The organism is Enterococcus sp. S53, assembly GCF_016516865.1.
Taxonomy (GTDB): Bacteria; Bacillota; Bacilli; order Lactobacillales; family Enterococcaceae; genus Enterococcus_D; species Enterococcus_D innesii.
The window spans coordinates 115,343-230,685 of record NZ_JACVUH010000002.1; the positions used below are offsets into that span (position 1 = coordinate 115,343).

At 42.8% G+C, this 115,343-nt stretch carries 106 protein-coding genes, 1 tRNA gene, 2 riboswitches and 1 other annotated feature (1 of these 110 cut by a window edge); of the genes, 32 read left to right on the top strand and 75 right to left on the bottom strand.

Translation table 11 applies throughout. The annotated features are described in order from the left end of the window. Nucleotides 1-1,408, top strand: partial view of a penicillin-binding protein PBP4(5) gene (gene pbp4, locus IAE45_RS03500; protein WP_200125003.1) — the 3' portion only. The gene continues 641 nt to the left of window position 1, outside the view; only the last 1,408 of its 2,049 coding nucleotides appear in the window; its start codon lies beyond the left edge, outside the window; it ends in the stop codon at nucleotides 1,406-1,408. A gap of 45 nt (nucleotides 1,409-1,453) precedes the next feature. Here pbp4 and purB read toward each other — a convergent pair whose 3' ends face one another. The 9 genes from purB to IAE45_RS03545 form a co-directional block, all read right to left on the bottom strand. Further along, complete coding sequence (gene purB, locus IAE45_RS03505) at nucleotides 1,454-2,752, bottom strand: adenylosuccinate lyase (protein ID WP_200125005.1); 1,299 nt, start codon at nucleotides 2,750-2,752, stop codon at nucleotides 1,454-1,456. Between the two features lie 13 nt (nucleotides 2,753-2,765). Further along, nucleotides 2,766-3,884, bottom strand: a complete 1,119-nt coding sequence (purK, locus tag IAE45_RS03510; RefSeq protein ID WP_170920134.1) for a 5-(carboxyamino)imidazole ribonucleotide synthase — start codon at nucleotides 3,882-3,884, stop codon at nucleotides 2,766-2,768. Next, nucleotides 3,877-4,365: a 5-(carboxyamino)imidazole ribonucleotide mutase gene (gene purE, locus IAE45_RS03515; protein ID WP_081118533.1), complete on the bottom strand. Its 489-nt coding sequence runs from the start codon at nucleotides 4,363-4,365 to the stop codon at nucleotides 3,877-3,879. Before purE ends, purK begins: the two co-directional genes overlap by 8 nt. 328 nt (nucleotides 4,366-4,693) lie before the next feature. Next, entirely contained in the window at nucleotides 4,694-5,998 is a 1,305-nt protein-coding gene (locus IAE45_RS03520) for a nucleobase:cation symporter-2 family protein (protein ID WP_081118532.1), read from the bottom strand. Beyond that, a complete protein-coding gene (locus tag IAE45_RS03525; protein ID WP_081118531.1) occupies nucleotides 5,998-6,579 on the bottom strand; it encodes a xanthine phosphoribosyltransferase in 582 nt (193 codons plus the stop codon). Before IAE45_RS03525 ends, IAE45_RS03520 begins: the two co-directional genes overlap by 1 nt. Nucleotides 6,580-6,655: 76 nt before the next feature. Beyond that, a riboswitch (purine riboswitch) is annotated at nucleotides 6,656-6,753 on the bottom strand. A gap of 82 nt (nucleotides 6,754-6,835) precedes the next feature. Continuing rightward, entirely contained in the window at nucleotides 6,836-7,513 is a 678-nt protein-coding gene (locus IAE45_RS03530) for a hypothetical protein (RefSeq protein WP_010749577.1), read from the bottom strand. A gap of 20 nt (nucleotides 7,514-7,533) precedes the next feature. Beyond that, nucleotides 7,534-8,139: a glycoside hydrolase family 73 protein gene (locus tag IAE45_RS03535; RefSeq protein ID WP_005229997.1), complete on the bottom strand. Its 606-nt coding sequence runs from the start codon at nucleotides 8,137-8,139 to the stop codon at nucleotides 7,534-7,536. Beyond that, nucleotides 8,136-9,146 carry a M15 family metallopeptidase gene (locus tag IAE45_RS03540; protein WP_081118552.1) on the bottom strand — a complete coding sequence of 337 codons (1,011 nt, stop codon included), beginning with the start codon at nucleotides 9,144-9,146 and terminating at the stop codon, nucleotides 8,136-8,138. The genes IAE45_RS03535 and IAE45_RS03540 overlap by 4 nt, the downstream gene beginning before the upstream one ends. A gap of 31 nt (nucleotides 9,147-9,177) precedes the next feature. Further along, nucleotides 9,178-9,681, bottom strand: a complete 504-nt coding sequence (locus IAE45_RS03545; protein WP_081118530.1) for a hypothetical protein — start codon at nucleotides 9,679-9,681, stop codon at nucleotides 9,178-9,180. 123 nt (nucleotides 9,682-9,804) lie between these two features. Between IAE45_RS03545 and IAE45_RS03550 the strand changes: the two genes are divergently transcribed. After that, nucleotides 9,805-10,761, top strand: a complete 957-nt coding sequence (locus IAE45_RS03550; protein WP_200125007.1) for a Gfo/Idh/MocA family protein — start codon at nucleotides 9,805-9,807, stop codon at nucleotides 10,759-10,761. Between the two features lie 31 nt (nucleotides 10,762-10,792). On the opposite strand, the gene IAE45_RS03555 is transcribed toward IAE45_RS03550, so the two are convergent. After that, nucleotides 10,793-11,755 carry an aromatic acid exporter family protein gene (locus IAE45_RS03555; RefSeq protein WP_077453806.1) on the bottom strand — a complete coding sequence of 321 codons (963 nt, stop codon included), beginning with the start codon at nucleotides 11,753-11,755 and terminating at the stop codon, nucleotides 10,793-10,795. 98 nt (nucleotides 11,756-11,853) lie between these two features. On the opposite strand from IAE45_RS03555, the gene IAE45_RS03560 reads away from it, so the two are divergent. Continuing rightward, nucleotides 11,854-12,453 (top strand): FUSC family protein, encoded by a 600-nt coding sequence (locus IAE45_RS03560; protein WP_077453807.1) that lies wholly within the window; start codon nucleotides 11,854-11,856, stop codon nucleotides 12,451-12,453. A 44-nt stretch (nucleotides 12,454-12,497) separates the two neighbouring features. On the opposite strand, the gene IAE45_RS18830 is transcribed toward IAE45_RS03560, so the two are convergent. From IAE45_RS18830 to IAE45_RS03585, 6 genes are all read right to left on the bottom strand, one after another. Then, entirely contained in the window at nucleotides 12,498-13,436 is a 939-nt protein-coding gene (locus IAE45_RS18830) for an ABC transporter permease (RefSeq protein WP_233618932.1), read from the bottom strand. Between the two features lie 42 nt (nucleotides 13,437-13,478). Further along, nucleotides 13,479-15,914: an FtsX-like permease family protein gene (locus IAE45_RS03565; protein ID WP_233618933.1), complete on the bottom strand. Its 2,436-nt coding sequence runs from the start codon at nucleotides 15,912-15,914 to the stop codon at nucleotides 13,479-13,481. Nucleotides 15,915-15,920: 6 nt separating this feature from the next. Continuing rightward, nucleotides 15,921-16,622: an ABC transporter ATP-binding protein gene (locus IAE45_RS03570; RefSeq protein WP_081118527.1), complete on the bottom strand. Its 702-nt coding sequence runs from the start codon at nucleotides 16,620-16,622 to the stop codon at nucleotides 15,921-15,923. A gap of 159 nt (nucleotides 16,623-16,781) precedes the next feature. Next, nucleotides 16,782-17,621 carry an SDR family oxidoreductase gene (locus tag IAE45_RS03575; RefSeq protein ID WP_200125009.1) on the bottom strand — a complete coding sequence of 280 codons (840 nt, stop codon included), beginning with the start codon at nucleotides 17,619-17,621 and terminating at the stop codon, nucleotides 16,782-16,784. A gap of 122 nt (nucleotides 17,622-17,743) precedes the next feature. Beyond that, nucleotides 17,744-18,889, bottom strand: a complete 1,146-nt coding sequence (gene nagA, locus IAE45_RS03580) for an N-acetylglucosamine-6-phosphate deacetylase (protein ID WP_200125010.1) — start codon at nucleotides 18,887-18,889, stop codon at nucleotides 17,744-17,746. Between the two features lie 68 nt (nucleotides 18,890-18,957). Beyond that, a complete protein-coding gene (locus IAE45_RS03585; RefSeq protein ID WP_086292566.1) occupies nucleotides 18,958-19,803 on the bottom strand; it encodes a helix-turn-helix domain-containing protein in 846 nt (281 codons plus the stop codon). A 160-nt stretch (nucleotides 19,804-19,963) separates the two neighbouring features. Here IAE45_RS03585 and IAE45_RS03590 point away from each other — a divergent pair, with 160 nt between their 5' ends. Then, a complete protein-coding gene (locus tag IAE45_RS03590) occupies nucleotides 19,964-20,143 on the top strand; it encodes a DUF2187 domain-containing protein (RefSeq protein WP_077453812.1) in 180 nt (59 codons plus the stop codon). 54 nt (nucleotides 20,144-20,197) lie between these two features. Here IAE45_RS03590 and IAE45_RS03595 read toward each other — a convergent pair whose 3' ends face one another. The 4 genes from IAE45_RS03595 to IAE45_RS03610 form a co-directional block, all read right to left on the bottom strand. After that, nucleotides 20,198-21,415, bottom strand: a complete 1,218-nt coding sequence (locus IAE45_RS03595) for a pyridoxal phosphate-dependent aminotransferase (RefSeq protein ID WP_081118523.1) — start codon at nucleotides 21,413-21,415, stop codon at nucleotides 20,198-20,200. 168 nt (nucleotides 21,416-21,583) lie between these two features. Then, on the bottom strand, nucleotides 21,584-22,459 hold the full coding sequence (locus IAE45_RS03600; protein ID WP_081118522.1) for an ABC transporter ATP-binding protein: 876 nt from the start codon (nucleotides 22,457-22,459) through the stop codon (nucleotides 21,584-21,586). Nucleotides 22,460-22,469: 10 nt separating this feature from the next. Then, a complete protein-coding gene (locus tag IAE45_RS03605) occupies nucleotides 22,470-23,684 on the bottom strand; it encodes an ABC transporter permease subunit (RefSeq protein WP_200125013.1) in 1,215 nt (404 codons plus the stop codon). Continuing rightward, entirely contained in the window at nucleotides 23,681-24,793 is a 1,113-nt protein-coding gene (locus IAE45_RS03610; protein ID WP_200125015.1) for a hypothetical protein, read from the bottom strand. Before IAE45_RS03610 ends, IAE45_RS03605 begins: the two co-directional genes overlap by 4 nt. A gap of 192 nt (nucleotides 24,794-24,985) precedes the next feature. On the opposite strand from IAE45_RS03610, the gene IAE45_RS03615 reads away from it, so the two are divergent. The 4 genes from IAE45_RS03615 (at nucleotide 24,986) to IAE45_RS03625 (ending at nucleotide 28,105) form a co-directional block, all read left to right on the top strand. Further along, a tRNA-Leu gene (locus IAE45_RS03615) sits at nucleotides 24,986-25,068 on the top strand. A 413-nt stretch (nucleotides 25,069-25,481) separates the two neighbouring features. Further along, the gene (locus tag IAE45_RS18835) at nucleotides 25,482-26,339 is read left to right on the top strand and encodes a hypothetical protein (protein ID WP_233618934.1); all 858 of its coding nucleotides are present in this window, start codon (nucleotides 25,482-25,484) and stop codon (nucleotides 26,337-26,339) included. Between the two features lie 133 nt (nucleotides 26,340-26,472). After that, nucleotides 26,473-26,802 (top strand): Ltp family lipoprotein, encoded by a 330-nt coding sequence (locus IAE45_RS18840; protein WP_233618935.1) that lies wholly within the window; start codon nucleotides 26,473-26,475, stop codon nucleotides 26,800-26,802. Nucleotides 26,803-26,833: 31 nt separating this feature from the next. Continuing rightward, on the top strand, nucleotides 26,834-28,105 hold the full coding sequence (locus IAE45_RS03625) for a hypothetical protein (protein ID WP_200125017.1): 1,272 nt from the start codon (nucleotides 26,834-26,836) through the stop codon (nucleotides 28,103-28,105). Between the two features lie 88 nt (nucleotides 28,106-28,193). On the opposite strand, the gene IAE45_RS03630 is transcribed toward IAE45_RS03625, so the two are convergent. From IAE45_RS03630 to IAE45_RS03685, 12 genes are all read right to left on the bottom strand, one after another. Next, on the bottom strand, nucleotides 28,194-28,421 hold the full coding sequence (locus IAE45_RS03630; RefSeq protein ID WP_086292574.1) for a hypothetical protein: 228 nt from the start codon (nucleotides 28,419-28,421) through the stop codon (nucleotides 28,194-28,196). A 64-nt stretch (nucleotides 28,422-28,485) separates the two neighbouring features. Then, a complete protein-coding gene (locus IAE45_RS03635; protein WP_200125019.1) occupies nucleotides 28,486-29,358 on the bottom strand; it encodes a VOC family protein in 873 nt (290 codons plus the stop codon). Nucleotides 29,359-29,518: 160 nt separating this feature from the next. Next, complete coding sequence (locus tag IAE45_RS03640) at nucleotides 29,519-30,352, bottom strand: sugar phosphate isomerase/epimerase family protein (protein ID WP_200125301.1); 834 nt, start codon at nucleotides 30,350-30,352, stop codon at nucleotides 29,519-29,521. Between the two features lie 149 nt (nucleotides 30,353-30,501). Beyond that, on the bottom strand, nucleotides 30,502-31,995 hold the full coding sequence (locus IAE45_RS03645; protein ID WP_086292580.1) for an extracellular solute-binding protein: 1,494 nt from the start codon (nucleotides 31,993-31,995) through the stop codon (nucleotides 30,502-30,504). Nucleotides 31,996-31,998: 3 nt separating this feature from the next. After that, a complete protein-coding gene (locus IAE45_RS03650) occupies nucleotides 31,999-33,591 on the bottom strand; it encodes a glycoside hydrolase family 43 protein (protein WP_200125021.1) in 1,593 nt (530 codons plus the stop codon). Beyond that, nucleotides 33,588-34,034, bottom strand: coding sequence for a DUF4064 domain-containing protein (locus IAE45_RS03655; protein ID WP_200125022.1), 447 nt, complete (start codon nucleotides 34,032-34,034; stop codon nucleotides 33,588-33,590). Before IAE45_RS03655 ends, IAE45_RS03650 begins: the two co-directional genes overlap by 4 nt. Continuing rightward, nucleotides 34,031-34,948, bottom strand: coding sequence for a pectinesterase family protein (locus IAE45_RS03660; protein WP_200125024.1), 918 nt, complete (start codon nucleotides 34,946-34,948; stop codon nucleotides 34,031-34,033). Before IAE45_RS03660 ends, IAE45_RS03655 begins: the two co-directional genes overlap by 4 nt. Next, nucleotides 34,909-35,799: a dienelactone hydrolase family protein gene (locus IAE45_RS03665; RefSeq protein WP_077453824.1), complete on the bottom strand. Its 891-nt coding sequence runs from the start codon at nucleotides 35,797-35,799 to the stop codon at nucleotides 34,909-34,911. The genes IAE45_RS03660 and IAE45_RS03665 overlap by 40 nt, the downstream gene beginning before the upstream one ends. Further along, a complete protein-coding gene (locus IAE45_RS03670) occupies nucleotides 35,796-37,112 on the bottom strand; it encodes a glycoside hydrolase family 28 protein (RefSeq protein ID WP_200125026.1) in 1,317 nt (438 codons plus the stop codon). Before IAE45_RS03670 ends, IAE45_RS03665 begins: the two co-directional genes overlap by 4 nt. After that, nucleotides 37,109-38,230, bottom strand: coding sequence for a glycoside hydrolase family 88/105 protein (locus IAE45_RS03675; RefSeq protein ID WP_200125028.1), 1,122 nt, complete (start codon nucleotides 38,228-38,230; stop codon nucleotides 37,109-37,111). The genes IAE45_RS03670 and IAE45_RS03675 overlap by 4 nt, the downstream gene beginning before the upstream one ends. A gap of 166 nt (nucleotides 38,231-38,396) precedes the next feature. Then, nucleotides 38,397-39,074, bottom strand: coding sequence for a YesL family protein (locus IAE45_RS03680; protein WP_077453827.1), 678 nt, complete (start codon nucleotides 39,072-39,074; stop codon nucleotides 38,397-38,399). A 15-nt stretch (nucleotides 39,075-39,089) separates the two neighbouring features. Then, nucleotides 39,090-40,058 (bottom strand): ABC transporter permease, encoded by a 969-nt coding sequence (locus IAE45_RS03685; protein WP_077453828.1) that lies wholly within the window; start codon nucleotides 40,056-40,058, stop codon nucleotides 39,090-39,092. A 258-nt stretch (nucleotides 40,059-40,316) separates the two neighbouring features. Between IAE45_RS03685 and IAE45_RS03690 the strand changes: the two genes are divergently transcribed. Then, nucleotides 40,317-41,204 (top strand): carbohydrate ABC transporter permease, encoded by an 888-nt coding sequence (locus IAE45_RS03690; protein WP_233618936.1) that lies wholly within the window; start codon nucleotides 40,317-40,319, stop codon nucleotides 41,202-41,204. Between the two features lie 60 nt (nucleotides 41,205-41,264). On the opposite strand, the gene IAE45_RS03695 is transcribed toward IAE45_RS03690, so the two are convergent. Further along, complete coding sequence (locus tag IAE45_RS03695) at nucleotides 41,265-43,478, bottom strand: AraC family transcriptional regulator (protein WP_200125030.1); 2,214 nt, start codon at nucleotides 43,476-43,478, stop codon at nucleotides 41,265-41,267. 162 nt (nucleotides 43,479-43,640) lie between these two features. Between IAE45_RS03695 and IAE45_RS03700 the strand changes: the two genes are divergently transcribed. The 5 genes from IAE45_RS03700 to IAE45_RS03720 all read left to right on the top strand — a co-directional run bounded on the left by IAE45_RS03700 (nucleotide 43,641) and on the right by IAE45_RS03720 (nucleotide 49,710). Beyond that, complete coding sequence (locus IAE45_RS03700) at nucleotides 43,641-44,621, top strand: LacI family DNA-binding transcriptional regulator (RefSeq protein WP_005229927.1); 981 nt, start codon at nucleotides 43,641-43,643, stop codon at nucleotides 44,619-44,621. Between the two features lie 70 nt (nucleotides 44,622-44,691). Further along, entirely contained in the window at nucleotides 44,692-46,095 is a 1,404-nt protein-coding gene (locus IAE45_RS03705) for a tagaturonate reductase (RefSeq protein WP_081118509.1), read from the top strand. A 12-nt stretch (nucleotides 46,096-46,107) separates the two neighbouring features. Beyond that, the gene (locus IAE45_RS03710; protein ID WP_200125032.1) at nucleotides 46,108-47,619 is read left to right on the top strand and encodes a UxaA family hydrolase; all 1,512 of its coding nucleotides are present in this window, start codon (nucleotides 46,108-46,110) and stop codon (nucleotides 47,617-47,619) included. A 20-nt stretch (nucleotides 47,620-47,639) separates the two neighbouring features. Next, nucleotides 47,640-49,028, top strand: a complete 1,389-nt coding sequence (uxaC, locus tag IAE45_RS03715) for a glucuronate isomerase (protein ID WP_200125034.1) — start codon at nucleotides 47,640-47,642, stop codon at nucleotides 49,026-49,028. Nucleotides 49,029-49,038: 10 nt separating this feature from the next. Then, on the top strand, nucleotides 49,039-49,710 hold the full coding sequence (locus tag IAE45_RS03720; protein ID WP_081118506.1) for a rhamnogalacturonan acetylesterase: 672 nt from the start codon (nucleotides 49,039-49,041) through the stop codon (nucleotides 49,708-49,710). Between the two features lie 258 nt (nucleotides 49,711-49,968). Here IAE45_RS03720 and IAE45_RS03725 read toward each other — a convergent pair whose 3' ends face one another. From IAE45_RS03725 to IAE45_RS03745, 5 genes are all read right to left on the bottom strand, one after another. Next, complete coding sequence (locus tag IAE45_RS03725) at nucleotides 49,969-50,775, bottom strand: gluconate 5-dehydrogenase (RefSeq protein WP_005229917.1); 807 nt, start codon at nucleotides 50,773-50,775, stop codon at nucleotides 49,969-49,971. 22 nt (nucleotides 50,776-50,797) lie between these two features. Then, nucleotides 50,798-51,640: a 5-dehydro-4-deoxy-D-glucuronate isomerase gene (kduI, locus tag IAE45_RS03730; protein WP_081118504.1), complete on the bottom strand. Its 843-nt coding sequence runs from the start codon at nucleotides 51,638-51,640 to the stop codon at nucleotides 50,798-50,800. A gap of 13 nt (nucleotides 51,641-51,653) precedes the next feature. Continuing rightward, a complete protein-coding gene (locus IAE45_RS03735) occupies nucleotides 51,654-52,652 on the bottom strand; it encodes a sugar kinase (protein ID WP_081118503.1) in 999 nt (332 codons plus the stop codon). 1 nt (nucleotide 52,653) lies between these two features. Next, nucleotides 52,654-53,301: a bifunctional 4-hydroxy-2-oxoglutarate aldolase/2-dehydro-3-deoxy-phosphogluconate aldolase gene (locus IAE45_RS03740; RefSeq protein ID WP_081118502.1), complete on the bottom strand. Its 648-nt coding sequence runs from the start codon at nucleotides 53,299-53,301 to the stop codon at nucleotides 52,654-52,656. A 110-nt stretch (nucleotides 53,302-53,411) separates the two neighbouring features. Then, on the bottom strand, nucleotides 53,412-54,164 hold the full coding sequence (locus IAE45_RS03745) for an IclR family transcriptional regulator (RefSeq protein WP_081118501.1): 753 nt from the start codon (nucleotides 54,162-54,164) through the stop codon (nucleotides 53,412-53,414). A gap of 151 nt (nucleotides 54,165-54,315) precedes the next feature. Here IAE45_RS03745 and IAE45_RS03750 point away from each other — a divergent pair, with 151 nt between their 5' ends. After that, nucleotides 54,316-55,056, top strand: a complete 741-nt coding sequence (locus tag IAE45_RS03750; RefSeq protein WP_060792114.1) for a MurR/RpiR family transcriptional regulator — start codon at nucleotides 54,316-54,318, stop codon at nucleotides 55,054-55,056. Nucleotides 55,057-55,074: 18 nt separating this feature from the next. On the opposite strand, the gene IAE45_RS03755 is transcribed toward IAE45_RS03750, so the two are convergent. The 13 genes from IAE45_RS03755 to recQ form a co-directional block, all read right to left on the bottom strand. Beyond that, complete coding sequence (locus tag IAE45_RS03755) at nucleotides 55,075-56,448, bottom strand: gluconokinase (protein WP_233618937.1); 1,374 nt, start codon at nucleotides 56,446-56,448, stop codon at nucleotides 55,075-55,077. A gap of 219 nt (nucleotides 56,449-56,667) precedes the next feature. Continuing rightward, nucleotides 56,668-57,999, bottom strand: a complete 1,332-nt coding sequence (locus tag IAE45_RS03760; protein WP_077453863.1) for a 6-phospho-alpha-glucosidase — start codon at nucleotides 57,997-57,999, stop codon at nucleotides 56,668-56,670. Beyond that, nucleotides 57,999-59,627, bottom strand: a complete 1,629-nt coding sequence (locus IAE45_RS03765) for a PTS transporter subunit EIIC (RefSeq protein WP_081118500.1) — start codon at nucleotides 59,625-59,627, stop codon at nucleotides 57,999-58,001. The genes IAE45_RS03760 and IAE45_RS03765 overlap by 1 nt, the downstream gene beginning before the upstream one ends. 164 nt (nucleotides 59,628-59,791) lie before the next feature. Then, the gene (locus IAE45_RS03770; RefSeq protein ID WP_081118499.1) at nucleotides 59,792-60,370 is read right to left on the bottom strand and encodes a hypothetical protein; all 579 of its coding nucleotides are present in this window, start codon (nucleotides 60,368-60,370) and stop codon (nucleotides 59,792-59,794) included. 13 nt (nucleotides 60,371-60,383) lie between these two features. Further along, nucleotides 60,384-62,027, bottom strand: coding sequence for an ABC transporter (locus tag IAE45_RS03775; protein WP_200125036.1), 1,644 nt, complete (start codon nucleotides 62,025-62,027; stop codon nucleotides 60,384-60,386). A gap of 18 nt (nucleotides 62,028-62,045) precedes the next feature. After that, nucleotides 62,046-62,921 carry a carbohydrate ABC transporter permease gene (locus IAE45_RS03780; RefSeq protein WP_077453844.1) on the bottom strand — a complete coding sequence of 292 codons (876 nt, stop codon included), beginning with the start codon at nucleotides 62,919-62,921 and terminating at the stop codon, nucleotides 62,046-62,048. 12 nt (nucleotides 62,922-62,933) lie between these two features. Then, nucleotides 62,934-63,881 (bottom strand): ABC transporter permease, encoded by a 948-nt coding sequence (locus IAE45_RS03785; RefSeq protein ID WP_081118497.1) that lies wholly within the window; start codon nucleotides 63,879-63,881, stop codon nucleotides 62,934-62,936. Between the two features lie 57 nt (nucleotides 63,882-63,938). Beyond that, the gene (locus tag IAE45_RS03790; protein ID WP_232845359.1) at nucleotides 63,939-64,856 is read right to left on the bottom strand and encodes an ROK family protein; all 918 of its coding nucleotides are present in this window, start codon (nucleotides 64,854-64,856) and stop codon (nucleotides 63,939-63,941) included. Between the two features lie 13 nt (nucleotides 64,857-64,869). Then, on the bottom strand, nucleotides 64,870-65,871 hold the full coding sequence (locus IAE45_RS03795; RefSeq protein WP_200125038.1) for a LacI family DNA-binding transcriptional regulator: 1,002 nt from the start codon (nucleotides 65,869-65,871) through the stop codon (nucleotides 64,870-64,872). 223 nt (nucleotides 65,872-66,094) lie between these two features. Then, complete coding sequence (locus IAE45_RS03800) at nucleotides 66,095-68,239, bottom strand: glycoside hydrolase family 3 N-terminal domain-containing protein (RefSeq protein ID WP_200125039.1); 2,145 nt, start codon at nucleotides 68,237-68,239, stop codon at nucleotides 66,095-66,097. A gap of 359 nt (nucleotides 68,240-68,598) precedes the next feature. Then, on the bottom strand, nucleotides 68,599-69,339 hold the full coding sequence (locus IAE45_RS03805) for a MurR/RpiR family transcriptional regulator (RefSeq protein ID WP_200125041.1): 741 nt from the start codon (nucleotides 69,337-69,339) through the stop codon (nucleotides 68,599-68,601). Nucleotides 69,340-69,396: 57 nt separating this feature from the next. Then, the gene (locus IAE45_RS03810) at nucleotides 69,397-69,816 is read right to left on the bottom strand and encodes a GNAT family N-acetyltransferase (protein WP_081118492.1); all 420 of its coding nucleotides are present in this window, start codon (nucleotides 69,814-69,816) and stop codon (nucleotides 69,397-69,399) included. Nucleotides 69,817-69,873: 57 nt separating this feature from the next. Then, nucleotides 69,874-71,640: a DNA helicase RecQ gene (gene recQ, locus IAE45_RS03815; protein ID WP_081118491.1), complete on the bottom strand. Its 1,767-nt coding sequence runs from the start codon at nucleotides 71,638-71,640 to the stop codon at nucleotides 69,874-69,876. A gap of 118 nt (nucleotides 71,641-71,758) precedes the next feature. Between recQ and IAE45_RS03820 the strand changes: the two genes are divergently transcribed. Next, a complete protein-coding gene (locus tag IAE45_RS03820) occupies nucleotides 71,759-72,874 on the top strand; it encodes an NAD(P)/FAD-dependent oxidoreductase (RefSeq protein WP_081118490.1) in 1,116 nt (371 codons plus the stop codon). A gap of 92 nt (nucleotides 72,875-72,966) precedes the next feature. Here the strand turns inward: IAE45_RS03820 and IAE45_RS03825 are convergent, their stop codons facing one another. Beyond that, on the bottom strand, nucleotides 72,967-73,977 hold the full coding sequence (locus tag IAE45_RS03825; RefSeq protein WP_081118489.1) for a plasmid pRiA4b ORF-3 family protein: 1,011 nt from the start codon (nucleotides 73,975-73,977) through the stop codon (nucleotides 72,967-72,969). 66 nt (nucleotides 73,978-74,043) lie between these two features. Beyond that, nucleotides 74,044-75,588, bottom strand: coding sequence for a metal ABC transporter solute-binding protein, Zn/Mn family (locus IAE45_RS03830; protein ID WP_081118488.1), 1,545 nt, complete (start codon nucleotides 75,586-75,588; stop codon nucleotides 74,044-74,046). 323 nt (nucleotides 75,589-75,911) lie between these two features. Then, nucleotides 75,912-76,011: riboswitch (TPP riboswitch) on the top strand. A 94-nt stretch (nucleotides 76,012-76,105) separates the two neighbouring features. On the opposite strand from IAE45_RS03830, the gene IAE45_RS03835 reads away from it, so the two are divergent. The 4 genes from IAE45_RS03835 to IAE45_RS03850 are packed head-to-tail and all read left to right on the top strand — an operon-like array spanning nucleotide 76,106 to nucleotide 79,340. After that, a complete protein-coding gene (locus IAE45_RS03835) occupies nucleotides 76,106-76,729 on the top strand; it encodes a YkoF family thiamine/hydroxymethylpyrimidine-binding protein (RefSeq protein ID WP_081118487.1) in 624 nt (207 codons plus the stop codon). Next, nucleotides 76,722-77,324, top strand: a complete 603-nt coding sequence (locus tag IAE45_RS03840; protein ID WP_077453856.1) for an ECF transporter S component — start codon at nucleotides 76,722-76,724, stop codon at nucleotides 77,322-77,324. Before IAE45_RS03835 ends, IAE45_RS03840 begins: the two co-directional genes overlap by 8 nt. Further along, nucleotides 77,321-78,733, top strand: coding sequence for an ABC transporter ATP-binding protein (locus IAE45_RS03845; RefSeq protein ID WP_200125043.1), 1,413 nt, complete (start codon nucleotides 77,321-77,323; stop codon nucleotides 78,731-78,733). Before IAE45_RS03840 ends, IAE45_RS03845 begins: the two co-directional genes overlap by 4 nt. Next, nucleotides 78,660-79,340 (top strand): energy-coupling factor transporter transmembrane component T, encoded by a 681-nt coding sequence (locus tag IAE45_RS03850; protein ID WP_200125045.1) that lies wholly within the window; start codon nucleotides 78,660-78,662, stop codon nucleotides 79,338-79,340. Before IAE45_RS03845 ends, IAE45_RS03850 begins: the two co-directional genes overlap by 74 nt. A 58-nt stretch (nucleotides 79,341-79,398) precedes the next feature. On the opposite strand, the gene IAE45_RS03855 is transcribed toward IAE45_RS03850, so the two are convergent. Next, the gene (locus IAE45_RS03855; RefSeq protein WP_077453859.1) at nucleotides 79,399-79,917 is read right to left on the bottom strand and encodes a signal peptidase I; all 519 of its coding nucleotides are present in this window, start codon (nucleotides 79,915-79,917) and stop codon (nucleotides 79,399-79,401) included. 178 nt (nucleotides 79,918-80,095) lie between these two features. Between IAE45_RS03855 and IAE45_RS03860 the strand changes: the two genes are divergently transcribed. Then, nucleotides 80,096-81,937: a hypothetical protein gene (locus IAE45_RS03860; RefSeq protein WP_233618938.1), complete on the top strand. Its 1,842-nt coding sequence runs from the start codon at nucleotides 80,096-80,098 to the stop codon at nucleotides 81,935-81,937. A gap of 96 nt (nucleotides 81,938-82,033) precedes the next feature. After that, nucleotides 82,034-82,238 (top strand) — a binding site (T-box leader). A gap of 41 nt (nucleotides 82,239-82,279) precedes the next feature. Next, nucleotides 82,280-83,713, top strand: a complete 1,434-nt coding sequence (proS, locus tag IAE45_RS03865; RefSeq protein WP_081118482.1) for a proline--tRNA ligase — start codon at nucleotides 82,280-82,282, stop codon at nucleotides 83,711-83,713. A 47-nt stretch (nucleotides 83,714-83,760) separates the two neighbouring features. On the opposite strand, the gene IAE45_RS03870 is transcribed toward proS, so the two are convergent. The 6 genes from IAE45_RS03870 to IAE45_RS03895 form a co-directional block, all read right to left on the bottom strand. Continuing rightward, entirely contained in the window at nucleotides 83,761-84,765 is a 1,005-nt protein-coding gene (locus tag IAE45_RS03870; protein ID WP_077452469.1) for a lipoate--protein ligase, read from the bottom strand. A gap of 18 nt (nucleotides 84,766-84,783) precedes the next feature. Continuing rightward, nucleotides 84,784-85,524, bottom strand: a complete 741-nt coding sequence (locus IAE45_RS03875; protein WP_200125049.1) for an MBL fold metallo-hydrolase — start codon at nucleotides 85,522-85,524, stop codon at nucleotides 84,784-84,786. 206 nt (nucleotides 85,525-85,730) lie between these two features. Next, nucleotides 85,731-86,516 (bottom strand): DUF975 family protein, encoded by a 786-nt coding sequence (locus IAE45_RS03880; RefSeq protein WP_233618939.1) that lies wholly within the window; start codon nucleotides 86,514-86,516, stop codon nucleotides 85,731-85,733. A 9-nt stretch (nucleotides 86,517-86,525) separates the two neighbouring features. Next, complete coding sequence (locus IAE45_RS03885; protein ID WP_077452472.1) at nucleotides 86,526-87,608, bottom strand: M42 family metallopeptidase; 1,083 nt, start codon at nucleotides 87,606-87,608, stop codon at nucleotides 86,526-86,528. Nucleotides 87,609-87,742: 134 nt separating this feature from the next. Next, a complete protein-coding gene (locus tag IAE45_RS03890) occupies nucleotides 87,743-89,797 on the bottom strand; it encodes an FtsX-like permease family protein (RefSeq protein WP_081118479.1) in 2,055 nt (684 codons plus the stop codon). Next, nucleotides 89,787-90,551: an ABC transporter ATP-binding protein gene (locus IAE45_RS03895; RefSeq protein WP_005236606.1), complete on the bottom strand. Its 765-nt coding sequence runs from the start codon at nucleotides 90,549-90,551 to the stop codon at nucleotides 89,787-89,789. The genes IAE45_RS03890 and IAE45_RS03895 overlap by 11 nt, the downstream gene beginning before the upstream one ends. 286 nt (nucleotides 90,552-90,837) lie before the next feature. On the opposite strand from IAE45_RS03895, the gene nrdD reads away from it, so the two are divergent. After that, nucleotides 90,838-93,033, top strand: coding sequence for an anaerobic ribonucleoside-triphosphate reductase (gene nrdD / locus IAE45_RS03900; protein WP_077452475.1), 2,196 nt, complete (start codon nucleotides 90,838-90,840; stop codon nucleotides 93,031-93,033). Between the two features lie 83 nt (nucleotides 93,034-93,116). Next, the gene (nrdG, locus tag IAE45_RS03905) at nucleotides 93,117-93,713 is read left to right on the top strand and encodes an anaerobic ribonucleoside-triphosphate reductase activating protein (RefSeq protein ID WP_140965525.1); all 597 of its coding nucleotides are present in this window, start codon (nucleotides 93,117-93,119) and stop codon (nucleotides 93,711-93,713) included. 80 nt (nucleotides 93,714-93,793) lie between these two features. Here nrdG and IAE45_RS03910 read toward each other — a convergent pair whose 3' ends face one another. From IAE45_RS03910 to dnaX, 13 genes are all read right to left on the bottom strand, one after another. After that, nucleotides 93,794-94,450: a DNA alkylation repair protein gene (locus tag IAE45_RS03910; RefSeq protein WP_200125051.1), complete on the bottom strand. Its 657-nt coding sequence runs from the start codon at nucleotides 94,448-94,450 to the stop codon at nucleotides 93,794-93,796. Between the two features lie 19 nt (nucleotides 94,451-94,469). After that, entirely contained in the window at nucleotides 94,470-95,594 is a 1,125-nt protein-coding gene (dinB, locus tag IAE45_RS03915) for a DNA polymerase IV (protein WP_086292651.1), read from the bottom strand. Between the two features lie 150 nt (nucleotides 95,595-95,744). Continuing rightward, complete coding sequence (locus tag IAE45_RS03920) at nucleotides 95,745-96,086, bottom strand: P-II family nitrogen regulator (RefSeq protein ID WP_086292653.1); 342 nt, start codon at nucleotides 96,084-96,086, stop codon at nucleotides 95,745-95,747. Between the two features lie 16 nt (nucleotides 96,087-96,102). Continuing rightward, entirely contained in the window at nucleotides 96,103-97,320 is a 1,218-nt protein-coding gene (locus IAE45_RS03925) for an ammonium transporter (RefSeq protein WP_081118474.1), read from the bottom strand. Nucleotides 97,321-97,492: 172 nt separating this feature from the next. Continuing rightward, nucleotides 97,493-98,353 carry a 16S rRNA (cytidine(1402)-2'-O)-methyltransferase gene (gene rsmI, locus IAE45_RS03930; RefSeq protein ID WP_200125053.1) on the bottom strand — a complete coding sequence of 287 codons (861 nt, stop codon included), beginning with the start codon at nucleotides 98,351-98,353 and terminating at the stop codon, nucleotides 97,493-97,495. Nucleotides 98,354-98,427: 74 nt separating this feature from the next. Beyond that, nucleotides 98,428-98,775: a DNA replication initiation control protein YabA gene (locus IAE45_RS03935; RefSeq protein ID WP_077452675.1), complete on the bottom strand. Its 348-nt coding sequence runs from the start codon at nucleotides 98,773-98,775 to the stop codon at nucleotides 98,428-98,430. A gap of 19 nt (nucleotides 98,776-98,794) precedes the next feature. Continuing rightward, on the bottom strand, nucleotides 98,795-99,595 hold the full coding sequence (locus IAE45_RS03940; RefSeq protein WP_200125055.1) for a PSP1 domain-containing protein: 801 nt from the start codon (nucleotides 99,593-99,595) through the stop codon (nucleotides 98,795-98,797). 29 nt (nucleotides 99,596-99,624) lie between these two features. After that, nucleotides 99,625-100,557: a DNA polymerase III subunit delta' gene (gene holB / locus IAE45_RS03945; RefSeq protein WP_081118471.1), complete on the bottom strand. Its 933-nt coding sequence runs from the start codon at nucleotides 100,555-100,557 to the stop codon at nucleotides 99,625-99,627. A gap of 14 nt (nucleotides 100,558-100,571) precedes the next feature. Next, complete coding sequence (locus tag IAE45_RS03950; RefSeq protein WP_005229817.1) at nucleotides 100,572-100,901, bottom strand: cyclic-di-AMP receptor; 330 nt, start codon at nucleotides 100,899-100,901, stop codon at nucleotides 100,572-100,574. A 32-nt stretch (nucleotides 100,902-100,933) separates the two neighbouring features. After that, a complete protein-coding gene (tmk, locus tag IAE45_RS03955) occupies nucleotides 100,934-101,581 on the bottom strand; it encodes a dTMP kinase (protein ID WP_005229815.1) in 648 nt (215 codons plus the stop codon). A gap of 21 nt (nucleotides 101,582-101,602) precedes the next feature. Continuing rightward, nucleotides 101,603-102,199 (bottom strand): recombination mediator RecR, encoded by a 597-nt coding sequence (gene recR / locus IAE45_RS03960; RefSeq protein ID WP_005229813.1) that lies wholly within the window; start codon nucleotides 102,197-102,199, stop codon nucleotides 101,603-101,605. 14 nt (nucleotides 102,200-102,213) lie between these two features. Beyond that, entirely contained in the window at nucleotides 102,214-102,528 is a 315-nt protein-coding gene (locus IAE45_RS03965) for a YbaB/EbfC family nucleoid-associated protein (protein ID WP_081118470.1), read from the bottom strand. Between the two features lie 20 nt (nucleotides 102,529-102,548). Further along, on the bottom strand, nucleotides 102,549-104,270 hold the full coding sequence (dnaX, locus tag IAE45_RS03970; protein WP_200125057.1) for a DNA polymerase III subunit gamma/tau: 1,722 nt from the start codon (nucleotides 104,268-104,270) through the stop codon (nucleotides 102,549-102,551). Nucleotides 104,271-104,553: 283 nt separating this feature from the next. Between dnaX and IAE45_RS03975 the strand changes: the two genes are divergently transcribed. The 5 genes from IAE45_RS03975 (at nucleotide 104,554) to IAE45_RS03995 (ending at nucleotide 109,828) form a co-directional block, all read left to right on the top strand. Continuing rightward, nucleotides 104,554-105,780, top strand: coding sequence for an SPFH domain-containing protein (locus tag IAE45_RS03975; RefSeq protein ID WP_077452484.1), 1,227 nt, complete (start codon nucleotides 104,554-104,556; stop codon nucleotides 105,778-105,780). Between the two features lie 16 nt (nucleotides 105,781-105,796). Beyond that, nucleotides 105,797-106,918, top strand: coding sequence for an ATP-binding protein (locus tag IAE45_RS03980; protein ID WP_077452485.1), 1,122 nt, complete (start codon nucleotides 105,797-105,799; stop codon nucleotides 106,916-106,918). Beyond that, nucleotides 106,915-107,733: a TPM domain-containing protein gene (locus IAE45_RS03985; protein ID WP_077452486.1), complete on the top strand. Its 819-nt coding sequence runs from the start codon at nucleotides 106,915-106,917 to the stop codon at nucleotides 107,731-107,733. The genes IAE45_RS03980 and IAE45_RS03985 overlap by 4 nt, the downstream gene beginning before the upstream one ends. 97 nt (nucleotides 107,734-107,830) lie before the next feature. After that, entirely contained in the window at nucleotides 107,831-109,381 is a 1,551-nt protein-coding gene (locus tag IAE45_RS03990) for an ATP-binding cassette domain-containing protein (protein WP_200125059.1), read from the top strand. A 9-nt stretch (nucleotides 109,382-109,390) separates the two neighbouring features. Further along, nucleotides 109,391-109,828, top strand: coding sequence for a helix-turn-helix domain-containing protein (locus IAE45_RS03995; RefSeq protein WP_144771550.1), 438 nt, complete (start codon nucleotides 109,391-109,393; stop codon nucleotides 109,826-109,828). A 95-nt stretch (nucleotides 109,829-109,923) separates the two neighbouring features. On the opposite strand, the gene IAE45_RS04000 is transcribed toward IAE45_RS03995, so the two are convergent. Then, nucleotides 109,924-110,892, bottom strand: coding sequence for a pyridoxal-phosphate dependent enzyme (locus tag IAE45_RS04000; RefSeq protein WP_096742531.1), 969 nt, complete (start codon nucleotides 110,890-110,892; stop codon nucleotides 109,924-109,926). 210 nt (nucleotides 110,893-111,102) lie between these two features. On the opposite strand from IAE45_RS04000, the gene IAE45_RS04005 reads away from it, so the two are divergent. The 3 genes from IAE45_RS04005 (at nucleotide 111,103) to IAE45_RS04015 (ending at nucleotide 113,334) form a co-directional block, all read left to right on the top strand. Then, complete coding sequence (locus IAE45_RS04005) at nucleotides 111,103-112,122, top strand: branched-chain amino acid aminotransferase (RefSeq protein ID WP_140965515.1); 1,020 nt, start codon at nucleotides 111,103-111,105, stop codon at nucleotides 112,120-112,122. A gap of 148 nt (nucleotides 112,123-112,270) precedes the next feature. Continuing rightward, nucleotides 112,271-112,444 carry a hypothetical protein gene (locus tag IAE45_RS04010; protein WP_005231922.1) on the top strand — a complete coding sequence of 58 codons (174 nt, stop codon included), beginning with the start codon at nucleotides 112,271-112,273 and terminating at the stop codon, nucleotides 112,442-112,444. Between the two features lie 326 nt (nucleotides 112,445-112,770). Next, nucleotides 112,771-113,334: a DUF5067 domain-containing protein gene (locus IAE45_RS04015; protein ID WP_200125061.1), complete on the top strand. Its 564-nt coding sequence runs from the start codon at nucleotides 112,771-112,773 to the stop codon at nucleotides 113,332-113,334. Between the two features lie 616 nt (nucleotides 113,335-113,950). On the opposite strand, the gene IAE45_RS04020 is transcribed toward IAE45_RS04015, so the two are convergent. After that, a complete protein-coding gene (locus tag IAE45_RS04020) occupies nucleotides 113,951-114,340 on the bottom strand; it encodes a Spx/MgsR family RNA polymerase-binding regulatory protein (protein WP_200125063.1) in 390 nt (129 codons plus the stop codon). Nucleotides 114,341-115,343 lie beyond the last annotated feature (1,003 nt).

Genomic DNA, 115,343 nt, shown 5'->3' on the forward strand with positions numbered 1-115,343 from the left:
CGCCAATATCAAAGCAATCGCGGAGCGTTTTGACCTAACAGAAGATGCGATCGATCAAGCATTGGCGCAATCGTGGGTCCAAGATGAGTTGTTCGTTCCCTTAAAGATTATCGAACCAACCGATGAAATGCCAACTGGAACAAGTTTAAAAGAAACGACGGGACGGACTTATCCTCTTGGAGAAGCCGCTGACCAGTTGATTGGTTATCTAGGGAACGTGACTGCAGAAGATATCGAAAAGGATGAAACGCTAGCAAGCAACGGACAAATTGGTCGTAGTGGTCTGGAAGCTGCCTTTGACAAAGAGTTGCGGGGCGAAAATGGCGGAAAAATCGCCATCACAGATGAAGACGGTGCTGAAAAATCGGTTCTTTTAGAAAAAGAACGCGCAGATGGTAAAGATATCCAACTGACCATTGACGCACAAGCCCAAAAGACAGCTTTTGATGCCTTACAAAATCAGGCGGGGTCCACGGTCGTCACAGAACCAAAAACCGGTGATCTGCTGGTGTTAGCCAGCTCACCGAGTTATGATCCCAATAAAATGACCCAAGGGATCTCCCAAGAAGACTACGATGCGTATGAACAAAACGAAGACTTGCCTTTCATCAGCCGCTTTGCTACTGCCTATGCACCAGGTTCGACCTTTAAGACCATCACGGCAGCGATTGGCTTAGAAAATGGTACGATCGACCCTACCCAAAGTATTGCGATCGATGGATTGAAGTGGCAAAAAGACAGCTCGTGGGGGGACTACTTTGTCACCAGAGTCAGCGACGTAGCTTCTGTCAATCTAAAAGATGCACTGGTTTACTCTGATAACATCTATATGGCACAACAAACCTTAGCTATGGGTGAAGATGCTTTTCGTAACGGTTTGTCGAAATTGATTTTTGGTGAAACGTTGGATTTACCGATTGCGATGAATCCTGCTCAAATTTCCAATGAAGACTCCTTCAACTCAGAGATTTTACTGGCAGATACCGGCTATGGACAAGGAGAACTGTTACTGAATCCCATTCAGCAAGCTGCTGCTTATTCGGTCTTTGCCAATCAAGGAAAACTGGTTTATCCTCGTTTATTGAAAGAGACAGAACAAAAGGACAAAGAAGTCTTTAAAGCAGAGACGATTGAGCAAATCAATCAAGATTTGACGGCGGTTGTCTCAGATGTCAACGGAACGGCACACTCTTTGGCAGCGCTGAACATTCCACTAGCTGCCAAAACAGGAACTGCTGAAATCAAAGAAAAGCAAGATGAAAAAGGCCAAGAAAACAGCTTCTTATTCGCCTTCGATTCGCAAGATCAAGGATTTCTAATGGTTTCCATGTTAGAAGATCGCCAGGATAACCAATCAGCAACTGGTTTAGCCCCTGATCTATTGACCTACTTAGCTGAACATTATTAAAAAAGCCGCAACCTTAAGACGGATGTCTCAAGGTTGCAGCTTTTTTTATTCGGCTAAACCGACACGTTCAAAAATCGTGTCAACTTGTTTTAAATGATGGTTGTAATCAAAGGCATCGTCCAAATCGGCTTTGGTCAAAATATCCGTGATCGCTGGATCAGCTTCTAACAATGGACGGAAATCCGTTTGCTCATCCCAAGCTTGCGCTGTTTTTGGCTGAACCAAGTCATAGGCTTGCTCTCTTGTCATTCCGTGATCGATCAATTTCAACATCACTCGTTGGCTGTAGATCAATCCAAAGGTCGCATTCATATTGCGCTTCATATTCTCTGGGAAAACGGTCAGATTTTTGACGATATTACCAAAGCGATTCAGCATGTAATCGATCAAAATCGTCGTATCCGGAATAATGATCCGTTCTGCCGATGAATGTGAGATATCCCGTTCATGCCAAAGGGAGACATTTTCATAAGCCGTCACCATATGACCGCGAACGACTCTTGCAAGTCCTGCCATATTTTCAGAACCGATTGGATTACGCTTATGGGGCATAGCAGAAGAACCTTTTTGTCCTTTGGCGAAGAATTCTTCGACTTCCCGCGTTTCTGATTTTTGTAGTCCACGGATCTCGGTGGCAAATTTCTCAATGCTGGTTGCGATCAATGCCATTGCTGAGAAATATTCTGCATGTAGGTCACGAGGCAATACTTGCGTGGAAATATCTTGCGCACGAATCCCTAGTTTTTCACAGACATACTCTTCGACAAACGGAGGGATATTTGCAAAGGTTCCAACGGCACCACTGATCTTGCCCGCTTCGACCCCTTTTGCAGCCCGCTCAAAACGTTCGACATTGCGTTTCATTTCTGAATACCACAAGGCTAATTTCAAGCCGAAGGTCGTTGGTTCCGCATGAACGCCATGGGTACGTCCCATCATCACGGTATGCTTGTATTCTTTGGCTTTCTCACCAATGATCGTCACGAAACGGTTCAAATCTTCCCGAATCAAATCGTTGGCTTGTTTCATCAAGTAGCCATACGCCGTATCAACAACATCCGTCGACGTCAAGCCGTAGTGGACCCATTTACTTTCATCACCCAAAGATTCAGAGACTGCTCGGGTAAAAGCAACCACATCATGTCGCGTTTGCGCTTCGATCTCTAAGATACGGTCGATATCAAAGGATGCTTTTTCACGAATCAATGCAACATCCTCTTTCGGTATCTCTCCTAATTCCGCCCAAGCTTCGTCAGCTAAAATCTCGACTTCTAGCCACGCTTGGTAGCGATTTTGATCGGTCCAAATAGCACCCATTTCTGGTCTTGTATAACGCTCTAACATGTTTTTATCTCCTTTAATCCCAAATATTGGTTTGATAGATTTCTTCAGTGGTTTCTGCAATGTCTTCCGTCAAAATAGTGATATGTCCCATTTTGCGACCGGTTTTTGCTTCTTCTTTGCCATAGTAATGAAATTGCCAAGAAGGTTTTGTGGCAATCAACTCATAGGTTTCTGTCAATTCATCGCCTAAGACATTGACCATGACTGCAGGTGAAAGCAAAGAAACTTCCGGCAACGGCCAGCCACAGATGCCGCGGATATGAGCGTCAAACTGACTCATGGAGCAAGCTTCGATCGAATAGTGACCCGAATTATGCGGACGTGGCGCCAATTCATTGACATACAAGCCGCCGCTTTTGGTCAGGAACATCTCGATGGCTAAAACGCCTTGCAGATCCAATGCCTTCGCAATAATATGAGCGATCCGTTTGGCTTCTTCCGCGACTTCTGGATCAATGTGCGCAGGAGCGATCGTTTGATGCAAAATATTGTTGCGATGGATGTTTTCTACCACTGGGAAAGTGGTAAAAGTTTCTCCATTACCAGCAACTAAAATCGACAATTCTTTTTCAAAAGGAATCCATGCTTCTAATTCGCAAGTTCCTTCGCGAAGCAAATTCATGGAAGGCGCCAAATCAGCCGTACTGTAAAGCACGTGCTGTCCTTTTCCGTCATAGCCGCCTCTGGTGGTTTTTAATACACAAGGGTAACCAATGCTGTCGATGGCATCTTGGATGTCTGTCGGGCTGATGATGGTGGCATAAGGTGCAATCACGATATTGTTTGCCTCTAAAAAGGACTTCTCTAATAAACGATCTTGGGTGATTGCTAACAGATCGGTGCCTTGAGGGATATGGGAATAAGGCAAAATAGAGTTCAATGCTTCAACGCTGACATTTTCGAATTCATAGGTGATTACATCGGCACGTCGAGCCATTTCTTCTAAAGCAAACACATCATCATAAGCAGCAACAATATGCCAATCAGCGACTTGGGCTGTTGGACAATTGGCAGTAGGGTCTAAAACGCCAACCCGAAAGCCCATTTCTTTGGCACTCATTGCCATCATACGACCTAGCTGTCCTCCGCCAACGATTCCAATCGTTGCGTTGGGCATTAAAGGTTTAATCAAGTTGATCACTACTTTCCAATACGATTTCTTTTAATGTATTTCTTCGTGCGTCTAATTTCTCCGCTATCTCTAAATCATACATGGAAAGCATCTGGGCTGCAAGTAGTCCTGCGTTAGTTGCGCCAGCTTTTCCGATCGCCGTTGTTGCTACTGGTACACCACCTGGCATTTGCACGATCGATAAAAGGGAATCCAAACCGTTTAATGCGCGGGATTGCACGGGAACACCAATGACCGGCAATGTTGTTTTAGCTGCCACCATTCCCGGCAAATGGGCTGCTCCCCCTGCTCCTGCAACAATGACTTTGATTCCTTCTGCACGGGCTGTTTCTGCAAATTCGAACATCAAATCTGGTGTACGATGTGCCGAAACGACTTTTTTCTGATAAGGTATCGCTAACTCATCTAAAATCAAGCAGCACTCCTTCATTGTTTCCCAATCTGATTGGCTCCCCATAATCACTGCAACTGCTGGTTTCATTCGATTTTCCCTCCAACGATTTTTTACTAGTTTCTTCTGAATAAACCTCAGAAGTATTTTTACGAAAATCCTTTTGTTAGCAACCTTTTGTCGCTGCGTCTGAGATATCCCGAAGCCACACGGCTCTGCTAACAATCACTTTCACCTCTAAATAGTAACGAGTAGCCCGTGCATTGTCAAAATATTTTCGAACTATCAACGAAATTTACTTCCCATTGTTCGTTTTTTTCTCAATGATCCGTATTCATCAAGTCAGATAACCGATAATAAGAAAAATAAAGGAACAATGCAAAAAATCCAGACGAATCCTCGTCTGGATCAAATCAACTTACTGTTGCAAGCTCAATTCCGTCACTTCGTCTGTTTCTTTCGGCAATCCATTGAAGAACAGATTCAAAACAATGGCAGTCAAACTACTCATGACGATCCCATTGCCTGTAAACATTTGAACAGTTTCAGGCATTTGACTGAATAAGGTGGGCATCATATTGAACCCTAAACCAAAACCGATCGATACTGCAATCACTAACAAGTTCTTGTCATTCATAAAATCAACTTTGCTCAGCATTCGCATCCCTTGGACAGCGACCATGCCAAACATCACTAACATACCGCCCCCCAGTACTGCTTCTGGAATAATTTGCGCAATGGCACCGACTTTTGGAAATAACCCTAATACGATCAAAAAGATAGCTGAAAAGAAAATCGGGCGTCGCGTCTTAATACCTGAAAGTTGAACCAACCCTACGTTTTGTGAAAACCCAGTATAAGGAAACGTATTGAAAATCCCACCAAGAATCACTGCCAAGCCTTCCGCACGATAGCCGCGCTTTAAGTCATTGCCTGTGATCGGTCTCTCAGTGATGTCTCCCAATGCAAAATAAACGCCGGTTGATTCTACCAAGCTAACGATAGAAATAATGATCATCAAGACGATCGACCACAGATCAAAGGTTGGTAAACCGAAATAAAAAGGCTGAGGCAAATGAAAGACAGGCGCATGGGCAATGGCAGAAAGATCCACCAATCCTAAGAGCGCTGCTAGAATAGTCCCACCGATCAAACCGATCAAAACGGCAATCGAGCGAATAAAGCCTTTGCCAAACACCTGCACGCCAATGATCAAGGCAATCGTCACAAAACCTAACAATAAATTCGTGGGATCACCAAAGTTAGCAGCTGCGGCATCCCCTCCACCGATTTTAGTGATGGCAACTGGAATCAAGGTCAAGCCAATGACAGTAATCACCGTTCCCGTCACCAATGGGGGAAACAAGACTTTGATTTTCGAAAAAATGCCAGCGATCAGAACAATGAAAATCCCAGCGGCAATGATCGCTCCGTAAATCGCACTGATCCCCGATTTAGTACCGATCAAAATCAATGGGGAGACAGCTTGGATGGCACAGCCTAAAACGACTGGTAGGCCGATCCCGAAAAAGCGGGTAACGACTAGTTGCAAAAGCGTAGCGATTCCGCACATGAAAATATCGATCGAGATCAAATACGTCATTTGTGCTTCATTGAAGCCCAGACCTGTTCCAATCAACAAAGGAACGGCAACAGCTCCTGCATACATCGCTAGCAAATGCTGCAAGCCTAAAACTGCTGAACGGCTATTCGTTTCTTTCATTAGGCATCTCCTTCTAAAAAGCTGACTTGTCCCTCAGACAATGAGGCGATCCGTGCTAGTGAAACAACAGGAATCCCCATTTCTTCAAGTAATTGTCGACCACTTTGGAATGATTTTTCAATCACGATACCGATACCGACGACGTTGGCTCCTGCTTGTTGACACAGTTCGATCAACCCTTTTGCTGCTTGTCCGTTTGCTAAAAAATCATCAATAATCAAGACCGTATCATCTGAAGATAAGAATTTCTTTGAAATCGACACTTGGCTGGTCACTTGCTTGGTAAAGGAATAGACAGATGCAGTCAGTAGCTCTTCATCCATCGTCAGACTCTTTGCTTTACGGGCAAAGATCATTGGTACTTGTAACTGTTCTGCAGTATAGAGTGCTGGTGCGATCCCTGAAGCTTCGATGGTCACTACTTTTGTGATGCCACTTCCTTGAAACCGTTGCGCAAAGACTGTACCGATTTCTTTCATCAACTCATAATCCACTTGGTGGGTCAAAAATTGGTCCACTTTAAGAACCCCTTCGCCCAGCACATTTCCGTGTGTTTTGATACGCTCAACTAATTTTTCCATCCTAGCTCTCCTCGTTCCTTTCTATTCCATCCTGAAAAAAAAGACACTCTTTTTGCCAAAGCAAAAAAAGTGTCTAACAGGCACAATTTTTACTTATAGTCCGATATTTACGGTATCGGGTAGAGACTGTCGACCATATTTCGACGATATACAAGTAATTTTTAAATGATAGATTCGATTATGCCTGTCTTTGATTAAAAACACAAGCATGGAATGCCCTTTATAAATAAAAATATTCTCATTTGTGGATCATTTCCTACTCTGGCTTCTCCATATCGCGATAGTGCTCCATCTTTTTACTGAAAAGCTCCCCATTGGACGGCGGCGTGTAGGTGATGGCATTAGCGCCTGCTTCAATCGTTTCTAAGATGCTTTCATCGGTTGGTCCACCGGTTGCGATGATCGGCAGCTTCGGATATTTTTTACGGAAAAAAGCCACGGTATCTGCTGTGTCCTTGCCAGCACTGATATTGATGACTTTCACACCAGCTTCAAGCTTGGCATCAATTTCGGTATACTTACTCGTTACGGTACTGATAACGGGAATATCTACAACTTTACAGACTTGCTCCACAGTTTTCAGTGGCGTCGGTCCGTTTAAAACGACCCCGATCGATCCTTGGGCTTCAGCAAACATGCTCATATAAGACGAGCGAAATCCTTGGGTCAAGCCGCCACCGACACCAGAAAACACTGGAATATCTGCTGCTTCGATGATTGCTTTCGTAATTGCTGGGTGTGGTGTAAAGGGATAGACCGCAATCACAGCATCCGCATTTGTATTACGGATGATCGCAATATCCGTAGTGAAAATAATGGAGCGGATTTGTTTGCCAAATATTTGAATACCGCTAGCCTCTCGAATAACTTTAGGCACTTTCACGATATCTTTGCGTAAATCAGTGGTGATTTTTGGCATATATTTTTCTTCCATAAGCAGCCAACTCTCTTTTCTTATTGATCAAATCGATTCAATTGGTAGGTTTCAATGACTTGAATGATTTTGCTGGCATAATCTGGATCCGTTGCATACCCTGCATCTTGTAATGCTTGTGCGGCACTGCGGTAGTCGTTTGCTGTCAAGACATTTACATAAAGTGCAGGATTCCAATCCACACCATTTACAAACAACATCGTATGATCATCCATTGATTCTTCCCAAGTATCATAGACACGAAAATCTCCTTGAATCGTGACCCATTCTCCATTATAAAACTCTTGGGTATCTAATGTCACCTTTTTTGAATGGCCAAACGACTTGATGCCAAATAAATTATTGTATTCACTGGCTAGAGAACTTTGACCCCAATCTGATTCAAGGATTGCCTGTCCAATAATGATACTTGGTAAAATCCCGTAGCCCTTTTGCAGTTCTTGTGCGTAAGGAGCGATGCGATCAATAAATTCTTCATGGGAGATGGCTTCCGTGTTTGTTTCTTCCTCTTTTGGAAGGGGGTCTGCCAAACTATTCAAGGAAAAAATAAAGGCAATCCCAATTAAGAATAGCCCTAGAAAAACTAGCGGGAAGCGGGTCTTCTGTTTTTTTCGTCTTGCACTCATTTTTTCACTTCCTTTGTCTGACTAAACGCATTCTTGGCGAATAAATTGCCTCCATTCATCAACAACTCATCTTGTGGACGATCACTACTTTTCTGGCTTTTAGCAAGAGAATCCTCATAGATCCAGTTTTCTTCCAAAGGATTTTCCAATTCATAGTATGACAGTTCTGCTTCTTTTTTAGCGATGTGTTCTTTTGCTTCTTCGAGAAACTCTTCAAAGGTCAACGCATGTTCCTCAATGTATGTCGCCACTTCGACTCCTACATATCTTAGATGCCATGGCTCATAATCGATTTGGGTTATATCATGTTTTCCTTTCGGATAACGGATGATAAACCCATACTCCCTTGCATGAGCTTGTAACCATTTTCCCCCATCAGTATCACCGAACCCCTCATTGAGCAGTTCGCCTGTATGATTTTGATACCAGTCCTGATCGACAACATCAACAGCAAGCCCAGTATGGTGTTCGCTATACCCCGGTTCAGTAAAGGTCAGTTTCGTGATACGAATTGCTTCTTCTTTTGTATGACCTTGACTCATTAGGGTGTTGACATTGGCATTGAATATCTCCTCTTGATACGCTACTGAACGGTAGGCAGAGACCATCGCCAAAGGATGTCCTGCAGATTTTGCAGCGTCTGCCAGCTTTTCATATGCTGATACGATGCGTTGATCGACGAGATAGCCATTCGACAACTTCCCCAAATCTTTTTGGGCAATTTCCTTTTCGATTTTATTGCTTGGTCCTACCAAAACCAATGACCAATCATCCAATGAAACGGTTGGGAAATTCTCTTCGTTCACTTCATCACTAACAGCTGCCTGCTCTTGGGCATCTTCTGCGCTTCCCATAGAAGCTTGACTGCTGGATTCTGTTGTTGCGCTCGTCACCGTTTGATCGATAGAACGAGCGATGTTTCCATTCTTAGTTGGGGTGACTGCGGTCACCCGGTTCACTTGAATGGTTAAAAGAACCAAGAACAAGAAGCCCGCCGCCGCAGCCATTCCATAATACTTTTTCAAAAAACCCCTACCTTTAATTATAAGTTTCTTCCAAATTCTCTTTGACCCACTCTAACAGTTCGATTTTTTCATTGCGAATTTGCTGTTGAACAATAGCCGGCAAACGGAAGTTTAATATATCATCATAACCCCATTCATCATACGTAATACTGACTCTCAAATCAAGGTATTGGGCTGTTTCTTCAGATTCTGTTAACAATTCGACTTTCGCTAAATCACTAGCTAACCACGTTCTGGCGATTTGCGTCTTCATTTTTTTGAACTCGACGACCGCTTGATTGCGTTTTTCTGGATAAATCACAGTCTGTCGAATGATTTTTTGGATCAGCATCCATTCATAATCCGAAAACAAGAGCTTCACTTTCTGATTTTCAGCAGGTGACAGACTCATTGCGCCGTTTTTCCATGCTTCCCACTGTTCCTCAGTAATACCTAAATGCGTTTCATAAAACTGTTTTTCTGATGTGTATTGCTCAATGATCGTATTTAAAATAATGGCAATTGATACATTATGCATATGTTATCCCTCCTCTTCTATATTTTACTGAAAGTCTGTCATAATGGAAACTTTTTGCGATTGTTTTTGATTATTTTAAAGAATTGATTTCTTTTGTTATACTAAATACGAAGGAGATGATCAATGATGAAAAAATACCGTTGGGGAATGATTGGCCTTGGAGATATCGCAACGCAATTTGCTGCTGGCTTTTCTAATGAAGCAAGTGAACTGTATGGGGTCAGTGCCCGCAGTCTCGCTAAAGTCCAAGCCTTTGCCGAAAAATATGCTATTCCCCATGCTTATGAAAGCACAGATGCTATGTTGGAAGATCCACAGATCGACATTGTTTATATTGCTGTACCTAATGATCTTCATCATGAATTTATTATGAAAGCTCTAATGGCAGGAAAACATGTCCTCTGCGAAAAAGCCATCACCACCAGTGCCGATGAGCTGGCGGAAGAACTAGCCTTAGCCAAAGAAAAAAATCTAATCTTAGAAGAAGCAATGACGATTTTCAATATGCCGGTTTACGCCCGGTTGAAAGAAGAGATCGATGCCGGACGCTTAGGAAAATTAAAAATGATCCAAGCGCCATTTGGCAGCTACAAAGATCCAGACCCAAGCAATCGTTTCTTTAATCCAGATTTAGGCGGCGGTGCTTTGTTGGATATTGGTACGTATGCTGTTTCATTTGCCCGCTTTTTCATGACGGATACACCAGAAGTGACGTTTAGCAGCATGAAACCCTTCTCTACAGGGGTGGATGAACAATCAGTCACGATCCTACAAAATCCAGCCGATGAAATGGCTAGTGTCACGCTGACTTTCCAAGCGAAAATGCCTAAAACCGGTATCGTCGCTTTCGAAGAAGGATACATTACCGTAGATGAATACCCTCGTGCGGACAAAGCCGTGATTCATTTCCGCGATGGAACAAATGAAGTGATTGAAGCGGGCGACAGCAGTCAAGCCCTTAATTATGAAATTGCGAATATGATCAAAGCCATCGACGGCGAAATCAAAGGATCGATCCACTTGACCACCGATGTCATTGATGTTTTGGATCAAATGCAAGCTTTTTGGGAACAGCAGTAAAAATGAAAAGACTCCTTTGCGGGAGTCTTTTTTAACGTTCCATAGTTTCAATCTGTTCAGAAAAGTCGGCTTTGATTTCAATAAAACTTTTAAAAGTTTGCAGAAACTGAAACAACTGAGCGCGATTTTCAAATTCTGCTCTTGTTTGGGGCAATGGCTTTTGTCGATAATCTTCATAAAGCGCAGCGATTTTTGCCAAGATTTCTTTGCCATTGTTGTTTTCATGAAAGGACTCAGCGGTAAAGGATAGTAGCTCTTGAAACGCATTTGTATAGGCTTCTTCTACCCAAAATAATTGTAAAAGATCAACCATTTCCAAGAGTAAGCGGGCTTGGCTTTGCCGCATAGTAAAGTACTCTTCATAATAGGAGCCTTCTCCTCGCCATTGATTTTCGCTATGAACCATCGCTTGCTGCTTGCCCTGTTTGATCTCTCCTAACAGTGCTTGACAGACATGGGGAAGCGTCGCTTTTTCTTTTTCTGTTAACGCGATCGACATATCTTTTAAAAGACTTTTAAACGTTTCTTCCACCAACTGCTGTTTTTCTTTCAATGCCCGTTCGCCGTCTGGCATATACAAGTTAAATAAAAGTGCAAAGCCGATGCCAATACTCATCAACAAAAAAGCATTTCCAATCAGTGGCCAAGCAAACGAACGTTCCATCATATAATGGGTCACCAAGACCGAATTGACCACGATCCCATCGGTTAATTTGAAAGAGACTGCCGTCGGAATAAATAGGAAGAGAAAAAGAACAAAGCCCAGCGGACCAAAGCCTAAAAGATGGAAGCTGACAAAAGCTAAGAGCGTCGCGATCGCCAAGGAGACCAAACGACCGATCCCTGTAAAGAGCGAGGTTTTCTTTGTATTCCCTACACTCAAAATTGCGATGATCCCTGCTGCTGGTGCATACAATAGACCGATCTGCTGTGCCAGAAACATGGACAAGCCCGCAGCAATTGCCGTCTTGACTGTTCTCAATCCGATTTTCATTTTTGTCACCTCCTTTGAAGAGTATACTAAATTGTGAGGAATAAGACTAGAATTTCTCAACCGCTTTGGGTATGATTAAGTAAAGGGGGCATTCTACCATGAAACTGGGGCGTTTTCGCTTAGGTATGCGAACGATAAAAACAGCCATCGCTGTCATGCTTTGTATCCTGCTCTTTCATTTCCTTGATCGCGGCCAGCCTTTGATTGCTGCCTTATCTGCTGTCTTTTCATTGCGGCAAGACCTGACCACAACGATCTCTTTTGGGAAATCACGGGTGTTAGGAAATACGATCGGTGGCGGTACAGCTATTTTTTATTTTTTAACCAAGCAATATTTTCAAAATGACTTTCTGATTGAATTGTTTGTCCTGCCCGCACTGGTCATCTTTGTTATCGTTTTTTCAGATGGCATCAATAACAATTCTGGCATTATCTCTGCCATTGCAACGATGCTTTTGATCACTTCCAGTGTCCCTCAAGGGGAATCGATCATCTTTGCATTGGACCGTGTACTTGATACTTTTATTGGCACCTTAGTAGCCTTGTCGATCAATTTCGTTATTCGACCGCCTGAGGAAGAGAAAAAAGATGAGATCCAAGAAGATCTGGTCGTTCTAAGGCAAAAAGAACTTGAACTAAAAGCCATGCTAGAAGAAGTCCAAGGGGAAATCTCTGAACAAGAAAAACAAGACAAATAAAAACAGCCTTTTTCCAGAATGCTTCTGAAAAAAGGCTGTTTTTGTTACTCATTGGCTTTCAAGGCATCAATCATATTGACCTGTTTCAACTTGAAATACATCGCGATCCCTACCACGCCTGAAAACAAGCAGGTCAATCCAGCGGCATACACATAGCTCATTGGTTCGACTGTCGGTGAAAACATAGCGATATCGACTTCAATGGTCTGTAGGACAAATTGATGCTGAAGCACCCCTAATAATAAACCAAATGCAATGCCGAAGATCGTCAGAAAGATATTTTCTCGAAAGACGTACATCGTCACTTCTCGATCATAAAAGCCTAACACTTTGATGGTCGACAACTCTCGAATGCGTTCCGCTATATTGATGTTGTTCAAGTTATACAACACGATAAAGGCTAATGCTCCTGCTGACGAGATCAAGATCCAAATAACGATGTTCAAGGTTGCTGTCGTGTCATCCAAGGCATCTGCTGAAGCTGAAAGGAAGGAAACATTGATGATATTGTCTTGTGCCATCAGGTCAGCTGCGATCGCTTCTTCTTCCGTTTTACTTAAGTGCTGATTGAATTTCAATAATTCACTGTTGTAAGAAGGCGTTTCCTGAAAAACTTTTTCGTACATTTCAGGTGTCAAATAAGCAAAATGCCCCGTGTAGTTTTCTGCAATGGCAGCTACCTCTAGTTGAAATTCTTCGCCGCTTTCATTCGTTAACGTCAGGGTGTCCCCCACTGATAAACCAAACAACTTAGCAAGTTTTTCATTGATGATCGCACCATCTTTTCCTAGTTCGTAAGCTTCTCCTGAAACCCGATCATTCAAGTGGACAAATCTCGATAGAGCCGCAGGATCTTCTGGCACGGTTACGGTCACTTCTTGCTGCGTCACCCCCGGTTGAGCCAACGTCAGGCTTTCGGTATGCAAGAACAATCCTTCGTCAAAACCGTCGATTTCTTCTGCAGCAGCTTTTGTTTCATTCATTGCCTGGGAGTCCTCGTCATCAAAGGTGATCACTGCCTGATATTACCAGATCTTCTCAAACTGTAAAGGAATGATATTGCTGATGGAATCTCTTAAGCCAAATCCAGTCAAGATCATGGACGTACATCCGGCGATCCCTAAGATGGTCATGAGCATTCTTGACTTGTAGCGAAACAAGTTTCGCATTGTAACTTTTTGAATAAAACTTAAGTGCCGCCATAAAAAAGTGATTCTTTCTAAGAGAATTCGTTTTCCTGTTTTTGGCGCCTTTGGTCTTAGCAAGGATGCCGATGACTGTCTTAAATCAAAACGTAAAACCAGTAGCGCGATACCGATGGTACAAAGCAAGCTGACTCCCACAGCAATCAATGAAAGCCGCAAATACCATGGGGTGTCATACTCCGTGAGATTGTATAGCGGTCCATAAGCTTGAATGATGATTGCTGGAAAAAAGGAAAAGCCTACTGCTAGACCCAATACAGCACCTGTGATGCCTGCTGCAGAGGAATATAGTAAGAACTTCTGGCCAATTTCCCAGTTACGATAGCCTAGTGCTTTCAACGTTCCGATCTCACTGCGTTTTTCATCGATCATCCGCGTCATAGTGGTTAGACTCACTAAGGCTGCGATCAAAAAGAAAATGACAGGAAAAATCGTGGCTAAAGACGAAACGCGTTCCGCATTGTCTTGATACTCTGAATAACCAGGATTGGCATCCCGATTTGCTACACGATAAACTGCCGGTTTTAGCTCCAACAATTCTTGCTCTTTTTCCGCAACTTCTTTTTTGGCAACTTCAAGTTTTTCGCGTTCTTTGGGCGCTCTTTCTTTAAATTCAGCAAGCTTTTCTTGAAGGGTTGCTTCGTTTTCTTGGTATTCCAGCCAGCCCTTGTCTAGCAAAGACCGACCATTGGCTTGCTCAGAAGCTAAAGTCTCCCGAGCAACACTCAGCTGCGATTCTCCTTGTGTGATCTGGGTCTGTGCCTGTGCCAATTCTTGGCGTCCGGCACTGATTTGGCCCCAGCCAGCGTTGACTTGCTGCTGTGCCTGCTGAAGATGCGCTTCTTGGTCATTGATCGTAGCCAATTGCCCGAGTAATTGGGCACGTTGTTGCTCACCTTCGGTAATGAGTGGATTTAATACATCTTCAGCTGCCGTCAGCATAGTAGCAATCATCGTTTCATCGATTTCCTCCAGATCAGGAATCGGACCAATGACATCTGTCGGCAGGTTCAACTGTGCCAGAGCGGCCGTTACTTGTGCATAGACGGTAGGCAGCTGGGCCATTTGCTCCTCTGCAGAAAGTTGACCCACACTTTTGATTTGATCCATACCTTGGTATGCCAGAGCAAGTTGCTCCTCCACTTGTTGGACGCCATTTTGTAGTTCGGTTTTTTGTGCCGAAATAGGCGCTAATTGGGCTTGGGCCGATTTTATTTGGGCTTCTTGCTGAAGCAACGCTTGTTCGCTTTGATCCAGCAGTCGCTGGTTTTCCGCCAATGCTTGCTTGCCCTCAGCTATTTTTTGTGCTTCACTAGTCAACTGCTCTTGGGCAGCTTGAATTTTTTCCTGGAAGGCTGCTTCTTGTTCCGTCAGTTCCCGGTGCGCCTGCGCTAATTTTTCTTGTGCGTCGTCGAGTTCCCTTTGCGCTTCTTGCAGAGCCTTTTCTCCGTCGCGGATCTGTTCTTTGGCTTCGTCAATGGCTGGTTGTGCTTCATCGATCAGCTCTTGTCTGCGTCCTTGCGCCCGAGGAGCCAACTTTTTCTCAACTTCATCACTTATTTGATCTCTTTTCGTCTGATACGCTTCTGAATAGCTTTCCATTTGAGATAAGTCATCAAAGCGAACTAAAATTCGAGCGTACGCACTTTCTTTAAGATCCTCCTCAGGAATCACCGCAAAGTAATCCACGGTCCCATTACCAACGGTACTGTTCCCCCGATGAAAGTTCTCAATATATTCGGGACTATTGACAAAGCCCACAATCGTGAAGGTATGGGTTTTTAATTGATTTTCGCCACTTTCTGGTAACTCAAAGGATTCATCTAATTCGAAACTACCACTATTTTGCGCCGCTTGATCTAAGGCGATTTCCCCTGATTTTTGTGGCAATCGACCAGAAGTCACCTCATATTGATTGACAGGTCGTTCAGTTGAAAGAGAGAAGACACGAATCACAGCACGATGATTTTCGGCATTGATATCGGCGATCTGCTCCGCCTCAACCGCCTTAACACCAGGCATTTCCTCAATGATTTGGCGATCCGTATCCGACAACCCCAAAGTTGAAGCAATCGTGAGGTCGGCTAATTGTTGGCGAGAAAAGTAATCTTCAGCAGCTTGTTTCATATTAGGGCCGGTGGCGCTGATCCCGACAAAAAAAGCGACTCCTAAAAAGATAATGCCTAAAATGGACAGAAACCGCCCGGGTGCTTGTCTAATTTCACGTAAACTGGAACGTAATAATGTTTTTTTCATAGGCATTTACCAAGAAATAGAGGCAATTGGAATCGGATGAGTATTTTTTTCCATCTTGCGAACCTTTGCGTCATTGATATGGATCACGCGATCCGCCATGGGAGCCAATGCACTGTTATGTGTAATGATCAAAACGGTCGTCCCGGTCTCGCGAGCTGTTTTTTCTAAAATAGCCAAAATCTGTTTTCCTGTTTCATAGTCAAGTGCCCCAGTTGGTTCATCACAAAGCAGCAGTTTGGGCTTCTTGGCTATGGCACGAGCGATCGTGACCCTTTGCTGTTCACCGCCAGACAATTGTGCAGGAAAGTGATCCAAGCGATCACCTAATCCAACTTGGGTCAAAATCTCAGCTGCATCAAGTGCTTCGGGTACGATTTGTGCCGATAGTTCCACATTTTCTCTAGCCGTCAAATTCGGCACCAAATTATAAAATTGAAAGACAAATCCGACGTCTTTGCGACGATAGGTCGTTAGTTGTTTAGCATCAAAGCTAGCAATATCCGTTCCATCGACAATCACTTGGCCGCTGTCGCATTGATCCATCCCGCCTAGTATGTTCAATACGGTGGATTTACCGGCACCACTAGGTCCAAGGATCAGCGCGATCTCACCTTTCTCTACGGAAAAAGAAACGCCATCATTGGCAGCAATCACCGTATCGCCCATTGTGTATTTCTTCACTTCTTTCACTACATCAATATAACTCATTTTATTCCTCCAAGAATTCCAGCGCCGCATGCGCTTTCTCGCTTATCAGTGTATCACATTTTTTCCCTTGAAAGAAACCGCAAAAAAGCAGCACAAGGTCGTGCTGCTAAAAACAAGACATTTATTCAAAGTGATCCAGATTGGCAAAGGCAAAACAAATCATTTTGTGTGGTCCGCAATTCTTTGTTGCGTTTCTTGCCAAAGTTTCTGTGCTTGTTGCTGCTCCTTCGGGATCTCGGTTGGGACTGCTTGACGATCAACAAAGTAGTGGCCACTGATCCCCGCAACGTCTGGACTTAGCGCTAAGTAAATCGCTGTATCTGCCCCTTCTTCGGCTGTTTTAAAAAAAGGCGTCAACATTTTATAAATAGATTGACCAAATCCTGTTTGTCGGCTGACCCCTAAGCTCGTCGCCACAGCTCCCGGATGCAAGGCATTGGCAGTAACGGTCGTATTGCGTAGCTGAAACGCAAGCGCATCTGTAAATAAAATCAGGGCTTTTTTTGAGCGGCCATATTCCCGCCAAGGGAAAAAATCCGGTACATCGAAAAAGCGCTGATCCTTTTTCTTTACAAATTTGTAGGCACCGGATGCCACATTGACGATCCTGCCGGCATCGGCACGCTTCAATAGAGGTAGTAACTGGCGGGTCAGTTCAAAGTGACCCACGTAATTCACTCCCAGCATTTGCTCGAATCCATCGGTCGTTTGTTCTTTTTTTAGGTTCACGATGCCTGCATTATTGATCAGTACATCCAATTTCTTAAAGCGGGCGTTGATTTCGGCGGCTGACTTGCGCACACTAGCCAGTGACCCCAGATCACCAATCACTAGATCGATCGCTGAATTTCCTGTCTCTTCCTTCAAACGTTGCTGTGCTGCCTGTCCTCGTTCGGCAGAACGGCAATACAAAATCACATGCATCCCTGCTTTTGCTAACTCTTTGGCTGTTGCAAAGCCCATGCCGGCATTGGCGCCGGTTACTAAAATCGTCTTCAAATCCCAATCATCTCCTTCATAGGATGTCGTTTTCTTTCATCATAACTGAAAACAAAAAAATCTGCTTAAAAAACAGATCAAGAGAAGCTCTCTTCTTGTTTCTTGAAGCAGATTGTTTCATTTTACGCTTGGTAGCGGCAGACACCATCTAAATAGGTGGCTGTTACATTCATTTCTTGATCCAAAACGATAAAGTCAGCTGGGCGACCTTCTTTGATCATGCCGCAAGCATGGTCTATTTTGCAACTAATTGCTGGAATCAAGCTGGCCATCATAACCGCTTCTTGAGGGGTAGCGATTCCCCAGTCTACTACATTTTTCACAGCTTCTTTTAGTTTCAAAATGCTGCCGGCAAGATTGCCAGTTTCCATGCGAGCCGTTCCATCTTTCACCACTACTGGAAATTCACCTAAAATGTAATCACCGTCTGGCATGCCGCCAGCCATCATACAGTCAGTGATCAAGGCAACATGGTCGTGACCAGCTTTTTCCATCAAAATCTCAGCTGCTTGAGGATGCACATGGTGGCCATCACAAATCAACTCTGAAAAAACTTCTTTTAATGAAAGTAGGGCACCAACCATTCCAGGCTCGCGATGGTTTAATCCGCGCATTCCGTTGAAGGCATGAACAAAAACGCTAGCCCCCGCTTCAACTGCTGTTTGCGCTTCTTGTAATGTACCGTTACTATGGCCTAGAGCAACCACTACGCCTTCTTCCGTCACTTGCGAAACAAATTCATTCACACCTTCGCGCTCAGGAGCCAAGGCGATTTTCTTGATAATTCCACCAGAAGCTTCTTGCCATTCATGGAAGGTATCGATATCAGGATCACCAAAATAAATCGGATTTTGTGCACCTTTGTGTTCCTCAGTAAAGAATGGGCCTTCAAAATAGATTCCTTGGATTTTTGCTCCTGTAACTTCGTCTTTGACTTTCCCAACGGTTTCTGCTACATCACGCAACCGTTCTTTGCTTGATGTTAAGGTTGTTGGTAAGAAAGATGTCACACCGCAAGACAAAAGACCTTCTGACATGGCTTTGATGCCCTCTGCATCGTTGTCCATCACATCATGGTTCATAAACCCGTGGATATGAGTATCCACAAGACCCGGTGCTACCCATTTGCCTGAATAATCTTCTACGTCTGCATCAGCAGGGACTTCATCGACGATCGCGCCGAATTTTCCCTCCTTGACCTCCAAGTAACCAGGGCCATGAACCGCTGATTTCAGAAAGAATTTGTCTGCGTAAATATATTTATTCATCTTGATCGCTCCTCTATTTCATTTCTTCCTTAAAAGTACTCTTATTTGCAGCAGAAGTCAAGAAAGGTCTACACCACTTTATCAGATTGGCGAATATCCATGACGGCACGATACAGTTGAAAACTTTTTTCAGCCGCTTTTTCTTCTTTTAGTCTTTGAAGCAATTGTCCTTTTAGTTCAAACAATTCTTCTAGAAAATACAAGCTATTTTTCTCTCTCGCTAGGGCAATGCCTTCGTTCGTCACTTTTAGTGCGAGACAGTCTTCCTGTTGTTCCTTCAGAAAGACCGCATAATTGTAATAAATTTTGGTCAACGCCGTAGATAGACGTTCCGGTGGCAAAGCATGCATGGCATCATAAGCTTTTTCTAGATAGAAGCGTGCTTCACCCAATTGCAGCAAGTCACTGTAGACGCGCCCCATGCAGCTAAGAATGCGAATTTCCATCACGGAAACATTGGTTTTATCCTGTTGATAGGAATAGGCCAATCCTTTTTTTAATGCCTCGAGGGCGGTATCATAGTTTTGATCGAGAAAATAATCGCAACTTCCTAAGTAGTAGTAATACATTTGCATATCCGAATCTAAATACAGATACTCTTTGATTGCCTTGTCTTCCATTTTTTCCCGCATTTCTCGAAACTGTTTATGGACAAAATGCGATTCGATTTCCGCAAAAATTTGATTGGTTTTGTTGATCTCTTCCGAATGAAGCATCATCACTTGATCCAAGGTGACACCTAAACGTTGACAGATTTGATACATCACCCAGACATTGGGCAGCTCTTCATTGTTTTCAATACGACTTAAAACACTTTGCGAACAAATATCTTCCGCTAACATCTTCTGTGTCATCTTTCGTTTTAGACGAATAGTACGGATGATTTGACCAAAAGATTCTTCTTTTTTCTTCATGATCGTCCTCCATGGGAAATTCTTATAAGAACCGAACGTTTCTTGTCAAAAATGCGAATTCGCATTTTTAATTTTCTTTATTTTAGCACATAATGACAAAAAGGAAAGCAATTTCAAGAATGTCTTGTTATTTTTCCACAATTTCAAATGAGGTGTTAAGATGACGATCGACAGTACGATCTTTTTTACATGGGAAGGCAAAAAATACCAAGGGATCATCGAACGGGAATATGAAAATTCGGTCCTCGTTCAAGTGACCGATCCTAGTGCTGAAATGCTGGATAAGTTTACCAATCGAATGATTGTCAGCAAAAAAATTTGTCAACCAGTTGCCGAATAAAAACATAAGCACCGCTCCTCACAATTATTGAAGGAGCGGTGCTTTTTTATGTTCTTATTTCTGACGATAGGACGCCAAAAATTCTGTCATTTTTTCAGCAGTCGTTTTTAAGTCTTCCATATTAGGAAGATAAACGATTCGGAAATGATCTGGCTGTTGCCAGTTGAACCCACCGCCGTGAACCAGCAAGATGTGGTGCTCGTGTAAAAAGTCTAAAACAAATTGTTCATCATTGGTGATATTAAAGCGTTGAATATCAATTTTAGGGAAAATATAAAAGGCGGCTTTCGGTTTCACCGCTGACAATCCCGGAATGTCATTGATTGCCTTGTAGATAAACTCTCTTTGTTCGTAGATACGACCACCTGGTAGTAGCAACTCATCGGAACTTTGATAGCCGCCAAGTGCGGTCTGGACGATTTGTTGCGATAAAACATTGGAACACAGCCGCATTGAAGACAACATATTCAAGCCTTCGATATAGTCTTTCACATTGGACTTGTCGCCACTGAGGACCATCCAGCCCACCCGGAAACCTGCCACTCGATGAGACTTAGACAAGCCACCTAACGTCACAACGAATCGATCTGGCGCTAATGTAGCAATCGGCACATGGACATAATCATCCATGACTAAACGGTCGTAGATCTCATCAGAAAAAATGATCAAGTCATGCTCACGGGCAACCTCGACGATTTGTTGCAAAACTTCTTTTGGATAAACGGCGCCGGTGGGATTATTTGGATTAATAATAACGATCGCCTTGGTTTTGCTGGTGACCTTAGCTTTGATGTCCTCGATATCAGGATTCCAATCTGCTTGCTCATCACAAATATAATGGACGGGCTTTCCGCCAGCTAACGAGATCGACGCTGTCCATAAGGGATAGTCAGGCATCGGCACTAACACTTCATCCCCATTGTTGCAAAGACCTTGCATGCACATCGTGATCAGCTCAGAAACGCCGTTACCGGTATAAATATCATTGATGGTCACATCAGGAAATTTCTGTAATTGATAATATTGTTCGATCGCTTTACGGGCAGAAAATATCCCTTTCGAATCAGAATAGCCTTCCGATTCTCGCACGTTCATAATCAGGTCTCTAACGATCTCATTTGGGGCTTCGAACCCAAAAGGCGCTGGATTCCCCGTATTTAATTTCAAGATACTGATGCCTTCTTCTTGCATCCGATCGGCTTCTTCTAAAACTGGGCCGCGTACATCATAACTGACCCCTTCAAGTTTTGACGACTTCGAAAATTTCTTCATATTCCATTTCTCCTTTAACCATAGGTCAACGTCAGGTTATTGGTTCTCGTCGTTGATCTCTTTTCAGATTGAACCTATTATAGCAAAAAACTTTTACCTATGGCGAAATTTTTTTGCTTCTCCTTCATCTGTGCTTGTCCCGCTCTCATCTCGTAAATAGTGCGACAGTCAGTGATTTTCAGGAAAATACGTCAAATACAATTCATTTAGTGCCAAGTGCCCCACAGAAAAATCAGTGATCCCTGCAGCAATAAACCGTTGCGGTAGCTGAGGATCGCTGATTTCTACCAGATAGATCCGTCCTTGCAGATCGATGGTCACCGTCGTTAATTCTGGAAAAGCCACCAAAAAATCTGCCGAGTCCGTTTTTAAGTACAACGGTTCATTGACTAACGACTTGCGACCAAAGTATTCGTGAATGATCTTGCCGTCTTTTAAAAACAAGACCCGATCCGCGTAGGAATCCAAATTCGTCAAAATATGCGAAGCAATCACGATCGCTTTCTTTTGCGCTCGCAAGGCTTTCAACACGTTGGAGATCAATTCGACATTGGTTGGATCCAAGCCATTCATGACTTCATCCATCAGCATATATGGCGTATCCGTCACGATCTGCATCGCAAAACAAAGACGTTGCCGCATCCCAAGTGAATAGGTGCCCACGGGGCGTTTGATATAGTCACTCATCCGCAAGCGCTCAATCGTTTCGTCCACTAAGTGTTCCTCTGAACGCCACATTCGCTGATACAGCTTGAGATGCTCGAAACCACTCAAATCATTGTACAAATCATTTTGGTCAGGAAAAAATGAAATTTGTTGATGCGCTGCCACTTCTGATTTTTTGGTCACATATACTTGACTGCCATTCAAAAATACTGCGCCTTCATTCGGCTGGATGAAATTCATCGCCACATTTAATAGCGTGGATTTCCCAGTACCGTTTGGGGCGACTAATCCGACGATCTCACCGGGAGAAAAGGCGATGGAAAGTTGATCCAATACATTTCTCGTATACGTGACCGTCACATTTTTCAGTTCTAACATATCGTTCCTCCTATGCCAAATGAAATTTTTTGCGTTGGATCATCACGAAGAAACATATTTCGATCAGAAGCCATACGCCTCCTAATAAAAGCAACCCTTTTTCCATCGTAAACCCTGCAGAACCAAAATAAAAACGTGTCCAGCCTGAAAGGACTTGTCCCACATTTTGATACAGATAGACATACAGCGTTTTATCAAGGTAAGCACTGAACCAACGTCTTTGGAAAATATAGGGTGAAAGCAAGCAAAAACCAGCCACAAGCAAATTAACCAGTTCTGAGCGAAACAGGGCACTGAACAACAAGATGCCGCGACAATAAATAAACTGCAAGAAAAGCGTCGCAAGAAAACATTGGCCTATAAAAAGACCGATGGCTTGTGTTTCAAAAGCGTTGAAATCGGTGATTGGGTAGCGGGCATCAAAGGTCGATGATAAAATCGTGACCGGCAGTTCCAGGGAACCAAAGCCGAATTGAATACCAGAACCCAACCAGAGAAAGAACATAGTCCCGAGCGTTGCAATTGCAGAAGCGACCATCAATACTGCCGTTTTGCTCCAAAGAATCTCTTCTGCCGATAATGGCAGTGAAAGAAACAGGGATTTATGTCTTCGTTCTTTTGGTAAACAATCAATCGCCAAAAATAAAGAAACAGCAAGCAATAGAATCGGTAAATATCCAGTAAAACTTCGCTGCAATGCCTGTATCCCCGTTTTTTGCTCCATGACTGCTTGAGAGAGTTTCTTATTCGGCAACTGGCTGAAGGCTTCCATAAGCTTAGCGGTTGAAGCATAACCAAAGCGACCGTCATAGGCAGCGTAGTAATTTTGAAACGTATAATAATCCGGTGTATAAAAAACATTTCGTTCATCGGTAAACTGCAACGCCAATTGGTACCACGTACTTGTTCCTTGTGCATAAGCTTGCCAGTCTTCACCAGCTAGTGCATCTAAACGTTGTTTTTCCGCTTCGTTCCATGGGGTAAACATTTCAACTGCTAAGCTTGCCGACCAATGGTCAGAAGGATTGGCTGCTTGTTGATCAAGAAAATCTTGTCGCACAGTATAGCGTTGTTGCATTTCCGTTTCATCTACTCGTTCAATCGGGCGAAAGTCTCTTTGCCAAAAACTGTAAACGCCGCTGTAGATAAGAAGCAAGCAAAAAAGACCAATGGATTTCTTGCTCTTTAAGAGTTGACGTAATTCAAAGAAAAAATAGTCTTTCATCCTTTGCCTCCTTTCAACAAGCGATTCTGTTTATCCGCAACGAGCATGATGCTTAAACAAAGGAAGATCCACACCACCGTGAGCAGCCAACTAGCATAGACTCCCCAAGAAGTACCAGAACCCAAAGCAAAGGCGCCCGAATAAAATTTATCCATAGCAGCTAGATGAACTGGTAACAGTGGGATCTTTTGCAGCATCGGAATCAAGCCTAACCCATAAAAAAGCACTAGCAAAAAGAAAGAGACATATCGATTGGCTGCGATCATATTCATAACAAAACCTAAGCATTCGATCAAACCAATCAGCAAGGCAAAAGAAACCATACTATATAAAACGCTTTGCCAAAAAGGTACGGCGACCCAATCCCCACTGAGATAGACGGCTACTGGATACTGCCAATCCCCGAACTCCCCCAAAAGGCTCATTGAAAGAAAGACACCTAAGAAGAACACAACCAAAACGCCTAAATTTGTAATCCCTTTGACCACAATTTTACTTAACATCCGAATCGGAAAAATCTGCGGGTACGAGCGAATCAAAGAGAAGTGTTCTCTTTCTTCTATCAAATTGTCACTGGCAAAAAAAGCCCAAAAGAAGAACCCAAAATTCAGCAAAAGCGTTATTGCCAAAGCGACAGCGGTCTGGGTATTGGCAGCCGTGAGGACCGGCTCTTTTTCTTGCTCGGCTAAGGCTTGATAGACCGTTCGCTCTTGTTCGATCGTCCACATAGGCGGTAAAAAGGCTTTGTCATCAACTTCAGACGCCCAAATCTGCTTTTTTAGTTCTGCAATTTGAATACTCGTTTGATTAAATCGTTCGTATTCCTCCATAATCAAGTTGGATAACTGCCGTGAGGTCAATGTATTATTTTCAAGCAAAAGTTGATACACCTCTTGCTCATCAGGCGAGCCCGACTGATTGGCTTGGTAGCGATCAACAAGTCTTGAGGCTTCGGCTTTTTCTGCAGTGATCATGGCGGGCAAGTTGATGGGTTCCATTAGTTTCAAATAAACGGAAAAACAGCAGCCTAAACTAAAGGCACCCATGAGTAGGAAGATAAATATTCTTTGTTTCGCAGATTTGGCTAATTGGTTTCTAAAGTAATTCATTTGCTCTCCTCTCAAAAAATCATTCATTCTTTTAGCATACCGTTTATGACAAAAATTGCAATCCATTGTCTGAATATTCTTTTAAATAGCTCTAGGAAAAGTTATTGACAAACCTGTCAAAAATCAGGTAAGATATTTTTTAGACGCGGTGTGACAGAACTACTTCAGCCTGCGTTACCTTCTATAGTATCTGCGGAAATGACGGAATGGCAGACGTGCAAGATTGAGGGTCTTGTGAGCAATCGCTCGTGTGGGTTCAAATCCCATTTTCCGCATCAGTACAGCTTCCCCATTGTGGGAAGCTGTTTTTTGTTTGCACAAAAAATTCCCCCCTGGCGATCCTTCAATGAATTCTCTCGATCGCTTGATCTTGAGCACCTACTCCTAAAAAGTTAATAGTAACCCTCCTTTCCCTAAACACAAAAAGCCCAATAAAAATTCTTTTATCATTGCATATGAATCTATTTTTCATATAAAATGAAAAATATAACGATTATTGATGAAAACTAGTTCGATGTTCCGTTTTTTTTTATTAGTGTATCAGAAATAGTTTCTTGAATGAACGAGTGATGGAAAATCTTTTCAGCATTTATTCCATTCACCTGACTTCTTCCTTCCCCCCGATGAACAAACAACAAACCTCTTCCGACCGTTTTCTCAGTTACTTTCGATAGAAAGAAGGAGCCTAATGAAAAAAAGAGTACGGATCATCCTATTGTCATTCGTTATTTTGCTTATCGGCTGCGGCAAGGCAGATGAAGAACTGTCAGAGACCGTTGCACTTGGCATCGAGGCACGACTGGAATATACAAATCAGTCTGGAACGGGCTGGAGCTATTATCAACCAGCAACCTTAGAGTTGTTGATTGCCGGCAGTCAAGCCGAATTGGCTATTTTGGAAGAACTTGATTCTTCCGACGAAGATCTTCAGCAATTGATCAGCCACACGAGTGATTTGATGGCAACCGCTGAACGAGCACTAGTGGAGCGTCGGATCGATGTCCCTGCTTGGTTTGCTGCCCGCATTGGTTATAGCCAGGCTCTGGTTGCGATTCATGAACGGAGCCCTATCATTCTCAGTAATCAAGACAACCTCAACAGTCTACTGGAGGTAGCAAACGAAACGATTCCTGAAGCCGACCCGAGGGAAAAGCTGGGGCTGTTGGCAGACGATATCGAGCAGCTTCAGCAGCTCACAGAAGATGCGCTTACCCTTCATCGCAAGATCGAACTTGACGATGGACTCATTGCCACTGTTTACCAAACAAGCGAAACGAATGTTGACGTCTTGGTTTTTGCGATGCCCGATGAGGAGTACGCATCTGGATTTACTGTTCTTAATCGGGAAACTGCCGACGAGCAAAAAGCTGCCTTCTATGAAACGACTTTACGAGCGCTGGTCATAAATATTCCTCGTGAATCCTTGATGTTTATGAATCGATTCGATCAATCTTCTGATGAACATCAGTTGGCGGTGATGACCTATGGCTTTGATCATGACATTGACCAAGACATGGTCGCTACCGTTTATCAGCAGCTTCAATAAGCTAGCGCCAAACGCAACGCCAGCAAAACAATAATGAACAAACTCAGACCGAGAGTAAGAAATCTTCAGAACAAAGACGAGGGATAGCCCGTGCCAAAGCCTATACTAGACGGATGACTTTTCCCGTACTCGCATGATACGACAACTAGAATTTGAGGGCGTTTCCCATGATGATGCGCAATGGGCAGTGGACCACCTCACTATCGACTGGAACGAACAAGCGTTGCAAAAAGCAAACAGCTACCGTCTCAGGATGAATCTACCTCATGCCAATATCCGTCGTTTATTGGCTTCAGAAGTCTTTTCAGCAGAACAAATCGACTATGCGATGACAACCATGGATAATTACAAACTAACAAAAAAAGGAGCATCGCGATGCCCTTATGTTGCCCCTTATATTGTTGCTATTTTTTATAACCAAGAAAAGTCTCGATTTGATGTGTTCATTCGAATAAAAAAGTGAAGTTTACCAGAGACTCACGAGGAGGAGAAAAATGAAAAAACAAGTTTTGCTGCCCTTATTGCTGCTATTATGCCTGATTTCAGGATGCGGAGCGAGAAATTCAGCAAGTCCTGAGGAACTTTCTGAGCGCATTGGTGCCGCTTTAGATGCCGGTTGGGAACATACCTATCATGCAGAAACTCTTACTTATGAGTTAAGTATTGAAAATCTCGAACTGATGATTCGAGGCAAAGAAGCAGAATTGGCCTTTCTAGACCAGGTCAATAGCAACTCAAAACACAAGGCGGCATTCATTGAAAACACGGAAACAATGATCGCACTCGCTCAAGAAGCGATCGAAGCTCGCTATCTGGATATGCCGCGTTGGGTTACCGCTCGCAATGGCCGTATCGAAGCCTTACTTGCCATCCATGAGGAAAGCCCGATCATCGTCAGTAGACGAGCAAAATTGCAAGAATTATTCAACGAATACGAAGAGGATTTGGCACTAGTGACAGTTGGGGCAAACAATCCACTTGCCGATGAAGAAACGATCAATGAAGATTCACGAGAAAAGCTTGGTTTGACACCTGATACACTTGAACACTTACACCAACAAAGCGAAGACCAAGAAATCGAGTGGCAGACCGCTATTGATTTGGCGAACGGTGTGACCATGAATGTCTTTTCAACAAAACATGAGCCAGTGGAGATTCTCACATTTACGAATGCTGGCGAGACCTATCCTTCCGCAATCACTTTGTTTAATGGCCAAACGACGGAAATCGTTCCCGAGATAATGACTCCTTACGAAGCCGTTTCCGCTTATTTTAACGAAATAGCCGCTGCTGTTTATGAAACGATTCCATCTGGCTATCTATTTCTGGTTGAATCACTATGGCTTGAACTGGAAAACGACAATCGTTTTCACTTCAGAACCTACGTGTTTGATAACGAAGTGACCGAGGAAACGATTTTAGCAGGGTTTCATCGCGCCCCGACTGTAGCAGCACGCTATGAGCGCGAAAACAATGCGACAGAACGAGAACGGGAAGCCTTTTTCCTCGTTAGAGCGCAAGGAAATCGTCGCTTTTATTCAAAACAAGAGATGGCAGAACTGTTAGAAATAGAAGGTTTTACTGCGGAGGAAACACAATGGGCACTAGAAACCCTCGATGTAGATTGGTATCGCCATGCTTTAGGACGCGCCAATCAATCCCGTCGGGTGTTAGGGATCCGCCAAAGAAATATGGCTGCTCATCTTGAAGGGAACGGCTTCTTACCTGATGAGATCGAATTTGCGATTGAAAACATGGACAATTAGTATGTAAAAGACGAGACAAAACTTCCCATTTTTTCTTAGCGTAAACAAAAAACCGACCAATCTTCCTGTTTAAGATTGGCCGGTTTCTTTATTTTTTGGTTTTGATTGGTACCATGGTTTTGCGCCGATGCTGCTTCATTATTGCTTGAAGACCATAGACCCCAACTCCGATAATTCCAGCAAAAGCCGAAAAAGCAATAAAAATCACAGGAGACGCCCCACTTTCTATTAATTGTTTCCCTTGGACAAAGAAAAATAAGCCCATGCTGATCAATAATGCTAGAAATAGTGATTGTCCCGCCCCGTTTTTTTTCATGCTTGCTCTCCTTTTACTTGATTATAGGTTATTCTCTCATTTCATGAATGAAAAAACCTCCATCTTAAGGCTGATTCTTTCTTTCGATGATCAGATTGATCCCATTCGGATCAGTCAAATGCAAGCGGCTGTCTGTTTCTAACCCATAAGAAACGCCACTTGCCTTTAGATGACTTCGTAATGTAGAAAAAGCCAAAGCTGGCAAAATGATCGTAAAATACGCTAAGCCTAGATCCTTTTCTTCCATAGCTGGAACATTTCTTCCCATCCAAATATTCGATCCGATATGGTGATGATACGCACCAGCAGCAAAAAACTTTGCTTGGCTACCAAAATCTGAAGTCAAACGCATGCCTAAAACTTCTGTGTAGAATTCTTCTGTTTTTGCCAAGTCCGCCACTTTCAAATGGACATGCCCTACCGTAGTGCCAACTGGAAAGGTCGTTTGAGATCGGTCAGCGGCTCCCAGCACGCCTTGTGCGTCCATTTCGACAGTAACGCCTACGATCTCACCGTCTGCTCGAATATCCCATTCACTCTTTGGTTTGTCACGATACACTTCGATCCCGTTTCCTTCTGGATCGGTCAGGTATAACGCTTCACTATACCCATGGTCGCTGGCACCATCGAGGGGGGCTTTGGCCTCCAAATAATGAATCAGCATATTTCCTAGGTCTTTGCGGCTAGGCAAAAGAAATGCCGTATGGAAAAGGCCTGTTTTCCGTGTCAAAGGCAACGGATCGCTTACCTTCTTTAGAACTAAAAGCTCTTGCGCTCCCACGCCTAATCGCGCGTGATCTACACTTTGTTCCAATAAAGTCAGACCGATAACGTCCGAATAAAACTGGCTCATTTTTTCTATGTTTGCTACTTTTAAAACGACTTTACCAATTGCGGCAGTTGCATCGATTTGATAAGTTGATTGACTCATGGTCATCGCTATTTCCTCTTTTCTAAACAGTTAAGTTCACTTGTTACTTTAAGTATAGCACTAACTTTTAGTAAGTAAATAAATCTGCTTGTTTAGCGACGGAGCAATCGACTGCTCGTTGCTTCATAAATCGTGTCTTCAACAGTCGCAAGCAGTGAAGAACCAATTAGTTTTGTATTGCTTCAATCAGTGAAATGGCCGGCTGCATCGCTTCTTCGGTTGTCCCTTCTAACACAACATAACAATATGGCTTGTATTCAGCGGTGATGGCCAATAGTTGTTGATAATCAATCATTCCTTCTCCCAATGGCACTACCTTGATTTTACCATCGATTACTTGATAGTCTTTCAAGTGCATGCAAACGATGGCATCGCCAAAGCGGGAAAAAGCTTCCCTTGTCAAAGCGACTTGCTCTTGATAGTTCTTCGCAGTAATCAGATTGGTTGGATCAAAGATGATCCCTAAATAGTCAGAGGGTACCCGTTCCAGCAATTCTTCGATTCGGTCGATCGATGAGAGTGGATGATTTAAGCCCGCTTCAATTCCTAGCATCACTTGATGTCTCTTAGCCACTTGGACCAAACGCTTGATCACCTGAACCAAATCATCGAAAACGACGTCACTAAAATTTTCCTCGGTATACCCCATATTTGGCAAAACCGAACCAGTTTCACTTGCGACCATAGCTGCATCAAAATATTTGGCATGTGCGAGATAGGTCTCGAATCTGGATAAAATCGCTTCCCGTTCTTCCAGATCAGGATGGATCAGATTACAATAACAACTTAATAAAGCGACCTGAACGTGAGATTGACCAAAAACTCGTTTGAAAAAGCGGCCTAACCCAGGGCTTAATTGCTCTGGCTCTGCCCATTGCGGGAAGGATTTATTTAATGCAAATTGAATATTATGAATGTTTTGAGCGGCAATTTTTTGCGCTAATTCTTCTGGGGACCCATAATTCTTTACATCATGCCCCCGAACAGTTAGTTGAAACATAGCTTCTCCTTTCTTCACTGCTTTTGAAGCAAAAAGAAGACCAAGCAGCGAATCACTTCAACTGGTCTTGGTCTTCAAATCATTCAGCAGTAGCGGCTCCTCACTTCATCTATTTCTTCTCAATAGATGATCAGAACCTTTTGTGACCTTTATTGTTGTGAACGATAGTCTTCCGTGAACTCGTCAATGATTTGCTGTCCACCATTTCTTAAGAAGGTTTCGATTGCTGTATCAAACCCATCGATCTCGATTTCCCCAGTCATATATTGGTAGTAAGCGTCTGAGATTCCTTCAATCAAGCTTGACCATGAACGATCATAGGTTTCAGAGGTCAGCGATTGTGCAGGATTGATCACCGCAAACTCTTCATTTTCGCGAATCTTTTCATTGGCTAAGTTGACATATGGGTTGCTTGAAGGGAAAACTGTTACTAATTCTGATGGACGAGACGAAGAAAATGGTTGTACTTCTTGTTGCCACTTCGTATCATCTAAACGGACATAAACACCCTCATCATCAATTTCATAATGAACACCTTCGATCCCTTGCGTCATCAAGGTAAACGGCTCTTCGTCCATCAAATCATTGATAAATTTCAAAACAACACGTAAGTCTTCTTCGGTTTCAACATTGTTTTTCGGAATGGCTAACCAACCGCCCATTCCACCATTGGTATCAGAAAGGATACGACGTTCCACATTTTCATGGACGATATCATTGATCAAGACCCATTCCATATGCTCTTCATCAGTACCAGCAGCATCATCAATGTAGTTACGTACTTCTTGCAGACCACTCAATACGATCCCACCACGACCTTGAACGATATAGTTCTTCTGGTCATTTTTCGCCATTACCGCAAAATCAGAATTCATCCAGCCGTTATCATAGATATTACGGAACCATTCCATTGCTTCTTTGTATTCTGGTTGCATAAAGGATGGCATCACTTCATCATCATCCGTGATCGTAAACCAATTGTCTGCGCCAAAGTAACCAGAAAGTGAACGGAAACCAACGTTAAAGGACTCATCACGCTCTACGAAACCAACCGTATCATCTACACCGTTGCCATCTGGATCACCTTCCGTAAAGGCCTGAGCGACAGCCGCTAATTCTTCTAATGTCGATGGCACGTCCAAGCCTAAATTATCCAACCAATCTTTTCTGACAAGGACGCCATAACGAGCGATCGGTTTTAAAAACGGAACACCATAGATATGACCATCGATCCGCGAGGACTCTAAGCGATCCTCAGAAATTTCTGCCAAATTGGGAAACTCTTCTAAATACGGTTCCACATCCCAGAACATCCCGGACGCTAGCGAGCTCCGGACGGTCGTGTTATTGATTTCTGTCAGACTAACGATATCTGCTAAAGAATTTGATGCTAATGCTGCATTCAAGCGTTCTGTTTTTGATGCGTCCGGCACCCAAGTGAAATCGATCTCGATCCCTGTATATTCTTCTAATTTTTGCGTCACATCCCCAGACGGAGGCGAAGCGGTATGCAACATCGCCATCCAAGAAATGCTTGATTTTGTTTCACCTTCTGTACCTTCAGATGAACCTCCGCCATCGCCGCAGCCTGCTAAAAACAGTCCGGCACATAATAATAAACTTGCAACTTTCAACTTTTTCATTTGTTAACCTTCTTTCTCTATTTTTAGGGAGCCATCATCGCGCTGATCTTTCCCTTGATACGTAAAATATTCAAAATCGGCATAGCTTCCGGCAAAGTGATCTAAATCATGCGCACTGATTCCTATGAAATTCCCCGTAAAACCACCAGACAAGAACTGAATGTTTTGCTTTTTAAAGGGATGCCACGTTTGTGATTGCCGATAGAACCATTGGGCTTCTAGATAAGAACCGACTACTTTCAATCTGATTGGCTCACTTGCAGCAGCGAGGGGCAATTTATCTGGGAACAAGTGAAATTCTCCTTCACAACAGCGCAGCAACCGAAGGACCTTGCCTGCTTCTTCATCATAGGTCACATAGAAAAACAAATAGTTTTCTTCGTTTAAGAAAAGCGACAATCCAGCCATCTGGTTAAACGATTGGGGTTGATATTCCATCACTGTTTCAGCTTCAAAACAAAAGTCTTGTTGGCGAATCGCTAATAAGTGCTTATGAAAGTTCGATTGCATCGATTCTCCACCGATCAATCGCAAATACCCTGGTCGCTCAGTCAGATTGCACCACTGTTCATTGGGCAGCAATCGTCTACCGTTCCATGCTTTTTGCAACGATCCTTGAAAATCATCAACAAAAACAGCAGGTGATGTCTCTTGCTTCTGAACCTCGCTAGCGAGCCTGATGGTTTGATCTGGGATCGTATCATCATTGCTAAGACGCAGCCATCCTTCGTGATCCCAATAGACGGTTTGGAGTGCCGTCTCTCGTCCAAGGATCGCTGCCCCTGCTACTGGCCGAGTCATCAAATAGCTCATGACCCATTCTCCTGATGGCGCAATCGTCAAACTGCCATGACCTGTACATTGAAAGGGGGAATTTTTTCGCTGATAGGCACGCATCATGGGAAAATGCGGGTCTACTTCATAAGGCCCAGTGATGGTCTTACTACGACAAACCGTTACCGCATGACCTGCACCCGTTCCTCCTTCTGCCGTCAGTAAGTAATAAAACTCGTTATGGTAATAAAGATGTGGTGCTTCAGTCTTCGCCAGCTGGGTTCCAGAAAAAATTGGCACTCTGTTACCGATCAAGCGGCCTTGTGCTTCAGAGTATTCCTGGAGCACGATCCCTACCGATTTATTTGGTGTATCCTTACGATAATCCCAAAGCGCATTCAATAACCAGATACGTCCCTCTTGATCATGAAACAAGGAAGGATCAAAGCCACTACCATTTAAGTAAATGGGTTCACTCCATGGCCCATGAATCGTAGGAGCCGTGATGAGATAGTTTCGACAGTCTTTGAAGGGACGTGTCGTGTTGCGAACATTTGTATAGACACAATAGTATTGTCCGTTTGCGTAACTGATTTGCGGTGCCCAAATGCTGCAATTTGCTGCGTTGCCTAATAAATCCACTTGATTGGTCAGAATATCTGTTTCATGGGACCAATTGACTAGATCTTGAGAACAGTAGACCCGGATTCCTGGTAACCACTCAAAAGAAGAAACCGCTAAATAATAAGTATCCTCGACTTTTAAAATACTCGGATCAGGATGAAACCCTCTTAAAATCGGATTATTGATCATTGCCTTCATGCAACCCCTCCTTGTTTGCTGACTGTGTCCGTTGTTTTTTTCTTGTGTCGGTCATCACGATGGAGAAAACAAAAACCCGCCGCTAAAAAGAAACAAAAGGCAATCGGAAAAGCGATCATTTGACTACCAATCAATGTCACGACACCAGTCAAAAAATAAAGAACACACGCTTGTTTTCGATAATTACGATAGCGAACAAGCATCGTCGCCACTGAAACCAATATCAGGAGTGCCAACAGCGTGAAGCCAAACCAAGCACCGAGTGTTTGAAATTGCGCCAATGCTGCTTCTGCCGTCATTTGCTTCAGTACAGTAGGAAACGCACGTTGAAAGATCTCTTCGAACTGCTGGACAGTCATTTGATTGATCACCAAGGAAAAGCCGCCCATAAACACCAGAGCGAGAACCATCCCGATCCAGCCAGACCATTTTGCCTTGCTCATTTTTCTATCACTCCTTCGATAGTCACCCATTCAGGACGTTGGAGACTTCTTTGGTAACAACACATTCGCTCCGTGAACGCGACCGTTTGGTGGCTTGCTGCTTTTCCCCAATCAGACCAGCCGCAAGGGACGAGCTGTTGATCAAAGCAGCAGGATAAAAAGGTGACTTTGGCGTCATTGCGCCAAGGACGGCCTAAATAATAGACTTTGTCCCCTGTCACCCGACACCGATCGAAGGTTAACCCGCTTGCTTGTTTGCTAGTTGAGGCAGCAGTAATGTAGTTCGTTTGTAGTGTATTTTTACAATGCAAGCGACACTCTTCAAAGATGGCGGAACCACCGCCAAAAATAAAATCGACTGTTCCACTGATCCTGCAATGCAAAAACAAACTCTGTTGTTGGTCAAAGATTGTTTTTCGCCAAGGACTGATCATTGGTTCGCCCTCTTTGGTATATTTTGGCAATGGTCCCAGGCACAAGGTATCTTGAAAAGCATCGAGATGACAGTGTTCGAAGCGTATGTCATCCCCTTCGATATAGGCGGCAACTGCTTGCCCGACTGCTTGCCCATACCCTGCGTCATTGATGATGGTCAGGTTCTTTACAAAGACTTCTCGGCTATTGATAAAGAGCGTCGCTGTTTGAAAGGTTCCTCTTTTTTGCCCATTCTCATCGGTTTGCTCGGCAGCCAAGTGGTAGCATAAGAACGTGTTGGGTTCCGCGATCAACGTAAGCTGGTTTTTATAGATTTTCACCTGTTCCTGGTACACGCCAGAGGCGATCGTGATCTCACAAGGTGCGTTTAAGGCTTCAGCAGCCAGCACAGCTGCTTGGATACTCGTAAAATCACCCTTTTGCGGGTCTTTACTAACCTTTAGCTTGATAGGAGGTGCTGTTTTAGAAATTCGATCCACTGCGCTCTCATCTCCTTGGTTTCTTCATGACCACCTGGCAAGCTGCGCGCCTGCCAATGCTCCTTGTAGCCCATTGCTTCATAATGCTGCCCGACCTGTTGATCCAAACGAGCGACGCCGCTTGAGGGGCATCCACGATCTTTTTTGCCAACCAAACTCAAACGCGGGCGTGGTGCAATCTGTTTTTGGATCGCCGCAGTCGTAAAGTCTTTCAACACATTAGGAACATAATAGTAAAACCCATGTTTGCTTAGACGGTCCTCTTCGATCAATGCTTGATAGTCCACTTGTGCTGCCATGTCCACCACCACTGATATCCGTTCATCAAGCGCTGCCAACCACCAACTCATCAAGCCGCCCATGGAAAGTCCCAATGTGGCGATAGCGGAATGTTTCACTTCTTTGCGGGAAGCAAGATACGTCAAAAACTGTTGATTGTCATAGATTCGCTGCCCCCATAACGTTTTGCCTTGCAAGAGAAATCGCTTGTAGCTATCATTTTCACCATTTTTTCGTTCGCCAAAGCCCCACATATCGATTACCCCAACGGCGACGCCCAACTTCATAAATGTAGCGAATAGGCTTTCTTTTTGCATATAACACGGACTTTGTCGCAGTTCTTCTTTCCCTAGCGTGAAGTCACCGCCATGAGAATGATTGAACAAAACGAGTGGAACAGGTTGCTGAGAGCTAGGATAAACAAAGTATGCAGGGACATCTTCTTCTTGATTTAATCGTAGAAGTAAATGTTCCAAGGTATAATTTTGCACCTGCTCTTTTGTTTGCTGAACCACTTGTGGTGCAACTTTCATATCAGGACCTAGCAGCTGAAGTAACTGAGGATCCCTCACAAAAAATCTCCTTGAAATGCCAGAGGCTGACGATTCTCAAATGACTGTGTGACGGTGATTTCCCGACTATTCTCGATATGGAACGCTTCAGTTACGCCTTCCAAATTGATACGATCAAACTGAATATTCCGTCCACAGCCAATATAAAAGCCTTGTTTTGTCATCTCTTCGATACCTGTCATCATTGCAGGCTTTCCTGGAATTGGGTGTTCAGCCATAGAGATGGCAATATCTTGGAAAGTGATATCTGAAATAAATTGTTCAGCCAAGCCATAAACAAATCCAGCAGCCGCATGGACATTCCGAGCCGAGATATTTGCAAAATGAATTCTCCGGAAATGAGGGGTTTCCTCGGTGATCGGGTACGGATTTTTATCCCAAACATACTTCTCTTTGCCTTTCGGTCCACAGAAATAGTAAAGATTTAAAGTGAATGGACAGATGACATTATCCATCACAATGTTATTCACTCGAATATCTTCGATCGTTCCGCCACGTCCACGACGGGATTTCAAACGAATCCCACGATCGGTATCTTGAAAAATACAATTACTGATGGTGACATTACGAATATCGCCGCTCATCTCACTACCTAGAACGACTGCCCCATGCCCATGAAGCATATGGCAATTTACGATCGTGATATTCTCACAGGCGACCCGTTCTTTAGTGTCCTCCGTTCCTGATTTGATTGCGATGCAATCATCGCCAACATCAATATGACAGTTACTGATGCGGACATTTTTACAAGATTCAGGATCGATCCCATCCGTATTTGGCGAATCCGCTGGATTTTTGATGCGAAGATTATCGATCGTTAGATCTTGGCAAAGAATCGGATTGACGGTCCAACTTGGTGAATCGACAAGACGGATATCTTTCAACGTAATTTGTTGGCAAGAGTCAAAACTGATTAATTTTGGTCGTGGATAAGCAAGCTCTTCACGGTTTTCTCGAAAGGTTTTCCACCATCTTTGCCCTTGTCCATCAAGCATTCCTAGTCCTGTGACAGCGATATTTTCCGCATTCTCGGCATATAAACAAGAGGCATAAACTTCCCGTTTGACCCCTTCCCAGCGAGACACGACAACGGGATAGTCTTTGGGATCATCAGAAAATACTAAGGTCGCCCCCAATAGTAGGTGCAGTTCAATGTTACTTTTTAAAAAGAGCGCACCTGTCGGATAGCGTCCTGCAGAAAAAGTGATTCTGCCTCCTCCTTGTTGATGCAATTCATCAATTTTTTCTTGAATCGCTTCTGTCAACAGACCTTCTTTTCCTTGTAAATCAGCTGTAGTTAATTGGATATTCATTTCTTGCTTCCTTCCTCCGTTAGTGGTTGCAGCAGTAAACTTGCTTGTAAAAAGGCACCGTATCCTTTGAAATCATTCGTGATAACGGGTTCACTGATATAGTAAACAAACGTACCATCCCGATTATCTGGTCCACCAAGACCAGCAACTTCACAGTTTCTGATCAAATTCAACCAGCCTTCTTTTGTTAAAAAGACAAACTCATCCAGCAATCCTTGATAGGTTTCTTGGGCAAACACTTGCCATTTTTGATCGATGATCCCTGCTTTGACTGCTTTCGCTGTTGCGTAACAAATCATTGAAGAAGCGGATGCTTCTAAATAATTCCCACGCTCACTGCCTTTATCTAAGACTTGATACCACACTTTTTTCTGGGGATCTCTTACTTTAGCAAGAGCTTCTAGACAGGAGACAAACATGTTTTCTAATGGATTCTTCTGCTCTGACTTCCCTAATAGCACCATCGTATCTGCGAGAGCCATCATGAACCATCCCATTGACCGTCCCCAGAAATTTTTTGAACAACCGGTCTCAGGATGTGCCCACGGCTGGACTTTTTGTTCATCCCACGCGTGATACAAAAGACCCGTTTTTGGATCTAGGGTATGCGTAAAGCATAAGGTGAATTGCTTGATGACATCTTCCAATGCTTCTTCTTTCTCAAATGTCCGTGCGTATTCTGTTAGAAATGGGGCCCCCATATATAAGCCATCTAACCACATTTGATATGGATAGATTTTTTTATGCCAGAACCCGCCTTCGCTTGTTCTTGGCATCTGCCGTAATTGTTGATACAGCGTGTCCAAGGCGATCTTGTATTTTGAAGCACCTGTTTCTTTGTATAGTAAGAATAAACATTTGCCATTATTGATGTAATCAATATTCATCGCATCCATCTGATAATTTTTGATACGACCGTCTTCGTCAATATAAAAATCCATCGTGTTTTGGATATAGTCGAAATAGCGTTTGTCACCAGTCTGTTCATAGGCTTCTTTCACGCCTTGTAAAACAACCCCGATGTCATAGGACCATTTTCCGTGATAAATTTTTTCTTTGCATAAGTAGTCATAGCGCTCAAATAACGTGTTCAAAGCAATTTCCGAATAGTTCTTCATGTACGATACTTCCTTTTATTGTAGTCTCCTCAATTCATAGAGCTGTTTTCAATGAATCTGTTTTACTGGCTGTATTTCATGAGGGTTCAGCTTGTTTTGCTATTTCCAGATGTTCTCTAGTGACTGTTTTGTTCACGAACCAGTAAAAGTCTTTGAGCCGTTTTCTTTAGATAATGACCTCATCTCCTTTACTGGCAACGGTTTGCTCCGTAGTCGATGCCGCTTTTGAAACCACCTGATCTGTTTCAATTGGGTGGATATCTTGAAGAATTTTTTTACCAGCAAGGGCAAAAACACCACCAACTAAGCTACTCCCCATCAAAAAGAGACCGATCAAGAAATAACTGCCAAGGACTAAATATCCAAGGATCAAAATCGTCCAACTAATGATCGAATAATGCAGATAGCCTAAACCTAACAAGGCACTCCCCCGCAGGATCTCAAGCACGGTCGCAAAGTTGGTAGCCGCCATGACGGTATACACGTGCATGAATAAAAAGAGGAACGCAATCAAAAAGAGGACATTCGCCACTTGGATAAACCATGGAAATGGCGCGAATATATTGGTGATCACGATTGCTGCGATAATCAAAAACAACCAACTGATCAGCACCGATTGCCGGAACCGTTCTTTACTATAGTAGAAAAAACTTTTGATCAAAGGCGGTCGTTCATGAAGACGAAGCCAGCGATCATAATATTTCATCATGGCATACGACGCAGGGCCAATGCCAAAGAGGATGCCTCCCAGGAGAGTCACACTTAGCCAAAGAAAGTGAAGGGCGATCAGCGTCAAAAATGCGAGTAATCCTTCGTTGATTTTCGTGATCTTTTCGATCGTCATGTGATCCCTTCTTTCTTAATAAATCCCGTCTTCGCCAATTTTTTTCGCCAAACGATTGGCAAAGATGACAAGAATCAAGCCAACAAGTCCTTTAAACAGCCCAACAGCTGTCGAGTAACTCAATTGACCATTTTGAATCCCGGCGGTATAGACAAAGGTATCAAAGATTTGGGCAACCTCACGGTTCATAGAGTTCATCAACAAGAACATATGCTCAAATCCCATATCTAAGATTGAACCGATCTTTAAAATCAATAAGGTTACGATCGTCGGACGAATACAAGGCAATGTGATATGCCACATTTTTCGTAGCTTGCCAGCCCCATCCATATCCGCCGCTTCATAAAGCTGTTCATCAACATTGGTAATAGCGGCTAGATAAACGATCGTCCCCCAACCGGCACCTTTCCAAAGGTCTTGGAAAATGTACATTGGACGCAACCACGTGCGACTTGTTAGAAACGGGATACGTTCGCCACCAAGACTTTCGATCATGTTATTGATCACACCACCTTCTGTCGTTAATAAAACATAGAAGATGGAAACAACGATGACCCACGACATAAAATGAGGCAAATAAATGATGGTTTGAATCCCTTTTTTCAAACGGCGATTGTTTACTTCATTTAGCATAAGTGCCAATACTATAGGAAAAGGGAAGGAAATCGTGATATTTAAGAAGAACATGATCAATGTATTGCGCATCAACATCACGAAGGTATCTTCAGTAAAGAGCCGAATAAAATGAGTGAATCCAACAAAGGGGCTTCCTAGAATCCCCAAGAATGGTTGGTAGTCTTGAAAAGCGATGACTAACCCGCCCATCGGTATGTAACGGAAAATAAGAAAATATAAAATCCCCGGCAATACCATAATATAGAGGGCACGATTTTTTCTGATTTGCGCCCATTTTTTCTTTTTCAGCCGCAGCCGCTGTTCTTCTTCATTTAGTGGTGAGAAGTAATTATCAACTTTTGTTTCCATATTGTTCCTCCGATTTTTTTTGATTTGATAGTCCCATGGTAGCGTGAAAAAAAGATAACGTATATAATCATTTTCTCAGCTTTGAAAAGGCATACATTTTTTAGGATTATCTCGCAGTCGAATTGGATAATCCTTTATTTATCAACGTTTGTCATTATTGTGATTTTTTTAACATGTAAAAGTGATTATATACGTTGTCCCCGCCTCATGATACGTTGGAAGTACCTATTTAAGTAAAAAAAGATGGAGGTTTTTTCTATGCAACAAACCCTGAAAAAAACGAACCGCCCGAAAAGTGAACGGGTCGTTCAAGGATTTATTATTGGCTTTCTACTACTCTTCACCTTAACGTGTCTCTTACCTTTTCTAAACATTCTCGGAAGCTCCTTTGCTTCTTCTTCTGAGATCGCGACACGAACATTTATCATTATCCCTCGTGAATTTAGCTTAAATGCTTACCGGTATATTCTCTCGACACCCACGATTTTTACCAGTATTGGTGTTTCCCTTTTTGTGACCATCGTCGGAACAGTTCTTTCAATGATCTTGACCTCTTTTATGGCCTATGCTCTTTCAAGAAAATATTTGCATGGACGCGGCATCTTCAACTTTATTGTCGTATTTACCATGTTGTTTAGCGGTGGGATGATCCCAAGTTTTATTTTGGTACAAAGCCTCGGCTTGATCGATTCTCTCTGGGCACTGATCTTACCGAGTGCGATCAGTGCATATAATATGATCATTATGAGAAACTTTTTCCAAGGAATTCCTGATAGTTTAGAAGAATCAGCAAAAATGGATGGTTGCTCTGATTGGGGCGTCTTTTTCCGTATCATCTTACCCCTTTCCTTACCATCGATTGCGACGATCTCTTTGTTCTACGCTGTTAGTTATTGGAATACTTATCAATCAGCGATTTTGTACATCAATGATTCAGCGAAATGGTCGATCCAAGTGCTCCTTCGACAAATCGTGATCGTCTCCAGCGGGATGAACGCCGATGCCGCGAGTGTCGATGTTGTCCCCCCAGCACAATCCGTAAAAATGGCCGTGATCGTCGTTGCGACGCTGCCAATGTTGATCGCCTATCCATTTGTTCAGAAGTATTTCGTGAAAGGGGCAATGGTTGGTTCCGTCAAAGGGTAACCAACAGGCAGCCAAGAAAAACGCGCTTTTTGATCGTTAATCAAAAAGCGCGTTTTTCTTTTATTCTTTGGAACGTTTGCGATACTCTCCGGGCGTCATCTGTTCTTTCTTTTTGAAAAAGCGGATGAAGTTTTGAGAGTTAGTATATTGAAGGTTGGCGGCGATTTCCTTGATCGTCATATCCGTTTCCCGCAACCATTTTTTGGCGATTTGCAACCGATAATTTTGTAAGTAATCGGCAAAATTGATGGATAATTCCTTTTTAAACACATTACTTAAGTAATTGGCATTATAATGCAGCTGTTCAGCAATGCTATCTAAGGAAAGATCCTGATCGTATTGTTGGTGTACGATCAAGACCATCTTTTCAGACAAGGAGCGAATTTCTCGATCTGTTTTGGCTTGTGTCGTTTCAACGATAGGTAAAACTAACTCTTGATAGATGCTTTGCTCAACTTTGACTAAGCTGGTTTGGTTGAGCACGGATTGATAAACTTTACGACTATTTTGCAAGCTGGTATGATCTGCTCCTAAAAGTTGCCCTAGCTGAACGATACTGTTGATCAACTTAAACAAGGCGCTTTCAATCGTCAACGGATTTTTATTTTCATGGATGATTTCCCGTACAACTTCCGTGTAACTCGCTTTGATGGTCGCTAGCTCCCCACTACGCATCGCATCCAAAAAGGTACTTTCTGCTTCTCTAGGGTATTGAACGATCGCGTTCTTGTCCAATTGTGCCGCAATGTCGTCAAAAAAGATAATGACTTCTTCCCCTAAATTCATTCGATAGTGCAAGGCTTCTTTGGCGTTATCAACCGCTAATTTGGTTTCTACGAGGCGGTCGTAGGATTGTGAGACCCCACAACTTATTTTAATTCTTAAATAGTCTTTTGCCGCTTGATGGATCTTTTGACAATAGGTCAATACTTGTTTTTGATCAATCGTTTTCGGAAGTTTTAAAATCGTTCCTTGGGTTTCTTGACTAGAGATGATTGGCTGAAAACGCAAATTCGCCGGAATGATCTCAGAAACGAGATTCTCAATGGCAAGCAAGAAAATATCACTGGTCGCTGTTTCTCGCCCACACAAATCATCGATTTGAATCAGTAATACGGCAAAGTGTTCCGTTTCGGATACTTCATACCCAAATTGTGACAGTTTTAAGTGAATATCTGCTTCTGAGATACAGCCGCGAAACAAGTTTAATAAAAACAAGGATTCTAACTCGGGCTTTTGATGTTCAACTTTAACAGCAAGATCATGGTTTTGATGCAAGACTTGGTCGATATCGGAAATCAATTGATTGACTTCTAATTTTTGACCTTGTTTTTTGGGCTTTAAAAGCTCTCCGATCCGATTGATGGGTGAAGTAGCCACGATCGCAATGCGATAAGATACTAATAAAAACAGGAAAATCAATAGACTACCAATCACGATCAAACCGCTTCTTAACTCACGAATTGCTTGCGAAACACTGGCTGGCGCCAGACGGATCACATGATACCACTGATTGTAATCCGATTGTGTGACCACATACTTGTTGTTTTCTTTGTCAGTGAAGATGCCATCGCCGTGGGCAGCTGTGACCATTGTTTCGTGTAAGTCAGGATCGATCACTTCACCATTATCGAAAAGCAGTTGTCCATCCGCATGAAAAATATTCAGAAAGGAATCATCATGATCTGCCACCAACTGCGCAATGGTATGGTCTTGGATTTCAGCGATCCCCAAAGCAGTGGTTTCCTGCCGAAACACAGGCAACGTCATTACCATTTTTAAATAACCGTCTTCTGGCAACCAATACAAGTAGCGTTGGTTGTCGATCAGCGCTTGAAAAGCAGCGAATTCTGTATCATCGATCTGTTTTAAGGAGCCTTCTTCGATTTTCCAATGCTGATTCAAATTCACCAATTGGTAGCTGGCGTTTTCGATCCCCATCACACCAATGTAAGCCAGTTGCGAATTGATCTCGCGCACTTGTCGATAATTCGTCACGGAAAACGGCTGTTCCATCGTATCGGAAAAACTTTGAGTACTGCTATATGTAGAAAAGGCATACTCCACCATCTGAATTTTTTGATCCAGATTTTGTTTGACTTGGTTGACCAAATTATGTTGACTTTGCAAAAAGGTTTCTTGAATGTTTTGATACGTTCGATGATAAATGACTCCACTAAAGCCGATAATTAAAGCGCTACCAATCAAAGAGACCCAAATGAAAATTTTATAGAACAAGTTGGACGTTTGATGATAGCTTAAAAAGAATTTCATAGACTCCCTCCCATTACCTAACTATCTTCTTTTATACTAGCACATCCCAGAAAAAGTTCCTATGTTATTTTGAAAAATGTTTCACGTGTGCATCCTTGGTGTATTGACATTCTCGTGGGAACAAGCTATGCTTGAATCAAGCAAAAAGGAAGAAGGTTTTCTATGGTCACGATCAAAGATATCGCCAAAGTCGCTGGTGTTTCACATACAACTGTTTCTCGTGCGTTAAACGATAGCCCATTAATTAAGCCAGAAACAAAAAAGAAGATCGCAGCCATCGCTGAATCTTTACACTATGTGCCCAATGTCAATGCCAAAAGTCTGGTGAATCAAAAATCCTATATCATTGGTCTTTATTTTTCCCATCTATCCATTGGTACTTCCGATAGCTTTTTAGTCGAAGTGATCAAAGGAATCAGTGATACCCTACCATCCGAATATACTTTAGCGGTTCATGAATTATTGCAATCCGATACATTTGATGAAGAGCCGAATCGTTTAGATGGAGCGATCGTGATGAGTCAAAGTGATCGGGATGACGGCTTTATTGCTGCTCTTTCAAAGAAAAACATTCCCATCGTCGTTTTGAATCGTCAATTGCAGGATGCAACCTTGATGAATGTCACTAGTAATGATGCCCAAGGGGTCTATCAAATGATCACCTATGTGCTTGAACAAGGCTTTCGAAAGATCGCCATGATTGAAGGGATCGCTTCCTTTGGTTCCGCTAGAGAGCGTCGTAAAGGATTTATGAAAGCGATTCAAGAAAAGCAGCTTGTCTGCCCGAAAGAATACTTCGTAGCTGGCGACTACTCTTTGGAAAGTGGTCAGCTGGGTGCCCAGCAACTACTCGCTTTACCTGAACCACCTGAAGTGATTTTTTGCGCCAATGATGATATGGCGATCGGTGCGATCAATGCCTGTCATCAAGCAGGACGAAAGATCCCAGAGGAGATCGGTATCATCGGTTTTGATGATAGTTCTTTTTCTCCCTATACGTATCCCCCATTAACAACGATCCGCAAACCAGTTTATGAAATGAGTCAATTGGCAGCAACTCTGCTGTTGCAAGCATTTGCCAATCAAGTAGTTGAGAAACAACATTTCTTTGATACCTCGTTAATCATTCGTCAATCGCTGTAAGCCTCTTGTTTTCAAGAGAGCTTACGCAAAAATGTTAACGTGTGCATAACTATTTTTTAAGGAGGATTCTATGAAAAAAATTACCGAACAAACCCATCAAACTTATCCAGCCCGAGTAATTCAATTCGGGGAAGGCAATTTTATGCGGGGCTTTTTTAACTGGCAGCTGCAGCAAATGAACAAGCAAGGTCTTTTTAACGGCAGTGCCGTTGTGGTACAGCCGATCGATCACGGCTTGAAAGAGCTGTTGGCACAACAAGAAAATCTCTACACCGTTATCTTAGAAGGACTTGTCGATGGCGCTTTATCTCAAACATTTGAAGTCGTCTCCACTATCGATCAAGTGCTGAATCCTTATCAGCAATGGGAAGACTATCTTGCTTTAGCCGAAGATGAGCAACTCGAGATCATCGTTTCTAATACGACGGAAGCAGGTATTGCGTTTCACCCAGAGGATACCTTGCACGATACCCCTCCCCACAGTTTCCCTGCAAAACTGACCGCTCTTTTGTATCGTCGTTTTCAACGACAAAAACCGGGATTTTTGATCATTCCTTGCGAATTGATCGATCGGAATGGGGAAAAATTAAAAGAGATCGTCTTACAATATGCCGCATTATGGTCTTTGGAGTCAGACTTCGTCAACTGGTTAGAAAAAGAAAACACCTTCTGCTGTAGCTTAGTCGATCGGATCGTTCCAGGATATCCTCGCGACAAAGTGGCACAATACCAAGAGATTCTTGGCTATGAGGATGCCGTAATGGTCACTGCAGAACCCTTTATGTTATGGGTGATCGAAGGAAGCGGCGTAGCTGAAAAGCTCCCCTTGCAAGAAGCTGGGTTGAATGTGATCGTGACAGAAGATATGACCCCTTACCGTGAACAAAAAGTACATTTATTAAATGGCCCTCATACGGCGATGGTTCCACTCGGTCTTTTAGCGGGTTTAGAAACCGTTGAAGAAGTAATGAACGACCGTGATTTTGCAGCCTTTTTGGATGGTCTTTTTCAGGAAGAGTTGATTCCAATGCTTGATTTGCCTAAAGCGCAGCTTACAGCTTATGCGGAACAAATCAAAGAGCGCTTCAGAAATCCTTATGTGAAGCATCAGCTGCAATCGATCGCTTTAAACAGTGTTTCAAAATTCCATGCGCGTCTTCAACCAGTCTTAAGTCGTTATGTCCAACAAAACCAGCAGGTACCAAAACGAATCACTGCCGCATTGGCAGGGTTGCTGACTTTCTATCTCACACGACCCTTTCAAGATGATGAACTAGTGACAACCATATTTCAGCAAGTGAAACAATTACCAGCAGAAGAACAGATCGCCGCTCTATTAAAAAATGAGCAACTTTGGCATGCAGACCTGAGCTTTATGACAGAGACGATCAATGAAATGTGCGCTTGTCTAAAACAAGACGGACCACGCCAGTTACTTGCGTCGATTGACAGCCCTGAGCCAAGTTTGAAATAAAGGAGAATCTTTATGTCCACCACATTAACAGAAACGCCCGCGCAACTATTGAAATTGCACCCTAAAGACAATGTCGCAGTCGCATTAAAACCACTAGCTGCTAATACGACCCTTGCATTTGAAGGCCAAACGATCACCCTTTTTGAGGATATTCCGCAAGGACACAAAATCGCCCTCAAAGATCTAGCACAATCACAAGACGTGATCAAATACGGCTATCCCATTGGACATCTCTTAGCTGACGTTAAAACCGGCCAATGGTTGCATACCCACAATGTCAAAACCAACCTTTCTGGTACCTTAGCATACACCTATGCCCCCGATTTGCATCCTGTCCGTTATCCAAAAAGGGCTGCGACGTTCCAAGGGTACCGTCGAGCAAACGGCAAAGTTGGAATTCGTAATGATTTACTGATCGTGCCAACAGTTGGTTGTATCAATGGCATCGCAGAGATCATTGTTGAAAACTTCAAGAAGAATCATCCAGATCTTGGCACGTTTGATCATATTACGATCCTTAAACATCCCTACGGCTGCTCTCAGTTAGGCCAAGATCATCAAAACACTCGTCAAATTTTAATTGATGCGGTGCATCATCCAAATGCCGGTGGCGTCTTGGTCTTTGGCTTAGGTTGTGAGAACAACACCGTTTCCGAGTTTAAGAAAAACCTGGGTGACTACGATCCAAAGCGCGTCAAATTTATGGTGGCACAGGAAAGCGACGATGAAATTGCGGTCGGCGAAAGCTTATTAGAAGAATTACTGGAAGCAGCAAAAGAAGATCAACGAGAAGCCGTTCCCTTGAGTGAGCTAAAGATCGGGTTGAAATGTGGGGGTTCCGACGGGTTTTCTGGGATCACCGCCAACCCTTTGTTGGGGGCATTTTCTGACTTTTTAGTTTCTCAAGGTGGCAGTACGGTCTTGACGGAAGTACCCGAAATGTTTGGCGCTGAACAAGTCTTGATGGCGCGTGCACAAGATGAAGCAACCTTTGAAAAAATCCTCCATCTAATCAACGACTTTAAAGATTATTTTCTTGCTTACGGTGAACCAGTCTATGAAAATCCTTCTCCTGGCAATAAGGCAGGCGGCATCACTACGCTAGAAGATAAGTCATTAGGCTGTACCCAAAAATCTGGGACTTCCGCTGTCGTCGATGTCTTAAAATATGGGGAAAAACTCCGTAAGCCAGGCTTGAGCCTGCTGGAAGGTCCAGGAAACGACCTTGTTGCCGCTTCTGCACTGGCTTCTGCCGATTGCCAACTCGTCTTATTTACCACGGGTCGCGGCACGCCATTTGGTGCCTATGTGCCGACCATGAAAGTTGCCACGAATCAAGAGATTTACCATAAGAAACCCCACTGGATGGATTTCAACGCCGGTCGCTTGTTGGAAGAGCCGATGGAGGTCGTGCTGGAAGATTTTATTCAAGCGATCATCGAAACTGCCAGTGGAAAACCGACGCGTAATGAAGCCAACAACGTTCGCGAGATCGCCATCTTTAAAAATGGCGTGACACTATAATCAAAGAAAAGAGGTTCGACATGTTTTTAAATGAAAACTACTTATTGCCAAATGAAATTGCTCAAACCCTTTACCATGAATATGCCAAAGAACTGCCGATCATTGATTACCACTGCCACCTAGACCCGAAAGAAATCTATGAGGATCGGCCCTTTAAAACTATCACCGAGGCATGGCTAAGTGGTGATCATTACAAATGGCGCTTGATGCGCGCTTGTGGCGTACCAGAAGAAGCGATCACCGGCAATGCCAGTGATTATGAAAAATTTTTGGCATGGTGTCAAACAGTGCCAAAATTGGTGGGAAATCCCCTTTACAGTTGGACCCATTTAGAATTAAAACGATTTTTTGCGATCGATCTTCCCGTTACTGAAGAAAATGCCGAAACCTTGTGGACGCTATGCAACGAAAAATTGCTGCAAAAAGACTTTACTCGAAGAGCTTTGATTGCTCGCAGTAAAGCCGAGATCGTTTGCACCACAGATGATCCAGTCGATGATCTTCACTATCATCACCAATTAAGCCAAACAGAACAACGTTTTCGGGTCTTGCCGACCTTTCGACCTGACAAAGCGTTACAAATCGACCATCCGAATTTTCTTGCCTATGTTACCAAACTCGAAAAGAGTGTCGAAAACGCGATCACTACCTATGATGCTTTCTTGAGAGCCTTGCGGGACCGTGTAACCTACTTTCACCAACATCACTGCCGCTTGTCTGACCATGCGCTGGATACTTTAGTGTATTTTACAGACGAACAGTTATCCCTTGAAGCAATATTTGCCAAAGCATTAGCTGGGGAATCTTTGGAGGAAAACGAAGTCTCGTTCTTCAAAACCAATGTTCTAGTTGAACTGATGAAGCTGTATCACGAACATGGTTGGACGATGCAACTGCATGTCCATGCGTACCGTAACTGCAATCAACGAATGTTTGAGCGCTTGGGACCAGATACGGGCTACGATGGCATCAATGATCAACCACTGACTCAAAGCTTGCAGAAATTATTGAACGCTGCTGATGCGCAGGACCATTTGCCTCAAACGATTCTCTACTCCTTAAATCCCAATGACTATGATGCACTCGTCGCTTTGATGGGGTGCTTCCAGCAAGAAGGCAATAATAAATTGCAGTTAGGATCTGGCTGGTGGTATAACGACACCCGCGCAGGCATGCGTCACCAATTGACGAAATTCGCAGACGGCAGTGTGATCTTTAACTTTGTCGGCATGCTGACGGATTCAAGAAGCTTTCTGTCTTACACCCGTCATGAATATTTCCGACGCGTCTTTTGTGAATGGCTTGCTGAGATCGTTGTACGTGGTGAAGCACCTGCTGATCTTCGTCAGCTAAAACCATTAGTAGAAAATGTTTGTTATCAAAATGCCAATAACTACTTCAAATTTTAGGAGAAAGACAATGGAAAAAATCGTCATCGTCGGTGATTCCACCGCATCGATCAAAGAGCCTAGCGCTCGTCCAGAAACGGGCTGGGGTGAAAAGATCTCACGCTATCTCCCCCAGCATCAAATCGTCAACTTGGCAAAAAATGGGCGTTCCTCCAAAAGCTTCATTGAAGAAGGACGCTTGTTGCAGGCAAAAAAAGAACTACATGCTGGTGATTATCTCTTGATTCAATTTGGACACAACGATCAAAAAACAGATAGTCGTGGTACGACACCTGTAGAATATCAGCATAATTTAGCAACCTTCGTGCAAACGGCACGCCAGCAGCAAGCGACACCGATCCTATTGACCTCGATCACTCGTTTGCATTACGTGGACCAACAACAACTTGATCCTTCGGCAGTCGGTCCTTACCCAGAAGCAATGCGTGCTTTGGCTACCTCCTTGGATGTGGTCTGTCTGGATCTTTTTGCCGCAACACAACGGTTCTTTTCAGCACTGGAACCACAACAGGCGAAAACCTATTTTCTTCATTTAGAAAAAAACCAGCACCCCAATTATCCAGCCGGCATTACGGATAACACGCATTTGAATGACCAAGGTGCTACAGCCGTCGCCAAATTAGTTGCCAAATGTTTGTCAAATGCTCCATTACCACTTGCACAACAAGTTCTTTTAGATTGAAACTCATTGCTCGTGTTGAATCTTCCCTTAACATAAATACGCTACCTGATTTTAAAAAGAGCAACTCAAGCAAAACGCTGCGAAGAGCATTTCCCTTCACAGCGTTTTGCTTTTCCTTCTTTTTAAAAGATTTGTTTGCAGTTCCTTTGCTTCAACCCATTAATCGCCAAGCTACCTTTTAAAGCCCTACATTTTTTGGGTGTTGTACCATAAAAATGGGAACGATTGCAATCGTCCCCATCCTTACTATTGATTGTTTTATTCAGGTTGTTTCCCGATATACGCCAAGATACCGCCGTCTACATATAAGACATGGCCATTGACAAAGTTGGATGCCTCAGAAGCTAAGAAAACCGTTGGTCCTGCTAAATCTTCTGGCTCACCCCAACGGGCAGCAGGTGTTTTCGCTACGATAAATTGATCAAATGGGTGACGAGAACCGTCTGGTTGGATCTCTCGTAATGGTGCGGTTTGCGGTGTTGCAATATAACCAGGTCCGATCCCATTACATTGAATGTTAGCTGAACCAAATTCAGCACAAATGTTTTTCGTCAACATTTTCAAGCCGCCTTTAGCCGCTGCATAACCAGCCACTGTTTCTCTTCCCAATTCACTCATCATTGAGCAAATGTTGATGATTTTTCCATGTCCTTTTTTGATCATTGACGGTAAGACTGCTTTTGAAACGATAAATGGAGCGTTCAAGTCCACGTCAACGACTTGACGGAAGTCTTCAGCAGACATCTCCAACATCGGGATTCGTTTGATGATCCCAGCATTATTGACTAAGATATCGATCACGCCAACTTCTTCTTCGATCTGCTTGACCATTTCGTTGACTGCTTTTTCATCCGTTACATCACAGACATAGCCGTGGGCTTCAATCCCTGCTTCACGATAGTTTGCTAATCCTTTATCCACTGATTCTTGATCCAAGTTGTTAAAAACGATCGTTGCTCCTGCTGCTGCTAGTGAACGAGCGATCGTAAAACCGATCCCATAGACAGCGCCTGTCACTAATGCGATCTTACCATCTAAACGAAATTGATCCATTGAAAAATCCATAATTGATAAACCCTCTTTCTTTTTATTTTAAGTCGTCCATTGCCACCATATCCATGTCGGTATAGGTGATATTTTCGCCACACATTGCCCAGATAAAGGAGTAGTTACTGGTTCCAACACCCGAATGGATCGACCAGCTTGGAGAAATAACGGCTTGTTCTTCACTAACGACTAAATGCTTCGTTTCATCTGGTTTACCCATCATATGGAACACTTTTGTGTCTTCATTAGCAAAATCAAAATACACATATGCTTCCATCCGACGTTCATGGGTATGACTTGGCATCGTATTCCAAGCGCTGCCTGGTTCTAAGATCGTGTACCCCATTTGTAATTGACAGCTTTCACAAACATTTGGGTGAATGTATTGATAAATTTTCCGTTCATTTAAGGTCAAGCCCTCGCCTGTCTCCATTGGTGTGACTTGATCGATACTGATTTTTACATTTGGGTATTTCTTATGTGCTGGCACGCAAGATAGATAGAATTTCGCTGGATTTGCTGGATCATCTGAGTGGAACAAGACTTGTTTGGTTTCCTTGCCGATATAGTAGCCGTCTTGTTTTTTCATTGGTTCTTTTTGGCCATCGATCGTGATCGCACCGGGTCCTCCAATATTGATGACGCCTAATTCACGGCGTTCTAAGAAGTACTCCACCCCTAGTTCACTGCTTAATTGCACTTCTAACGCTTTTTCTGTCGGTGTCACTCCGCCAAAGATCATCCGATCATTGTGGGTATAGGTCAGCATGATTTGTCCCGGTGTGAAAATTTTCTCTACCAAAAATTCTCTGCGTAATTCTTCGGTACTATAGTGACGAATATCAAGTGGACTATGGGTATAGCGTGTTTCCATGTGTTGCATGTTTAACTTCCTCCTATCGGATAATTTTTCCTGAACCTGTTGCAATAAATTCTTGTATCTCATTGGCGCTAAACTGATTACAGTCGCCATGGATCGTATGCTTCAAGGCAGATGCGGCAGTTGCAAAATCAATGATTTCTTGGTCTTGTTTCTTCGTGACAAGACCATGTAGGATACCAGCTGAAAAGGCATCGCCTCCTCCAACGCGATCAACGATTGGATTGATCTCATGGGTTGCAGAAACGACATAATTGCCGTTGTGCCATAGGCTTCCTGTCAATTGATTGTGACTTGCTGAGAGCACCTGACGACTAGTTGAATAAAAGAGCTGGATATTTGGGTATTTCCGATGCATTTCTTGATAATAGTAGTCATCTTCGACTTCTTCTGTTGCAGCAGGTACATCCATAAAGACTTGGGCATCTAACTGTCCTGCTGAGCAATAATCGACATAGGGGAGCACTTCTTGCAAAAAGACGCGCGCTTCAGCGGTCGTCCACAGCTTTCCACGATAATTGATATCGAAACTGATTTTACAACCAGCTGCTTTCGCTTCTTTGATCAACGTCAGTAAAAGCGTCTGCCAAGTCGTTGAAAGAGCGGGCGTGATCCCTGAAAGGTGAACAATGTCAACCCCATCAAAAAGGTCAGACTGCCACTCATTTTCCTTCATTTGAGCAAAGCTAGAGCCTGCGCGATCATAAACCACTCGCGCTGCTCGTTCCCCGATACCGGTTTCAATATAGTAAGTACCTAGTCGGGAACCGCCACGAAGCACGTGGCGACAATCGACGCCATAGCTTCGTAAATGCTGAAAAACGGCATCTCCTAAAGCATTTTCCGGCACTTTACTAGCAAAAGAAACGCGATGACCAAAATTCGCCAAGGAGATCGCAACATTGGCTTCCCCACCGCCATAATGGGCAGCAAACCTCGAACTATGGGCAATTCGGTCGCCTAACGTTGTCGATAGACGCAACATGATTTCTCCTAGTGTCAGAATGTTTGCCATCTTACTTTCCTCGAATCTCTTTTAATTTTGCCGCATATTGTTTCGCTACTTCTGTTACTTTGTCAAAATCCCCACTTGCTGCTGGTGCTAACAAATTCCCCCCTACACCAACGGCTACGACACCCGCTGCAAACCATTCTTGCATGTTGTCTAAGCTGACACCACCAGTCGGCATAATGTTTAATTGCGGCAATGGCGCTTTGAAGGCCGAGATGATACTTGGGCCATACGCACTACCCGGGAATAGTTTAATGATATCTGCGCCTGCTTTTAAGGCGTCCTTCATTTCTGAAATGGTCATGCAACCAGGCAGATAAGGAATTTGATATAAATTACATAATTCAGCCGTTTCTTGATCAAAAGTTGGGCTGACAACATATTCTGCTCCTGCCATAATCGCTAAGCGGGCGGTAACTGCATCAAGAACGGTCCCAGCACCAACGACTACCGCTGGATTCTCTTTGAAGGTTGCTACCAATTCAGCGATTACATCCGCCGCTTGAGGCACTGTAAAAGTCAACTCAATGCCGGTGATCCCCCCTGCAACGATCGCTTTACTTGCTTGTAGTGCTTCTTCTTTTGAAGCGCCACGCACAACAGCGATCACGCCGCTTTCTTTTAGTTTCATTAAATTCGCTACTTTTTTCATTGAGGCCCTCCATTTATTTCCTATTTGGAAAACGGTATTTATTATAAAGAAACTTACACGTTTATTATACCGTTCTCTTTTTTATTTGCAAGGGATTTCCATTAAAAAGTTTATAATGCTTGTTCAATTTGTTGTTTTGTCGCAATAATCGCATCGATCAATGTCATTTTGTATTCTGGGGTCAAGCGGTATTTCGGTAGGCTGATAGAAAACGCCCCAACGATCTCCTGATCTTTTATCAGTGAGGCGCCGATGCAATAGATTTCTTGTTCCATTTCTTCATCATCAAACGCTACTTGGTTTTCTTTTGCTTGCTCCAATTCTTTCTTCAACTTCAACTGGTTCGTAATGGTGTTTTCCGTATAAGCGGTTAAAGGCGTTGCTGCCAAGTACTCCTCTACTTGAGGGGCATCAAACTCCGCTAAAACGGCTTTCCCCATGGCAGAGCTATACAACGGTCTTGTGATCCCTACTTTTGAAGACATGCGGATCGTTTGATTCTGAGGCTCCAATTTATTGACATAAAGAATCTCATTGGCAGTCAAGACCCCTAAGTGGATCGTTTCATCCGCCGTTTTCTGCAATGCTTCCAAGTATGGCAAGCTGATTTCCACTAAATCAAGCTCTTGAATGTTTTGATTGGCATACTTGATCAGTTTAGACCCTAAGCGATAATTCTTCTCTTTGTCGCGTTTGACATAGCCGATCATTTGCAGCGTTTCCAATATTTTCAAAGCTGTGGATGGGGTCAGTTTCGTTGCTTCTGAAATTTCTTGCAATGGTTTACTGGGCGCTTCTGCGAGATAATCTAAAATGGTTGCTGCTTTTAGTAGTACGGTTCCATATGGTTTTTGTGTCATCATTTCTCCACCTTTATTTTCTATATAAGAAATTATAATATCTTTTTAGGAAATGCACAATCTTTTTTCCTATATATCAGCAAGACGCGATTCCTATTTTACTTTCTGTCGTTATTCATTGTATGATGAAGACAAGACAAAGGAGTGCCGAACAATGGACTTAAATGTATTGATCAAAGGAAAAAAATTGACTGACAATGAGCTGCAAATTCTTGATTATTTGCTTGCAAATACCGCTGCGATCGATGGACTGCCCTTAAGAGAAATCGCTAAAGCGATCTACACTTCCCCCGCAACCATCGTGCGGCTTGCGCAAAAATTAGGTTTTTCTGGCTATCTAGAGCTACTTTACTTCTTAAAGAATCGCTTGAAAAATCAGACGATCACTGAAGCCGCCATCGATTACCAAATTGACGCTGCCAGTATTGCAGATACGATCGATGCGATCAAAGAAATCTATGGACGAAACAAGGACAAGTTTATTACGATTTATGCAACAGGTTTTTCTGGGATCGTGGCAGAATACCTCCACAAAAAAATGCTGGTCAACGGCATCAAAACCTTATTAGTCAGTGCTTCTGACTCAGGTGGGATCATTAGTAACAACATCGAGAACATCAGTATGCTGATCACCATCTCTAAATCTGGCGAAACACAAAAAGTACTGGAGAAGATGGCATTAGCCAATGAACATCACATACCAACTGTTTTGTTTTGCGGGAACGGTGATCATCGCGCCAATCAACTAGCGACCTTTTCCTTTGAAGTGACCGATGAACGTCCCTACGACACCCAAAACATCCAGTACACTAGCTTCTTTGGTAAACTGCTCTTATTGATGGAATATATCGTCGACGCTTTTACCCATGTTGAAAAAGAAAACCAGCAACCTTAGTGGATTGCTGGTTTTGGCTTATGCTTGAAAATAGGTTTTTGCCAGTTCTTGATAGAGCGCTTGGTTCTGCGGATCAGGAACAAATTTTTCATCTGGCTGATCTTGCCGCACAACAGAGCTTTTGTATAAATCATACAAGCCGAATATCGGTTCGTTTTCATCGGAAAGATAACAGGTCAGCCCCAACACATCCGCGGTCATTTGACCTAAAAGTTTTGTTTGAAAGAAACCACCACTTACAGTGACTGCCCCTTCCAACTGCGCCATTTGCTTTAATAAATCGATGTTCATCAGCATGCCTTCGATGACTGCCCGCAACATGTCTGAGCGATTGTGTTTCAGGGTCAAGCCAGAAAAGCCGCCTGTGATCTCATTTGTCCAAAAAGGTGCCCGCTCCCCGTTTAAATAGGGAAAAAAACGTAAGCCGTTGCTGCCGATCGGTGATTCCTCCATGACTTGCGGCAGATAATGATAAAACCCATCAGGATCTTCTGATAAGGTCTCTTTTGCCCAAGCAAGGACACAGCCACCATTGTTTGAAGGTGCCCCTACGACATAGAGGTCATCTTGCAGATAGTAGCAAAAATTTTGTTTTTGGCGATCAAAGACGGTGGTCTCACTTACTTTACGAACCGCCGCACTGGTTCCGATCGTCAAGCTGTTGCGGATCCCTGTAGAAATATAGCCAGCATATGCTGCTAAACACCCATCACTAGCCCCACACATCACTTCTACCTCAGGCTTCAAGCCACACCGCTGCGCCATCTCCTCGGTAATCAAAAAACGATCAGTCGGTGCACATAAAGGCGCTAATTGGGCTTTTGAAAGGGATAAATAATTGAGAATTTTTTGACTCCATTGCTTTTCTTTCAAAGAAAAAAGACCGGTCGCTGATGCGGTACTATAATCGATCCGTGCTTGTCCGGTAAACAACGCCATTGCTAGTTCTTTTAAGCCAAACCATTTCGTCTCTTTGGAATATGAACCATTTGTTTGGAAATAAGCCAGTTTCGCAAAGGGAGACATCGCATGGATCGGTGTCCCTGTCTCTTCATAAAACGTTGCCGCCAGATCCGTTTGACGAAAGGCCGTCATCGTTTGACTCGCTTGATTGTCTGACCAAATGTAAATCTCTTCTGCTGTCTCACCAGCCACTGGCATCAAACTGTGCATGGCGGTACTGAACCCGATCACTGTGATTGCCGCTTTTAATTGAGCGGGAATCGTTGTGACACCACTGATCAATTGGCTACTGATCTGGGTTGCTGATTGGGTCTGTTTTAACCCGTGGCTATGGGTTTTGATTGGTAATGACTGTGAGTAAATGATTTTCCGATCTTCAATGACCCCAAATTTTATGGCTGTTGTGCCGATATCAATCCCTAAAAACATCGCATTGCTCCCTCTCATCTGATTCAATTAGCTTTATTCTACCATAGTTAGTGGCATATTCTAGCATACCTGTCTGATCGTTTTGTTGAGAAGACGTTTCGTAGTGATTTTCTTCAGAGAATTATCCTTCCACAGCAAAAATAAAAAAAGAAAGATTCTTGGAGAATCTTCCTCTTTCCAGTTAGCCAATCAGCAAATGTTTCGCAAATGTGAAACAAATCAAGACAATCCTGGCCAGTAATCACCATTTTCCGAGACCAAATCATCGAGTAACTCTTTGGCTACTTTTGCGCTAGGAATCGTTTTGGAAAGGCTTAACGCTTGCCACATTTTTTGATAGCTCTTTTCCACATATGCTTCGACCACTAATTTTTCCACAGTCACCTGCTGGAACATGAGGGCTTGTTGGAAGGCAGGAATTTTTCCTTGAGCAAGAGCTTCTGGTCCATCAGAACCGACGATACATGGCACTTCCACCATGGCATCATCCGGGAAGTTCGCAATCGCGCCGTTGTTTTCCACAATCATCACCATTCGCTCATGCGTATTAAAAGCGATGGCGCGTGCCAAATCAACGATAAAGGTTGCATGGGCATCAATCTCAAAAGCGATCCCTTCAGCAGATCCTTGGGCAGTGATCTTTTTGGCATGATCGAACACTCGTTTTTCCCGTCCTTCCATCACTTCATTGGAACGCGTATACTCTGGATGTTCTTTCATGTGGTCGTAGACGTAATCTGGGTATAAATAATATTTCAAGTACGTATTTGGCAGATATTCTGGTGTGAGCGCCAGGAGGTCTTTGGCTTTTTTGTGGGTGTCTTGCCAACTTGGGTCTGTATGTTGGGTATCCACTTCGATCTGTGTCAAATAGCCGTGTTCTGCAACGTAGTCCCGAATGGTTTGAATGTACTCCGTGCCTTCTTTGTCTTTGACGCTGGTCCACCAGCCAAAATGATTCAAGCCAAAGTAGCGAACTTCTAACTCTTCTGGCTGCTTGCCAATGATTTGCGACATCCGACGCAACGTGCCCACGGGCATGTCACAGATATTCAGAACTTTTGATTTAGGACGCAAGACTCGACATGCTTCAGCTACGATTGCAGCTGGATTGGAATAATTCAGCATCCAACAATCGGGGGAATACTTTTCCATGTAATCAATGATCTCCAGCATACCAGTGATGCTGCGCATCCCATAAGCGATCCCTCCTGGTCCACAGGTTTCTTGGCCAAAGACGCCATGACGCAAGGGGACTTTTTCATCTTTTTCCCGCATATCATACTTTCCTACTCGGATATGCGCCATACAGAAATCGACATCGCTGAAGGCTTCTTCAGGATCCGTCGTAAACGAAAATTCGATTTGCGGTGCTTGTTCTTTTAATAAGATCGCTAGGGCTTCACCGAGGATCGCTTGGCGTGCTTCATCATTGTCGTATAGTTTCAGCTTTCTTAAAGGAAAGCGTTCTTGATTGTCAAGCAGCATCATAACGATTCCCGGGGTAAAGGTACTGCCGCCCCCTGCGATCACTACTGAAAAATTTTTCATCATTCAATCTCTCCTTCTCTTCCAAGATAGTTTTCTAATTCTTCCCGCACTTTCGGCACGGTCAACCCGTAAACGACATGGACATTTTCACCATTTTTGATCACGCCTTTGGCTTGTGTTTCGTCTTTTAGCAGCGCTTCATCCACGAGTTCAGGATCCTTTAGTTTTAAACGTAAGCGGGTATAGCAGTTGTCAATGGTTTTGATATTGTCATCGCCACCTAGCGCTTTGGTGATGATTGCTGAGATACTTGTTTCACTAGTTGGATTAGTGGCGGCTTGATCACTCGCCATGACCCCGACACCTGCTCCAGCAAGTTGTTTTTCTTTGTACTCTTTCTTCGAATACAGTTTGGTCTCTGTTCCATCTTCTTCACGCCCGACCGTTTTCAAGTTCAGTTTCGTGATCAAAAAGCGGAACAAGAAGTAATAAAGAAAGAAGAAGACGACCCCGACGATCAAGTATACCGGCCAGCGAGTCTTCTCGATCCCTAATGGCAAGTTGTACAAAAGAAAGTCGATGAAGCCATTCGGTCCGATGGCACGAGAACCAAAGAGATTTAACGCCACCATACTCAAGCCGCTAAGGGCAGAATGAATGACGAACAAAACAGGTGCCACGAACATAAAAGAAAATTCGATTGGTTCAGTCACACCTGCAATAAAGGAAGTAACGACAGCTGGAATCAAAATGGCTTTGACTTTGACTTTATTTTCTGGTTTTGCCGTTTGATACATCGCCAAACAAGCACCGATCAGTCCAAACATTTTTGAGATCCCACGAGCGTCCCAAATGACACTTTGCGATAATACGCGGACTGCTGGGTCAGCAATTTCCGCAAAATAAATATTCCGTGCCCCTTCAAAGACTTGACCGCCAACTTCTGCGACACCGCCTAATGAAGTATACAAAAACGGCGTATAGATCAAGTGATGCAAGCCAGTTGGAATCAATAAGCGTTCCAACATCCCGTACAAGAAGATGCCAAAGTTGCCCGTTTGTTGAATGATGCCGCCTAAACCGTCGATACCAGTTTGTATTACTGGCCATATAAACGTGGAAACGATGGCTAATAACACGACGACCGGAATCAAGACAATAAAGACGAAGCGCGCGCCGCCATAAACTTGAAAGGCATTGTTAAAGGTCGTATCGATAAAACGATTATGGATCAATGCTACGACGATCCCTAAAATGATACCCAGAAAGACCCCCATGTCCAACACTTGGATTCCTAAAACGATCGCTTGTCCTGAACCTTGAAGGGCATCGGCTGGAACCAACATCCCCCGAAGCTCCATGAATTTGTTCATGGCATTTAAGAAGACGAAATAACCTAACAACGCGGTAAATCCCGCTTCAGCCTTTTTCTTATTGGCTAACCCTAAAGCGATCCCAACACAAAAAATAATGCCTAAATTGGTTAAAATCGGTAATAAGGAAGCGGATAAGATACTACCAAAACCGGTGGTTATCGGATTATCCAAAAAGGGAAACTGCTCAAGCAAGCGGACATTCGTAAACACATTCCCAACGGCAATCAATATCCCTGCGATCGGCAAAATCAAAACGGGCACAAACATTGCCTTGGAGAATTTCTGCATCGCATCCATCACTTTTTCTTTCATTGAGGAAACTCCTTTGTAGTTGATTTGTAGGTTCATTATAGGAAACATTTGTTACTAATAGAATAGCAAACGTTTTCAATTCAATGCGTTTCAAAGATTGGAATGTGTTTCATCCTGTTTCCTTCCTTGCTAGTGGCGATTACCAGCAACAAAAAAAGAGTGAATCAAGATTGATCCACTCTTTTTAGATGCAACACTTTTTGATAGAAATACAAGGGCCCAGACAGACAAAACAGATAGAAGATACCTGGTGCTGATTGCCATGTGAAGAAATAGCCGATCGCTGCTAGGACTAAGATTCCGATCCCTTTATGGTAGTGCATCATCGTAAAGAAAAAACTACTACGAAAAAGGTCAAACAGTTTTTGCCGATCTTGCATTTTTGATTGCATCACATACAGGTTGATGTTGTAGGACAACAAAAAAGTAAGAAAAATGATGGTCAAAAAAGAGAAAAACAATGAATTCGTCAAAGCAGCAGAACGCCACAAGCTGAGTCCGCATAATAATGAGAAGAGATTGAAGACCCCTAGTGGCAGGGTCTTCAATAACGCACTTTTGCTATTTTTCAAAAAAGGGCTTAGCAGTTTTGCTTCAGGATGTTCGTAAGCATCGACCACCGCTCGCATAGCTGCTGGAAACGTGACGATCGGAAACGATACCACCAAAAACAAGAGATTCAATACCAGCATACGAAAAACGATTTCGCAAAGACGATAAAAACGACTCTCTAAAGCAAACATCACACACACACCTTTATTTTAATTTTTCAATATTTTCAGCGATTTTCTCATTTCGATAATCAACGATTGCTGACCAACCATTGTTTTCTCGTTCTTGTAAGTAATCTTCCCAAATCTGACGTCCCGCTTCTTCCGAGTCTGCCTGAATAAAGCTGACCAACGCTTGCACTCTTGCTGTGTTGATGGAAGTGAGATTTCTTGCTTCAGAACCGGTGCGAGGATCAATGTCTTCGATCTCAAAACGCGGCGCCAATTTGTCTTGCGACCATTCCACCATCTGCCGAATCGATGTTGCTGGTTTTTGTCCCATTTGAATGGCGTAATTGTCATTGCCAACGAACCAATAAGAACCTAAACCAATTTCCTTGTCAAAACGAGCTATGTCCGAATTTCTTAAGGCTTCTGTTTCTTCTGAGTATTCAACCACGCCATCTACGAGATTGTATGTTTCCCCTTCGATACCAAAGGTAGTGACCATCGTGCCATACTCACTTGCTAAATAGGTCAAAAGTTCCATGGCTTTTTGGGGTTCTTTTGTCGACGTCGTGATAAAGGTTTGTGTCCATCCACCAATATTTCCGCCAGTAAAAGTGGAATCATCGCCATTCGAATTTTTTGGACCATCGACGGCAATATAAGTTTGCTCAGGATTACGGGCATTATTATCAGACATAAACTCATTGAGTCCCTTCGTATTCGTATGCAGGTAAGCAAAATATCGCCCTTGTCCTAGTTTTTCTTTCATCGTGTTGTCATTGTCTGAAAACTGGTCGTTGGTGATGTATCCTTCATTGTGCGCTTTTCTAAAAGTCTCGATCCACGTGATATACTCCTCATCAGCATCTCGATCATTAAATTGCCCATCAACACTTGGTGCAATGCTTAGAAAATCTTGCAAAGTACCACCATAGGCGCCATCCCCGCCATTGGAAATATCTAGTGCAGTCGAAGCAAATGGGACTAGAGCTGCACCATCATCTGCCGTCGGAAATGCTTCTTTTGCCTGTTTTAATGCATCTAAAAATCCTTCTGGCGTCGACATATCGGGTTCCCCTAATGCTTCATAAATATCTTTGCGGACAATGAAAACTTGGTCTCCTACTACATTACCGTCCTCATAATCTTGTGCAGTCGTGGAAAAGCTTGGGTATCCATAAATGTTGCCATCTTCTAAAGTAAACCATTGAACAGATTCCGGCTTCGCTGCATGTTCTAAGAAGTAAGGGTCATATTTTTCTGCCAAAAGATTTAATGGCAAGGCAAATTTTGTCGCTTCATTTGCAGCAGACAGGTTTTTATCGAAGGTCATGATATCTGGAAGATCGCCACCAGCTAGCATCGTATTAAGGTTCTCGTCATTTCCTGAAATAAATTCGACATTGATATTCATATCTTCTTTGATTTTTCGCGTCACAGTATCTTTGCCCCAACCCGGCTGAGCATACCAATCAAAATTGACATACCATTTCAAAGTAGCTTCATGGTCGGTGTCCTTTTGCCAGCTAGGCGTGTCTTTATCTGCTTCAAAGCGGGCTTCTGGCAGATCTTCTACGACGGCGGCCCCTTTGGACTCATTATTGGAATTGCCGCAGGCTCCTAATACTATGGTTGACGTAAGTGCGAGACCGATCCCTAAAAATAATTTGCTTGCTTTCATTTTTTTCTCTCCTTTTGTCTATTCTTTTACTGATCCAAGAGTCATCCCTTGAATAAAGTACTTTTGTAAAAATGGATAGATCACGACGACAGGAACCGTCGTGACGACCATGGTTGCTAATTGCAATGACTGTGAAGTCGTATTTCTGACCACATTGGTTCCGGTCGCCACTGCGGGCGATAGATTTTCCGAAACGATCCGAAATAGCAGCATTTGTAAAGGATATAAGCTGCGATCATCAACGTAGATATTAGCCGTCATATAATCGTTCCACTGAAAGACCCCGTGAAATAATGCGATGGTTGCCAAAACTGGAAGGGACAATGGCAAAATGATTTTCACGAAAATAATAAAAGGATTGGCGCCATCCATCATGGCAGATTCTTCCAGCGAAAATGGAATGCTCCGGAAAAAATTCATCAGAATCACCATGTCGTAAAAAGAAAATAAGACAGGTATGATGTAGACCCAAAAATTATTTAACAAGCCCAGTTCCTTAAATAAGAGAAATGTGGGTATCATCCCTCCAGAAACGAACATCGTTAAAATCCCCATGTTCATATAAATTTTCCGTCCCATTAGGTTTCTACGACTCATCCCGTAGGCGACCATTGCCGTCAGTGCCGTATGCAACACAACACCAATCACAGTTTTTGCAACTGAGATGACAAAGGCTTTATAGATCGCAGAATCTTCAAAAACGGTGTAGTAACTTTCTAGTGAAAATTTCCGGGGCCAAAAGTAGATCCCCCCTCTTGCGGCATCGGTCGCATCATTGAAAGATAACGCGACGATATTCCACAAAGGCAAAGCAATGATGGCTAAAAAGAACACCATAAAAATCACATTGGCAACATTGAATATTTTCTCATCTTTTGAAAATGTTTGCTTCATACTTTCCCTCCTCTAAAAAACTGATTCATCACTGATTTTTTTGGTCAAAAGATGACTTCCTACCACGAGGATCAAAGAAACAACCGACACAAACAGGCCAACGGCGGTCGCATAGGAGAAGTCTCCTTGTTGTATCCCCATTTTATAGACGAATGAATTAATGACTTCACTGGACTGATAATTGACAGGATTTTGTAAGACGAGTGTTTGATCAAGGTTTGAACCCAATAACCCACCAACGGATAAAACAAACGTCAATGCGATAATATGGCGGATCGAAGGGATCGTGATCCGCGTGATCTGCTGAAATTTCGTGGCACCATCCATTCTCGCTGCTTCATAAAGAGCTGGATTGATCCCTGTCATAGCAGCAATGTATAAAATCGTATTCCAGCCAACTTCTTTCCAAATATCGGAAATGACTGCGATGGCCCAATATTTTTCTGGGTCAGTCAAGAAACGGATCGGTTCATCGATCACCCCAACACCTAGCAACAAATTATTGACCAATCCCGTATCAGATAACCACGTAATAAACATGCCACCTAAGATGACCCAAGACAGAAAATGGGGCAAATAAGAGACCGTTTGAACGACCTTCTTTAAACGAACATGAACGATTTCATTGATCAATACCGCTAAGCCAATCGCCGCTGGAAAACCAATCAGCAGTTTAAAAAAGCTGATGCCTAGTGTATTACTCATCACCGTCCAAAACATTGAATCACTAAAAAACTCTTGAAAATACTGGGTACCGACCCACTCCGCATTTGCGATCGAATCAAGAACCGAGTAATCTTTAAACGCGATGACGATCCCATATAGTGGGATAAAATTAAAAATGATCATCAAGAGAATACCTGGCCAAACCATCGCTTGATAAAAGCTTTGGCTTTTTAGTTTTTGCAAAAATGACCTTTTCTGTGGGGTTGCTTTTAGCATGACACCTTTTGATTCCATTTTTCCACCCTTTCTAAAACGCTTACTTTTTCACCCAAAGGAAATACATGCTTTCCTTTATTGGTTCATCAATTGATAGACCGCACCAATCATACCAGCATCATTTTTTAATTTTGCTCGTTGAATCGGTGCAATCGTGCGACCTTCTAAATAACCAATACTTTCATGGCGAGCTTTTAGCTGGCTCATGGTCTCTTCAAGCCTTGTCATGAAACCATCATTTTCACTGACCCCACCACCAACCAAAATCAGCTCGGGATCAAATGTACTGATCAAATTCAGTAAGCCCACTGATAAATCTTGGAAGAACTGTGAAATCACTTGATTCGCTACTACTTCTCCTTGTTCTCCTCGCTGGAAAATCTCGATTGCATCTTTGGGCAGATCACTTCGCCCTAGTTGCTGAAGTGCCAGTTGGTATTGATGGCAAAGCCCTCCCACGATGGCAGCTCGTTGGTTCAAGGAAACTGACTCTAGATTTCCCTGTTCAGGCAATGAGTCGATCAGCATCCACCCAAATTCCCCCGCCATACCATGGCTGCCGCGATAGAGCCGATTGTTGACGATGATCCCGCCCCCAATGCCTGTTCCCACAACGAGACAAAGATAGTTTTCACAGGTCTGTGCGTGCCCCAACCATTTTTCAGCAATCGCCGCCGCATTGGCATCATTTTCAACAATGACCGGCAGCTTAACACGTCCCTCTAATTCTAGCTTCAAGTTGATTCCATACAGGGATTTGATTGATCCTGCCGTGATCATCGTGCCATCTTTTTGGATAATGCCTGGTGCGCTAATACCGACACCTTCGATCACTGCATCTTGCTGCAGCGATTTGATCAATACTTCGATAGACTGCAAAAAATTTTCTTTTTCATGAATCGTTGGCATCTGTCCTTTCTTTACAATTTCACCAGTTCTCAAGATCACACCATATTTGATAGCCGTTCCTCCAACATCAATTCCAATAAACATCGCTTCACCCTCATTATTCATTTACTTGTTTTGTCGATTGATTAATACTCAATTCTCCTGGTAAAACGTAGGAGATACCAAATGCGTTTTCCTCAATCAATTCTACTAAATGTTTTACTGCCGTGATCCCTTGCTGTTGGATCGGATTTTTCACTGTGGTCAAGCGAGGAGTAAAATAGTCTAAAAGATCAATACCATCAAAACCAATCACGCTGAAATCATCAGGCACCCGCCACTTGGTTTCGTGGATCGCCTTGACTGTTCCGATCGCACTAAGATCATTCCCTGCCAAAAATGCTGTGGGCAAGTCTTTTTGCTCTAACAAAAACTGCTGCACGCTGGCTCTCGTCCGTTCTTCTTCAAAGAATCCCTGCAATTGATAATCCGAGCGCCAAGAGATGCCGGCTTCTTTTAATGCTTCGCAATACCCTCTTAAGCGTTCATCACTGTCATAAACACCAGCAATCCCACTGATAAAAACGATTTTTTTATGTCCTAGTGACAAGAGATACTTAGTAGCAGCTTTTCCTTTTTCGAAGGAATCAAATACCACACTACCAAAGTTCTTCTCTTGAATGTTTCGATCGATAAAGACGGCTTTGATTTGTTCTCTTTCCATCGCTGCCAAATCCTGCTCTGTTAAAAAATCTTCAAATCCAATAATGCCATCAACCATCCCCCCTAAAATACTATTGAAAACCACTCGTTTATCCGTGGATAAGAAGACGTTGACTGCATACCCATGCGTTTCTGCCTCTCTGGCAATCGCTTCAACTAATACGCTAAAGTAAGGTCCTTTAATGCTAGTGGTGTAAAAACCAAGCATCTTGGTTTTTGTGTTTTTCAATTGTTTGCCCATTAAATTGGGGACATAATGCAAACGTTGCGCGGCAGCCAGCACTCGTTCTTTCGTTGCTGGTCGAACAACATTGACACCGTTCAGTGCTTTAGAAACAGTCGCAATGGATACGTTTGCCTCCTTTGCCACTTCCCGAATCGTGATTCGATTTGTCAAATGATTCTCCCCTCCTGAACGATTTCTCTCAAAAATAAAAACGTTTTTATTTTGCTAAAAAAATCAACGACCACTCTAAGATTGGTCATCCGATAAACCAACTATATATAAAAACGTTTTCACCCACAATGGTTCTAGAACTAGTTGGCGCATGTACCAGCACCTTGAAACCTGTGCCATCGTGGTACAAGTTGTACCTACAAAAAAAAGCCTCGAAAGGCTTTTAAATCGTGAGCGTCCCAATCAACTTCGCTGAGGCAGCAGCAAAGCCAAGGTATAAAGAAATCGTACCAGGATCACTTTTTGCCGAGAAATCGGAATGAACATAAGCAAAATCCTCTGGTGTAACATAGAAGGAATGCTGCGTTTCTTCAGCAGCAGGAAGATTGATTTTTTGCCATTGCTTTAATTCTCTCATCGGTCGTGCCACTTCAGTAACATCGTCTCTGCTATACAATTGAAGTGTTGTGGTATGAGGACTGTCTCCCTCATTTTTCAGCGTACAAATGATCTCAAATGGTTTATTTTTTTCATCAGGGTGAACGATTTGTGTCTTGCTAATCTTGCATTGTCCATAACCTATTCCTGCGCCAAAAGAAAAGAGAGGATCGTTTTTTTCATCCATATAGCGCGAAATATATTTTTGATCACTATTCTCTTCTGTCAATGGCCGACCTGTTGAGAGTTGAGCATAGGTCATCGGCAACTGTCCTTCTGCTCGAGGAAAACTCATAGCTAAACGTCCTTGCGGTTCAGACTCGCCCATCAACAAATCTGCCAACGCATTACCGCCTTCTGATCCAGGGAACCAGGCAATTATGATGGCTTGACAAAGAGGCTCGATAGCGGTCAAAACCAGTGGTCTGCCACAGAAAAGAATCGTTGCGATCTTAGGATTGACCTGACTAACTGCTTCAACTAATGCTTCTTGCTTTCTTGATAAAGAAAGTTTGGTCAGACTTGCCGCTTCTCCCGCTTCCTCGCTAGTTTCCCCCATAGCCAATAAAACAACCTCAGCTTCTTTAGCAACTTTACACGCCTCATCAATAAAGGTGCTCGTCAGCATTTCCCCGTCAGGATATGATAAGACAGTTAAGTCAATTTCTTTTTGAGAAAGTCCCTCCGCTAAGGAGACCGCAGCCTCCGGTTTGCCGATCCACGACCAAGCCCCCAAAAGATCCTTCGAAGCTGCTTTGGGGCCGATCAATGCGACCTTTTGCTTTTTTTGCAACGGTAACAGTGCTTGGTTTTTCAGAAGAACCGTTGTTTTCTTTGCTGCTTCTCGTGAAAGCAGACGGGTTTCTTTTAGGAGTCTAGGTGCTAAGTTTTCCGGTATTAACCCTCTATAAGGGTCTTCAAACAGGCCTAGCTTGTTCTTTAAATGTAACACATGAAAAACCGCCTTATTCAACTGCTCATTCATAGCAGGATCTGCATCAATGATTTGTTCTAGTGCATTTAAATAGCAATCACTCATCATATCCATTTCGACACCTGCAGTAAAGGCTTTTTTCGCTGCTTCCGTTCGATCAGCAGCCACACGATGGGCCATCAATTCAGCCACAGCTGCCCAATCTGAGATGATCAAGCCATCGAACCCAAGCTTTTCTCGCAATACATCCTGCAGCAATGGTTGATTGGCTGTAGCTGGCACACCATGGATCGTGTTAAAAGAAGTCATGACCAATTCTGCACCAGCTTCAATTGCTGCCTGAAAAGCGGGCAGATAATTTTGGTAAAGCTCAAGATCAGACAAATCGACCGTATGATAATCCCGCCCACCTTCTGCAGCGCCATAGCCGACAAAGTGTTTGACACAAGCAGCAATTCGCTGTTTATTTTCTGCAAGGGAAGCAGTTCCTTGATACCCTCGTACATAAGCAGCCGTCAGCACCGCAGATAAGGTCGGATCTTCTCCATTACTCTCTAAAACCCTTCCCCAGCGCGGATCTTTGACATGATCCGCCATTGGTGAAAACGTGACATGGATACCCGCTTCTGCCGCTTCCTTTGCCGAGGCTTTTGCGACTTCTTCCACTAATTGCGCATCAAAGGAGGATGCTAAGGCCAGTGGAATTGGGAAAATCGTTTCATATCCATGGATAACGTCTGCCATAAAAATAAGGGGAATTTTTAACCGACTTTTCTCTAGGTAAGACGTTTGGATCGTGTAGACTTGTTCAGCAGTATGGGTTCCCAACACTGAACCAATCGTCCCTAATTGTTCTTCGCTCATTTGCCATTGCTGCATCGGACCGGTGATTTCTCCCCCTTGTGCAAAAAAATCTGGCGTTAGTTGAACCAATTGGCCCACTTTTTCAGCTAAGGTCATTCGGTCAATTAGTTTTTTTAGTTTTATGGTTTCCACTATTCTTCTCTCCAATCATTAGGCTCGCTTCTTTTTCTTGTCGAAATTGCCGGATTTGCGCCTTCTCGACAGAAGCAAGATGGTGTCTATTCCTTTCATTTAGTATAATTAAAAACGTTTTCAAAAATAGATTGTTTTTATACTTTGGTGCAACTCTTCGCAGAAAGGAAAAATCATCATCATGGTACAAGGTGTACCACAAATATGTATAGCACCAAATCTCCTGATACATTCGCCATTGTCTCGTCCACGTTTCTAATAAAAAAACAAACAGCCGGATCATCCCAACAAAGGAACTTCCTTTTGATGGAATGAAGCTGTTTGTTGATTTATGATTAAACATACAAAAAATCCGTTCCCTATTCTTCTGCTGTTAAAGAAAACTGACGAACCGTCTCCGACAACGCTTCCACTAAGAAAAGGCAAGGAATTTGTGTCGTCAAATCTTCATATTTGTTGATGCGTTTTACATCAACCGAATAGTCCAAGACGTAATCGGACATCCGTCCCAAGGTGCTGTTGGCGTTACTGGTGATCGCTACCGTGGTGAAGTCAGGATTGTTACGAAAGCCATTGACCACTTCAATGATCTCAGTGGTCGTTCCAGTAATTGAAAGGACAACGATCATATTGTCTGAAGTATGTTTCAGCTTCGCAAAGATTGGATAGGTATTATCCACCAAAGCATAACTATTAAATCCGATCGTAGCAAAACGGCGAGCAGCATATTCACACATTGAACCTGACGCACCGATGCCATAAAATATAATATTCTCACATACCAGCATTCTTTCAGCGATTCGCCGGATTTTTCCTTCGATGTCTCGCGGGAAGCGTTCCGGATCCAAAACGGTCATACTGCTAAAAAAACTGACCGCCTCTAACTCAGGTGCTTTGAACTGGGTACGAAATTCTGTAAAGCTCTCATACCCTAATTTACGGATAAAGCGCATAACAGAAGAAGCTGAGGTGTGGGATTCAAGCGCGATCTCACGGACCCGCATATAGGGAATTTTATCACTTTGGCTCGACATATAATGATAAATCGCACGATCGGTCTCTGATAACTCATTGAAATCGATTTTTCCAAAAAAAGACATAGTAAACGCTCCTATTTTCTCATTCTCCTATCAATGTACCACAAGCTAGCAAAAACATCACAATTGTTTCACAAGAAATAATTCCATCGGTTGTTCAAATCCGGGAGAATTCAAAAGCAAACCGCCGGCATCTTGATACCCTAATTTTCGATAGAAATGCTGAGCATTTTCATCGACTTGTGTGGACGTCATACAAAGAGCATGCCCTGCTACTTTTTGCTGTTGTTCCCAGTGATCGACCAAACGCTTCCCAAATCCCCTACCTTGATGGGATTCGGCGATTACTAGCATCGTACAAAAAGGAATCGTATCCCAGAAAAAATTATAGCGTAACAACCCAATTGGCTGTCCATTATCGATCAAGACATAAGCCGTTTGTTCAGCTACCTTTTTGAAGAATCGTTCCTTTGGCAAATGGGTATCCAATGAAAGCCAGAAGTCTTCATCTGTTGCTACCGCCAGTCGAATCGCAATCATGATTTTTACTCCTTTTCTTTGTTATTCTGCATTTTATCTCTGAGGAAGCCGTTTGTTTTAGTCGCTTACCTTCCCTCGGTAGTCCGAAAGCAAGGTAAGAAAGGCATCGCCATATTTATCCAATTTGTTTTGCCCGACACCTTTGATCTGTAAAAATTCGATTGGTGTTTTTGGTTGCACTTCTGCTAATTCTCGCAGGGTCTTATCAGAAAAGACGACATACGGTGGCAAGTTTTGTTCTTGTGCGAGATTCAATCGTAAGGTGCGCAGTTGATCGAACAGTTCATCATCAACCACTAACTGTTTGACTTTGGTTTGTTTTCGATAAACTTTCGCTTTTCCAAGCAATACATCGATACCGGCATTTGTCACACTTAACAAAGGGTATTGCCCTTCGGACGGCAAAAGGTACCCGGAGGCTGTCAAGTAATCGATCAGCTGAGTGACTTCCTTTTGGGACCAATCTTTCATTAATCCATAAGTCGGTAATTTTTCAAAGCCCCACTGTTTGACTTTTTGATCGCCTGAGCCAGTCAGCACTTTCCCCACCAAGGCTTTCCCGAAGCGTTCGCCCATTCGTTTCACACATGACAACACTTTTTGTGTATCCACGGTGATATCCACTTGTTCTCTTTCATCGAGACAATTGCTGCAACGACCGCAATCGGGTCCATCTTCTCCGAAATAACGCAAAATATAGCGTTGCAAACACAGCTGAGTATGTCCGTATTGGCTCATCTCCCGCAACTTCAAGTATTCGTTTTGGCGATAAAGAATATCTGATTCGGATTGATCGATAAAAAATTGCTGAATCTGCATGTCTTGCGGAGCATATAGTAAGATCGCATCACTGGGTTCGCCGTCTCGTCCGGCACGCCCGGCTTCCTGATAATAAGATTCCAAATTTCCAGGTATCTGGGCATGGATCACAAAGCGGACGTTGCTTTTGTTGATTCCCATCCCGAATGCATTGGTCGCTACCATCACTTGCAGGCGGTCATAAAGAAATTCTTCTTGGAAAAAGGAGCGCTCTTCTTCTGAAAGTCCGCCATGGTAATACCCGACAGAAACATGTTCATGTTTCAACAGCTGAAAGATCCGTTCCACTTCTTTGCGGGTGCTGGCATAAATGATACCTGATTGTCCTTGGTTCATTTTCAAATACGTCGTAATGTAGGTATCTTTTTGATCTTTGACAACTTGAAAAGCCAAATTTTCCCGAGCAAACCCGGTCTTGACTTGATTTTCAGCAGGAATTGAAAGTAAGTTTTCAATGTCTTCGGCAACTTTAGGTGTAGCTGTCGCCGTAAGGGCAACAATCGTTGGCTTTTGCTCCCAGTTTTCGATCGTTTCGGCGAGTCGCAGATAGCTCGGGCGAAAATCATGGCCCCATTGGGAAATGCAGTGGGCTTCATCAACGGCCAATAAAGCGATCGGCATCTGCCGCAATGAGTAGCGGAAAGATTCTGAGTCTAAGCGTTCTGGCGAAACATACAGCAGTTTGATCCGCCCTTGGCGTGCTTCTTGCAAGCGCTGGTTGATCTGTGCCCCTGTCAAGGAAGAATTGATATAAGCTGCTGGGATCCCCATATCAACGAGGCTATCTACTTGGTCTTTCATTAATGAAATCAAAGGGGAGATGACCAAGGTCACTCCATCCAACAAAAGCGCTGGCAATTGATAACAAATGGATTTCCCTCCACCTGTGGGCATGATCCCCAAAACATTTTGTTGTGTTAAAATAGATTGAATAATCGTCTCTTGACCTTCACGAAACTGTGAATAGCCAAAATGTTCTTTTAAGACTGTTTGAATAGTTTGCATAATACCCTCTTTTCCATTTCCTTATTATACGCAATTAAGTACGCAAAGAAAACGGCATTAAGAGAACTTTCGCTTTTTATTCGATTTTCAATGAAATCAACCAAAGGAGTCTTCTACTATGAAAAAAGTTATGATTATCGGCGGTGGGATCATCGGTTTGACCCTCGCCAATTATCTTGATAAAACCAAATTTGACGTGACTGTCATTGATTCCCTCATCGGTCAAGCAACATCTGCCAGCGCTGGCATCATTTCCCCTTGGCTATCCAAACGGCGCAATAAAAAATGGTACCAGTTAGCACAAGACGGCGCCGCTTTCTTCCCGAAATTGGTACGGGATTTTGCTTTAGATGAATCCATCTATGCCCCCTGTGGCACTTTGGTGGTGCGACCAGAAAAGGCGCTTCAAGAACTGGCAGAATTAGCTGAAAATCGACGTAAAGCGGCACCAGAAATCGGCGAAATCGACTTACTGACGGGCCCACAAACCAAAGAGGCATTGCCGTTACTAAAAGAAATGCCCTCTTTACGAATCACAGGCGGTGGCCGCTTAGATGGTCAGGCTTATCTTGCCCACTTAAAAGCAAACGCTCAGCAGCAACAAGTGACTTTTATTGAAGGAAAAGCTGAGGTCGTCAGAAACGACAACCATTGGCAAATCAAAACCAAGGATCACTTTCTTGAAACCGAGATTCTTTGCCTGACAGCTGGACCGGGATTGCTAGACTTATTATCACCTTTAGGTTATCAGGTCGATATCCGTCCACAAAAAGGCCAGTTGCTTTCCTTTGCCACCAACCTGCCGACAAACAGTTGGCCGGTCGCCATGCTAGAGGGTGAAGGTGACTTGATTCCCTTCTCTAATGGTCAAATTTTACTAGGAGCCACCCATGAAAACGATGCGGGTTGGGATTTAACGCCTACGGAAGCTGCCAAACAGCAATTGATGACAGGAATCGGTGCTTTTCTTGAAGACCCCGAAGCACTCTTTGCAACGCCAATGACTATGCGAGTCGGCACACGTGCTTACACCTCTGATTTTGCACCTTTCTTTGGGGAAGTGCCTGATGAAGCAAATTTGTTCGCCGCCAGTGGACTTGGTTCTTCTGGGTTAACGACCGGGCCTTATATTGGTTATCTGCTAGCCAATCGGATTAATGATACGCACACTCAACCAACAGATTTCTCAATTTACACCAAGCCGATGACAGAATATATCAAGAAACGCCTTTAACAGGAAACTGCTAAAAAACCACCAGAATCGTTACGGTCTGGTGGTTTTGTTGTTTGATTCTTATAAAATTACGGACAATTTCTAGCTACTAGCTAAACATATTCTCCAGTTTCCCAATAATCGAGTAAGACTTCATTGATGATCTCACGATCCAGTGGTTCTCGCATATCATCATCAAAGGCATCTTCGATCGGGACATCGCCAACAGCTTTGATACAAACTGGAACGACGGGATCTGGGTGATCTTCTGCGGTCAACACTTTTTCAATTTTGATCTTATGCGTCCAATCTGCCCCCATATCATAAATGTAGGTCATGGACTTGCAATACTGAAAATCTTGGTCAATACCGGACGCATCGGTTGGAACGGAATTGCCTAAGCCGATCGATTTCGAACCGGCAATAAACAAGTACAAATGTTGATTCATCCACTCAAAGGCAATCTGGATCAACATATGCAACTGCTCATAGGTCACTCCTGCAGGAATGATCAAACGACGCCAAATTGGCGGACGGTATCCTTCTAAATCAATACGAACTTGATAGGCGACCGGCGTATCCGCCGTGTCATCAAAAGCCGTATGTTTCGTTGGGAATGGGACGATTTTTGGCGAGATTGCAGCAATACGCGGGTCATCAATGGGCAATAGTTCATGTTCTTCGGGATCGGTGTCTTGAATCATCGCTAACATCGCTTCTTTCTTTTCAGCTGACCAAAACTGTGGTTTGGACATCCGTGCGAAAAAGATAGGTTGTTTTTCAGCCAATACAAAGGCGATTTCTTGGTATTGCGATTTGGTGATGTGCTTTTCTTTGTACATGCAGTAATAAAAGTCTTCAATGGCTGTTTTGGCAAACGGAAGAAAATTTAAACTGTACGGTACTTCATGGGGAAGCATATCTGTATATACCCACTCAATGAAGGCTTTGTCTTTTAACTTGGGCATGCCGCCCTCTTTTTCCGTACAAAAGATCAAGTAAAAAACAGGATCTAAGTAATGTTCAAGATCGTCGTCACTAACCACACTAGGTCCGCCATACAAATCAACGTGATCCATCATGCGGTCAATCACTTTCGCTAATTTCTTCAATGTTTTTTCCAAAAAAATTCTCGCTCCTTCCTATCAAGTTTACTTTGACGAAAAGAGCGAGGATTGTCAATCTTTTTTTTAATGGGAGAGCATTTCCTGTGCAATTTCTAATCCGCTCATCCCCGTTGGATAATAGGTCGGCCAATGTTCCATTTCCTCTAGTAACGCTTCATGACTCTCGTTACCAAAGTAGATATGGAAATGATGGGATGCGCCAGGAGCGATCATATGGTCACTAAATTGGATATATTTGAATGCCGCATCTTCATCGGTGCTTTCAAATAAGAAGCGCACACCACGATTGCCAGCTGAGTAGTTCAAGATCTCTTTGCCAGAATACACATAATTTGCTTCTTTCTCGGTACCATCATCGAAAATAAATGTCATTGTGTTGTCTGTGATCTTGATCTGAGCAACATCTGTTTGATAACCAGTCGTGTAATATTCTTTGTATTCGTCAGCCGTCATTTTCTTGTCCATTTTTGCTTTATAATCAAATACTTGGTCCAGTGTTCCGTCTTGTAAAAATGGATAAACGGATTGCCAATCTCCTGCCCAGTCAGATAAAGCACGGTCTTGTACGTCGGCATCCTCAAAATAGCCGTTATAAACTGTTTTTTCTTTTTCAGCTTCAGCCATTTCTTTGTCATTTGCAACATCGGTGGTTTTTCTCAAAGCATCACGGTTTTGTTCCATAATCGAAATGTAGTCTTCCCCGTTGTCCATCTGTTCTTGGGTCAACCCTTCTAATGGATTCAAAACAGCCAATTCGACGCCTGCTTCTGACGCTAACGTTCGGGCAATGCTGTCTTTGGCGTTTTCTTCAAAATAGATCGTTTGAATGCCTGTTTCTTGGACGAACTCTTTTAGTTCTGCGATTCGTGAAGCGGAAGGCTCTTCACTTGGTGAAAGACCTGAGATTGGCACTTGCGTTAGCCCATACTCCAAAGCTAAATAACCAAAAGCAGCGTGTTGGGTCACGAAATGATTTTGCGCTGGATTGCTGAACGCTTCTTCATATGATTCATGGAGGTCTTGTAACTGTGCCAAATAATTCGCCGCATTTTCAGCAAAGGCTGCCGCTTTCGCTGGATAAGCCTCACTCAGCTGGTCACGGATCGCCTCTACTTGTTTCATGGCTAAGCTTGGGGCTAACCAGACATGGGGATCTAATTCATGAGAATGACCATCATCGCCATGATCATGGTCATGATCGTGGTCGTGATCATCGTCACCGGGTAACAGGACCATTCCTTCGGTGGCTTTGACCACTGTCACGTCTCCATCATTTAATGTGGCTTCAATCGAAGGAACCCACATTTCCATATTTTCATTGTTGTAGACAAAGACATCCGCATCTTGGATCTTTGCCATGTCCTTTGCGGAAGGTTCATAATCGTGGGAATCAGTGCCCGCGGGCATCAATAATTCAACCTCCCCTTCATCCCCTACAACTTGACGAGTAAAATCATACATCGGATAAAACGTAGCCATGACCTGAATTTGTTCATTCTCAGAGGAGGCGTTTCCTGATTGCTCGGTCGCATCAGATCCTCCTTGTCCACAAGCAGCCAAAGTCAGGGCCACAGCAGATAACATAGTTATTTTAAAAAACTTCTTCATTTTTGAAAATACACTCCTTTTTATTTTCCTCTTTTTCTTCCCTTTGGAAAAACGTTGATAAATCAATTACGATTTATAAAAACAAAACGTAACGTTTACGTTTTACCATCGGTTTTATACTTTACACAACTATTTTAATCCTGTCAACTTCTTTTTTAGATGTTTTTTTATATGTAAAAACCTTCATATGTACCACTGCTGATATCACGGAAGGATCGCTAAGTAACTCCTTTGATTCGTCGGAATCGAGCGATTTGCAAAAGTCACTATCTATTGTCCTTTGTCGCCTCCTATGCTACACTCGAGGGGTAATTGAATAGAAGATTATCCACTAGGGGCGCTTTATGCTGAGATAGACGTATGTCTGGTCCCTTAGAACCTGATTTGGTTAGTACCAACGTAGGGAAGTGGCAGCGCATGATTTTTCGCGTTCCCATTTTTTCTGTCTACGTGTGGATAGAAAAAGGAGGAACGCTTTTTTTGTAGACAGAAAAACAATCGAGAGGAGAAGAGAAAAATGTCAAATAAACCAATCGTCTGTGCAAAAGATGGAATCGATATCACGGGGTGCCGGGTGAGCTTGTACCCAATGAAAGACCATTTCGCGCAACAAATTTTAACAAGTATCGAAAAAACGAATACGAGTGCTGTTTGGCAGCAAACCGACCTGTTTAGCACCCTTTTTCGTGGGGAAGCGCCCAGTGTCCTAGACGCAGCAGCAGCGCTATTTATCAACGCCTACGAATCCAAGACACACCTCGTGGGTGAGTTTACCTTTTCCAAGGGCTGCCCCGGGGACACTGCGGGGGACACGTTTTTGAATGGCGAACAGGCGCAACCCAATAAAGGAAAGAACCTTGCGAATGGTGACTTTTTGGTTGATTGCAAATATTCGTTTTATGTATTTGGCGAAAATCATTATATGGAAGAAATCGCCACGATCGTCCAGCTGGCAGAAACTCATGGCTTGAGCCCTCGTTCCGCTCACTATGTGACGATGCTGACGGGATCAGCAAGTCAACTCTTTGCTTATTTTGAAGCCGCATTAGCTTATGCCCATGACCATCTTCCCCACTATGTTCTGGAAGCGACGGTTTCAGTCAATAGCCCTTCAAAAAAGGAGGCGATGCCACATGACTAAGTGGGCGTTGAAAGATGTCATCATGGTAGGAATTGCTTCGCTGATTTTTGGCGTGATCTATCTTGGGGCTGTCCATTTCGGATTGCTATTAGGGACACTTCTAACCCCCTTTGGTTTATCTGTCTTAGCCAATGAGTTTATCTTTGGTGTTTGGTTCATGGCGGCAGCTTTTGCCGGATATGTGCTACGTAAGCCGGGGGCAGCTACGATCACTGAAATGATTGCGGCTCTTTTAGAAGTGTTTATGGGGAATTTTTATGGACCTATTATTTTTATTAGTGGTTTTGTACAAGGGATTGGAACCGAGGCCGGCTTTGCATTAGGCCGCTACCGCCGCTATGGCTGGTTTCCTTTAGTTACTGGAGCCGTGGGCGCCACGATCACGAGTTTTCTTTGGGGAATTCTTCGATCAAATTTCGTTGACTTGCAATGGCAGTTGCTGTTGGCGATCTTTCTTATTCGCTTGCTTTCTTCGTTGTTCTTTTCAGCCTTTTTGGTGAAGATCGTCTGTGACCATCTGGCACGAATGGGAGTCCTCAACAGTTACCCTATCGCTAACGATCAAACGATCACCGTCCAACGGGAAATCGTATGAGTCTGTTAGTAAAAAACGACTGTTTTTTGGTGGATCAAAAGCGACTTGAATTGACTCTGTCTTTGGCCCCTGGTGAAACAAAGGGAATTTATGGTGCTTCAGGATCAGGGAAAAGCACCCTTTTCCATCTCTTAGCGGGACTCAACGAGAAGGGGTTTGATGGAGGGACGTATACGATTGACGGCCAAACGATGAACCAGCTTTCCATTCGGGAAAGAAGCACGACCGTCAGCTTATTGTTTCAAAATCCTGACATGCAGTTTTGTATGGCAACACCTCGAGAAGAGCTGCTTTTTTGTTTAGAGAATCAATGTATCCCCCAAAAAGACATGCCAAACAAAGTGGCTGACGCTTTGGCATTTTGCGAGATCACTCATCTTGCAGATCAACCTTTCACGACCTTGTCTGGGGGTGAAAAACAGTTAGCCGCATTGGCTTGCTGTTTGATCCTAGAAAGCCAATACTTGCTTTTGGATGAGCCCTTTGCGAATTTGGATGCGGACACCAGCAAAAAAGTCATCCGAAAACTGCAGCACATTCAACAAAAGAAAGCCATTGGTATTTTATTGATCGACCATCAAATCAAAGAGACTGCTAACTGGGTCGATGAGTGGCTATTGATTGAAGAAGGTTTCAGAACGATCGATCAAGCAGCGATCCGTGACCTTGATCAACACATGCGAAAGACACTGCCGCTTGCAAAAATCAAGTCGTCTTCTAACAAAAAACGGCTATCTTTTCAGCAATTCCGATTACCGATCCGCAACCATGAGATTGTTTTTCCCAATTTTGCATTTGATGGAGGCACGCTGATTGGGATCACTGGACGCAGCGGCAGTGGCAAATCTTCGTTTTTAAAAGCTATTTTGCAGCAGCATGCCTACAAAGGGGATATTCTCTTGGCAGGTCAACCAATCAAGAAGTATCCGTCACCTTTTCGCTCCATCAGTTGGATCATGCAAAATCCGCAAGACCAATTTTTGGCTGCCACCGTTGCCCAAGAGCTTAGCCAAGGTAGCGCCCCGACCGAGAGCGAAAAGCTACTAGCAAAATTACGCCTGCAAAATAAGAGCACTCAGTCACCTTTTCGACTGAGTCAAGGACAGCAACGGCGCTTGGCTGTTGCCTCTTTACTGCAACGCCCGGTCGACTTGCTGCTCGTGGACGAACCGACCTATGGTCAAGATATCAAACAAGCTTGGCAGATCATGCAGCTATTAGCCGAAAAAGCAACCACTGGCACGTTAGTTTTGATCGTTAGCCATGATATCTTGTTATTGCAACAGTTCTGCTCCCAAATCATTGATTTTAATCTTTATGAAAAGGAGGATGCAGATGCGCACGCTAAATCCAACAGTCAAATTATTCGCCATTTTAGGGCTCGCCTTACTGGTTTCTTTTCAAAATAATTTCAGATTAAACCTGCTGCTCTCGGTCCTGTTCTTTGGTATTACTATAAACGAACGCTCCTTGAAAAAAAGTCTTTTGCTCTTTTCTGCATTGACATTGGCAGCTACAGGGTTTTTTTTCACTGGACTCCTTTATTACCAAGGCAATCAAGGCGGTCCTTCCTCCGCAGCAGCTATTCGCTATGGTCTTGATATGGCAAGCCGTATCTATTGCTTTGGCATTCTAGGAAGCTCCTTCAGTGTATCCACCACGATCAATGAATTGATTTATTCACTGCAGCAACAGCTGCGTCTGCCTGCCGTTTTTGCCTACGGTCTACTGGCTGCGTTTCAAATTGCTCCCATTATTCCAGCAGAGTATCAGAATATCCGTAATAGCATGCGTTCCAGAGGAATCTCGGTCAATCCGTTTTCATTTAAAATGCTAATCCCTTTATTGGTCAAATCGATTCGTTGGTCTGAATTATTGGCGACTGCCATGCTTTCAAGAGGTTTTGACAGCGAAGCCAAGCGAACTTACGCAAATACCTTTCGCATCACTTTCATGGATGCACTATTTCTATCCTTATGCCTGGTAATGGGAATGGGGGGGACACTCATCCTATAATCAATAAAGAGAGAAAAAGACAAAGAAACCCTGACGTTTCTTTGTCTTTGTTTATATATTAAGAAGTGATCGTCTTTTTTACTGAACCAGATTTTATTTGATAAAACGTGACGAACAAGGTCGTTGCTAAAATATACAAGGCGAAAAGCAGATACATGTTTTTAAACAGCTGGATCGTCGTTTGATTCAACCAAGCCCCAACTTTTGGGATATAAAAAATCGGCTGGCCAATCACTTGGCTTTTTTGAATTTCTTTTGGCTCCATCTGGTTTTGATTGTCGCCAATGGTGTACAGTACTGATTGGTTTTCCGCAACCGCAACGATTCGCCGGGTCCGCATTTGTCTACCTTGATCGACATAATACGTTACTTCGTTGCCAACCACTAAATTATCTTCTGAAGCATTTTTTACAAAAAGCAGCGTTCCTTTAGAGTATGTCGGTTCCATTGCATCACTCGTAACAATAGCCATTGTGAAACCAAATGCATGCGGTATTACAACAGTTAAGACAGATAGCAGCATGAACATCAGAACAAAAAGTGAGAGCATGATACTTTGTTTTGGAAAAAGCTTCATTCTTTCCTCTCCTTCTAAGCTTCAGTTTATTTAATGATTCTATAACATAATTCTTTTTTTTTCAAATATTTAAAAACGATTCATTGAATTTTTATACGCAACTCTGTCTATTATTATTTGACTTTATTTAATCATATATATTATGCTAAAGGCGATTAAAAAACAGAGGAGAAAAAACATGCCTTTTTTAAATAACAAATTGTTTTTAAAACGTTGGATCCCCTTCATCCTTCTGGTTCTATTTTTACTGGGAAGTATCGTCTTTTTTCTCGTTCTTTTTTTATTCCCAACTTCTGATATCCATGCAGTGGAGAAAAAGGAAGATTGGATTTTCTATGCCGAGGACAATCCCGAATCAACTTTTATTAGTCGTTATGTGAAACATTTACCTAGTGTGAAAGCCAATGATCGTTTTGTGATGAAGCGAAAAATGACCAATGATTATAAATACCCTACGATGTTGCTAATTGGCGACCACCAACACATGACCGTCTATCTCGATGATCAAGAAATTTACACCAACGAGAAGCCAAATGATCCATTGACTCTCAACCATCCAGGTAAAACACTGGCCTTTATTACCTTGCCTGAGGATTACGTTGGTAAGACATTAAAAATATACGTAACTAGCCCTTTTGACACCTATTCCGGCTTTCCCGCCGAAGTCTTTTTTGGACCTGCAAATGCACTGATCGGCTATGTCTTCAGTCTGTCAATTTTAAATATCTATATCCTCTTATTTACAGGATTTATTTGTATCATCAACTTGTTTTATGTCATCGTTTCTTTTATCAATCAACGAAAGCTTAAATTGTCTTCTATCCTATTCAGTGGTTTTGCTTTAACTGCAGGTTTGGAAGCAGGCTTTAGCGATATGCTTGGTGGACTACTGTTTCCTCCAATCGTGAATTCTGCGATGTTAAATATTCTTTCTATCATTACGCCAATGTTTCTGATTGGGTTTTACTGTACAAACATGCACTTTGTTCGTAAGTATTACCAGAAATGGTTATATTTTCATTACTCCTTCGGTCTCTTTGCGATCCTTTTCGCTCTTTTTCAAACAAAAAGTTTACCCACTATCATGAATTACATGTTTTTACTGAATATCACCAGCACCTTTGTTACTTCTTTTGCGGCGATTTATGAAGCATTGAAAAAAAATCCATTTTTTGTCATTTGTGCGCCTTGGATCGTCGTTGCGGCTATCGGTCATTGTTTCTTGTATATTCAGGATATTTTAGTTTTGCCACAATCTGATGTCAATTGGCGTTCGATCATCTTTTTCTTACTAATTATCATCTTTACTTGTTACGGCTTTCTTGAACTCTTTTTTTCCAGCGAAGGCAAAAACAAGCGGATCGATACGGCAGATATCAAACTCCGTCTTTATGAGAAACAGCAAGCGAATAACCCAGAACAATCATTAAAAATGCAACAAGTTTTGCAAGCCATCAAAAAAAGAACTCATACAGTCAAGGACATGTTGGAAGATCAACAATTGGCAGCGGCGTACGAAGGTCTTTGTGAGATCGAAGAACAGATCAAACAACAGCTAACACGTCCATCCGTTGAAAAAGAATCACTCACAACGATGCTGATTACTAATTATCAACACACAGCTACTCAAAAAAGAATCACCTTTGCCTGTGATGGCATCATAGAACCACTGGAACAATTGGAGGAAAATGATCGTCTATCCTTGATCGCTCATTGCCTAGAGTACGCCATCCGATACACTTGTGCGGTCACTGATCCTCAAAAGCGAAGACTCGCGTTGAGGGTGAATGACACGAACGGCCAGTTGCATATCGACTGCCAAATGCCGCTTCTCTCAAATGAAGAAGCAGAAAAACTACAGAACAATGAAACCAAACGACAGGCGATGCAGGCTGACATACAAATGCTCGAACAACTTTGTTTAGCCTACCAAGGAAGTATCCGGATCGAAGAAACTGACGGGCTACACCTCTTGCATTTGACACTTAGGGCGAAGATAGATCCGCTGTCTTTCGACTGACCGTCTTGCTACATTAGTCTTAAAGGAGCGTTTTTAAGAAAAAGCGAAAAAACTCTTGCTTTTTTCGCTTTTTCGCTTTAGCATGATAAAGAACAGCAACAAGCATTGGAATAGTAGTTTTATAATGGTCTTAGAGAGTCGATGGCAGCTGAAAAATCGATACCCACTGATAAAATGAACCTACCCAATGGCAATGACCGCAAAACGGTCGGTGGAAAGGCCTTATCCTTTACGAGTTGGATTATCCCTATCGATAATCAACAAAGGTGGTACCGCGAAATCCAAGCATTTCGTCCTTTTTTAGGACGAGATGCTTTTTTATTTTTTTAAGGAGGAAAAAGAATGACACAAAAAAATGATTTTACAGAATGGTATATTCAAACGATCCAAAAAGCCGAATTGATGGCTTACTCCCCAGTGAAAGGCTCCATTATTTTCCGTCCTGACGGCTTCGAACTTTGGGAGCACATCCAAGAAGAGTTCAATCGATTCTTGAAAAAAGAGGGCATTCGCAATGCGTACTTCCCAATGCTGATTCCGCAAAATTTCTTTATGAAAGAAGCCGATCATATTGAAGGGTTTGCGCCTGAATTGCCATGGGTCACAGAAGTCGGCAATGAAAAATTGGAAGAACCTTTGGCCTTGCGACCAACCTCAGAAACCATGATTGGCTCTGCCTTTTCTGATTGGATCAACTCCTACCGTGACCTGCCTTATGAAATCAATCAATGGGCAAACGTCTTTCGTTGGGAAAAGAAAACATTGCCTTTCTTGCGTACCTCAGAGTTTTTATGGCAAGAAGGTCATACCGCTCATGAAAATGAAGAAGATGCACGTCAACGCACCATGAAAGTCTTAGATGAATATGCCCGCCTTTGCGAAGAATTCCTAGCGATCCCTGTTTATCGCGGACAAAAAACCCCTTCTGAGCGTTTTGCTGGAGCAGTTGATACTTATTCAATCGAAGCGATGATGAAAGACGGTAAAGCAGTCCAAGCAGGAACCAGCCACTACATGGGGACAAAATTTGCTGAAGCATTTGATATTACGTATTTAACGAAAGAAAACAAGCATACCCATGCCCACACAACCTCTTGGGGTGTCTCTACCCGCTTGTTGGGTGCCTTGATCATGACCCATGGCGATGAAAATGGTTTAGTTTTCCCACCAACCATTGCACCAACCCAAGTTGTGTTGTTACCAGTCGGTCCTTGGAAAAAGAATCCAGCCATCTTAGAAAAATTAGAAGAACTGTATGGCAACTTTAAAGCCAAGGGCATTCGTGTTCGTTTGGATGATTCTGATAACTCATCTGGCTATAAGTTCAACGAATGGGAACTAAAAGGCGCTTGCTTGCGAATCGAATGTGGCCCAAGAGATTTAGAAGCTGGCAAAGTGATGGTCAAAGTCCGCGACCTGGCTGACAAGCAAACGGTGGCTCTTGAGGACTTAGAAGCCTTCGTTGATCAAGAACTGCACGCAATGACCCCACGCTTATTGCAAGCGGCGAAGGAACGGAACAAAGAAAATGAGTACACCAACATCGATACATTAGATGAACTAAAAGCACATATCGAAACGTGCAAACAAGAAGAAAAAGTCACTGGCTTTGTCTTGATCGGTTGGGACGGCTCGGAAGAAACGGAAGCGAAAATCAAAGAAGAAACCGGCTTTACTACCCGGAACATTCCGTTTGAAGCACCAATTGAAAAAACAGTCGATATCGTCAGCGGCAAACCTGCCAAGCATACCGTTTGGATCGCCCGCGCATACTAATAGAAAAACGAAGCAGCCAGAATTGAAAAGGCTGCTTCGTTTTTTGATTAATAAATCAATGAAAGAAAATCTTCAGGCGTGATGTTGCCAAAATATTTTTTGACATCAATGTTGGCAATGACTTGTGCCAAATCTTCTTTCGCATAGCGAGTACCGATCAGGGCTTCTTCTACATCCGCAATGTCCCCTAAGCCGAAAAAGTCACCAAAGATTTTGGCATCCGTAATTTTTCCTTCTGCCACATTCAAACGAACTTCGATGGATCCGATTGGAAAGCGATGACGGCGTTCAATATCAAAGGCTGGAGATTTACCGTAATTCCAATCCCAGTTGCGATAATACTTATCGGAAATCTCATTGATCTTGACCCAATCTTCTTCTGTTAATTCATATGTTTTGACTTCTTCCACGGAATCGACACCAAAAATCTTCAATAAGATTTCTTGACGGAACTCTTCAGTCGTCATGTCTTGCTTCTCTTTTGGCAAGAATGGTTTGATGTTGGTTACTCTTGAGCGGATCGATTTGATACCTTTTGATTCGATTTTGTCTTTGCGGACTTTCAATGCGTTGACCACTTCATTGATGTCACTGTCAAACATGATCGTGCCATGAGCAAACATCCGGCCATTCGTTGCGTACATCGCATTCCCAGAAAACTTCATGTCATTGATCACAAGGTCGTTGCGGCCTTTTAGTTGCGCTCCTTCAACCCCCATCTCATGCAAGGCTTGGACGATTGGTTTCGTCAGCTTTTCAAAATCTCTGAAAGAATTGCCATCGTCAGGCATAATAAAACTGAAATTCAAGTTTCCGAAATCATGATAGACTGCACCGCCGCCGCTGAAACGACGAACGACATGGATCCCATGTTCATCCACATATTCCTTATTGATCTCTTCGATCGTATTTTGATTGCGTCCAATGATAATCGATGGTTCATTAATGTAAAAAAGTAAGATGGGTTCATCCACTTTCATTTCTTGAAGAAGAAAAATCTCGATGGCTAAATTGATGCGTGGGTCATTCAGTTCGTTCGGTACAAAAAGCATACTATTCGTTCCTCCTAATTAGATGATTTCAATTATTTTTTGAACAGCCGCCAATTCAACGGGGATCCCATTGGCAGCTAGTGCAGCCTCTTCTCGTAACTGTTCTAAGTCACCATGTTGCGGCAAATGCGTCACCATTATTTTTTTTACCTGCGCTGCATGGGCGATCTCGCCTGCTTCTTTTGACGTAAAATGAGCCTTGTGCCGCTCATTGCCTGCAAAAAGATAGGTATCTGCCAAGAATAAGTCAGCCCCTTCAGCAAACGAAACAAAAGATTCTAAATAGCCAGAGTCTCCAGTAAAAACAAAGACCTTGCCGGTGTTTTTCTCAACAAATCGCATGGCATAGCAAGTGACTGGATGGATCGTCTTCATAAAGGTAATGGTGAACGGGCCCAATTCCAATGACTCCGTTTGGAGATAATCAATTCCTTGAGTCACTCCAGGCATCGTCAAGCTTTCAAAATGAACCGTATCCTCCCCATGGCCGTAGATCGGCAAAATCTGGCGTTCTTCGCTTCCAGGATATAATTGCCAATAGTATTGCAATACCCCTAAATCCGCAATATGATCGTGATGGTAATGCGTCAAAATCACTGCATCTAAGTCTAAGGGATCAAGGATTTTTTCTAGTTGGACCAAGGTGGTACTTCCCGCATCAAGCAGCAAATGAAAGCCTTCTGACTCAACTAAATAGCCAGTAGTCCCTTCACCGTTATACGGATAGGCACCTAAACAACCTAAGACAGTTATTTTCACTTGTGTTTCCTCCTCTTTGGCTCAAGCTGATTTTCTACTTCTTTAATGCTATCACATCTCTGCTGATTTGACTAAAATCTGACCATTTTTTTTTGCGAAAAGGATCAAGAAAATGAGAAAAAAACGACGTCTATTGATGAATCCCTTGAATGAGTGTTCTACTCTATCCTTAAGGAACCATTCCAATGGTACGTCGTTTTTTTTGCTTACCTAATTAGCGCTCGTTGTTCATTGATCAATTCTTCATAGAATGCTGCGTTCACCGCATACGCATAGGCGTTTGCCCACAACATCCCAATCATAAGCGCCAAGAAACCCAGAATAAACCAGCCAATCAATGATAATTGCAGCCAAATGTATTGGCCCAGATGTGGTCGCAAGAGAGCAAAGGCTACTTTGATAGACTGAAGAACCCCTAATTCCGGCTGATCATAGCGTAGATAGATTGCTAATTGGATCACACCAGTAACGACTTGCGACAAAAAGAAGAACAAGATGATGGAGAGAATCGTCCCAACCACAAAAGCGATCGAACCGTTAAACATCGATACATCAATAGAAATTCCCCGATTAAAATTAAATACCAAGCCCAAATATTGATTAAGGCCTGATAAGACAAATTGCGGCAAGAAAATCGCAAAACTCAAAAGATAATTTAAAAGCGCGCTCACTAAATTTAGTAGCAAAAACGGCACATAGAATCGTTTATCAAATACGAGAAAAATATCCGCCACTTTGATCCCTTTACCACGAACCAGATAGAGTGCCATAATACTCAATGCTACTGAAAAAGCAAAGAAGACAAAATTGTCCAAAATAAAATCAAGCCAATTTCCTGCGTTGTTTGTCCCTACGGAAGAGCCTAAACTACTGAACAGTGAATTGACGACCGCTTGTACGGCAACCGTTGCTAAAATACTTAAGACGAATGTTCCCCAGAATCCGCGCAAGGAGTTTTTAGCCGTCTCTCGAATCATTGTATTTGATCTCATAGACTCACCTTAATAACTACGCAATGCTTTAACGGTCTTATCGTCTAAGCGGCGAACCACTTCCGTTACAAGCTTGACTGTATTGAAGTAGTCATCCTCATGAATGACAGAAGTATGAGAATGCAGGTAACGAACTGGCACAGTAATAGCGATCGAAGGAACCCCATCACGAGTCAAATGCATTTGACCAGCATCGGTTCCCCCACCAGTGATCACGGTATATTGGAAAGGAATTTCCATCTCTTCGGCGACATCGATCACAAAATTCAATAATTTCTTGTGAGGAATCATGGAAGCATCGAAAATCAAGACTTGTGGGCCTTTGCCTAACACAGAATCCGCTTCTTTTGGTGTCATTCCAGGTGTGTCCCCAGCGGTACCAGTATCTAGGGCGATAGCGATATCGGGATTCACTAAGTGAGTGCTTGTTCGTGCCCCTCTTAGGCCAACTTCTTCCATCACGTCGCTGCCGGCAAACAAGCAGTTTGGATGTCCTTCGGCTGCCAAGGTTTCTAATACCCGTAGTGATACCGCCGTACCAATTCGATTGTCCCATGCTTTGGCTAGCAAAAATTTGCTGTCGTTCATCCGTTTGTATTGGATATAGGGGGTGATCATATCTCCAGGACGGATCCCCCAGCCTTTGGCTTCTTCTTCACTTGAAGCGCCGATATCGATGAACATATCTTTGATATCGTAAGGTTTGTTTCGAGTCTCTGGACTCAAGACATGGGGTGGTTTTGAGCCGACGACACCGTGGATCAATTTGCCATCATTGGTTTTGATCTCGACTTGCTGTGCCAGCATCACTTGCCCCCACCAGCCACCAAGGGTTTGAAATTCAATAAAGCCTTTTTCCGTAATTTTCGTTACCATAAAGCCGACTTCATCCATATGTCCCGAAATAAAAATTTTCGGACCGCCGCCATCACCAACATGTTTCGCAATGACACTTCCTAACCCATCAAAAAAGATATCTTCAGCAAAGTCTTTGGCATATTCTTTAAAGACTTCACGCACTTCCTCCTCATTCCCAGGAACCCCACGTGCAGTCGTTAGGTCTATTAAAAGCTGTTCTTCTTTTTTCTCCATCTTGCTTCCTCCTTTGTCTCATTGATTATGATTATACCATTCTCTTAATCTGGTGCCAGAGGGAAATACAAAAAGATTGGTTAAATGAAAAAAACGATCCTAGTTTCCTAGAATCGTTTTATCGTATAAATAGATCAAGTTTCAATAATCCGCAGACACAGCTTGACGGTAATCAAATAGGCAAATAGATAGACAACTGCTGCTACTCCTGCAAACAAATGAGCGACCCAATACCCGGGACTGTCGATGATCTGTGTGAAGGTATTGATAGCAAATACCGCATGCAAAATCGCTAATAAGGTGCCGGGCATAAAAATCCAAATGTTTTGCCAGTACACCAACTTGCGCACTTCGTTACGGGTGTAGCCTAATTTTGTCAATAGTCGGTAATTGTGCTTTTCCCGCTCCGTGTTAGAAAATTGTCGAACGATCAAACTACTAGACGTGGTGATCAAAACGATCACCCCAACAAACAGCGATACGAACAAAATGATTCCTGCTTGTCGCCGCACCCCCCGCATTGTTGTAAAGCGATTGGCTAACGTTAGCCGATAAGCGGTCGTCTGACCACTATCATTGCTTGAATCCCGTGCGGTCTCTGGATAAAAGCGTACGTTTTTTTGGTCGTCGCTAAATTCATAGGTCAAAGGATGCGCCCACTCGATCGGCAATTCTTCATCTAACAACTGCGTTAGCGCTTCTGTTTGCACCTTTTCGGTTTGCAAATAAGCAATGCTATAGGTGAATCCCTCGATTTGTTGGTACGCATCATCTTGAATGACAAGGACATTTGGCAAAGAATAGCGCAAGGCATAATCCCCAAAGTAGTCCTGCTGTGCTTGGATAAGTTTAAACTCATGTTGACTGCCAACTTTGACTTCATCCCGATACGTGACAAATGAACGAGTCACGTCGTACTGACTATCAAAAAGGACCGCTTGCTTGTCTGTACTCAGTCGAATTTCAGGAGCATTTGGAACCAGTTTTCGTAGACGCTGATAATCAGAAAGTGCCACCAGATTCACCATCATATTTTCTACACTTTCATCTTGCAACTCTCCTAGGTAGCGAGTCTGCACCGTCATATTGGTCATTTTGTAAGGAATCGTTTGCTCCGCTGTAATTGGCATACCCGACTTTTCTAAAAGGGTACGCAAGGTCCCCGCCTGCTCTCCTGACACTTGAAAAGAGGTTGGGTAGATACGGTTCGTTGCTTGGTAATTTAATGAGATGACCCCCATTGTTCCCCCAATCAGTGAGATCGCGATCGCGGTAATGATCGTCAAAAGGGCATAGCTTTTCCACGTCCTTTGCAAGTATGCACGCACGTTATTGTAAGCAATCAATTTTGCCCCTTTAATGAGGTGTTTTTTGGGTTTGCTCAAAAAATACAACAGTGCCGGCAACGTACAATCAAAAAAGAGATAGGTTGCCGTTACACAGCAAAATAGAATCAGTAATGGGATCCATAGAATCGCTGAAAAGTCTTGCGTATACGTGATATAGTTGGTCCATGTTTCCCGCAGGGTTAATGACAGATAGTAGCCTACTCCAAGTAGAATCAGACCTAGAACCCCCATTAAGGAACGAAACGGAGTCATTTTCATTTTTTTGATCGGTAAGCGGTATTCGGTCTTGATCAATTCACTCATTGGGGTACGCCAAACAAAAAGGATCACTTGAATACTCAAAATGATCATCGCCGCGATAAAAACAAAGACCGTCGAAAAAATCGATTGTGGGGAATTAAAGAAATGACTGGTTAAATTCAGGCCCATTGCCCGAATCAAAATCATTGAAAAGAATTTCGAAAAAATAATTCCCATAAAAATACCGGTTACTAAAGAGAAAAAATTCAGTAGAAACGTTTCCCGCAGCAGCAACCAAGCAAGACGACCTTGACGTAACCCCAAAAGCTGATAGACACTGATTTCCTTTTGTCGCTGGCTAAGAAAAAAATGATTGGCACTCAGCATAAAAAACAAGACAACAAATGCTACCACACTGCTGCCGAATCCTAATACCCCTTCGATCCGGATATCTTGCTGAACTCTTTGATTCAAGAGACGATCGTTCATCAAAGCATTAAATGAATAGAAAATCATCACGGCAGTCATCATACAGATAAAATACACCATATAATTGCGAAACTGCCGCAAAAAACTCCGCCAGCCGATTTTAAACAACATGGCGCGGACCGCCTCCAATCGTTGCCTGCATATCGATGATTTTTTCGAAAAATTCCTGACGACTGCCTTTTTTGACAACTTCTGCAAAGAAGACGCCATCGCGGATGAATAAAATCCGATTGCAGTAGCTGGCGGTGAAAGGATCATGAGTGACCATCAAGATCGTTGTTTTCTCTTGTTGATTGATTTGTGCCAAATACCGTAACAATTCTGTCGCCGCTTTTGAATCAAGGGCTCCGGTGGGTTCATCAGCAAAAAGGACCGCCGGACGACTGATGATTGCGCGAGCAGCAGCAACCCTTTGTTTTTGCCCTACAGACAATTCTTCTGGGTAACGATCCAATAAGTGTTCGATCCCTAACAAATTGGCCGTCTCCTCGATACGTACTTGGGTTTCCTTCACGGGCAAGCGATCAATGGCTAACGGAAGCAAGATATTGTCTCTGGCTGTCAATGTCTCTAAAAGATTAAAATCTTGAAAGATGAAGCCAATCTGCTGACGCCGAAAATCGCTGAGGGCTTTTTCCGACATTCGGGTAATGTCTTTGCCATCGATATAGATCGAGCCTAAGCTAGGTCGCATGATAGAAGACAACAGATTCATCAAGGTCGTTTTCCCAGCACCGCTTGGTCCCATAACCCCAACAAATTCTCCTTGATCCACTGCAAAAGAAAGGTTATCTAATACTTTGGTTTGATTGAATCGAGTGCCGTAACTTTTGGTCAGATGCTTCACATCAATCATATTTTTCACATAGAACCCTCCTTAAAAAAAATTCTCTCCTTATGGTAGCATACTTTTCATTGAATCGTTCTGCTTAAAAACAGAGAAAAAATAAATTTAAAAAAGTTTTTTATTCATTATGTGAAACATGGAACAACCAAATCCTTAATCTTATCAGTTTTCTCAGAAAACACCCCAATGAATATACACCATATATTGTGTATATCCAATTTACTACCCCTTATTCACCACTATATATAGTTGCTCATTTCTATAATATGTTTTATTATATTGAGGAAGATAAGGAGTGGTAGAAATGATGAACATTAAGAGAAATCCTGAGCAAGGGTTGGAAAGACAGTCCGCTTTGCGTCAGTTAAAAATCGTAAAACGTGATGGACGGCTTGTCGATTTTGATGATCAAAAAATTTACGATGCGTTAGTGAAAGCCCTAAGAAAAGTCAACGGCGAGCTTTCTCCCATCGACCACGAAAAAATCACCGAGATCGTTGACAGTGTCGATCACGAGATCGCGGAACGTTTTCGTACAAATGTAAAAATCTATGAGATTCAAAATATCGTCGAGCATATCTTGTTAGCAAAAAACGAGTATGCCTTGGCTGAAGAATATATCAACTATCGGACCCATCGTGATTTCGAGCGCAGCAAAGCAACAGACATCAACTTTACGATCAACAAATTGATGAATAAAGATCAATCGGTCGTCAATGAAAATGCCAATAAAGATAGCAATGTGTTCAACACACAACGTGATTTGACCGCCGGGATCGTAGGAAAATCGATCGGTTTGAAAATGCTGCCTCCTCACGTGGCAAATGCCCATCAAAAAGGCGACATTCATTACCATGACTTGGATTATCATCCTTACACACCAATGACCAACTGCTGCCTGATCGATTTTAAAGGCATGCTAAATAATGGGTTTAAAATTGGGAACGCCGAAGTGGAGTCGCCAAAATCGATCCAAACGGCCACCGCTCAAATCTCACAAATCATTGCAAACGTAGCATCGAGTCAATATGGCGGCTGTTCTGCTGATCGAACGGATGAATTATTGGCTCCTTTTGCTGAGTTGAATTATCAAAAGCATCTAAAAGATGCCGAAGAATGGATCGAGACGCCCGAACGTCGGGAAGCGTACGCGAAGAGCAAAACCCGCAAAGATATCTATGATGCAATGCAAAGTCTAGAATACGAAATCAATACGTTATTCACCTCGAACGGACAAACGCCGTTCACTTCCCTTGGCTTTGGTTTAGGAACCAACTGGTTCGAACGGGAAATTCAACGAGCGATTCTCCAAATTCGCATCAACGGGTTAGGCAGTGAAAAGCGCACCGCTATTTTCCCAAAATTGATTTTTAGTATTCGCCGCGGGGTCAACTTGGCCCCTACCGATCCAAATTACGATATCAAAGAACTGGCATTAGAATGTGCCACTAAACGGATGTACCCGGATATTTTGAATTATGATAAATTGGTTGAATTGACCGGTAGCTTTAAAGTGCCGATGGGCTGTCGTTCTTTCTTGCAAGGCTGGAAAAACGAACGTGGTGAAGAAATCAATGTCGGTCGGATGAATCTAGGTGTCGTGACATTGAATATTCCACGGATCGCCTTAGAAGCAAATGGCGATCAAGAAAAATTCTGGTCGCTGCTGGAGGACCGTCTGCAAATCGTTAAAGATGCCCTTGTCTATCGCGTAGAGCGCTGTAAAGAAGCGAGTCCCGCCAATGCGCCGATCCTTTATATGTATGGGGCTTTCGGTGAACGTTTGGATCGCAAAGACAATGTCAACGAATTATTCAAAAATAAACGGGCCACTGTTTCACTTGGCTACATTGGTTTATACGAAGCTGCTTCTGCTTTTTATGGCGGAACTTGGGAACAAGACCCAGAAGCAAAAGCCTTTACGATGGCGATCGTGAAAGAATTGAAAGCTCATGCGGATGCCTGGGGCGATGAATACGGTTATCATTTCAGCGTGTACTCGACGCCAAGTGAAAGCCTGACTGATCGTTTCTGCCGCTTAGATACCGAAAAATTCGGTGAAGTTGAAAATATTACCGACAAAGAATATTATACGAACAGCTTCCACTATGATGTGCGGAAAAATCCGACACCATTTGAGAAACTTGATTTTGAAAAGGACTATCCAAAATACTGTTCTGGTGGCTTTATTCATTACTGTGAATATCCAGTCTTGCAGCAAAATCCAAAAGCGTTAGAAGCGGTTTGGGATTACGCATACGATCGGGTCGCTTATCTTGGAACAAATACCCCTATCGATCACTGTTACGAGTGCGGATATGAAGGAGACTTTAATCCAACCGAACGAGGCTTTGAATGTCCACAATGTGGCAATCACGATCCAAAAAGTTGTGATGTTGTCAAAAGAACCTGTGGGTATCTTGGAAATCCTCAAGCTCGTCCAATGGTCAACGGTCGTCACAAAGAAATCTCTGCTCGGGTCAAACATTTGCAAGAATAATCATAAAAGGAGTGTTAGATTTCCTCTACACTCCTTTTATCGAAGACCAACCCCTGTAATTCACAATAGAAAGAAGTTTTCTTATGAGAAATCCTAAGCCCCAAGAATGGAAAGCAAACGAGTACAGTCAAAATTATATTGCTGATTACAAAGCCTTCAACTTTGTGGATGGTGAAGGCATTCGAAATAGTTTGTATGTGAGTGGCTGTCTGTTTGCTTGTGAAGGCTGTTTCAACAAAGCCGTCCAAAACTTTCGCTATGGGACACCTTTTACGCAAGAACTAGAGGATCGAATCATTGAAGATCTGCGACATGAGTATGTTCAAGGACTGACGCTCCTAGGCGGCGAACCTTTCTTAAACACGACAGTCTGTCTGAAAGTCGTTGATCGCGTTCGTGCTGAGTTCGGGCACAGCAAAGATATTTGGAGCTGGTCCGGCTACACCTATGAAGAATTGCTTTTGGAAACACCTGATAAACTGGAACTCTTATCCAAAATCGATATTTTGGTGGACGGCCGCTTTGAACTCAGTAAGCGAAACCTAAACTTGCAATTTCGTGGCAGCAGCAATCAACGAATCATTGATCTTGCTGCATCCCGTGAACAAGGAAAAGCGGTTATCTGGGCAAAGTGCAAAGATGCGGAAGCAAGCTACGAACAAATCAAAAAACAAATTTAACGATCAAAACACCGTGCATCTTTCAAAAAAGATACTGCACGGTGTTTTTTATTGCGATATTCAGCCAGTAAAGCTACTTTTTAAAGGTACTTACTCGCTTCACGAACCGTCAAAGGCGCCAGACTTGTTTGATAGCGCAGGAGAAAATCTTGAACCCACTGAGGATTTGTCTTGGCATAATCTCGCAAGGTCCAGCCAATGGCTTTGTTGATAAAAAATTCAGAACTACCCAAATTGTTGACAAGGATCTCTTCTAGCAATGGTTCATCCATCTGTTCTTTTTGCAACAGTTGGTGGAGAATCGCCACGCGCCGTAGCCAAAGATTATTGTCAAGACTCCAGCGAAGCATCTCAACCTTTAACGCTGGCAATCGGCGAACAAGTTTTCTAACGACCTCACTCAGTGCGTCCACGCTGTCCCACCAAGCTTTCGTTATGACCAACTGTTCAATTTTTGCTAGATCAACGGCTATTAAAAAGGGCTCCATCACCACTAAATAATCAATCCCAAAGTACTGGTGTTCTCGATAGTTACTTTGCCAACAATGATCGATAAAATCCCAATCGACCGTTTTCGTTTGTTTTGCTGCTTTAAAGGCTGTTTTTTCTTGCTGGCGGCGCAACGGCGCAGGAATGCCCAGAAAATCAAACTGATGCCGCATGTAGGCGGCCATTTTTTCACTTCGCTCCTGATCAGCCAACCCCACCATCGTGTCATATACTTGATAGAGTGTCATTTTGCTCCTCCTCTTTTACCTACTGCTCGTCAGATAGTTGCCATAAGGGCAGTACGATATTTTCATAGGTCAGTGGATCAAGATTTGTGACGGTGATCCCCAAAAGACGGATGCCTTTTTCCAAACCTAAAATTTCTTCCCAGATCAGACTTGCTTCGGAAAACAGCTGTTCTTTTTTATGAACATAGGTTGGCAAGGTCACTCGCTTGGTGATCGTAGAGTAATCACTGTAACGGACTTTTAACACGACTGTTTTGCCATGTTTTTGTGTGCGCTTCAGTGATCTTTCGACTTCTTCTGCGATAGCCCGTAATTGGCTCAAAACTTGTTCTTCACTAGTTAATGGATTGCCGTATGTATGCTCTTTTCCAACTGATTTTCGTTCTCTGGTCACACTGACTGGTGAATCATGGATTCCTCTAACTTTCCGATACAAGGAATACCCCATTTTGCCAAATTCGCGGATCAACGCCATCTCACTCCAAGCGTATAGATCGGCTCCTGTAAAAATGCCTAACTCATGCATCCTGGGGACAGTTTTCTTCCCGATCCCATGAAATTTATCGATGGGTAGTTGGTGTAAAAAGGCCACTGCCTCATCCGGCATCACCACCGTTAAACCTCGTGGTTTATGATAATCGGAAGATAGTTTTGCCAAGAATTTGTTGTAACTGACACCCGCCGAACAGGTCAAATGAGTCTCTTGCCAAATGTCTCGTTGAATCAAACGAGCGATCTTGATCGCGGAAGGACAATTGATTTTGTTAACTGTCACATCTAGATACGCTTCATCGATAGAAACTGGTTCGATGATGTCGGTGTATCGGTGAAAAATTTCTCTGACTTGCTGGGACACTTCACGATACTTTTGATGATTCCCCGGTTTAAAAATCGCTTGCGGACAAAGCTCGTAGGCTTTTTGCGCACTCATTGCCGAATGGATACCATATTGTCGCGCCAAATAATTCGCTGTCGTGACCACTCCTCGTCCGCCAGTATCGCTTGGGTGACGGGCAATCACGAGGGGATGCTTGGCCAGCTCAGGATCATCCCGTTCTTCCACCGAAGCAAAAAAAGCATCCATATCAATATGAATAATTTTGCGGCTCGTATCATTTTTTAAGGGAAATTGCAGTTCCGACATCGTTGCTCACCTCACTTCTCATTATAAACGAACAGAGGTTCCCTATCAAGCAAGGAATCAAGCGAAGCACGCAAAAAGGACCAATTTTCATTGGTCCTTCCCTCTACGTTCACTGCTTTTGCTGCAAAGTTCATAGTCTAAGAATTTCTGTTATAAGGCGGCTTCCCCTCGTTCATTGGTGCGAATCCGAATCGCTTCTTCCAACGGGTAGACGAATATTTTGCCATCACCGACTTCATCTGTTCGACAGATCGATAAAATCAACTCAATCACATCGTTAACTTTTTCATCTGCTAAAACGAAACGGACATTTACTTTTGGTAAAAGAGTCGTGATCACTTCTTGGCCACGAATAAACTCTTTTAGGCCTTTTTGATTGCCACATCCGAGGACTTGACTGACCGTCATCCCGCTGATCAGATCCGATTGATCCAATGCGGCTTTTAGCTCCTCTAATTTTTCTTGGCGAATAATCGCTTCAACTTTTTTCATGACTGCTCCTCCACTCTTAAGAATCTAACCCCATAAAGGTAGGATAGGCCGTTTCATCATGTTCGATCCGATCCATCCCCACCGCTTCTTCTTGCTGAGAGACCCGAATCGGCATCACCCATTTGATCAAGGTGATAATGACAAAGGATAGGATACCGGCAAACAAAATCGTGAACACGATACTTTCGGCCTGTGCGATAAAAAGATCAATACCGCCATAAAGCAATCCTGAATGTCCACCAACAGCTGGATCAGCAAAAATCCCGGTCATCAAACCGCCAAAGATTCCGCCTACCCCATGACAACCAAAGGCATCCAATGCATCATCTAAGCCTAATCGATGTTTGATGACGGAAATAAAGAAGTAACAAAACGGACTGACTAAAGCGCCAATGATAAAGGAAGACCAAAGGGAGACAAACCCCGCCCCTGGAGTAATCGCAACTAAGCCCACCACTGCTCCGGTACAAGCACCGACGATCGTCGGTTTGCCCACGACGAGTTTTTCAATCAACATCCAAGACAGCATCGCACTGGCTGCTGCCGTATTCGTGGTCATCAAGGCGTGGATCGCTAGGCCATCAGCTGCTAGAGCAGAGCCGGCATTAAAGCCAAACCAACCGAACCATAGCAATCCCGCTCCTAGAACAACGAATGGAATATTATGAGGTCGATATTCCGTTTGATGAAATTCTCGTCGTTTGCCGACAACGATCGCTAAGACTAACCCACTGATTCCTGAGCTGATATGAACGACATTGCCTCCTGCAAAGTCGATCGAGCCGATCGCATCTAAGAAGCCGCCGCCCCACACCATATGCGCCATTGGAAAATACACGAAAACCAGCCAGAAGCCAATAAATAGGAAAATAGCAGAGAACCGCATTCTGCCAACAACTGATCCAGTGATGATCGCCGTTGTGATCAAAGCAAACATCATTTGAAAGGCAGCAAATAACCCTTCAGGAATTCCCTCTCCTTCTGACATCGAAACATGATTGAAAAAGACTTTGTCTAAATTGCCAATAAATGATCCTGTCCCGCTAAAGGATAATGTATACCCTAGAGCGACCCAGAGGACGGACGCCAAGCCCATCGTACAAATCACCATCATCATGGTATTGAGGATGTTTTTGCGTCGTTCCAATCCTCCATAAAAAAATGCCAATGCTGGAGTCATTAGAAAAACCATACCGCTACAAATTAAAATAAATGCAATATTCCCTGTATCCATTTTACACGCCTCCCTTTCTATATGTTAGCTATCCTAACACCATATTTTCGAATAATCTAGATTTTTCTGAGAAAAACATGAATTTTCTGAAAATAGCTGACTTTATATGTTAGGTAATGTCACATAAGTAGGCGTGTGATACAAAAAAATACCGAGAGAAGTCTCGGTATGATTACTCTTCTATTTGGTGATACGCTTGATAGACAAGCTGTTTCTTTACTTGATTACGCTTAGCCACTTCTTTGATCGCTTCTTTTGAGGACAATTCGGCCTCTTGCATCAAGGCAGCCACTTGTTCTGCGTAACTTCCTTCATAAACAATTTCTTGTATTTCAGAAGACCCTTCCACCAACAGACAGCATTCTCCTTTGATTGACTGCTGTTCTAGATAGTCAGTCAGTTCTGAAAAAGTTCCGCGCAAGTATTCTTCGTGGATTTTCGTCAATTCACGGCAGATGACTGCCTGCCGTTCACCAAATACCTCTTGCATCGTTTCAATCGTCGCAGCGATTCGATAGGGTGATTCATAGAAAATCATCGTTGCTTTCTGGGTCGCTAATTCACTCAAGGCTTGTTTTTGTTCTTTTTTCTTACGAGGTAAAAAGCCATAAAAGAGGTTTGGTTGCGGTGATAAGCCAGAAGCAATCAGCGCGGTCAAACCAGCCGTAGGTCCTGGAAGCGCAATCACCGCAATTCCTTCGACCAAGCACGCCTTGACTAATTCATGCCCCGGATCACTGATGGAGGGCATACCAGCATCGCTGCATTGGGCAATGGTCTTGCCCATCTGCAGCTGTTCTACCAACTGCGGAACTCGCTCTTTATAATTGTGTTCATGTAAGCTTTTTTGCGGTGTCGTGATCTCAAAATGATTCAACAATTTCTGGGTATTACGAGTATCTTCACTTGCGATCAGGTCCGCTTCTTTTAAAATTTTGACACACCGGACCGTCATATCTTCCAAGTTTCCGATCGGCGTCGGAACAAGATACAATTTTCCAGTGTCTTGTTTATAACTTTGCTGCTTTAGCATGTTCTGCTCCTTTCGAAAAAAAGACCAGTGGAAACTGATCTTTTTTCTAACGAACCTATTAGACTGTCAGTCAGTTATTTGCCGCTTTCACGATAGATCACTTCTAGACAAAATGCACAAGGTTCATCATGTTCTCTGCGAGAACCGTATAAGTCATAACAAACATGAAATCCTTCTTCGTAAATCTTTTCTAAATTCATTCGTGATTTAGAAAGTTCTTGTTTGACCGATTCAGCGGGTGCATCTGCCACTTGGTTCAACTCACGAATGTGTTCACGTAAGCGTTGATTTTCCAATTCTAATGTCGTATTTTTTTCGACGATTTCTTGCAAAGACTGCTTCATTTCTGCTAGATTATTTAAGGAATTTTGCAACTCCGATTCTAACTGATTCAATCCGTCATATATTGATCGTTTGTCCATGCTCATTATGGTCACCTACTTATTTTGTCACTAGCTCTTCATAATCATATTCGATTGGTGTTTGCCGATCATGCAAACGGACTTTGATCACTCGGCTTAACAGATCTAGCCCAACCACACGTCCTTTGCCATCTGGCGTTTCAACTTCCTTGCCGCGATCCGGCAATTCTTTTTTTGCCCGCTCATACTCTTCACTCTCGTACTTAAGACAACACATCAAGCGACCGCATAATCCTGAGATTTTCGTAGGATTCAAAGAAAGTCCTTGATCTTTAGCCATCTTAATGGATACGGGAATAAAATCTCCTAGAAACGTCGCACAGCACAGTTTTCGCCCACAAGGACCCACTCCCCCTAGTGCTTTGGCTTCATCTCTGACGCCGATTTGGCGCAGTTCGATCCGGGTATGAAATTCACTTGCCAAGTCTTTGACTAATTCACGAAAATCAACACGGCTTTCTGCGGTAAACGAGAAAATCAGCTTTGTTCGCTCGAAGGTATAAGCTACTCGAATCAGTTTCATCGGCAGCTGGTGCGCCCGGATTTTTTCTTTTCCGATTTTTAAGGCTTCATCTGCCGCTTGTTGATTGGCTGCTGCCTGTTCCAAATCTTTCTTCGTCGCCCGACGTAAGATAGGTTTGACTACCTGAGGCAAATCGCTCTCATTCATTTCTCTGCTTTTGGTAACCACCGTAGCAAGACATTTGGCATCTTGTGATTCCACGATGACTTGGTCATTTATGGTATAGGTCTGTTTTTTCGGTGCGTAAAAATAAATCTGGCCTACGTCATGATAACGCACTCCGACAACTTCGATCATCTCTGGTCTCCTTTTCCGGCTGCTGCGTTTTATCCATAGATGATTTTCACGGAAAATTGTTCTGCCACACCTTGGAAAGACACATTGGCTTGCAGCTTTTTTTGTGCTTGCAATGCGGCTTCAATGGCACGATTGATCTCTTTTCCCCATAAACCTTGCGCCAACAATCGATCCCGCTCCTCTTGAAAGTAAAATAACAAGAGCAAAAAGATTTCTGATTGCTGATTTTTTTCTTTTGCTAGACCCAATAATTTTTTCTGAACAAAAATAAATGCTTGCGGGTCTTTCTTCAAAAGGTAATTCACCCAACGCTTAACAGCATCCTTAGTTTCATTAAACCATTCATCTTGCGAGATTTCAACTGCTTTATGATAACTATTGGTCAAGTGACTTAGAAGTCGGCTTGTCTCTTTAGAAAGTCCCTCTTCTTGTAACTTTTCTTGCAGTTTTTCTTTTGACAAAGGAGAGAAATGAATGATCTGACAGCGGGACTGGATGGTTGGCAAAATACGACCAAGGCTCTCCGTTTCTAAGATTGCCAAAAAGTTTCCCACCGGTTCTTCCAAAAACTTTAATAAACTGTTGGCAGCGCTGTTGTTCATTTTATCTGCTTGAGACAAAATAAAAATCTTTAAACGGCTCTCAAAACCGCTTTTTGAGAATTCTTCTTGTAGTTGCCGAATCTGATCAACTTTGATCATCTGTCCATCTGGTTCTATTTGGATAACGTCCGGATGCTCTCCTTGAGCAATCCGCACACAGTTACTGCATTTCCCGCAAGGTGCTTCTTCTTGCACGTCGGTACAAAAAAGGCGTTTTGCGAGCCATAGACTTAACTCATGCTTGCCAGTCCCCTTGTCCCCTTCAAAAAGATAAGCATGAGCAATGCGCCCATGCTTGATACTTTTTTTTAGTTGGGCAAAAACAAGAGGCTGATATTCTTGTAGAAATAACTCCTCCATGAAATGCTCCTTTTTTAATATTGATGGAATCCGTCAACTGGCAGTACGAATACGGTGGCGCCACCAACTTCGACTTCGACTGGATAAGGAACTTGACCATCTAAGGATATATCTAGAGACATCGGTGTCGAGACATACTGCTTTCTTGATTGACAGGTTTTTTTGATCAATTCTAACGCATCTTGCACACGATCATCTTCAATACCAATGATAAAGGTACTATTACCAGCCTTTAAAAACCCACCCGTTGATGACAATTTTGTTGCACGGATATTGGCATCAATAAACTCATTTGCCAAACGATTACTGTCTTTGTCTTGTACGATTGCCATAATTAATTTCATGGGACCATCTCCTTTGTGTTATCCAGCCTACCTTAGATTGATTTGAAGTAAGCAGGATACGATTCAACGATTGCTGAATAGCTGGATTCAACAACTTCTTGTAACCCCATTCTAGCATCAATCTTATGAATGCGTACAGGATTTTCTTCCGCCAGCTTTAGATACGCATGACGGACGCGTTGATGAAACTCCAATCCTTCCGAATCAAGACGGTCATATTGATGGGCACGGTTTTCCTGAATGCGTCGCAAACCAGTATCTGAGTCGACATCTAGGTACAACGTAAAATCAGGGGTCGTTCCCTCCGTCGCAAACTCGTTGATCCGGGCGATTTCAGGAATCCCGATCCGCCGGCCAGCTCCTTGATAAGCCAACGAACTGTCGACAAAACGGTCACAGATCACGATGTGCCCGGCATTCAATGCCGGCAGGACAACCTCAATCAAGTGTTGTCGACGAGCTGCTGCGTAAAGCAAGGCTTCTGTCCGCTCATCCATTTCCTCATTTCGAGGATCTAATATAATTTTACGTATCTTTTCAGCAATCTTGACTCCGCCAGGTTCTCTTGTCTTGACGATCTTTCTTGTTGCTTCGAGCTGTAATCGAGGATACAACTCTTCGATCACACTGGTCTTACCAGCGCCATCAGGTCCTTCGATGGTTATAAACAATCCATTCACCCTAATTGCCTCCAATATCTATTATAATTCTCGGCGACCTTCTACTGCTTTAAGCAAGGTCACTTCATCCGCGTACTCAATATCGCTGCCCACAGATAACCCATGAGCCAAACGCGTGACTTTAATACCAGCAGGCTTAATCAAACGCGACATATACATCGCCGTTGCTTCGCCTTCCGTGGTCGCATTGGTCGCAATTATCACTTCTTTGACCTGATCATCGTGCAGCCGCTGTATTAGCGATGCAATGTTGATATCTTCTGGTCCGGTTCCCTCCATTGGGGATAGCACACCGTGAAGCACATGATAAAGTCCATGATACTCGCGGACTTTTTCTAACGCCATCACATCTTTAGGCTCTTCCACCACTAAAATCGTTTCTTTGTCTCTTGTGGGATCACTGCAGATCTCACAAGGATCTTCTTCCGTTATATTTCCACAGATACTACAAAAGTGCAAATCTCGTTTGACACTAAGCAGTGATTTGGCAAACTCATTCACGACTTCTTCTTTCATATCAATCGTATAAAACGCCAAACGTGTTGCGGTTTTTTGGCCGATTCCCGGCAGTTTCATGTAACTGTCGATCAATCGGGCGATCGGTTCAGGATATTGCACCGTCATTTCTCCTTTTATAGACCCGGAATGTTTCGTGTATATTTGCCCATTGTTTGTTCCGATTCTTTTTCAATTTTCTTTAAACCATCGTTTACTGCCAGGATGATCATATCTTGCAGCATTTCCACGTCGTCTGCATCAACGATTGCTTCATTGATAGCAATGTCTTGTAACGTCTTATCGCCAGTAAAGGTCGCTTTGACATAGCCATTTGTCGATTCGCCGATAAATTGTTTGCTGTTCAGCGCTTCTTGTTCTTTCATCATTTCTTTTTGCATTTTTTGCATTTGTTTCATCATGCCTTGCATATTTCCCATGCCTCGCATCATTATCCATCACTCCATTTTCATTAATTTTCTTCAATGCTGGTTAATTCACCAAATAACTCTTGCGCTTTGGTTACTAAGTCATCATTTTCTGGTTCGACAGAGACCACTTCGGTATCCTCTTGCTCTACTTCAATTTCCGACTCTTCCGTTGCTTGACCGCCAGCCAAAAACTCTTGTCTTAGCGCCGGCCAACTTTCTTTTGTAATAAAGACAGCCTGCGGCGCGTAGTCTTTGATCATACGGGACAATTGATTATGGATCATCAATTGAAACTCTTGGTCGTTACTTGCTCGTTGGCATAAAATCTCATAGTCAAAAGCGATCACGACGCCCGATTCGCTGGCAGCTTTTGCTTCACTGGAGTGCAGCATCGCTCTTTGCGTCACGGAAAGAGACATCAAAAGATCGTCCCAGACATTACGAACATTTGCCAAGTCTTTCTTCGTGGCACTTTTCAGTACTTGGAACACGCGTTCCTTTGGTAAACGGAACGTAGTGGTTGCCTTGGTTTTCTTCACTGGCGCGTTGGTCTCAGCAACGGCACCCGCTGGTCGATTCTCTTGCAGTCGTTGTACTTCTGCTTGAAGCTTTTGCAGTGCTTGACGCAACTGCGCCACTTCTTGACTATTGTCAGCTGAATTGCTAGCAACAGCAGCACTTTCTGGATCATTGGCTAATTTGACCACAGCCACTTCCAAATAAATCGTAGGATTGTTGGTAAATCGTACTTCATTTTGCGTATCGTTTAAGACCGTGATCCAGTGATAGATCTTTGCTGGCGGGGTATTTTTTGCCAGTGTTTGAAACGCTTCCGTCAACTGCAACGACTTTTCAGATAGCAGCTGCGGCGCTTGTTGATACATCAGCAAGTCTCGACAATAAACCAACAAGTTTTCCAATAAACGGCGGGCTTCTTTACCAGAGGCTAATAACTCCCGCAAGGTCGCTAACGCATCGGCAACTTCTTTTTCCCCACAAGCCTGCATCAGACGGTCCATCATTTCATAGGACAAGCTGCCCGTCACTTCTAAAGCATCTTGGGTCGTTACGGTTCCATCACTAAAAGCGATCGCCTGGTCGGTAATACTCAAGGCATCCCGCATCCCGCCTTCTGCGGCTCGCGCAATGATCTGTAAAGCTTCTGCTTCGTAATTGATCTCACTAGTAGTAAGGACCGTTTCCAAATGACCCACGATGTCTTGTGTATTGATTCGTTTGAAATCAAAGCGTTGGGTACGAGAAATGATCGTTGCTGGAATCTTATGGGGCTCTGTTGTTGCCAAAATAAAGACAACATTTTTCCTTGGTTCTTCCAATGTTTTTAGTAACGCGTTGAAGGCCCCTGTCGACAGCATGTGCACTTCATCGATGATATAAACCTTGTATTCAGCTTGGGTCGGTGCATAGTTCGCACGATCACGAATAAAGCGAATTTCTTCTACACCGTTGTTGCTTGCCGCATCGATTTCGATCACGTCTTCTTGCGTCCCTGCTGTGATTGAGCGACACATGCCGCACTCATTGCAAGGCTCACCGTTGACCTGGTTTGGACAATTGATGGCTTTGGCAAAAATTTTCGCTGCACTTGTTTTCCCGGTTCCTCGAGGACCCGTAAACAAATAGGCATGCGAGATCTGGTTTTGATCGATTGCATTTTTTAAGGTTTGGGTAATTGCTTTTTGTCCGACAACATCATCAAAACGCTGAGAACGCCAAACACGATATAATGCTTGATAGGCCATAGTTTTCCACACTCATTTCAAAATTCGCTACCTTCTATTATACGTAATATCAGCTAAAAAAACCACCGTTTGCGTGGTGGAATCTCAAAAGAAATGGAAATTTAATTCGAAGAGCCATTCCGCGCGCTTTCACTCACTATATCCTTTTGTTCCTCCCTATTTTCAAGAAAAAAGACCATTCCTCTTCTCCAACTTTAGACTGATAACGTATATCTCTCCTCCTATGGTATAATGAATCTATGTTCATCTATTGTGATGAAAACAATTTAAAGGAGGACTGAAAATGGGTATTATCAAAGCGGCAACAAGCACAATTGGCGGCGGATTAGCAGATCAATGGCTAGAGGTGATCGAGCCTGACAATATGAGTGATTCGACAGTAATGACAAAAGGTGTCAAAGTGCGGCGTAATGACAAACGCGGTGCCAACAGAAAAGGCACGGAAGATGTCATCACTGATGGCTCAGTGATCCATGTCTATCCGAATATGATGATGTTATTGGTTGATGGCGGGCGAATCATCGATTATACCGCCGAAGAAGGCTACTATACAGTGAAAAACGAATTAGCGCCTTCGATGTTGAATGGTTCATTGAAAGATGCGATTTCTGAAACCTTCGACCGCTTTAAGTTTGGTGGCGTTACACCGCAAAAACAACAAGTTTTTTATATCAATCTACAAGAAATCAAAGGGATTCGCTTCGGTACTTCATCGCCTTTGAATTATTTTGACAACTTTTATAACGCAGAACTTTTCTTGCGGGCGCACGGAAACTATTCCTTACGAATTACCGATCCAATTTTGTTCTATACGAATGCGATCCCCAAAAACAAAAGTCAAGTCGATATTAACGACATCAATGAGCAGTACTTAGCTGAATTCTTGACCGCCCTACAAACAGCGATCAACAAAATGTCAGCAGATGGCGAACGAATTTCTTACGTTCCATCTAAGAGTATGGAATTAAGCAAATATATGGGAACGGTTCTTGATGACAGCTGGCGAGAACTCCGAGGAATGGAAATCGTTTCGGTTGCTGTCGCAAGCATCTCTTATACGGATGATTCCGTAAAACTGATCAACATGCGGAACCAAGGGGCAATGTTAGGCGACCCTTCGATTCGTGAAGGCTATGTTCAAGGTTCGGTTGCTCGTGGTATGGAATCTGCCGGTAGCAATGCCGCTGGGGCTACGACTGGGTTTGTTGGCATGGGCATGGGGATGAACGCTGGTGGCGGTTATTTGAACCAAGCGTCACAAAACAACCAACAGCAAATGCAGCAACAGGCTTCCGCACAAACCAACGCAGATCATTGGGACTGTCCACAATGCGGCACCTCTAATACTGGTAAATTCTGCAGCAATTGCGGGACGCCAAAACCAACGAGCGATGGACCAAGCCTAAAAATGAAATGCAGCGATTGTGGTGAAGTGATCGATTTAGCCAACGGTATTCCAAAATTCTGTCCGAATTGCGGCAAACCTTTCAAAGGTGTCCCAGTAGACTAATTGAGGAGGATTGCTGATGGATGTTATCACACATAAGTGCCCCAATTGTGGGGGCGCTTTAACCTTTGATCCTGGCGATCAAAAATTTCATTGTCCATTTTGTCTGAGTATTTTTACTGAAGACGAAGTCACTGCCTTTGAAGAAAAGCAAAAAGAAGCGCAGATGGCCGATACTCCAGTCTCAGATCCTTCTGCAGCGACCGAGACCGAACCGTCCCTTCAAGAAGAAGTTAGAGAGCAAGCCGATGCACAAGCGGGGCAGATGGACCTTTTCACCTGCCCCAGCTGCGGTGCTGAAATCGTGACGGATGCGACTACAGCCGCAACTTATTGCTACTTTTGCCATAATCCGGTCGTTTTATCTGGTCGGCTTTCGGGAGAATTTTTGCCAAACAAAGTCCTTCCCTTTGCGATCGAAAAAGAAGAAGCAACGAAAAAGTTTTTAGAATGGGCACAAAAGAAAAAATTCGTCCCACGGGATTTCTTCGACCAAGCACAAGTAGAGAAATTGACTGGCGTATACTTCCCTTATTGGGTCGTCGATGCCGAGATGAATGGTTCGCTTTCAGGAATGGGTACCTCCTTGCGTATTTGGCGGGTTGGTGACATTGAATATACTGAGCATAAACAATACGACGTCTTGCGGCGAGGCAAAATCAAGGTGAACGAATTACTCAAGCATGCACTGTCAAAAAACGTCCAACAAAAAATGGTAACTGGCGTTCAACCGTTCCCCCTTGAAAAAGCCGTTGCGTTTCGCAGTCAGTATTTAGCCGGCTTCCAAGCAGAAAAAAGAGACATTGAGTACATCGATCTTTCCGACGAAGTCAAAAACGAATTATCGGGTTATGCTGAAAACCTGCTAGCAGGCACCGTCAATGGCTATACTAGTTTTAAACGCAACAATCGATCCATCAATCTAACAAAAGAAGAAAACAACTACGTTTTGCTTCCTGTATGGCTAGTGACCTATCGAGCCGATGATGAAAACAAGAGCGCCTTTTATTATGCGATGAATGGGCAAACAGGAAAAGTCAGCGGTGTTTTACCGATCAGTTACAAACGCTTGGGAATCGTCAGCGGCGCCATTTTCGCGGCAACGACCATCCTCGCATTGATTGGAGCGTATTTCTTATGAAAAAACTATCTTATTTGTTGCTTCTGCTAGTTGGCTTTTTCTTAACCACCCTGCCCGCCTTCGCAGCCGAAGAGACAGTCGCAGACCACGCTGGACTCTTTACCGAACAAGAGATCCAGAAGTTGAACGAGGAAGCAGAAGCGCTGAATGCGAAGATCAAAGGCGAAGTTTTTATTCAAACAACGAACAGCAATACGGGAGATATCGAGTTGTACACTGATCGATATCTTTCAAGACGGATCGGCAATGACAACAACGGTTCGGCATTGGTGATCGATATGGCGCAACGGGAATTTCACGTTTCTACTTCCGGAAATATGATCGATTATCTTACCGATTCACGTCTAGATAAGCTACTTGATGCGGTATTTGACCAGATGGCAGAGGGAAATTATTATCAAGCGGCATTGGTCTATCTGCAAAAAGCAGAAAGTTTTGTGGAAGCGGGTGTTCCTGCCGATCACTATCGTATCGATCGTGATACCGGAAAAATTACTTATTACAAAGTGATAACGCCACTAGAAATTGCTATTTGCTTAGCGATCGCGGCAGTGATCAGTATCGCCTTTTTCATCATTGTTAAATCCCGTTATCAATTAAAAATGGGCGGCTACAAATTTAACTATCTAGAAAAATCAAGTATTGATCTAACCCAAAAAGAAGATCGCTTAGTCAATTCCTTTGTCACAACCAGACGCATCCCCCGTCCTTCGAATAATGGTGGAGGCGGCGGTGGTTTTTCTGGCGGCGGTGGCGGCAGTACGACCCACTCTTCCGGTGGCGGTACATTCGGTGGCGGCGGACGCAGCTTTTGATTTTTCAAGAGTTCCTTTAATCAGGAACTCTTTTTTTGTTGACATTTTTCATAAAAACATCTACCATTTAGGAAAATATAGGAAATGAGTTGATTTTATGTTTGAAATTATTAGAAACAATAAACTTTTTATCAGTTTGAGTAGTTTGCTAGTTTTTTTGACTGTCCTGACAAACCTCGCTTTCCCTTTGCTTCTACAAGAAGATCACGCACTGCGCTTTGATCATCTCGTCGGCTTATTAGCGTTCATATTAAGCATTACTTATTGCGCGCAATTCTTATTGATTGTGATGAAAGAGCGCTATGCAGCTTCGATGAATGTGCGCCATCTCTTAGAATTGTTAAAAAAAATGAAAAGGAAGAGTTATGTTGAGCTCTCTGAAAAGGAGCCCACTTATCTATTAAACCGCATCTTTGGCGTTGTTGATTCCTTATACTTGTTTATTTGCGGTAGTTTTAGCGAAGCTATTCGCTGCTTTTTCTTAATGCTGATCCCACTTTTTTTGTGTTTCCAATTGCATTATTTACTGGGTTTCATTTTACTATTGCTATTTCCCATCAATGTTTTTGGGTTTCGATGGATCAATCAACAGTTGAGTATTAAGATGAAAAATATGCAAGAAGCATTTGCTCTCAGCAATAAGGAAATGTTAACAACATTGTCCCATATTGATACAATGAAGCAATGGAGTGACGCTGTTCTTGAGCAGCTGTTTTCCTCTCAATTGACATCGATGTATCAAACATTAGCAAACACCAATACATTTGCCCAAACGACTAGTTTAGTCCTTAACGCGATCAATCAGATCGCCCAGATCGGCATCTATTTGTTTATGATTCAAGGAATATTACAAGATGAACTGCCAACCTCTGCGTTGATTTTGATTGGCGTGCTATTACCCATTTACTTTTCTGCGTTAAGTGGTTTAACGAAAATCAATCTTGATACCGCTACTCTGAGGACCAATCAACGTTTTGTTAACGAAGAATTGGCTGCTCCCGATGACTTCTGGAACCAAACGACTGAAGCTACTCTGAGTCTTACTGTCGACCACCCTGTCGTATCCATTGGCAACCACAGCTTTTCCTTTCTCATTGAAGAAACCTTGAAACCTGGTGAACATATTTACTTGGCTGGCGCTTCAGGAAAAGGAAAATCAACGTTTTTAAAGGCAATTGCTGGCCTTTATCCATCAGAAGGAATTTCGCTTTCAACGAAGAGTAAATGCATCAAGCCAAGAAACCCTGAAACAGATAAAACCATCTACCTTGCTCAAGACCCTACGATTCTCTCTCGGACAATTGAAGAAAATCTTGTATGGGGAAGAAAAATGACGGAAGAAGAAAAAACAATTATCGAAACCTCTGGTATTTTAGCGCCTATTTTTCAACAGCGCTCATGGACTAGCAGGCTTACGGAAAATGGTGCCGACTTGTCTGGAGGAGAAAAGCAAAGAATCGCTCTAGCTCGCATCTTATTAAGTGATGCCGAAATCATTCTTTTAGACGAAGCTACCAGCAGCCTTGATGATGAAGCTGCCGAAAAGATTATGAAGTGTTTAAAAAAACATGCAGAAAAACGCATTATCATCTATACTAGTCATAAGAAAGAGGAGCAACGCTTTTGTGATCGTACAATCGCTTTGTAGGAGGGACCGATGAAAGATTATTATACCGTTGAAGAAGTCGCTGAAAAACTGGGCGTAACGACTCGAACCATCCGAAATTATCAAAAGACCAACCAACTTAAAGGGACAAAAATTGGCGGGCAGTGGCGCTTTTCTTACAAAGATGTGGCTTCGTTGATGGGCGAACCATTTGAAGATCCCCTGCTTTCTTTTGCTTCAATACGTTCAGAAAAACAGATACCCGAAAGCTTACTTGCCATTGATTTCTTTATTGAATCAGAGGAATTGCTACAACAGCAAAAAAAAATCGTTATTGATGAATTCAATGCACTTTACTCAGGGGAAAGTCGGCGTTTTTACTTTGAAAAAATCAACCCAACGATGGCACGATTTACATTGGTCGGACCCTTGAAATATGTAACAACCTTTGGACAGTGGATCGAAGCAATCCTTTCTCCTCCAAAGTAATCATCTGAGCACCTGCTTTGAATTTAAAAGAAGAGATCCAATTAGTAGAATGTCTAATCAGGTCTCTTCTTTCTTTTTTGGAAGGCTTGTTGCACTCAGATGATTTCCTTAAACACAGAGAAATCAATATTTCCGCCGGAGACCAATGCCACAGTTTTCTTTCCTCGAAGCAAATGATCGATCTGTCCACTTAAAATCGCCGCCGTACTTAATGCACCGGCACCTTCTGCAATGACTTTTTCCTTCAAAGCCAAGTAATGGATCGCTTGTTCGATGTCGGATTCTTCAACTAAGACTGTTTCATCGATACGGGTCTTTAAAACATCATAGGTCAGCTCCCCTGCCAAAGCGACATCACAGCCGTCGGCGATTGTTCGGCTACGGCGATTGGCTACTAGCTTTTGCTGCCAAAGTGAGGCGATCATGCCATAAACGCCATAGGATTGAACGCCGATGATCTTGACTTCTGGACGAAGTTCTTTTAAGGCTAAAGCGATCCCAGCGATCAACCCACCACCGCCGATGGGAATAATGACATTATCAACATCCGGAAGATCCTCCAACAGTTCGATCGCAATCGTTCCTTGCCCCTCCATTACTGCACGATCATCAAAAGGAGAGACAAATACTTCGCCACTGTCTTGCATGGCCTCTAGTGTCAGTTGTTTGGTTTCATCAAACGTCTCTCCTGCTAAAACGACTTGTGCGCCATAGCTTCTTGTCGCCTCTATTTTTGTTTTGGCGGCCGTCAATGGCATAAAGATTCGGACATTGACCCCCAGTAACGATCCGGCGAGGGCAACACCTTGTGCATGATTTCCTGCAGAACAGGCAATGACACCGCGAAGTTTTTCTGCATCAGTCAATGAAGCGAGTTTGTTATACGCCCCACGCGCTTTAAAGGAGCCGGTGCGCTGTAAATTTTCTAATTTCAAAAATATCGTGCCCTCTTTTTCTTTACCTAAAATATTACTTGGTGCAAGTGGTGTATGGATCATGATTGGTTTCAATCGTCGATACGCAGCAGCGATCCCTAGACTATCCGTCAACACTTCCTCAATCACAAACGTTCCCCCTTTTTTGTTTTTTTATACTCTCATTGAAGCACAGAACTTGTAGAAAAACAATCTGGGGAACTCGTACAAGCAAAGATCACTTCCTCTTTCTTTACACGTTAATGTCACCAAATATTCTTACAGAAGAATTTTCAGAAAATAATGACATTTCTTTTCTGAAGTGCTATACTTAGAAAAATTAAAAAAGGGTGTGAACGAATGACAATCGATTGGTCAAATTTAGGGTTTTCTTATATCAAAACGCCATGGCGTTTTTTGGCAACATGGAAAGACGGTTCTTGGAATGAAGGCGAACTTACCGAGGATAATTATCTGCATATCCACGAGGGATCAACCGCTCTTCATTATGGACAGCAATGTTTTGAAGGACTAAAAGCCTACCGAAGAAAAGATGGCGGCATCAATTTGTTCCGTCCAGACGAAAATAGCAAACGGATGAACCGCAGTGCCTATCGTCTGCGCATGCCAGAGGTTCCTGAGGATTTCTTCTTAGATGCGGTAAAACAAGTTGTAAAAGCAAATCAGGAATATGTTCCGCCTTATGGCAGCGGCGCCACCTTGTATATTCGTCCGCTATTGATTGGCGTCGGAGAAAACATCGGTGTCAGTCCAGCACCAGAGTATATTTTTACGGTTTTTTGTATGCCTGTCGGCCCTTACTTTAAGGGCGGATTGACACCGACGAATTTCATTGTTTCTGATTATGATCGCGCGGCACCAAATGGTACTGGTGCAGCCAAAGTTGGCGGAAATTATGCGGCGAGTTTATTGCCTGGATACGAAGCCCATCAACGGAAATTTTCTGACTGCATCTATCTTGATCCAGAAACACATACCAAAATCGAAGAAGTCGGTTCTGCCAACTTTTTCGGGATCACGGCTGACAATGAATTTGTGACACCAAAATCTCCTTCTATTTTGCCAAGTATCACAAAATATTCATTGCTGCATCTAGCGCAACATTCATTAGGATTGACCCCGGTTGAAGGTGATGTTTATCTCAATGAGCTGGATCGTTTTGTCGAAGCGGGTGCCTGCGGAACAGCTGCTGTTATTTCTCCGATCGGCGGGATCCAAAACGGTGAGGATTTCCATGTGTTCTATAGCGAAACGGAAGTTGGTCCACAAACCAAAGCATTGTATGACCAATTGACCGGCATTCAATTCGGAGACATTGCCGCACCAACTGGTTGGATCTTTGACGTCCCATTGGGTTAAGCGAACTGTGTATATCCTCTTCAGCTGAACGATCCGTTGTGATCGTTCGGTTTTTCTCTTTCTATCGATCAATTTATCATCACTACATTAGAATTGATTGCCACAACTCTTTTGACTTGTTACAATCATAGCAAAGGGAGGCATAATGATGGGCAAACGACTCGGCTATTCTTTGCTAGCAACAGCATTGTATTTGGTGGTTTCCAATATCGGTAATCTCGTTTTTGGTATCAACCGCAGTTTTAGCTGGACCACAACATTGTGGGAAGCATTTTTCTTTTTTATTTTTGTGTTCCTATTCCAACAATTTCGAAAAAAATAAGCAGTGATCCTCGCTAGTAAGAAACGGGGATCGCTGCTTATTCCTTTTGCAGGGATTTCATTTATTAAAAAAAGCGCCAAACCCTTCATACAAAAGGATTTGACACTAAGAAAAATTATTTAACTGTTACCATTATAGACCTCTCTGACCTTCTTCCGTAAAACTTCTCTTCCTATATAATAGCTATCTATATGAAAACAGTCATCTCAATAAGCGTCAATAATCTTCTTGTTGTATGGTCAAAGTATGGTCATTTTAAAATTGATTTTTATGTTTCGGTTTTTCTGGTACAATGAATATATAATTTTAACGAGAGAGGGTTTGAAATGAAAAAAATAGTTTTGTTGGGATTAGGGATAGTTTTTCTTTCTGGTTGTACATCTAATAATAACGAGACGAGCAATTCTTCTTCACAAGAAAAAGATAGTGTTAGTACTCCTCACTCAGTTGCTACTCCTGTTTCTGAATCATCTTCGGAATCTGAGGCTGCAGGAGTTACTTTTGAAAACACTACTCTTACAACTCCTGAAGGTATATTTACTTTGACTGGATCTAAAAGTAATGAGAGTGAAGATGGAAACAAGTCTATTTTTGTTACTTTTGATTACAAGAATACAACTGAAGAAAATCAAAATTTGGAGTTTCTTATTTGGGATTATTTCGATGCAAAGCAAATTTTTCCAGATACAACAGAAACCTTAAGTCCATTAATGTATATGGATGACTTTGAATATTATGATCTATACGATAAAACTCAAGTTGAAATTAATCCTGGTGCAACCGTTCAAGCCGGTTATGGATTTCTACTAAAAGATGCTGATTATCCTTTAATTATTGATTTTATGGAAAACTCTTCAACACCAATAGGAAGAATAGAATACGATTATTAAAACCTCAATGCTCCTACCTGAATTGGTAGAGAGCTTTTTATTTTATACTTACTTGACCACCTAAATATAATTTTTGGTTACTTTTGGTTACTGGTGAGTATAATAGTAGAAAACAATTTGCGGTCCAAGAGTATTCGGTGATTGGTAAGACGAAGATTATGATTGAACTTGAAAATATCAATGTCCGATAAGCGTATTACTTTGCCTATTGAGTAAATTACTATATGATTATTATGATGACTGAACATAGTTCCACTTGCACGGCATATGAGAATATGCTGTGCTTTTTTTACAAAAAAATAACCACTCCCGGGGTGGAGTGGCACAATTAGATAAAAAAGTTTTTTATATGGTAAATTAATTATATGAACAATCTTAAATTTATTCAAACCTTTTGCTCAAACAAAGAGCCACTCATCACGAAGAGCGGCTACACAGAAAAAATTAGAAATGTTAGCCTCGGACAAGGCTACTTATATTTTAAAACTAAACTCGTATACATGCAAGCTATTCGCAATACAAAATTTTTCACTCGATACATACTGTTAAATATAGAAATAGCTATTGGTTAACCAATAAAATACTACACTTGCTCTGCAGATGTACCAAAAATTACTCAACAATCAATTAAACGTAACAATCTCTTTTTCTGTTCTCTTGAAAAAAAAACTCTTATATCATCTTCGTTAAATCCCACTAATAATTTTTTTTCATCCATGATGATCGGAAATTTCATTATAAACGGATGAGTGATTATCAAATCGATCATCTGATTTGTACTATAGTCATCAAAACTTGCTGTAAAATTCAAAAACTGGCTTGATTTCGAGTTGTATAAATCTTCGAATCCGTTTGAAGTCAGCGCTAAAATTTTTTTTAATTCAAATGATGATATTGGGCTTTTCTTTGTTACTCTTCTCACAACGAAACTTAATTTTTTTTCTTCTAGCCATTCCACAGCTTTCCTACATGAGCTATTGCTGGAGACGTAATAGACAATTATCATTTTAATCCCTCTTTTTAACTTGCATGCAACAACACTCGATACTCAAATAATCCTGCCTTATACTATTCTACAATAGAATAACTCATTTTATTTTATTAATCAAACCATATCAAATTATTCTAGATGTTAAAATTTAAATTTTATATTTTAAGATTGTTGAAATTATAGGATACTTATCTTGTTAAAAAGTATTGAAGATCACTTAGGAGGAATGCATATGACTGACAAAGGGACTTTCGATAAAATAAAAGGCAAGGTTAAAGAGGTTGCTGCAGATGCTAAAGAAAAAGTCGACGAGGTATTTATCGGCGCGAAAGACAAATTTGGAAAAAAATAATCTTTGCAACAGGAAATTCAAATCAATTTACCATGTTGAAAATCTGAAATATGACAAAAGTGATATAAATTAAAAATAGAGTATTAGGCGCACCCGAAAATCTTTCCCAAGTTCTCAAGTCGCCTAATACTCTTTTTAAATGCAAGTACACATTGTATAACAAATTCTATCCGATAAATCGATTTCATTCAAGTATCTTGCTGTCTAAAAAAAATGTACCTTGTAGGACTCGACCCTACGACCGGGCCGTCTGCTCTAACCAACTGAGATAAAGTTACAAAATAACCCACCCTCAGAAGAGAGTGGGCCTGAAATAAGGTTAAAAATGTTTGGATGTTAGCCCCGGTTAAGGCTACATCCTATTTTACAAGGTATTGGTAATTATTTCAATAAAAATCCACCCTATTCTGCGTAGAGTGGATCTCGAAAGAGTAAACGAAAAATAAACATTTTGGGTATGAGTATAAGATACATCTTTTATTAATCAAACTCAACCAATTTATGAAGGTTTTCTAATCAATAATATCTATTACATAAAAATGATGATAAAATAAATAAGAAGAGTATCAGGCACACTTCCCCAAGCTTCCCCCGCCTGATACTCTTCATTGACGATTTAATGTCGTCACAGAAAATTCTACATTAGAAGCTTTTTAACAGCAAGCA

Coding starts and splice junctions, on each gene's coding strand:
- purB (WP_200125005.1), bottom strand. CDS start 2,752: ATGTTAGAGCGTTATACAAGACCAGAAATGGGTGCTATTTGGACCGAT.
- purE (WP_081118533.1), bottom strand. CDS start 4,365: ATGAAACCAGCAGTTGCAGTGATTATGGGGAGCCAATCAGATTGGGAA.
- IAE45_RS03520 (WP_081118532.1), bottom strand. CDS start 5,998: ATGAAAGAAACGAATAGCCGTTCAGCAGTTTTAGGCTTGCAGCATTTG.
- IAE45_RS03525 (WP_081118531.1), bottom strand. CDS start 6,579: ATGGAAAAATTAGTTGAGCGTATCAAAACACACGGAAATGTGCTGGGC.
- IAE45_RS03530 (WP_010749577.1), bottom strand. CDS start 7,513: ATGGAAGAAAAATATATGCCAAAAATCACCACTGATTTACGCAAAGAT.
- IAE45_RS03535 (WP_005229997.1), bottom strand. CDS start 8,139: ATGAGTGCAAGACGAAAAAAACAGAAGACCCGCTTCCCGCTAGTTTTT.
- IAE45_RS03540 (WP_081118552.1), bottom strand. CDS start 9,146: ATGGCTGCGGCGGCGGGCTTCTTGTTCTTGGTTCTTTTAACCATTCAA.
- IAE45_RS03545 (WP_081118530.1), bottom strand. CDS start 9,681: ATGCATAATGTATCAATTGCCATTATTTTAAATACGATCATTGAGCAA.
- IAE45_RS03550 (WP_200125007.1), top strand. CDS start 9,805: ATGATGAAAAAATACCGTTGGGGAATGATTGGCCTTGGAGATATCGCA.
- IAE45_RS03555 (WP_077453806.1), bottom strand. CDS start 11,755: ATGAAAATCGGATTGAGAACAGTCAAGACGGCAATTGCTGCGGGCTTG.
- IAE45_RS03560 (WP_077453807.1), top strand. CDS start 11,854: ATGAAACTGGGGCGTTTTCGCTTAGGTATGCGAACGATAAAAACAGCC.
- IAE45_RS18830 (WP_233618932.1), bottom strand. CDS start 13,436: ATGAATGAAACAAAAGCTGCTGCAGAAGAAATCGACGGTTTTGACGAA.
- IAE45_RS03565 (WP_233618933.1), bottom strand. CDS start 15,914: ATGAAAAAAACATTATTACGTTCCAGTTTACGTGAAATTAGACAAGCA.
- IAE45_RS03570 (WP_081118527.1), bottom strand. CDS start 16,622: ATGAGTTATATTGATGTAGTGAAAGAAGTGAAGAAATACACAATGGGC.
- nagA (WP_200125010.1), bottom strand. CDS start 18,889: ATGAATAAATATATTTACGCAGACAAATTCTTTCTGAAATCAGCGGTT.
- IAE45_RS03585 (WP_086292566.1), bottom strand. CDS start 19,803: ATGAAGAAAAAAGAAGAATCTTTTGGTCAAATCATCCGTACTATTCGT.
- IAE45_RS03590 (WP_077453812.1), top strand. CDS start 19,964: ATGACGATCGACAGTACGATCTTTTTTACATGGGAAGGCAAAAAATAC.
- IAE45_RS03595 (WP_081118523.1), bottom strand. CDS start 21,415: ATGAAGAAATTTTCGAAGTCGTCAAAACTTGAAGGGGTCAGTTATGAT.
- IAE45_RS03600 (WP_081118522.1), bottom strand. CDS start 22,459: ATGTTAGAACTGAAAAATGTGACGGTCACGTATACGAGAAATGTATTG.
- IAE45_RS03605 (WP_200125013.1), bottom strand. CDS start 23,684: ATGAAAGACTATTTTTTCTTTGAATTACGTCAACTCTTAAAGAGCAAG.
- IAE45_RS03610 (WP_200125015.1), bottom strand. CDS start 24,793: ATGAATTACTTTAGAAACCAATTAGCCAAATCTGCGAAACAAAGAATA.
- IAE45_RS18835 (WP_233618934.1), top strand. CDS start 25,482: ATGAAAAAAAGAGTACGGATCATCCTATTGTCATTCGTTATTTTGCTT.
- IAE45_RS18840 (WP_233618935.1), top strand. CDS start 26,473: ATGATACGACAACTAGAATTTGAGGGCGTTTCCCATGATGATGCGCAA.
- IAE45_RS03625 (WP_200125017.1), top strand. CDS start 26,834: ATGAAAAAACAAGTTTTGCTGCCCTTATTGCTGCTATTATGCCTGATT.
- IAE45_RS03630 (WP_086292574.1), bottom strand. CDS start 28,421: ATGAAAAAAAACGGGGCGGGACAATCACTATTTCTAGCATTATTGATC.
- IAE45_RS03635 (WP_200125019.1), bottom strand. CDS start 29,358: ATGACCATGAGTCAATCAACTTATCAAATCGATGCAACTGCCGCAATT.
- IAE45_RS03640 (WP_200125301.1), bottom strand. CDS start 30,352: ATGTTTCAACTAACTGTTCGGGGGCATGATGTAAAGAATTATGGGTCC.
- IAE45_RS03645 (WP_086292580.1), bottom strand. CDS start 31,995: ATGAAAAAGTTGAAAGTTGCAAGTTTATTATTATGTGCCGGACTGTTT.
- IAE45_RS03650 (WP_200125021.1), bottom strand. CDS start 33,591: ATGAAGGCAATGATCAATAATCCGATTTTAAGAGGGTTTCATCCTGAT.
- IAE45_RS03655 (WP_200125022.1), bottom strand. CDS start 34,034: ATGAGCAAGGCAAAATGGTCTGGCTGGATCGGGATGGTTCTCGCTCTG.
- IAE45_RS03670 (WP_200125026.1), bottom strand. CDS start 37,112: ATGAATATCCAATTAACTACAGCTGATTTACAAGGAAAAGAAGGTCTG.
- IAE45_RS03675 (WP_200125028.1), bottom strand. CDS start 38,230: ATGAAGAACTATTCGGAAATTGCTTTGAACACGTTATTTGAGCGCTAT.
- IAE45_RS03680 (WP_077453827.1), bottom strand. CDS start 39,074: ATGACGATCGAAAAGATCACGAAAATCAACGAAGGATTACTCGCATTT.
- IAE45_RS03685 (WP_077453828.1), bottom strand. CDS start 40,058: ATGGAAACAAAAGTTGATAATTACTTCTCACCACTAAATGAAGAAGAA.
- IAE45_RS03690 (WP_233618936.1), top strand. CDS start 40,317: ATGCAACAAACCCTGAAAAAAACGAACCGCCCGAAAAGTGAACGGGTC.
- IAE45_RS03695 (WP_200125030.1), bottom strand. CDS start 43,478: ATGAAATTCTTTTTAAGCTATCATCAAACGTCCAACTTGTTCTATAAA.
- IAE45_RS03700 (WP_005229927.1), top strand. CDS start 43,641: ATGGTCACGATCAAAGATATCGCCAAAGTCGCTGGTGTTTCACATACA.
- IAE45_RS03705 (WP_081118509.1), top strand. CDS start 44,692: ATGAAAAAAATTACCGAACAAACCCATCAAACTTATCCAGCCCGAGTA.
- IAE45_RS03710 (WP_200125032.1), top strand. CDS start 46,108: ATGTCCACCACATTAACAGAAACGCCCGCGCAACTATTGAAATTGCAC.
- uxaC (WP_200125034.1), top strand. CDS start 47,640: ATGTTTTTAAATGAAAACTACTTATTGCCAAATGAAATTGCTCAAACC.
- IAE45_RS03720 (WP_081118506.1), top strand. CDS start 49,039: ATGGAAAAAATCGTCATCGTCGGTGATTCCACCGCATCGATCAAAGAG.
- IAE45_RS03725 (WP_005229917.1), bottom strand. CDS start 50,775: ATGGATTTTTCAATGGATCAATTTCGTTTAGATGGTAAGATCGCATTA.
- kduI (WP_081118504.1), bottom strand. CDS start 51,640: ATGCAACACATGGAAACACGCTATACCCATAGTCCACTTGATATTCGT.
- IAE45_RS03735 (WP_081118503.1), bottom strand. CDS start 52,652: ATGGCAAACATTCTGACACTAGGAGAAATCATGTTGCGTCTATCGACA.
- IAE45_RS03740 (WP_081118502.1), bottom strand. CDS start 53,301: ATGAAAAAAGTAGCGAATTTAATGAAACTAAAAGAAAGCGGCGTGATC.
- IAE45_RS03745 (WP_081118501.1), bottom strand. CDS start 54,164: ATGATGACACAAAAACCATATGGAACCGTACTACTAAAAGCAGCAACC.
- IAE45_RS03750 (WP_060792114.1), top strand. CDS start 54,316: ATGGACTTAAATGTATTGATCAAAGGAAAAAAATTGACTGACAATGAG.
- IAE45_RS03755 (WP_233618937.1), bottom strand. CDS start 56,448: ATGTTTTTAGGGATTGATATCGGCACAACAGCCATAAAATTTGGGGTC.
- IAE45_RS03760 (WP_077453863.1), bottom strand. CDS start 57,999: ATGAAAAATTTTTCAGTAGTGATCGCAGGGGGCGGCAGTACCTTTACC.
- IAE45_RS03765 (WP_081118500.1), bottom strand. CDS start 59,627: ATGAAAGAAAAAGTGATGGATGCGATGCAGAAATTCTCCAAGGCAATG.
- IAE45_RS03770 (WP_081118499.1), bottom strand. CDS start 60,370: ATGTTTGCTTTAGAGAGTCGTTTTTATCGTCTTTGCGAAATCGTTTTT.
- IAE45_RS03775 (WP_200125036.1), bottom strand. CDS start 62,027: ATGAAAGCAAGCAAATTATTTTTAGGGATCGGTCTCGCACTTACGTCA.
- IAE45_RS03780 (WP_077453844.1), bottom strand. CDS start 62,921: ATGAAGCAAACATTTTCAAAAGATGAGAAAATATTCAATGTTGCCAAT.
- IAE45_RS03785 (WP_081118497.1), bottom strand. CDS start 63,881: ATGGAATCAAAAGGTGTCATGCTAAAAGCAACCCCACAGAAAAGGTCA.
- IAE45_RS03790 (WP_232845359.1), bottom strand. CDS start 64,856: ATGTTTATTGGAATTGATGTTGGAGGAACGGCTATCAAATATGGTGTG.
- IAE45_RS03805 (WP_200125041.1), bottom strand. CDS start 69,339: ATGTCTTTTTTTGGAAAAATCGATTTCAATGAGTTATCAGAGACCGAT.
- IAE45_RS03810 (WP_081118492.1), bottom strand. CDS start 69,816: ATGATTGCGATTCGACTGGCGGTAGCAACAGATGAAGACTTCTGGCTT.
- recQ (WP_081118491.1), bottom strand. CDS start 71,640: ATGCAAACTATTCAAACAGTCTTAAAAGAACATTTTGGCTATTCACAG.
- IAE45_RS03820 (WP_081118490.1), top strand. CDS start 71,759: ATGAAAAAAGTTATGATTATCGGCGGTGGGATCATCGGTTTGACCCTC.
- IAE45_RS03830 (WP_081118488.1), bottom strand. CDS start 75,588: ATGAAGAAGTTTTTTAAAATAACTATGTTATCTGCTGTGGCCCTGACT.
- IAE45_RS03835 (WP_081118487.1), top strand. CDS start 76,106: ATGTCAAATAAACCAATCGTCTGTGCAAAAGATGGAATCGATATCACG.
- IAE45_RS03840 (WP_077453856.1), top strand. CDS start 76,722: ATGACTAAGTGGGCGTTGAAAGATGTCATCATGGTAGGAATTGCTTCG.
- IAE45_RS03845 (WP_200125043.1), top strand. CDS start 77,321: ATGAGTCTGTTAGTAAAAAACGACTGTTTTTTGGTGGATCAAAAGCGA.
- IAE45_RS03850 (WP_200125045.1), top strand. CDS start 78,660: ATGCGCACGCTAAATCCAACAGTCAAATTATTCGCCATTTTAGGGCTC.
- IAE45_RS03855 (WP_077453859.1), bottom strand. CDS start 79,917: ATGAAGCTTTTTCCAAAACAAAGTATCATGCTCTCACTTTTTGTTCTG.
- IAE45_RS03860 (WP_233618938.1), top strand. CDS start 80,096: ATGCCTTTTTTAAATAACAAATTGTTTTTAAAACGTTGGATCCCCTTC.
- proS (WP_081118482.1), top strand. CDS start 82,280: ATGACACAAAAAAATGATTTTACAGAATGGTATATTCAAACGATCCAA.
- IAE45_RS03870 (WP_077452469.1), bottom strand. CDS start 84,765: ATGCTTTTTGTACCGAACGAACTGAATGACCCACGCATCAATTTAGCC.
- IAE45_RS03880 (WP_233618939.1), bottom strand. CDS start 86,516: ATGAGATCAAATACAATGATTCGAGAGACGGCTAAAAACTCCTTGCGC.
- IAE45_RS03885 (WP_077452472.1), bottom strand. CDS start 87,608: ATGGAGAAAAAAGAAGAACAGCTTTTAATAGACCTAACGACTGCACGT.
- IAE45_RS03890 (WP_081118479.1), bottom strand. CDS start 89,797: ATGTTGTTTAAAATCGGCTGGCGGAGTTTTTTGCGGCAGTTTCGCAAT.
- nrdD (WP_077452475.1), top strand. CDS start 90,838: ATGATGAACATTAAGAGAAATCCTGAGCAAGGGTTGGAAAGACAGTCC.
- nrdG (WP_140965525.1), top strand. CDS start 93,117: ATGAGAAATCCTAAGCCCCAAGAATGGAAAGCAAACGAGTACAGTCAA.
- IAE45_RS03910 (WP_200125051.1), bottom strand. CDS start 94,450: ATGACACTCTATCAAGTATATGACACGATGGTGGGGTTGGCTGATCAG.
- dinB (WP_086292651.1), bottom strand. CDS start 95,594: ATGTCGGAACTGCAATTTCCCTTAAAAAATGATACGAGCCGCAAAATT.
- IAE45_RS03920 (WP_086292653.1), bottom strand. CDS start 96,086: ATGAAAAAAGTTGAAGCGATTATTCGCCAAGAAAAATTAGAGGAGCTA.
- IAE45_RS03925 (WP_081118474.1), bottom strand. CDS start 97,320: ATGGATACAGGGAATATTGCATTTATTTTAATTTGTAGCGGTATGGTT.
- rsmI (WP_200125053.1), bottom strand. CDS start 98,353: ATGCTAAAGCAGCAAAGTTATAAACAAGACACTGGAAAATTGTATCTT.
- IAE45_RS03935 (WP_077452675.1), bottom strand. CDS start 98,775: ATGGACAAACGATCAATATATGACGGATTGAATCAGTTAGAATCGGAG.
- IAE45_RS03940 (WP_200125055.1), bottom strand. CDS start 99,595: ATGATCGAAGTTGTCGGAGTGCGTTATCATGACGTAGGCCAGATTTAT.
- holB (WP_081118471.1), bottom strand. CDS start 100,557: ATGGAGGAGTTATTTCTACAAGAATATCAGCCTCTTGTTTTTGCCCAA.
- IAE45_RS03950 (WP_005229817.1), bottom strand. CDS start 100,901: ATGAAATTAATTATGGCAATCGTACAAGACAAAGACAGTAATCGTTTG.
- IAE45_RS03965 (WP_081118470.1), bottom strand. CDS start 102,528: ATGATGCGAGGCATGGGAAATATGCAAGGCATGATGAAACAAATGCAA.
- dnaX (WP_200125057.1), bottom strand. CDS start 104,270: ATGGCCTATCAAGCATTATATCGTGTTTGGCGTTCTCAGCGTTTTGAT.
- IAE45_RS03975 (WP_077452484.1), top strand. CDS start 104,554: ATGGGTATTATCAAAGCGGCAACAAGCACAATTGGCGGCGGATTAGCA.
- IAE45_RS03980 (WP_077452485.1), top strand. CDS start 105,797: ATGGATGTTATCACACATAAGTGCCCCAATTGTGGGGGCGCTTTAACC.
- IAE45_RS03985 (WP_077452486.1), top strand. CDS start 106,915: ATGAAAAAACTATCTTATTTGTTGCTTCTGCTAGTTGGCTTTTTCTTA.
- IAE45_RS03990 (WP_200125059.1), top strand. CDS start 107,831: ATGTTTGAAATTATTAGAAACAATAAACTTTTTATCAGTTTGAGTAGT.
- IAE45_RS03995 (WP_144771550.1), top strand. CDS start 109,391: ATGAAAGATTATTATACCGTTGAAGAAGTCGCTGAAAAACTGGGCGTA.
- IAE45_RS04005 (WP_140965515.1), top strand. CDS start 111,103: ATGACAATCGATTGGTCAAATTTAGGGTTTTCTTATATCAAAACGCCA.
- IAE45_RS04010 (WP_005231922.1), top strand. CDS start 112,271: ATGGGCAAACGACTCGGCTATTCTTTGCTAGCAACAGCATTGTATTTG.
- IAE45_RS04015 (WP_200125061.1), top strand. CDS start 112,771: ATGAAAAAAATAGTTTTGTTGGGATTAGGGATAGTTTTTCTTTCTGGT.
- IAE45_RS04020 (WP_200125063.1), bottom strand. CDS start 114,340: ATGATAATTGTCTATTACGTCTCCAGCAATAGCTCATGTAGGAAAGCT.